Genomic DNA, 115,343 nt, shown 5'->3' with positions numbered 1-115,343 from the left:
TGCGGCCTCGGCCGTCACAGCCCGCGGCCGTCGTCCCCCCTGTGCTCGGCAACGGGCTCAGGGGATCGCAGCGCGAGGGCCGCGATGTCGTCGCCGAGCCGTCCACCGCTGTAGCGCAGCAGATCCTGGTGCAGCCGGTCGAGCAGTTCGCGGGGCCGCACCGATCCCTGCCGACGCAGCCAGTCCGTCAGCGGAAAGAACTCCCCTGCCCGATCGCGGGTCTCCGTCACACCGTCGGTGTAGAGCAGCAGCTGGTCGCCCGGCGAGAAGGCGGTCGTGTCGACGACGTAGTGGTCGCCGATGAGCGGTGCGAGATTGAGCGGCGGCGAGCATTGACTGGGCTCCAGGACCAGCACCTCACTGTCCCGGACCAGCAGCGGCGGCGGGTGACCGCAGTTGAGCAGCCGCAGCCGGCGACCCGTGGGCGGGATCTCCGCGATGATCGCGGTGGCGAAGCGCTCGGGGAGGTCCTGACCGGGAAACGCGGCACTGTAGCGGCTGATGCTGGTCTCCAGCCGGTGGATGATGCCGGTCACATCGGGCTCGTCGTAGGCCGCCTCCCTGAAGCAGCTGATCACCGCGGACGCCGCCCCCACCGCGGACAGGCCCTTTCCTCGCACGTCCCCGATGAGCAGCCGGATTCCGTACGGTGTGTCCGCCGCTTCGTAGAAGTCGCCTCCGATACGGGCCTGCTCTTGCGCGGCCAGGTACAGCGACTCGATCTCGACGCCCTCGATCCTGCGCGGTACGGGGCGCAGCAGCACCTTCTGGGCCGCATCGGCGACAAGCCGGATATGGAACAGGACTTCCTCACGCTGGCGCCTGACATGGCTCGCGTACGCGGCTGCGAGGGTGACCAGCACGATGGCGGCCGAGGTGTACTGGGTGCCCAGATCGGCGTAGAAGAAGCTGAGCGTGATCATGATCAGAAGGCAGCCCGCACCCAGGAGCAGGGTGGGGATCACCGGCCACATCGCGGCGGCCAACGCGGGCGCAACGGGCAGCAGCCGACTGAAGGCGATCTCCCTGGGTGTGGAGAACGCGAAGGCGGCAATGACGATGGTGAGAGCCAGCGGTGACAGCTGAGCGGCTTGCCAGCGGCCAGCGTAAGAGCGGCGACGGCCTCGCAGCCGTCCGGGCGCTATCACATAAGGCATCATATCGTCGCTGACCGGACCATATGATCCCGTGGTCGATCTCGTGGCCCTCGGGCAGCACTCATGACCGCGCCGGGCCCTTGTTCTCCGACCCGCCGGCGTGTCTGCGTCCGCCCCCCGCACCGGAGCGGTGCGGGGGGGGCGGACGGGCCTCCGAGACAGGGCGGTGTGGGGATTCGAGAGCGAGGCTTGGGTCATGACGATGGAGCGCGGGGCGGAGGAGCCGACCGTGGGCTCGGCCGCGGCCGGCCGGCTACGGCGCCGACGAGGCTGCGCTGTCACAGGAGCTGTTCGACTGTCTCGTGGGCGGAACCACGGATCCGGGTTCCGTTGCGGCGTGGGGTCGTGAGCACGCTTCCGGCGGCACACCGACCCGCGAACATGCGGCTCTGCTGCGTTCACGGGCGCAGGGGCGAGTGCGGGAGCGCTCCGACCGCGCGCGTGGCCGCCGGTACGGATCGGACAGGTATGAATCGGGCAGGCGGAGCGCGGCGGGCTCAGCTCCCCACCGGCAGGCCGGTCGACTCCTTGATCCGCTTCATGATGATCTGCGAGTTGACCTCGGTGACGGCGGAGAGCGCGGTCAGTTTCTCGATCCAGAGGCGCTCGTACGCACGCAGATCCGCCACGGCGATGCGCAGCAGGCAACCGGGGCTGCCGAACAGCCGATAGGCCTCGATGACGTCGGGAATGTCGTCGAGCGCCGCCTCGAACGCCTCGACCGCCTCGCGATCGCGCTTCACCTCGATGGAGACGAGCACCTCGAAGCTCCGCCCCACCGCCTCGGGATCGATGATCGCCCGATAGCCCCGGATCACCCCGTCCTGCTCCAGCTGACGGACCCGGCGCATGCAGGGCGACGGAGTCAAGCCGACCCGTTGCGCCAGTTCCTGGTTACTCAACCGACCGTCACTCTGAAGCTCGCGCAAGATCTCGCGATCAATCTCGTCCATGACGCAATTATCCACTACGCGCTTGCGGTATCGGCATACGAATTGGCAATCGGCAGGCGCCCGCTCTTCTCTACTATTGCGCCAGAACAGTGGCCGAACACCAGTCCGGTGGCTTGGCCATCAGTCCGGAGCAGGACCCCAGAGGGACAAGGAGCCCCAGAGTGCGCAGGATCGTCGTCATCAGCACCGGCGGGACGATAGCCAGCCGCCGGCAGGGGGCAGGGTTGGCCGCGGACGCCCAGGGGCATGAGGTCATGGCGACAGCCCCGCTGCCCGATGGCGTGTCCGTCGAGGTGGTCGAGCTCTTCCGGGTCAACAGCCCGCGTCTCACCACCGCCCATCAGCTCAGACTGCTCCACACCGTGCACGAGGTGCTGTCCGACCCCGGCGTGGACGGTGTCGTCGTCACCCACGGCACCGACACTCTGGAGGAGTCGGCGTTCCTGGTCGATCTGCACCACGACGACCCGCGGCCCGTGGTCTTCACCGGTGCCCAACTCCCCCTCGGGGCGGCGAAAGGGGACGGACCCGGCAACCTCCACGACTCGCTGGTGGCCGCCGCGACAATGCGCGACCTGGGCGTTCTCGTCGTCTTCGCCGGCAAGGTCCACGCCGCTCGCGGCACGGTGAAGACGCAGACACTGGCCGCCGACGCCTTCGCCGACCCCAGCGGCGCCCCGCTGGGAGCCATGGGCTTCGGCCAGGCATCCATCGAGCGCCGCCCCGAGCGCCCGGCCGCGTTGAGCCTGCCCGCCCTCCCCGGCGTCCCGCCCCGCGTCGACATGGTGATGCACCACGCCGGCGCCGACACACTCCTGCTGGACACGGCCGTGGACGCCGGCGCCCAGGGGATCGTCCTGGTCGCCACCGGTGCCGGAAACGCCAGCCCTGAGTTCGCCGAAGCCGTCGGCTCAGCCACATCCCGTGGTGTGCTCGTCGCTCTGACCACGCGGGTGGCGGCCGGTCCCGTCACCGAGATCTACACCCAGGGCGGCGCCGTCGACCTCGTGGCCGCCGGGGCGGTGCCGACCGGGACGCTGCGTGCCGGACAGGCCCGCGTCGCCGTACTCAGCGCGCTGCTCGCCGGCACGGACCGCACACGGCGGGACACGGTACTGCGTCATGCCCTGGCCGAACGGCGCACCGACGCTCTCCCCTCGACGTAGGCGCTCCAGCGCCGCGAAAGGCCCCGGCGACCCCGGAGCAGACAGCCCTGCAACCCCCGAGTCCACCCTCGGGTCCACCTTCGCCCTATCTGGAGCCCTCAGCCCATGGCCGCGCCCGCCAGCCCACCGTTCCGCACCGAGCACGACCTGCTGGGTGACCGCGACGTCCCCGCAGACGCCTACTACGGAGTGCACACCCTTCGGGCGGTGGAGAACTTCCCCATCACCGGCACACCGATCTCGTGCTACCCGGACCTGGTCACCGCACTCGCCTGCGTCAAGCAGGCCGCGGCCCTGGCGAACCGCGACCTCGGTCTGCTGACGACCGCACGCGCGGACGCGATCATCGCCGCCTGTACGGAGATCCGTTCGGGGAAACTCCACGACCAGTTCGTGGTCGATGTGATCCAGGGCGGCGCGGGCACATCGACCAACATGAACGCCAACGAGGTCATCGCCAACCGCGCGTTGGAACTCCTCGGCGAGCGGAAGGGGAACTACGCGGTCCTGCACCCTCTGGAACACGTCAACGCGGGGCAGAGCACCAACGACGTCTACCCCACCGCCGTGAAGATCGCCCTCGACTTCGCCGCCCAGCGCCTGCTGGACGCCATGCTCCGGCTGCGCACCGCGTTCGCCGCGAAGGCCGAGGAGTTCGCGGATGTGCTCAAGATGGGCCGTACGCAGCTCCAGGACGCGGTCCCCATGACGCTGGGCCAGGAGTTCGCCACCTACGCCGTCATGCTCGACGAGGACCGCCAGCGCCTCACCGAGGCGCGGGCTCTGATCCGTGAGATCAACCTCGGTGGCACCGCCATCGGAACCGGGCTCAACGCCCACCCCCGGTACGCGGAACTGGCCTGCCACCACGTGCGGGACCTCACCGGACTTCCGCTCGCCGTCGCCGCCGACCTGGTGGAGGCGACTCAGGACGCCGGAGCGTTCGTCCAGTTGTCGGGCGTGCTGAAGCGGGTCGCCGTCAAACTCTCCAAGACCTGCAACGACCTCCGGCTGCTCTCCTGCGGCCCGCGCGCGGGGCTCGCCGAGATCAACCTGCCGCCGGTGCAGGCGGGTTCCAGCATCATGCCGGGCAAGGTCAACCCGGTCATACCCGAGGTGGTCAACCAGATAGCCTTCGAGGTCGTCGGCAATGACATGGCGGTGACCATGGCCGCCGAGGCCGGACAGCTCCAGCTCAACGCCTTCGAGCCGCTGATCGCGCACAGCCTGCTGAAGAGCCTGACCCATCTGACGGCCGGTTGCGCGACCCTCGCCGAGCGTTGTGTCTCGGGCATCACCGCCAACCGCGAGCACCTCGCACGCCTCGTCGGCTGCTCGATCGGTCTGGCGACCGCACTGAACCCGCACATCGGGTACGAGCAGGCCACGGCTGTCGCGCAGGAGGCACTCGTCACGGGCCGGAGCGTCCAGGACCTCGTGCTCGACAGGAAGCTGCTCACGAAGGAGGAGCTCCAGCGCATCCTGCGCCCGGCCAACCTCGCCCGGCCGCACGCCCCTGGGCCGGAGACCGGTCTGGACTCCGGTCTGAACGCCGACCTGGAAGCCGGTCAACTTCGTTGACGTGATTGACTGTTGGGGCGGCTGAGGACAGCCGCGCCGGGCCGCGGGAGCCGCACACCGGCACCGCACCGCCCGGACCGGAGAGGACCCGACAACGGTGACGCCGCCCCTCAGCCCGCCGGACCACTGGACCGCGGACGAGCAGCACATGTGGCGGCAGTACCGCCGCGGTGAGTGGTGCGATGCCACCGAGGTCGGGGCAGCCGCTGTACGGTCACTGCTGCTCACCGCCCCTGCTCCGGAGACCGGTCAGACGGCGAGGCTCCATCTGCGGGGCGCCAGGATCACCGGTGGGCTCGATCTCGCGGATGTCGGCGTCGCCGTGCCCGTCCGCATGCATCGGTGCGGCTTCGAGAGCCCACTGATCCTGCGCGGCGCCCGGCTGGACGCCCTCGTACTGATCGGTTGTGACCTGCCCGGACTCGCGGCCAGTGGTGCGGCGACCGCCCGGGAGGCGAAGTTCGTCGACTGCCGGGTGACCGGCACCCTCGACCTGCGCTCCTTCACCGTCGGTGCCTGGCTGAGCCTCGACGGGTCCAGGCTGGAGGCCCTGCCGGGCCGCCCCGCTCTGGACGCCCAGTCGCTGAGTGTGGAGCAGGGGATGTCCGCGAGCGGGCTGCGTTGCGAAGGCGCCGTCGACCTGGGCAGCGCGAACATCCAGGAGTACCTGGGCTTCCGCGCCGCGCGGCTACTCGGCCCTGAAGCCCGCCTGCGAGCACCCGAACTCGTCGTCGGAGGCAGCCTCCACCTCGACCGGGGCTTCGTCAACGAGGGACCGATCAACCTCTACCGCGCGTCCGTCGGCGGTTCGGTGCACATCGAGGAGGCGACGCTGACGGGCAGGGGCACCGGCCGCGGCCAGACCGCGCTGGGGCTGGTGTGCGCGACCGTGGACGGCAATCTGCAAGGCGGCGAGGGTGTGCGGGTGGACGGCTGCATCGATCTGCGCGACACCCAGATCCGGGGCACGGTCAACCTGGACGGCGCACAGTTGACCCATCACGACGGCCCGGCGATCCGGGCGTTCCGCCTGCAGGTCGAAGGGGACCTCCACGCGCGTCGCGGGCTTGTCGCGGTGGGCGCACTGGAGTTCTCCGGAGCCAGGATCGGCGGTTCGCTGCTGCTGGAAGGCGCTGTGCTCACCGGCCACGACGGCATGGCGCTCCGGGCGCGCAACCTGGTGGTGGGGGCACGGATCGACTGCCAAAACATCACCGCGCGGGGCAGTGTGTGGCTCAGCAGCGCCGCCGTGGCCAGCCGCATCTCCTTCAACGGGGCGACGATCTCCGCTCCCCGGAACGGGGACGCGTTGATACTGCGGCGCGTCACCGCTCCGGAGCTCGCGCTGCGGTTGCGTGAGGCTCCGACCGGCTGCGTCCATATGAGCTTCGCCAAGTTCGGCGTCCTGTGGGACGACCGCACCACCTGGCCGCGCGCGCTCGTGCTGGACGGCCTGCAGTACGACGCGCTGCCCGGCCGGGTCTCCGCCGCCGATCGCCTCTCCTGGCTCGCAAGGGACCCCGCGGGCTTCGTCCCGCAGCCGTACGAGCAGCTCGCCGCCCACTACCAGCGCATCGGCCGGGACACCGACGCCCGGACCGTGCTGCTCGCCAAACACCGGCGGCTGCGCGCCACGCTGCCAGCACCGCAGCGGCTCTGGGGGCTGCTCCAGGACCTGGTGATCGGCTACGGCTACCTGCCCCGGCGAGCGGTGTGGCTGCTCCTGCTGCTGTTGGGCCTGGGGTCGGCGTTGTTCTCCGCGCACCATCCGAAACCGGTCGGCGACGGACCGTACCCCGCGTTCAACGCACCGCTGTACACGCTCGACCTGCTCATACCCCTCACCGACTTGGGCCAGGACCGCTTCTACGCGGCGGATGGCCCTTACCAGTGGCTCGCCTTCCTCCTCATCTGCTCGGGCTGGCTCCTGGCCACCGTCGCCGCCACATCCGCCAACCGTGTGCTGCGCCGCAACTGAGCCGCGAAACCGGTGCACGACCTGCCGGGGGCGACGGCCCGCGATGCAGTTGGTCGGACCCTTCCGCCACGGCTGGTGGACGCTGTGTCTCACCGTCGTCTCCCGGTTCCTCGGAATGCAGCACGGCACGGGGCGACTGGGAGTTCGCGGCCACGAGGATCGGCCTCACCGTCGCCGGGGCGGCTCTCGCGGTCCTCCTCTACGTCACCTTCGTCTACGCCGTCGCCGGATGGTGGCTGCACACCCGGGGAACCCGCGCCCGTGCGCGGACGGCCCCGGCCACACGTCCGTAGCCGCTCACTCGCCGACACGATGTCCCACGCAGTTTTCCCATGTGGAGCCGCCGAACTCTTTCCGTGCACCGTACGAATTTTCGTTCCGCCGCCCGCGGGGTAGGGCTCCGTTGTGACCTATGTGGAACCGGGTGGCGAGTATGCGCGCGACAGCAGGTATCTCACCACCCGGATCACCGCCGATGGACGCGACGGCTTCCCGGTGGAGCCGGGGAGGTACCGCCTGGTGGTCAGCCGCGCCTGTCCGTGGGCGAGCCGGGCGGTGATCGTGCGGCGGCTGCTCGGGCTCGAGCGAGTGCTGCCGATGGGCATCGCTGGGCCCACCCACGACAAGCGCAGTTGGACGTTCGACCTCGACCCGGGCGGACGCGATCCGGTGCTCGGCATCGAACGGCTCCAGGAGGCGTACTTCGCCCGCGACCCGGGGTACGACCGGGGCATCACGGTCCCCGCGATCGTCGACGTACCGACGGGCCAGGTGGTGACCAACGACTTCCCGCAGATCACCATCGACATGTCGGTGGAGTGGGAGCCCTACCACCGCGAGGGGGCACCGCTCCTGTATCCGCCCGCGCTGCGCGCGGAGATCGACGCGGTGAACGACGTGGTGTACAAGGACGTGAACAACGGCGTCTACCGAGCGGGATTCGCCGGCTCTCAGGAGTCGTACGCCAAGGCCTACCGGCGTCTGTTCGACCGGCTCGACCGGCTCTCCGAGCGACTCGAACGATCCCGCTACCTCGTGGGCGACACGATCACCGAGGCGGACGTGCGGCTGTTCACCACGCTGGTGCGCTTCGACACCGTCTACCACGGTCACTTCAAGTGCAACCGGCTGAAGCTGGCGGAGATGCCGCTGCTCTGGGCATACGCGCGGGACCTGTTCCAGACTCCAGGCTTCGGCGACACGGTGGACTTCGACCACATCAAGCGGCACTACTACCAGGTGCACCGGGACATCAACCCGACGGGGATCGTGCCGGTGGGCCCGAACCTGGAGAACTGGCTCGCGCCCCACGACCGTGCGTCGCTCGGCGGGCATCCGTTCGGCGAGGGCACGGCGCCCGAGCCGGTCGCCCCGGAAGAGGCGGTGCCCTCCGACCACACTCCGCCGGCCCACTGAGATTCCGGCTTCAGCCGGTGGATCGGGGCCAGGCGCCCCGGGCGGGCCACCCGTTCGGCCCTGTCGAGGTCGACCACCGTCAGTCCGATTTCGATGATCTCGCTGACCGCCCCGGGCAGCGGCCCACCGTCCCAGCAGGTGGCCTCGACATCCACGACACTCGGCAGCAGTCTTCCTGATCCTTGTGTGCTCACGGCGTTCATACTGCTGACGGTACGGAGGCAGCCCGTCTTCCGTCATCGCGCTTTCTCCGGAAAGGCCCCTGCCCTGAGCGCCCCGCTTGCAGAAACACTGTCCGCCGTACTGCTCGTGGCGGTCCTGGCCTGTGCCGTGATGCGCCCGTGGGGCTGGCCGGAGGCCGTGGTCGCCGTTCCGGCCGCGGTGCTGGTGGTCGCGACCGGTGCGATCTCCTTCGACCACGCGGCGGAGGAGGCCGCACGTCTCGGTCCGGTCATCGGCTTCCTGGCGGCTGTGCTGGTGCTGGCTCAGTTGTGTGATGACGAGGGCCTGTTCGGGGCATGCGGTGCCTGGATGGCCCGCGCTGCGGCGGGACGGCCGCGGCGGCTGCTGCTCCATGTGTTCACCGCGGCCTCGCTGATCACCGCGGTGCTCAGCCTGGACGCGACGGTGGTGCTACTGACCCCCGTGGTGTTCGCCACCGCCGCCCGCCTCGGCGCCCGGCCGAAACCTCACGTGTACGCCTGCACTCATCTCTCCAACACCGCCTCGCTGCTCCTGCCGGTGTCCAACCTGACCAACCTGCTCGCTTTCGCCGCCAGCGGCTTGAGCTTCACCCGCTTCGCCGCGCTCATGGCGCTGCCCTGGCTGGTGGCTGTCGGAGTCGAGTACATCGTCATCAGGCGGTTCTTCGCGACCGACCTGGACGCCGGGGCACAGCTGCCGGGGACCCCGCCGGTCGGCGAGGTGCCGGTGTTCGCCCTGGCCACGGTCGTGTGCACGCTGGCTGGGTTCGTAGTGACGTCCACGTTCGGGATCAGCCCGGCATGGGCGGCGGCGGCCGGCGCCGCGGTGCTCGCCTGCCGGGCGCTGAATCGGCGCGACACCACCCCCACCGCGATCGTGCGGGCATCGGCGGTGCCGTTCCTCGCGTTCGTCCTGGCTCTGGGGATCGTGGTACGTGCCGTCGTGGACAACGGTCTTGCCGATGTGCTGGACCACGTGGTGCCGGACGGTACCGGGCTGGCCGCACTGCTGGCCGTCGCGGCGCTCGCGGCCGTACTGGCCAACGTCATCAACAACCTGCCTGCCGTGCTGGTGCTGCTGCCGCTGACCGCCTCTGTCGGGCCAGGCGCCGTACTCGCCGTGCTGCTGGGTGTGAACATCGGGCCCAACCTCACCTACGCCGGTTCACTCGCCACGTTGTTGTGGCGGCGTATCGTGCGCGAACACGACACCGAGGTGGATCTGGGCGAGTTCACCCGCCTCGGGCTGCTCACCGTGCCCGCGGCGCTGCTGCTGTCGGTACTGGCGCTGTGGGCATCGCTCCAAGTGATCGGAGGCTGAACACCATGACCGTCATCGCCTGGATCATGGAGGGAACCTGGCCCGCGTGTGTCGACGCGGTCCGTGCCCACGCGCCGGAGGACGCCGACATCGTGCTGCTTCATGTCTCGGGTCCGGAGGTTCCGGGCGCAGCCCGTGGCGCGTACGCCGGGCTGCTGGGCCGTGCCCGTCCCGATCTCGATCCGGGTACGGAGATGGAGCACATCGCCGCGGTGTCCGCCGAGCTGTTGCTCGCCGCGGCGGCCGACCGGCTGGGACGTCCCTGCACCCGCGAGGAACGTCAGGGACGCGCAGAGCGGGAGGTCGTCGCGGCAGCCGAAGGCGCCGAGCTGCTGGTCATCGCCCGCGACGGCGACCGCTCGCACCTCGGCCCGCCCAGCCTCAGTCCCGCCGGCCGCTTCATCGTGGACCATGCGCCGTGCTCCGTGCTGCTGGTGTGGCCGGAGGCGGCACCCTGCGCATCCACCCTGCCACCGTCACCACACGGGCCGCATCACTGCGGTTGAGTCGCGTGATGCCGTATGACGTCGTACGGGGCACCGAGCTCCCGGGGCGTTCCCGGCGCCGAGGAACAGCGGCCCGCCCCCGGCACTCACTGCCGGGCTCCGCGGCTCTCGGCCGACGTCATACGTCAGGAGGAGAAGGGCGGTCCCACACCGGCCAGGGCGAACCAGTCCCCGTCGAGGAACTGCTCCTTCCAGGTGTCGACGTCGTTCTGTGAGAGCTGGTACTTTCTCGCGACTTCGGCGCTCGTAGCGTCCCCGTACAGGACCACCATCACGATCCGCACCCTGTCCCCGACCGTGAGTCTCTGCTTCGGCTTGTCCGGCAGGTCGCTCAGCCGCAGGCAACCGCGTCCGTCGCCACCCCGTCCGCCGATACCGCCGTCACCGCCACGCCCTCCCGTTCCCCCGAAGAGCGCGTCGCCACCGCGCCCGCCGTCACCGCCACGCCCTCCCACACCGGGCTTTCCGGGCTCACCCGGTCGGCCGAGCAGACCGTCCCCGCCGCTGTCCGTGCCATGAGCCGCATGGTTGCCGCGAGCGGCACGAGGTGGTGTGGGGGAGTTGTGCGACGGGGTCGCGGCGCACGCAGAGCCGAGGGCGAGGGCCGCCGCGGTCGTCATGAGGATGGCAGGACGCTGCCACAGGTTTCCGGACATGAGGGTCTCCATTTCGTGGGTCCGGGGGGTGCTGTTCTCACCCGCCGTGTGCATGGAGGCCCCGGCAGACCGGGGCCTCCATGAGGGGCGGGATGGTCCGGACGTGAGGGGCCGGACCATCGGACGGCCGGGATCAGAAGATGCCGACGCCGCCCGGACCGCCGGTGCCGCCGAAGACCCCGTTACCGCCTGGGCCGCCCTTGCCGCCGAAGATCCCGTCACCACCGGCACCACCCGTGCCACCGAAGATCCCGTCACCACCGGCACCGCCCTTGCCACCGAAGACTCCGGTGCCACCCTTGCCGCCCTTGCCGCCGAAGATCCCGTCACCACCGGCACCACCCGTGCCACCGAAGATCCCGTCACCACCGGCACCACCCGTGCCACCGAAGATCCCGTCACCACCGGCACCACCCGTGCCGGCCCTGACCTCAGGGTGATGGCCGGCGAGGCTGACCACGGGCGAGGCGGGCTTCGGGTCGGCCATGGCAGTGGCCGGAAAGAAGGCCGCCCCGCCGATCATCGTGGCCGATGCGAGCACCGCCACGAGGCGGAAGCGCGGACGCTTGGGCCGGGAAAGGGCGTGGGTGTTGATATTACGAGACATGATTCCTTCTCCCTGCAACTCAGGAAATTCAGCGATTGTTGACGGTGCCATTGTTGATCGGCACCGTATTTCCATTTCCGATGATGATGACGACGTTTCCCCTTCCGACGCCCTGGTTTCCTCCGCCGTCGCGCTTGCCGTGCTTTCCGTGACGCCAGTGGTCACCCTGAGCGGCCGCCTTCGCGGTCACCGCATGTGACGGATCCGTGACCGCGAAAGCGCTCGTGGGAAGCAGCACGCCTCCCGCGGCCAGAGCGGTCGAGGCACTCAGTACGACAAGACGCCGCGTGCGGGAAGTCCGAGCCATGATGTTTCTCCTTCACTGGATGAGAACGTCCACGTGATTCACGTGAACTCATGCCTCGATTAACCCCCGTCGAGCAATTCCCGTCACGCCGCTGAGACTCGGGGCTTGACAAATCGTCGAGAGTTCACATTTCGCCTATCGTGGCTTTCGGTGGCGATCTCCCTGCAGGATGGAGTTGAGGACGTGTCGTCCGAGCCGACCCCGGCACCGGGGAGACATTCGTGGGGGCCGCTGCTGGCCGCGGGCGCCGGATACTTCATGGTGATCTTGGATGTCACGATCATCAATGTGGCCGTACCGGTCATCGGCCACGACCTGTCGGCCTCGCTCCCCGCGATCCAGTGGATCACCGACGGATACACGATGGTGTTCGCGGGGCTGCTGATGACCGGTGGCACGCTGGGCGACCGTCTGGGCAACCGCCGAATCTTCTGTGTCGGCGTGGGGGTGTTCATCGCGTCGTCGGCCGCGTGCGCGCTCGCGCAGAACACCCCGGCCCTGGTCGCCGCCCGGCTTCTGGAAGGGCTCGGCGCCTCGCTGATCGTGCCCGGATCGCTGGCGTTGCTCCAGCAGGCCTACCCCGACAAGATCAGCCGTGCCCGGGCGTTCGGCCTCTGGGGGTCGCTGGCCGGAATCGCCGCTTCGGCGGGACCCTTGCTGGGCGGGCTCATCGTGTCCACCGTGGGCTGGCGCTGGGTGTTCCTCATCAATGTGCCCGTCGGCATCGTCTGTATCGCGCTGACGCTGCGCCTGGTCTCGCGCTCACCCCGGCACCCGGCACGGGCACTGGACTGGCCCGCCCAGTTGGCGGTCGTGACGGCGGTGGCGGCGCTGACCGCGACGCTCAACGAATTCGGACGGCGCGGCTGGTCCGATCCTTTCGTGCTCGCCGGGGCGGGGCTGACGGTGCTGGCCACCGCGGCTTTCGCGGTACGCGAACGGCTCGCCCGGTCACCCGCGCTGCCCCTGGGAATGCTGCGCTCGCGTGCGACGAGCGGTGGTGCCGCCATCGGCTTGCTGTTCAACTTCGCCTTCTACGGCATGGTCTTCACCGCGAGCCTGGACTTCCAGCACCAGCGCGGCTACAGCGCCATCGATGCGGGAGCAGCGCTGTTCCCGGCGGTGGCGATGACGATGTTCGCCTCCGCACTGTCGGGGCGGTTGAGTCGTCGCACCGGTCACCGCCCCCTGGTGATCTCCGGGATGCTCCTGGCCGCAATGGGGTTGGCGGGCTGGGTCGCCGCGGGGGACGACCCAGCGTATCCGCTGCTCGTGGCACCCATGATGGCCGCGGGATTCGGCACTTCCTTCGCCCTCACCGGCTCGACCGCCACGGTGATGGGCGCTGCGCCGACGGGATACTCGGGGACCGCGTCCGCCCTGTTCAACACGGCACGGCAGATCGGCAGCGCCACCGGCGTGGCACTGGGCGGCACGCTGCTCGCCACCGCGGCCGGCTACGGTGCGGGACTGCGCACCAGCATGGCCGTGGGAGCGCTGGCCTATCTGGCCGCCGCGGGGCTCGCGTGGCGGTGCGTGCCGCGGAAGACGGAGGAGAGATAGTCGGCCGAGGCCGAGGAGAGGCAGTCGGCCCCGAGCCCCGCCTGGTGCGCTGCGAGCCGCCCGGGCGGCTGCCGGGTTCACCAGGTGTGTGCCACGTCCACGACAAGCTTGCCGTGCGACTGCGTCACCCGAAAGGGGAGCCTGGCCCGGACACCGAGCCCGACCTGTGTCCGACCTTCGAAACTCGATCCGAACCTGGCGTCGCGGAAGGTCTTGTAGCCGGTGACGTCCACCCCTGGCAACGGCTTCCCGGCCCGGCCCGCGTACGTCTGTCGCAAGGTGTTCGGATCGCAGCTCGACGCGGACACGAAGATCTGGAGGATGGCACCTCCGGCCACGCGCATCGCGTCACCGGAACCGTCACGACGGAAGGCGTCCACGTATCCCACCCGGTAGCCGAGGCTCCGCGCGGCCCCACCGACCTCGAAGACCATGCGGTCGTAGCACTTCCCCCGACTCGTCGTGATGTTCTTCAGTGACTTCCCTTCCGTGTTCTCGGCGGACTTGGCACCACTCCCCCAGACGGTCGAGCACCCGGCAGCCGCAGCCGGCGCGCGGTGCGGTGCCGAACCGGCCGTACCGGCGCCGCTCATCACTCCCGCAGCCGCCACGACAAGACTCACGCCCGCTGCCCAGAACCTCCGCATGACCCACTCCCGACCTTGATTCGTACAGGTACACGCAATGAGGCGGACGGGAAGCGCGACCACCGCGAACCGCTCCGCACCCGGCATCCAGCGACCGGGGTCGCCGAATTTGCCCTGAATCTACCAGTAGGAGCGTGTCGGTGAAGTGATGCCAGGTTCTCGCACCCTCGATGCCACCCACCCCGCTCCGCGTTCGGGTGACTTTTGGCAAGAGCTCCGCGGCGCCTCGTTCGCGCACCCGACGGCGGCGGACGAGGCCGGTAGTTTGACGTCTCTGCCGCCACCCACCGTCGGATGGCCATCCGACCGCCGGCAGGTGGTCCCCGTTGCCCATCGCCGCTCTTTTCGAGGAACCCCGATGGATCTGCATATCGAAGACCGCGTGTACCTCATCACCGGCGCCTCATCGGGAATCGGCGCCGCTGCGGCCAGACTGCTGGCCGCCGAAGGGGCCAGGGTCGTCGGTGTCGCCCGCAAACCCTGGACGCTCGACGCCCCCGACGGGCGGGGCAGCACCGTCACCGCGGACCTGGCGGAGCCGGAGGCCGCGGAATACGTCGTCGAGCAGGTCGTCGAGCGCCACGGACGGCTCGACGGACTGGTCAACAACGTCGGAGCGCTGCGGTCCCACCAGGGATTCCTCGACATCTCCGACAAGGACTGGGGAGCGGCGTTCGAAACCAACTTCCACTCGGCGGTGCGCATGACCCGTGCAGCCCTGCCCGTACTCGTGAAGTCCGACGCCGCGTCCATCGTGCATGTCGCGAGCGAGGCCGCCCGCCTGCCCGAGCCGGCCATCGCCGACTACTCGGCGGCGAAGACCGCCCTGCTGTCGGTGTCCAAGACCCTTGCAGGTGAGTTCGGTCCGCAGGGTGTGCGTTCGAACGTCGTGCTGCCCGGTCCCACCAGAACCGCCCTGTTCGACGCGCCAGGCGGCTTCGCCGAGCAGCTCGGCGAGCGTTTCGGACTGCCCGCGGACGAGGCGGTCGACCACTTCATCCGCGAGGTGCGCCGGCTACCGTCGGGGCGGATCGGAAGCCCGGACGATGTCGCGCCGGTGGTGGCTTATCTGCTCTCCCCACTGGCCTGCCAAGTCACCGGATCCGAATGGGGAGTTGACGGCGGGGCTCTGCGGCAGGTGTGAGCGGCATCGGCGCTCTGGGGGGGCACTTGCCGGGCGTCGGGCGCCGTCCGCTCGCCTTCACGATGCGGTTCCGGCCACCTCGCATGCGGTACCGCGGTGGTACGGTGTCGCTCTCGCCCCCTAGGGCGAAGGCAACACAACTGAGCGGCGACTTGAGACAGTCACACGTGCATGTGCCACCGTCATGGCGGCGGTCGCACCCCGAAGCCACGCAGGCACGTCCCAAGACGCACTCTCACTTCTCTGGAGCGCACCAATGACAGCAGAAGTCACCGCAACCGGCAGCGTCGAAGCCACAACAGCACTGCTCCGCGCAGAGCTTCCCCAACTGGAGAAGCAGCAGGAGGTGTTGCAGGCCGAGCTTGCAGTGGTCTCCGAACGGCTGGAATCAGTGCGCGGCGCACTGACGGCGCTGAGCGTCCTGTCGGCCACCAACCTCCCCCGTCCTCGCACCACCGCCGACGAGCAGGTCACCCGCGCCGCGGTGCGGCGCTCGCCGGAGCCCGCGGCAGACACGGTGGTGGAGCAGGATACCCAGGCCGTGGAGTCCGCACCGGCGGATGCGCGAGAGGCCGTCGCCACCGAGCCGAGCGGGACCAAGTCGTCCCGAAAGGCACGCAAGGCCACCGGCGCCACGGCGAAGCGCACCACGGCCAAGGCGGCAGTGAAGCAGGCGGACGGGCGCCGCCCCTCCAGGAAATCGGCAACCACCAGGACAGCGAAGCGCGGTGGTGCGTCGGCCCCGAAGCCCGCACAGCACGCGGCCGTGGACGGCAGCGGACTCACCGACCAGGTGCTGACCGTCCTCACGGGCAGTTCCGGAACGGCGCTGCGTGCCCGTGATGTGGCCCAGGCCATCGGCCGCGACGACAGCGCCGGCAGCATCAACACCGTCCGCAGCACCCTGGACCGCCTCGTCGCCACCTCCCGCGTCCACCGCGCGGGCCGAGGGCTGTACGAGGCGCTCGACCGCTGACACGTGCCCCGATCACGTCAGGGGAACCGACCCGCCGCCGCTGTGGAGACCACTGCGACGGCGGGTCTTCCTGTGTACCGCCGGACTCTGACGGCAGGATGAGCGGTTGTGGAGCCGCCGCGAACGGGATGATTGATTGTCCCATCAAAAGGTGTCTGAAAAAGCTCAGTTGAGCCCTCTCGGCAACGAGAGCCGATCGCGACATTGTGAAGTGATCGTCGGCGTTCCGTCGATCGCGCTCGCCCGGTGGGGACGTTCGGGATGGTCGGCGCACCCACCGGACAAGCCGCGGGGGATCGTTCGACTCACGAGAGCAGCGGGAGCGCGGCCGACATCGCGCAGCACCGACCTTTGTACGGGTGCCCCGCACACGCTGTCGGCGTGTGCGGGGCACCCGTACAAAGGCCGGGCAAGAAGCTCAGGCGACGGCCGCGCGACCCACCACGAAGACCCGCGTCGTCTCGGCGACACGGTGGCCGAGGTGTTCAGCGGTGGCGATGTCGGCCTTGTGTACGGCCTCGGGCCCCGCGTCCGAGTTGGTCTGGGCACCCGCACCGAGAAAGATCCCGAGGCGGTTGAGGTCGCACTCGGAACCGGTGCTGGAGTTCCAGCCGGGCTTGTGGCCGAGCCCGATCCAGTGCATACCGTGCTGGGCGGCGAGGATCTGGAAGAACTGCAGGGTGTGCAGCTTGTCTCCGCTCTTGGAGGCAGAGTTGGTGAAGCCGGCTGCCAGCTTGCCCTGCCACGCGTCGGCGAACCAGCGCTTCGACGTGGCTTCGGCGAAGGCGTGGAAGGCGCCTGACGCGGTGCCCATGTAGGTGGGTGACCCGAAGACGATCGCATCGGAGCGGTCCAGCAGCTCCCATCCGGCTTCGGTGATCTCGTCGACCTTCACCAGATGGACTTCGGCGCCACCACGAGCCGCGCCCGCGGCCACGGCCTCCGCGATGACAGCGGTGTGCCCGTATCCGGAGTGGTAGGCGATCGAGACGACAGCGGTAGTCACGTGAGTGCTCCTCGTAACGCTGGATGACATGCGGGGCGGCGCCACCAGGCAGTGGCGCCCAACCAGAGGTAAGCACTTTCTTTTAGAAAGCGCAAACTTCTGGTTTGTGTCGCGTCCCGGAGACAGGACCGGCCGTGGTCGCGCAAGTGGGCACAGGATGCCGGCCTGGATCCTGTCCGGGCGTCGGTGCATGTGTTGCCGGGCCGGACTTCCGCCGCGCCGCTGGTGCTCCTCGCGCCGCAGGATCATGCTGGTCAGTAGCGCCCTGGCTCTGGCCTGCACAGGACTCCGCGCGAAGGCGCGCACACGAGCACACGACCGTGCGCACCACGAGCAAGCGACGGCGAGATGACCGCAATGGAGCAGCCCCCCACTTCTTCCCCTTCCGCAGCTCGGTCGTGCGTCCCCGAGGACCGCTCCGACCGTGGGCCGCTGGACGAACAGCTCGCGGTACAACTGCGCGAATGGGCGTTCACCCAACATCCCTGCGCCGTGGCCGTCTTCGACGCGGACCTGCGCCTGGTCCGGGCGAACGCCGGGATGGCGGGCGAGCTCGGTCTCACCGATACCCCGCCCCCCGGGCTGCTCCTGCCGGAGATCCTTCCCGGTCCTTTGGGCGAAACGGTCGAGGCCTCGCTGCGCACGGCGCTCGGAACCGGTGACCGCCATGAGACCCGGCTGCCGCTCGGATCCGGACAGCCCGCGACGGCGGTCCCTCTGCGCGACTCCGACCGGCGGGTACGCGGCGTATGCCTGGTGGCACATCGCATCGCCGACACGGCCCGACAGGCCCCCGCGACCCAGCGCGAGTCGCTCATCGCCGAAGCGGCGCGCATCGGCACCGCCCGCGAACGCACCACCACGATGACGCTCCAGCGCAGCCTGCTCCCCCACACGCTCCCCCACCAGGCCGCGCTCGACATCACCAGCCGCTATCTGCCCGCCGGGGGTGACACCGGGGTGGGCGGCGACTGGTTCGACGTCATCCCACTGTCCGGCGCACGGGTCGCACTCGTCGTCGGCGATGTCGCCGGCCACGGCATCCGGGCTTCTGCGACCATGGGCCGGCTGCGCACCGCGGTGCGCACCCTCGCAGATGTCGACCTGCCCCCCGACGAACTGCTGACCCACCTCGATGACCTCGTCATCCATCTGTCCACGGACGGCACACCCGACGACGCACCCGAGACCGAGTCGGGTGTCGGAACCACCTGCCTCTACGCCGTCTACGACCCCACCAGCCGGCACTGCGTCCTCGCTCGGGCGGGGCATCCCCCGCCCGCCATCGTCACACCGGACAGCACGGTGTACTTCCTCGACGTTCCGGCGGGTCCGCCACTCGGCCTGGGGGGTCTGCCCTTCGAGACCGTCGACATCGAGCTGCCCGAAGGCACTGTGCTCACCCTCTTCACGAACGGGCTCCTCCAGCCCCACCACCAGGACATCGACGAGACGCTCGACACGATGTTCACCACACTCGCCCGGCCAGCCTCCACACTGGACACCCTGGCCGACCGCCTCCTCACCACTCTTCTCACCCGGCCGCCGAGCGACGACATCGCTCTCCTCATGGCCCGTACCCGCACCCTCGGTGCCGGGCAGATCGCCGACTGGACGCTCCCCGACGATCCCGCGATCGTCGCCCAGGCCCGGCATCACGCCGCCGACCAACTCCTCACCTGGCAGATCCCGGACAGCACGTACGTCACCGAACTCATCGTCAGCGAACTGGTCACCAATGCCATCCGCTACGGCACTCCGCCCATCCGGCTCCGCCTCCTCCGCCACGACGACACCCTGACCACCGAGGTCTCCGACACCAGCAACACCAGCCCGCATCTGCGCCGCGCCCGCACCTACGACGAAGGGGGCCGCGGGCTGCTCCTCATCGCCCAGCTCGCGCACCGCTGGGGCACCAGGCACACACCGACCGGCAAGACCATCTGGGCCGAGCAGGTGCTCCTCACCGGCGCGTGAGGGAGCGCCGGAGTGTCGGGGCCCGCGTACACGACGCGGGCGATGCCACGATCAATCCTCACTGTCAGGCGTTCGCGGGATCCGCTCCGCCCACCGCGGCCCGGCGGAACACCGGCGCGGCCCAGTCCGGCGGGCCGGGCGGAGGATTCGGATACACCGGGGGCGGGGTGGACGCCGGGGACACCGCGACCAGGGTGTCCACCCGAGTCTGCGGGTGACTGCCGACACCGCCCCCGCCCGCCGAGCCGGCACGCATGGCCGCGACGAATTCGAGACAGGAGTCGAAACGGTCGTCCGGCACCTTCGCGAGCGCCTTGGCGAGCACACCGTCGAGTCCGGGCTCGCTGCCGGGGCGTCGCTCGCTCAGGAGAGGCGGTTGGTCGTACTGGTGTGCCCAGAGCAGCGCGATGTCCTCGTCACGCTGGAAGGGCGGCTTGCCGGTGAGGGCCTCGTACACCACGCAGGCAAGGCTGTAGAGGTCGCATCGAGCGTCCACCGGGCGACCGGAGATCTGCTCCGGTGCCACGTAGTCGAGGGTGCCGACGAATTCGCCGACGGTGGTGAATCCAGTGAGCGACAGCGACTTCTTCGTCAGCCCGAAGTCGGTGAGGTAGACATGCTCGGGGTGGTCGCTGTCGGTGCCCTTGGCGACCAGGATGTTGCCGGGCTTGACGTCCCGGTGGACCAGGTCGTGCTCATGTGCCGCGTCGAGGGCTGACGCCACCTGAGCGGTGATGCGGATGGCCGTGGCCGTGGGCAGCGGTCCGTCGCGGTCGAGCAGGGCGCGCAGGTCGAGACCGGAGACATAGCGCATCGCGATGTACAGGATGCCCTCGGTCTCGCCCGCCTCGAAGACCGGCACGATATGGGGATGGTCGATCGCGGCGGCCACGCGGGACTCATGGGTGAAGCGGCGCCGGAAGGTGTCGTTGCGGGCAAGCTCCGGGGCAAGCAGTTTGAGTGCCACAGTGCGGTCCAGGCGCAGGTCCCGCGCCTGGTACACGACGGCCATGCCGCCGCGTCCGATCTCACGCTCCACGCGGTAGCCCGCGATCTGCTCGCCGATCAGGCCGGACGGCCGCCCGGCGTACGGGTTCACCTCGCCCTGCGCCGGATCCATCAGCGGGTCCGGGGGCGCTCGTCGTCCCGTTCCGGCGCGGTATGCCGCTCCCACATGGGCGAAGTCTATCCAGCGGGCCGTGCCGGTGCCCGGTGTGCTGCCCGCGGACGGACTCGGCGCCCCGCCTCGCGTGGTCACGCGAGGCGGGGCGCCGGTACGGGTCCGCCGGACGCCGCCCGGCATGCCTCAGGCCTCGGCCGGGTCCACGACCGCCGTCCCCCGGGCCAGGGCGTCGCGTGCCGCGGTGAGCGCCGCCGCACGGTCCTCGGGCACGAGGCCGATACGGGTGCGCCGGTCGAGCAGGTCGGCTTCGTCGAGGGCGCCTTCATACCGGACCGCCCAGAACAGTTCAGCCCGGATGGTCGGGTTGCCGGGAAGGACCGGCCTGGCCAACTCGGAGTCGGCGAGGGCCAGAGCGTGGATGGCGGGGGCCTCCGTGCCGTAGCGGCGGACCAGGCGCCGGGGTGCGCTGAGCGTCGCCAGGGTGCCAGGGCGGGCGGCACCGACCAGGGGTGTGTCGGTGGTTCGGCACGGACCGGCGGTCAGACCTCGTGCGGCGACGGCGCGGTCCACGGCGTCCTGAGCCATTCGGCGGTACGTGGTGAGCTTGCCGCCGACGACGGTCACCACGCCTTCCGTCGAGGTGAGCACGGCATGTTTGCGGGAGATGTCGGCGGTGCGGCCGGAGCCTTCCGCTCCGGAGGTGTCGAGCAGGGGCCGCAGTCCTGCGAAGGCTCCGACGATGTCGTCACGGCTGAGGGGGATGTCGAGTGCGGAGCCCAGTGTGTCGAGCAGGAAGCCTATGTCCGTCTCGGGCACTTCGGGCACGTCGGGGATGTCCCCGTCCACCGGTTCGTCGGTCAGCCCGACGTACACCCGGCCGTCGCCCTGCGGCAGGACGAGGACGAAGCGGTTGCTCTCCCCGGGGATGGGGATGTGCAGTCCCGCCGCGAGGCCGCCGAGCGACTCGGAGCGGAGCACCAGGTGAGTGCCTCGGGAGGGGCGCAGCCGGATGTCGCCGACGAGGCCGCCGGCCCAGACTCCGGTCGCGTTGATGACGGCCCGGGCCCGGATCTCGATGCTCTCGCCGGTGAGTTCGTCGCGGACGGTGGCGCCGCCGCCGGTCAGCGAGAGCGCGCGGGTGCGGGTGAGGACGCGAGCGCCGTGTGCTGCGGCGGTCCGGGCGATCGCGGTGACGAGGCGGGCGTCGTCGGCGAGCTGCCCGTCCCAGGACAGCAGCCCGCCGCGGAGCCCTGCGGGTCGCAACGCGGGGGCCATGTGCCGGGTCTCGACAGCGGAGAGCGTGCGAGGGGCCGGAAGGGTGCGGCGTGAGGTGCGGGCGGCGAGCCGAAGCACGTCACCGGCGAGGAATCCGGCCTGGGCGAGAGCGGCCTGACCGCGCGAGACGAGCGGAGTGAGCGGCAGGACGAACGGCTGGGCCCGCACCAGGTGCGGCGCGGTGCGTTCCATCAGGATGCCGCGCTCGACAGCGCTCTCGTGGGCGACGTCGAGCTGGCCGGTGGCCAGATAGCGCAGTCCGCCGTGGATCAGTTTGGAACTCCACCGGGAGGTGCCGAAGGCGAAGTCATGGGCGTCGATGGCGACGACGTTCAGGCCACGTGTGGCGGCGTCGAGGGCGGCTCCTGCACCGGTGGCGCCGAGTCCGACGACGAGCACGTCCACCCGGCCGTCCTCGGCCAGCCGGGCGAGTTCGCGGGCGCGACGGGCCGCGGTGAGCGACGAGGCGGAGGCGGCGTGCGAGGCGGCAGCGGGGCGGCTCATGGGGTGAGGATCCTCTCCAGAAGGGTCCGCAGCTCTTCGAGGAAGGCCGCGTCGGTGAGGCGGGGATCGGCCTCGTCGGTCATCGTGCGCAGCGAGAGCGTGAAGGACTGGACGACGAGCAGCAGCGCACGGGCCTGCAGGTCGGTGTGCTCCTTGCGGACGGATCCATCCGCGTGGCCTTCCGCCAGGGCAGCCGTGATCAGCCCGAGCAGTGCTTCCTGGCTGGCGCCGCGGCGGTCGAGCACATACGGCAGGAGCAGTTCGGGATCGACGTCGAGGATCTTGTGGAACAGCGGATGGGCCCGGAAGGCGCCGACTCCGGCCACAAGGCCGTCCACGAGCCGCGTGCGGGTGGGGGTGCCCGCCACGACGGCGGGCATGGTCGCGACCGCGACGCTGATCCATTCCCTGGTCATCAGGTCGCCGACGAGGGAGCGCACATCGGGCCAGCGACGGTACAGCGTCATCCGGGACACACCGGCGCGGCGGGCCACGTCGGTGAGCGTGGTACGGCGCACGCCGACGGCCAGGACGCAGTCGCGTGCCGCGTCGAGGACGGCATCTTGGTCCGCATGGTTGTGACGAATGGGCGTCATCTGTCACAGTGTAATGCAGTGCAGGGGCGACCGAACCGGAGGGCACGCGCGAGCGCACCCCGATGGGGATCCCCCGGCCCCGAGGCCGAGGGGAGACCAAGCCCCGGGCCGTATGCGAGAACCGGCGCCGTCCGTCCGATGACGGGGCTCGCGGAGTCCGGTGCGCCGGGCGCCGGGCGCCGGGCGCCGGGCGCCGGGCGCCGGGCGCCGGGCGCCGGGGACTCAAACACGGCCTGACAGCCCTCGCGGCACTGCGCACCCGCGAAACCGACGGTGAGGAAAGACTCGAGTGATGGCGACCGACATGTTGTGGAGCGGCTGGGGAGACCCGGCCAAGGCGGCCCCGCTGCCTGAATCGGTGACCGGCCTGCTGCGCGACCTGCTCGGGGTCGTGCCCCGCGAGAGCGGTCCCGCCGAGCTCGGCGACATTCCGGTCGCCGAGACCCCGCTCGGCGACAAGGCCCTCCGGACGCTCGCCGAGCTCGTCGGCGGGGCGGAGCACGTGCGGACCGACGCCGAGAGCCGCCTCCGGCACACGCGCGGCAAGTCGACCCCGGACCTGCTGCGCATCCGCGCCGGGGAGACCGACGACGTCCCGGCAGCGGTCGTGCTGCCGGGCGGCCATGACGAGGTGCTCGCCGTGCTGCGCGCCTGCGCCGAGCTCGGCCTGGCCGCCGTGCCCTTCGGCGGCGGGACGTCGGTCGTGGGCGGTCTGGCCCCACAGGGTGAGCGGCTGTTCATCGCGCTGGACCCGCGCCGGCTGGACGGGCTGACCGCCCTGGACGAGATCTCCCGCACCGCCACCCTCCAGGTGGGCCTGCGTGCGCCGCAGGCCGAAGCGCTGCTGAACGAGCGGGGCTTCACCCTGGGCCATTTCCCCCAGTCGTACGAGTGGGCGTCCATCGGCGGGTTCGCGGCCGCCCGCTCCAGCGGCCAGGCGTCCGCCGGGTACGGCCGGTTCGACGAGATGGTGCTGGGCCTGACCGTGGCCACCCCGGAGGGCACCCTGGACACCGGCCGGGCTCCCCGGTCGGCAGCCGGCCCTGATCTGCGCCAGCTGGTCCTCGGTTCCGAGGGCGCACTGGGCGTGATCACTTCCGTCACCGTCAGGATCCGTCCACTGCCCCAGGTCCGTATCTACGAAGGCTGGCGCTTCCCGTCGTTCGAGGCCGGTGCGGCGGCGCTGCGCAAGCTCGCCCAGGACGGCCCTCGGCCGACCGTGCTGCGGCTGTCGGACGAGTCGGAGACCTTCATCGGCCTGGCGCAGCCGGACAAGATCGGCAGCGCCGATCCGTCGGCCGCCGGATGCATGGCGATCGCCGGATACGAGGGCACCGCCGAGGACACCGCGGAGCGACGCACGCAGGCCCGGAAGGTACTCCTGGCGTGCGGCGGCGAGTTCGCGGGCGAGGAGCCGGGCGAGCGCTGGGCGCACGGCCGTTACAACGCCCCCTACCTGCGGGACTCCCTGCTGAACGCCGGGGCGTTCGCGGAGACACTGGAGACGGCCACGTTCTGGTCGAATCTGCCGGTGCTCTACGACGCCGTCCGTCGGACCCTGACCGCCAAGCTCACCGAGGCGGGCACACCGCCGCTGGTCATGTGCCACATCTCGCATGTCTACGAGAACGGTGCGTCGCTGTACTTCACCGTGGTCTCGGCACAGGGTGAGGACCCGGTCGCCCACTGGGCCCCGGTCAAGCAAGCCGCCAACGACGCGATCATCGAGGCCGGTGGCACCATCAGCCACCACCACGGCGTCGGAACCGACCACCGCGACTGGTTCGCCCGCGAGATCGGTCCCATCGGGGTACGCGTCCTGCAGGCCGTCAAGGCAGAGCTCGACCCCTCGGGAGTGCTCAGCCCCGGCATCCTGATTCCGACCCGCTGACCGCACCGCCCTGCCGAGGCACGTCGGCACCCGTCACCACCCACCACCCAGAGCCACCGACCCCTCACCCGGCCGGCCTTCCGAAAGGCGCACACATGCGACAGTTCACCGCCGTCGTCAATCCCACCGCTGGAGGCTCCAGCGGAGCGGCCGGGCTGCTGGTCGTGGCCCGGTTGCTGCGGGAGGCTGGTGCCGAGTTCGACACCCAGTACAGCCGGAGCCTGGAGCACGCGCAGGAGCTCGCGCGCCAGGCCGGTGAACGGGGGCATGTGGTGCTCGCGGTGGGCGGTGACGGGATGGCCGGCTGTGTGGGCGGGGCGCTGAGCGGTACGGACACGGTGCTCGGCCTGGTACCGGCGGGGCGGGGCAATGACTTCGCCCGCGCGCTGGGGCTGCCCACCGACCCGAGCGAGCTGGTCGACGTGCTGCTGAACGGCCCGCCCCGGCCCGTCGACACCATCGAGGTCGAGTCCGCCGTGCACCCCAGGACATCCGTGCTGGGCAGTGTCTACGCCGGGGTCGACGCGGTCGCCAACCTCCACGCCAACTCCGCGAAGCTGCTGCGCGGGGCGGCCTCCTACTACGCGGGCGGGTTGCGGGCCATGGCGACCTGGCGGCCGGCCGCGTTCCGGGTCACCGTGGACGGTGTCGAGTACGAGCGCAGCGGCTACACCGTGGTCGCCGCCAACTCGGGCTACTACGGATCGGGGCGCAACATCGCCCCTGGCGCGCGGATCGACGACGGGCTGCTGGACGTCGTGATCATCAGGCACGCACCGAGGCACCTCTTCTTCACGATGATGAACGAGCTCAAGACCGGCGCCCACGTGGAGCGGCCCGAGGTCGAGATCGTGCGGGGCAGGGAAGTGCGCATCGAGGCCGACCGCGCCGTCCCCTACGGAACGGACGGAGAGGTCAACGCCACACTCCCGGTGACGGCCAGGGTCCAGCCGGGCGCGCTGAAGGTGCTGCACTGAAGCACACCGCGCAGAACGGTCTCGCATGGAACTCAACGTGCCGCACCGGCACTTGACCTGACCCCCATGACCCACGGGGCGACACCTCAGGGTGTCGCCCCGTGGGCTTTTCGCCACTCACAGCACACCCCATCGGGGCTTTATGTCCGAAATGAGACAGGGATGGTTCGCCCAATTCAGACTCTTGTGGCGGCAATCACAGAAACCGGCACTTGCCGTAGACCGTCCGTATTCGGATCCTAGGAATTCCCCGGGCGGTTCTCACTTTTATTCCATGAACCGCACCAGACGGGCTCAACCTGAACGAATCACGCGAAAGGCCTAGCCATATGCGGCTGTCTCTTCTTCCCCAGAAGGCCACATCCAAGGCTTTCCGCCGCCTCGCCGGTGGCACCGTCGGCGCCACCCTTCTGCTCGGCGCCGGCGCGGCCCTCTTCCCGGCCCAGGCATCGGCAACTCCCGCCAGCCCTCAGCGGATCGACGTCTGGATCAAGCACGCACTACTGGTCATGAAGGCCGAGGGAATTCCCGGGAGTCACGAGGGGATCCGCCGCAATCTGATCCGCGAGTCGGGCGGCGACCCTTTCGCCATCAACCTCTGGGACTCGAATGCCAAGGCGGGCATTCCCTCCAAAGGCCTCATGCAGGTAATTGATCCGACATTTCGGACATATCATGTCAATGGAACCTCTTGGGACATCTACGACCCGATCGCCAACATCACCGCCGCATGCAATTACGCCGCCAAGCGCTACGGGTCCATCGACAACGTCAACGGCGCGTACTGAGAAACCCCCACCCCTCCGGAAGTCGGTCCGGTGAAAGCGGGACAAACCAGGCGTACTCTGGTCACACCGCCGTAACGCACCGCGAGTGACTGACGGAGGCGGCGTATGACCGACCCCCACGGCTTCCTCAAGACCCCACGCCGCCCGATCCCGGCGCGGCCGGTCGAGCAGCGGCTCGACGACTGGCAGGAGGTCTACGCGGGGCAGGCGCTGCTCCCTCTGGTGTCCGAGCAGGCGGCACGCTGCATGGACTGCGGTATCCCGTTCTGCCACAGCGGCTGCCCGCTGGGAAACCTCATCCCCGAGTGGAACGCCTACGCCACTCGGGGCGACTGGCGGACCGCCGCCGAGCGCCTGCACGCCACGAACAACTTTCCCGAGTTCACCGGGCGGCTCTGTCCGGCACCCTGCGAGGACGCCTGTGTGCTGGCCATCAACACCGACCCGGTGACCATCAAGAACGTCGAGCAGACCATCGCCGACGAAGCGTGGGAACGCGGCTACACGCCGCCGCAGCCTCCTGAGCGTCTCAGCGGGAAGTCGGTGGGGGTCATCGGCTCCGGACCGGCGGGACTGGCCGCCGCCCAGCAGCTCACCCGAATCGGTCACACCGTCGCCGTGTACGAACGCGCCGACCGGGTCGGCGGACTGCTGCGCTACGGCATTCCCGAGTTCAAGATGGAGAAGCGGTATCTGGACCGCCGCGTCGAGCAGATGCGGGCGGAAGGCACCAAGTTCCGCACCTGCGTGGATGTCGGCGGTGATCTCGATGCCAGGGAGCTGCGCAGACGCCATGACGCGGTGGTCGTCGCGGTGGGCGCCATGGAACAGCGCGAGCTGCCCGTACCGGGGCGGGAACTCGGCGGCATTCACCAGGCCATGGACTATCTGACGTTCGCCAATCGCGTCCAGGAGGGCGACTACGCGACCACCCCGCTCAGCGCCGAGGGCAAACAGGTGGTGATCGTCGGCGGTGGCGACACCGCGTCGGACTGCCTGGGCACCGCCCTGCGCCAGGGAGCCGCCTCGGTGGTCCAGCTCGACATCAACGCGGAACCGGGCGAGGAGCGCCCTGACCACCAGCCCTGGCCGATCACCCATCCGAAGGTGTACCGGATCTCGCACGCCCACCAGGAGGCACGTGGCCGCGAGGGATCGGATCCCAGGCTGTTCGCCTCCGCCACGCTCAGCTTCGCCGAGGGCCGCCCCGGGCAGGTGCGGGCGCTGTGCCTGGCGGAAGTGGAACCCGTACGCAGGAGTCCGCTGCCGGGCACCGAGCGGGCGATCCCCGCGGACCTGGTCCTCATCGCACTCGGCTTCTCCGGACCCGAACGGCACGGCGGGCTGCGGGAGCAGCTCGGGCTCACCCTGGACGGACGGGGGAACTTCGCCCGGGACGAAGGCTTCGGGGCACTGGCGGGAACGGCCACCGATGCGGGCCGCGGCGTACTGGACGGGGTGTTCGTCGCCGGTGACGCCGGGCGTGGGCAGTCGCTGGTGGTATGGGCCATCGCCGAGGGCAGGGCCGCGGCAGCCGCGGCGGACCGCTATCTGACGGGCAGTACCGTACTTCCGGCACCGATCGCACCCGGCGACCAGCCACTGGTTGCCTGACCTCACAGGTCGGTACGACGGGCTGCCGGGGCGCGGCCGCGCGCCGCGCCCCGGCAGCGATGGTCCGGGTTCCGGAAGGGTCCCGGCTCCTAGAAGGTCAGGTTCCAGGCGTCGATCTTCCCGGTGTCCTGGGACGCCGCATCACGCACGCGCAGCTTCCAGGTGCCGGAGGCGGTCTCCGACGATGTGTCGACCGTGTAGGTCTTGGCGACGTTGTCGGTGCTGTCGTTGTTCGGGAAGTCCTCGAGCGTGTAGACGGTGCCGTCGGGGGCCACCAGCGAGAGCACGAGGTCCCCGCGGTAGGTGTGCTTGATGTCCACACCGACCTTGAGGGCCGACGGCGCGTTCCCGCTCACACCGGTGACGGCGATCGAGGACTCGACCGTGCTGTTGTCGGCGATGGCGACGTCCGTGGTGTTCTCGAAGTACTTGCCGGGCGGCGGGGTGGTGCCGACGGCCTTGAGCGCGTCGACCTGGCCCTCGCCGAAGAACCCGTTCTTGGTGGTCGTGCCCGTGCACCTGCTGTCGGACGGGCAGGCGGTGTCGGTGGCCTGTGAGGCCAGCTTGCCTCGCAGGTCCGCAGGGGTGGCGGTGGGGTTGGTGCTCGCGAGCAGCGCGGCTACTCCGGCCACGTGCGGGGACGCCATCGAAGTGCCGCTGAGGTTGCCGTACTTGCCGCCCGGCAGCGTCGAGTAGACGCCGGACGCACCGTCGCCGCCCGGAGCCGCGATGTCGATGATGTCGCGTCCGAAGTTGGAGTACGAGGCCTTGACGTTGCCCTTGCCCATGGCGGAGACGGTCACCACACCCGGAAGCTCGGTGGGGATGTCGATGCAGGCATTGGTGATGGTACGGGTCACCGGAGTGGAGTCGTTGGGGCTCTCGGTGTCCGTGGTCTTGTTGGCGAGGTCGTAGTTGGAGTTGCCGGCCGCCGCGACCTGGAGCGAGCCCTTGCCCTCGGCATACTCCTGGGCGCGCCTGACGCCCTCGATGATCGCCGCCTGATCCACGTTGTCCGGGCAGTTGAACTGCCACGGATCGGTGTAGTAGCTGTTGTTGGTGACCTTGAAACCGTGGTCGCCGGCCCACATGAAGCCGCAGATGGTGTTCTCGGCGAAGAACAGGTTGGAGCCCGGCTCGGCGATCCGTACGGAGGAGATCTTCACCCCCGGAGCCACGCCGATGACGCCCTTGCCGTTCTTGGCCGCCGCGATGGTGCCGGCCACATGCGTGCCGTGGTCGTCCACGTCGCGCCAGGCGCCGAACCGGGTGTCGGCCTTGCCGTAGGCGCAGGACGCGGAGTCGGCCGCGTTGAAGTTGGGGGCGATGTCCTGGTGCAGGTCGTCGACGCCGGTGTCGAGCACTCCGACCTTGACGGCCGAGGAGCCGGTGGTGACCGCCCATGCCTTGTCCGCCTGGATCTGGGTCATGTCCCAGCGGTTTGACTCGGTGAGGGTGGTGGTGGCCTGCCTGGGCGCGGTGGGCAGCGCGGGGTTGTAGGCGTCGGCGGGTACGTCGGAAGTGCGCGTGGCACCGACCTGCTGGACACCGCTGACACCGCGCATGGCGGCGGCGAAGGAGCTGGACGTCGAGTGCGCGACGATCACACCGATGGCGTCGTAGGAGGCGAACACCGTGCCGCCGTTGCCGGTGACCGCGCCGCGTACCGCGGAGGTGTCACCGGGGGTGGTGATGACCAGGTAGGCCCTTGTGCCCGCGGCCCAGGACGCGGTGGCCGCGGTGGGGGCACTGGGCGCCGCCTCGGCCGCGGCCGCGGGAGTCACGAACGCCGCTGCCGCACCGAGGGCGGCGATGGCCACGACCGAGCGTCTGAGCCGGCGGGATATGGGGGTAGGCAAAGCATCCTCCGAAAGCCCGGTGGTGCGGTGACACGTACCGGGCCGCGATGTGGGAAGTGGTGGACGAAAGATGCCAGACCATGACCCCATAAGGGAAGAGTTTGATCACACAAGTCACTTTCAGCCGAGAGTGCTTGACGGCCCCACTTCCGCGCGAAGGGTGCCCGCCCATACCTGACAAACAGTCAAATAGCTTTGATTGCAGTCATGTTCGTGCGCCGGACCAGCGCTGGTCCCGATCCGGCTCATCGGTTCGCTCCAGGCCGACCTCGCTGCCTGCCTCATCCGTCTTGGGTTCCACTGCGAAGTCGGGTGCGATCCGGGGGTGCAGAATCCCCGTGGCGTCGATGGTGAAGAGCAGGTTCACACCGTTCGCCCCGTGGACGGAGTCACATGTCCAGATGCCGACACCACGGTCGGTGTCACCACGCGAGTCCAGGCAGAACGCCGGATCCGCGGCGCTGCGCAGCAGCCCGCTGGCCTCAAGGCTCCACTGCTGGGTGGCCGCTCCCGAGCACGGCACTGCCACGACATCGGTGCGATTGGCCGGCACGCCGTCCTCGATGTCCAGGCACAACCCCGTCGCACCGTTGACGAGCTGGGTTCGACCCCCACCGGGAAGGATCCGCGACGGCTCGGGAGCGGGCTTCCTGGACGGTGCGGGCTCCGATGTGGAGGGCTTCTTCGGTGGAGCCGCCGACGCGGACGCAGTCGGTCGAGGGGAGGGCCGCTTCGAGGGTGTCGTGGACGGCGACGGGTCGGACGGGCGGACAGGCGCGGCGAGGGTGGGTCCGGTCCGCCGGATCGGCGATTCCACGGCACCTGTATGCACCGCCGCGGTGTCATTGGAGGCCGCGGCAAGGAGTGTGCCGAGCGTGATGGCGCCCGCGACCGCGGCAGCCGCGGCGACGGCCCGGGACGAGGCGCGTACCGCACCCGCGAACCGATCCGCTCCGCTCACCTGGTTCACACCGGCGAACGGAGCGGCGTCGCCCCGCACGGCTCCCCCGTCGTGGCCGGCCACGACGGCGTCGAACAGTCCGGGCGCCGGAACATGTGCGACGTAGGCGGCCCCGCCCCATCCGACGAGGCCTTCGGCACACACCATCCCGGGGTCGTCGGCCATCCTGGTCAGTGCGGCCACCAGCCCGGCGCAGCCGGAGCACTCCTCCAGATGGAGCGTCAGGTCCCTGCTGTACCGGCGGTCCCCGGGGCCGGTGGCGGCCTCGATGATGCGGCGGAACCCCAGGCAACCCGGTGCCCCGCCGTGCTCCAGATGTGCCTGGATCCACGCCCGGCGCATGGCGTCCAGGGCCCTCGGCCGCAGCTCGGGGACCACGTCCGCGGTGATACCGAGCAAACCCCCGACGACTGCGTCCGGCTCGTTGTCCACGACGGCGTACCAGAGGACTCCACGCAGCAGCTCCGGCAGTCGGGCGAAACCCACGCCCATGGCGGACGAGGCCTCCGCACCGGTCTCGATCCAGCCGAGGAAGCCGGGTCCGAGGCGGTGGCGGAGGCTTCGAGCGGCCCAGTCACGGCCGGTGCGCTGCACCAGCTTCAGCAGGTGGTGGCGCCATGTCCCGCTCGGCTCGATGCCTCGGAGCGTTTCCTGGATCGCGAGGTCGAAGGCTCGTACGGCGAGTTGGTTGGCGGCCGTCTGGTTGCTTGTGCACAGGCGGGTGTAGGCGAGCAGTGCGGGCAGATGGCGACGCCTGAGTTCCAGTGCCGCAGGCTGTGCGGCCGGGGCGCCGGCACGAACTCGTTCGGTGAGCTCGGCGTCGGTGAGGCCGGTGTGGGTCCGCGTCTCGTGCGCGGCATCCGGACCCGCACGGTGGAGCTCTGACACCCTGTGACCCCTCATCCACTACACATGACAGACGGCCCCCAGGCGCCGATCGGTCCGCCACCGGAGCACCTCCGGTTTGTTGCCTGCGGGAACAAGAGCCCATGGTGGGGGCAGCAGTACCCGCCTGGAAAGGTGTTTCCGAAGGTAAGTCGCGTCAATAATCCGCAGCAGCGCCGGACTTTCACCGCCGCGGGCACCGGGTTCGCGTCAACTGGGCATCAGGCAGGCGGGGTCGCCGTGCCGACCTATGACGAAAGGGCCTGTTCGGTCCAAATGGTCTTCCCGGACGCCCCGTAGCGGGTCCCCCAACGCTGGACGAGCTGGGCCACGATGAACAAGCCGCGCCCACCCTCGTCGTCAGGCGTGCTGTGGCGCAGATGGGGAGAGGTGTGCGCGGCGTCGGCGATCTCGCACACGAGCACGCGGTCCAGGATCAGGCGAAGGTGCAGCGGACCCTCCCCGTGCCGTATCGCGTTCGTGACCAGTTCGCTGACGATCAGCTCGGTGGGGAACACCAAGTCGTCGATCCCCCAGGCCCGTAGCCGCTCCGCGACCGACTCACGAGCCCGTCCGACCGCCGCGGGCTCGGCCGGCAGGTCCCAGGTCGCGACCTTGTCGCAGTCGAGCTCACGGGTGCGCACCAGCAGCAGGGCCGAGTCGTCGCTGGTCGTGCCGTCCGGCAGGAGCGCGGCCACCACCCGGTCGCAGATATCGCCGAGTGACCCGCTGCTGCCGGTGAGCACGTGCTTCAGGGTGGCCAGTCCTTCGTCGACGTCCCGGTCCCGGGACTCCACCAGTCCATCGGTGAACAGCGCCATCAGGCTACCCACGGGAAGTTCGACGTCGAAGCAGTCGAACGGCAGTCCTCCCAGGCCCAGTGGCGGGCCTGCGGGCAGGTCGAGGATGGTGACCCGCCCGTCGGGGTGTACGACGGCCGGCGGCGGATGGCCGGCACGGGCCATGGTGCAGTGCCGGGATGCCGGGTCGTAGACCACGTACAGGCAGGTGGCTCCGGTGGCCACGTCCTCACTGTCGGTGAACCCAAGGGTTCCCGCAGTCGCAGCGGGCCCGGCGGAGCCCGTGAACCGGGAGTGCGCCGTGGGACCGGTGGTGTCGATTCCGGGGCCCGGACGGTCCTCGGCGGCCTGGACCACAAGGTCGTCGAGCCGGGTGAGGAGTTCGTCGGGGGGCATGTCGAGCGGGGCGAGTGCCCGTACGGTGGTCCGCAACCGGCCCATGGTGGCCGCGGCATGGACCCCGTGCCCCACCACGTCGCCGACGACAAGTCCGACGCGGGTTCCGGACAGCGGGATGACATCGAACCAGTCACCGCCCACACCGGTGACGTCGTCCGTGGGCAGATAGCGGTAGGCGAGATCCACCGCCGAGTTCGGCGGCAGATGGCGCGGCAGCAGCCGGCGCTGGAGAGCGAGGGCCGCCGCGCGCTCGCGGGCGAAGCGCCGGGCGTTGTCGATGGACACCGCTGCCCTGCCGACCAGTTCGTCCGCCAGTGCGATCGCGCCCCTGTCGAAGACGCCCGGCCCGGTACCGCGGACGAAGCTGACGAGGCCCAGCGGGCTGCCGCCGATCCGCAACGGCACCACCAGGGTGTCCTCCTCCAGCACCAGACCTCCCGAGGCGAGGCTGCGGTGCTGCGGCGACCCGCTGGGGTACGTCACCGGGCGCGCGGGCCGCGACTCGGCCGGCACGGCGTGCCCGGTGCCCCTGATCCCGCCGGTTGCGCCGCTGTCGCCGGTCCGGGTCTCGACACAGCGCCCGGCAGTGCGGACCAGCACCGAGTCCGGGCCCAGCACCCCTGGCACTTCCCCTTCCAGGACCGCGGCGACGATGTCGATGTCGACCCGGTCGGCGAACGCCGGTACCGCCACCTCCGCCAGTTCCTCCGTCGTGGCGACGACGTCCAGCGTCGTACCGACGCGACGGCTGGCCTCCACGAGCAGATTCAGCTGCCTTTGGGCTTCGTAGCGTTCGGAGATGTCGAAGGCGTCCTCGCAGACGCCGAACACATAGCCGTCCGGGTCCTGTAGCCGGTAGTAGGAGCAGGACCACAGGTGCTCGACGCCGGGATCACTGGGTTGCTCACCGCGGAAGTGCAGATCGAGCAGCGCCTCACCGGTCTTCAGCACATGGCCGAGGACGTCGTCGAGCAACTCCGGGTAGCCCGGCGAGATGAACCTGCCGTCGGGGTACAGATCGGAGCCCCGCATGCCGCGGAACGCGGCGAACGGCATACCGATCTCGCCTTCGTACGCGGCATTGCACCACATCAGATGAAGGTCGGTGTCATGGATGGCGAGACCGACCGGAGACTGGGTGGCCAGGCCGTTCAGCAGGGCGAGGCGGGACTTCCACAGCCTGAGCCGCTCGTGTTCCGCCACCACCAGGACCTTGCCCGCCCCGACCGCACCGGTCAGCGGGCAGACCGCGGCTACGAGCGTCATCCGCCGACCGTCCCGGTGGACCGCGACGCACACATCCCCCTCGTCGAGCCGTGGGGCCCCGGGTGGTGGCACGGATCCGCCGGACACGTCGGCCACCGAACCCTCTGAGGCATAGGTCAGGAATGTCTCCAGCGGCCGGCCCACGACATCCTCGGGCCGATAGCCCAGCAGTTCCTGAGCCGCGGGACTCCAGCCGATGACCATCGACCGGTTGTCGAGCACCAACGTGGCCGCCCTGGTGATGTCCAGGGGGCCACGGAAATCGACGTTCTCGGCTGACATCCGCACACTCACGGCGCCCCATCGGCCCGGTTTCATCATGTCCAGAATCCGCCCACCGCCAGGCCCCCGCAACAGCGTGGACCGCTATGCGGAACTCACAGCCGCACCACCACGAGGGCGATGTCGTCACCGGCTCCGCCGCTGACGCCCAGCCGCGCCAGCACCGCGTCGGCCAGGCGCTCGGCACCGAGCCGGTGATATTGGGCGAGGGCGTCGGTGAGCCTCGCGATACCGGCATCGATGTCCTCACCGCGTCGCTCGATGAGTCCGTCGGTGTAGAGCACCAGCGCGGCGTCGGCGCCGTAGGAGCAGCTCGTCTGCGGCCGCGGCACATGGGCGGGGCGGGTGCCGAGCGGAGGGTCGGTGGCCTGGTCCAGCAGCTCGCAGGCGCCGTCGCCGTGCAGCAGGACGGGTGGCGGATGTCCGGCGCTGCTGTATGTGATCAGCCGGCTACGGGTGTCGATGACCACCTGGGCGGCCGTGGCCGCCAGCGCCCCCTCCACGGAACGGGCGTACAGACCCAGCACTTCCAGGGCCTGGGCCGGACCCGCGACGGCTCTGGTCGCCGCGCTCAGGGCACTGCGGAGCATGCCCATGACGGTCGCGGCCTCCAGACCGTGGCCCACGACGTCGCCCACCGCCACGGCGAACCGTTCCTCGGTGAGGTCGGCGACGTCGTACCAGTCACCGCAGACGTTGAGCGAACCGACTGCGGGCAGATACCGCACCGCGATGTCCTGGTGTTTGACGAGGTCGGGGGCGTGCAGCATGGCCTCTTGCAGGGTGAGCGCGACCTGGCGCTCCCGGGCGTGGGCGTCGCGGAGTTCCTCGTTGAGCCGCTGGAGCTCGCGTGCCCGCGCGTAGAGCTCGGCCTCCATCTCCTCTTCTCGCTCCCTCGGCGCGCCTCCGGTGTTTCGGGAGCGGATGAAGGCGGTGACGTCCTCGACCCGGTGGATGATCCAGGCGGTGGCACCCTGTGCGTCGAGGACCGGAGTGTTGATCGTGGACCACCACCGCTCCTCGAACCGGCCCGGCTGGTCCACGAGCGGGATGTCGTACCGCTGGAGAGCCATCGAGTCCTGCGAGCGGCTGTCCACCACGCGGTGCAGTGAGGAGCGGAGATTGGCCACGCCGTCGATGTCCGGGGTGGCGGGGTTGTCCGGGAAGGCGTCGAAGACGTACTGCCCTATCAGGTCCTCCCTGGTCCTGAAGGTGGCGAGCAGATAGGCGCGGTTGACGTCGACGATCATGAAGTCCGTGTCGAGCACCAGATACGGGCTGGGCGTGGCGGCGAACAGCGCTGAGTAGTCGATAGTCATGCCATCACGCGCCTGCCCTTCCGGACGTACGGACGACGACCCCGTCTCTCTGATCAATCTACGAGGCTTGGCGCCCTCGCGCTCGCGCTCGTTGCGACCGCTCGGCCGGACCGTCCCGGCCGGCACAGCGACCGACGACGGTGTGAACTCCATCACGGTCGAGGCGGTCAACACAGCCCCCACGATCTTCGTACTGCTCGGTAAGACCCTTGCGGTTCCGGTGGATACGCGCGGGGCTTGACCGGAGGCACTGGGCCGACGGCAGCCCGATGGTGACCGTGGGCGCGGTCAACCGCCAGAACGTACCGCTGGCCACCGTGCCCGTGTCGGTCCGCAACGCCGCCATCGCCGCCGAGAACGCGGGCTTCTACTCGGACTCCGGTGTCTCCTTCACCGGGCTGGCGCGCGCGGTCGGCAACATGGCCCGGGGGCAGGAGACCCAGGGCGGCTCCACCATCACCCAGCAGTATGTGAAGAACACCTATCTGTCCCAGGAGCAGACGCTGTCCCGCAAGGTGCAGGAAATTCTGCATCGCGCTGAAGCTCGACAGCCGGAAGCCGAAGGACGAGATCCTCCAGGGCTGTCTCAACACCAGTTGGTTCGGCCGCGGCGCATACGGGATCCAGGCTGCGGCGAAGGCGTACTACGGGGTGGGCGTCGACCGGTTGAACCCCAGTCAGGGCGCCTTCCTGGCAGCGCTGCTGAAAGGCGGGAACGCCTTCGACCCGGCGGCCGGCTCCGGCGACAGGGAACGTGCGGTGCAGCGTCCGCATACGATTCGCGCGCCACCCGGCCCTGTGGGTTGCGGCCCGGCAGGCTGCCCTGCTGGGTGCTCGCGGCGACCGCGCCCACACCGGCGGCGGCTCCCGCGCCCAACAGCACGCGGCGCGAGAGCCCTCCGCCCTCCGCTCCCCGCCCCACCGCCTCCGTACCGGTGTCCCGCCCCGACGTCGTGCCCATAAGGGCTGTCCCTTGTGCTCGGTTGGCATCCGGTGGGGAGGATGGCGGTGAGCCAGGGGTGGGTTCCAGGGCGGCGGTACCCGTAGCGAAAGGATGACGCGGCGGGGAACCGTAGCGCCGTCAGTCCTCGCGCAGACCCCAAGGAGAGCCGTAGGCGGTGAGCAGATCGAGGAACGGCTTCGGCGCGAAGGCCTCAGGCCCGAGCACGCCCTTCCCCGTCCACGACCCGTCGGCGACGAGTTCCAGGGCGACGACCGGGTTGACGGCGGTCTGCCAGACCACGGCCTGGGAGCCGTACTCCTTCATGGACCACTCGTTGTCGACGACGTGGTAGAGGTACACCTCACGGGGCTTGCCGTCCTTGGTCCCCTTGACCCAGGTGCCCGCGCAGGTCTTCCCGCGCATCCTGTCGCCGAGTCGGGCCGGATCGGGGAGCCCGGCGGCGACCACGTCACGGGGGGAGACCTGGACGGGCCCGTCGGACGACCTCACGGTCACGGGGTCGGTACGGTCCAGGCCCACCTGGTGCAGGACCTTGAGGGTGTTGATGAAGTCCTCGCCGAGCCCGTACTTGAAGGTGACGCGGTCGGCCTTGACCCAGCGGGGGATCAGCAGCACCTCCTCGTGCTCGACGTTGACGCACTCCACCGGGCCGATTCCCTCGGGGAACTCGAAAACCTCGGGCTCGCTGAACGGCGGTGTGGTGAACCAGCCACGGCCCTTCTCGTAGATCACCGGAGGGTTGAGGCACTCCTCGATGGTGGTCCAGATGCTGAACGAGGGCGCGAAGTCATAGCCCTCGACGGTGAGGTTCGCGCCGTCCCGGATGCCGACCTCCTCGATGGTGTCGAAGAGTTCGTCGGCCGCGTAGCGGGCGAAGACGTCGGAGAGGCCCGGTTCGACCCCCATGCCGACCAGCGCGATCCGCCCGGACTTCTCCCACTCGTCCGCCAGGGCGAACTGCTCGTCGCCGAGCTTGACCCCGCACTCCTCGTACGGGCGCTCGGGGTGCGGCCGGGACAGGGACATCGCCATGTCGAGGTAGTGGGCGCCGGCGGCGAGCGCCGCGCGGTACAAGGGCATGACGAATCGGGGGTCGGTGGCGTTGACCAGGACGTCGCAGCGTTCGCGTTCCAGCAGCGCGGTGACGGCGGCTTCGTCCGACGCGTCGACACGGGCTGCGGCGAAGCGCCCGTCCGGGCGAGCCCCCTCCCCCGCCATGGCGAGGGTTTCCACCGCCGACACTGCTCGTGACTCGTCGTAGTCGGCCACGATCATCCGCTCGAAGAAGTCTCGACGAGCCGCGATCCGGGTGAAGGCCGTCCCCACCCCACCGGCACCGATCAGCAATACACGCATAGCCAGGTCCTTTCGCTCAGCCCGAAGTCTGCACGAGGCGTCGCCCCGTGCCTGGATGAAACGCAGGGCCGTTGATACGGTCAATAGCGTTGGCGTAAGAGTCACCGAGAGTGAGGCTGGTCGGTCGATGCCGAAGAGGGTGGTACCCGAGCATCTGCGTCGTCGCCGACGCCCCACCAAGGGCGGCACGGTGCTCTCCGAGCAGCTCATCGTGGACACGGCGCTGCGGATGCTGCGTGAACACGGCGGCCAGGGACTCACGGCACGTCGGCTCGGCGCGGCGCTGGGTGCTGACCCCAGCACGCTCTACCGGTACTTCCGCGGCATGGACGAACTGACCCTTGCGGTCGGGGACGCGCTCATCGGGCGGGCCCTGCGGGGGTGGTCACCGACGTACGACTGGCAGAAGGACCTGCGGACGCTCGGTCTGCGGATCCACACCGCGTATCTGGCACATCCCCAGGCCGCTGTGCTGACGGCGAGCCGGGTGTCGGGCAGGGCGCACGAGATCGCCTCGGACGAAGCGGTCCTGGGCGTGCTGCACCGGGCGGGCTTCGCCACCGCCGACGCGGTGCGCGTCTACCACTGCTTCATCGACCAGACACTCGCCTTCGCGGCGCTGGACGCCGCCGCTCTCGCCCTGCCGGAGGCTGCCCGGCGCGCGGACGAGGCGGTGTGGCGAGCCACCTACGCAGGACTGCCCGCGAGCACGCACCCGCATATCGCTCCTGCGGCGCCCTACCTGGTCGCGGAGATGAACGTCAGCGCGTATCCGGCAGCTCTGGACATGCTCATCGAGAGCGCGGCGGCCCGGCTGGCGGGGCCCTGACGTACGCGACTCAACCGACGCCGGGTTCGGGGTTCTCGGCGGCGACCTCCTTGGCCACCGAGGTCGGCGAGGCCACGGAGGTCTCCGTGGCCGCCCGGGTCCCCGTGGCGGCGGCAGGGGCATCCGATGAGGCGGGGGCCGCCGGGGCATCCGAGGTTTCCGGGGGGAGGCTCTGCGTGGCGGCGGGCTTCTCGGACTCCTCCAAAGTGCAGGTGACCTTGTCCCGGGGCGTGTAGTGGGTCTCGTAGTCCTCCCGCTTGACCTCGCGGCCGTCCTGGACGAAGACACGTCCGACAGAGACGTCGAAGCCCTCGAGCGGCGTCTGGACCTCGCAGGTGGGACCGCTGTCCTCGCGACTGCCCGGGGGTGTGATGCGGGTGCGCGGGCCCTTGGTGGCGCGTATCTCGTCGTACTTCTTGGTGCCGAGGAACGTGATGGTGACCGACGTGTCGGTGGACGAGGCCTGGATGTAGAGGGCGTGGCCGGAGTCGTTGCTCCAGCGCAGGTCGAGTGTGCCCCACGCGACCGTGGCCTCGCGGCCCTCCGGGTAGCGCTCGATGTAGAACGAGTGGGCGCCGTACTCCAGCGGCTTGACCCCGGCGAAGAACATGGCGTTGTACATGGTCGTCGCAACGGCGGAGACCCCGCCGCCCGGCGACTTCACATACCGACCGTCGTTGATCATGATGCCGTCGACGAAGCCGTTCTCCGGGGTCCGCTCGCCGACGGTCCGGTTGAAGCTCCACTCCTTGCCGGGCATGACGAGTGAGCCGTCGATGAGCTCCACGGCACGGGCGATGTTGGTGCTTCGGTAGGGTGCCGCCGGGAAGTTCACGGTGAACGAGGAGACCTTCTCCGTGATCCCCAGCTCACGTGCCGATGCGGAGGTGAGCTGTGGCTGGATCGCGCGTGCCGCGATCTCGCCGGTACGAGCCTTGCCCGAGCGGGTGAGGAGGGGACGGACGGCGTCTCCGAAGGCCTTCTCGGTGACTGGTCGTCCCACTCGAGCCTCCTCTGCCACCACGACGCGGTCGCGGGCGTCGAGACGGAACTTCGGCTCCCGGGGCCCCTGGGAGGCCTCGCGCAGCGGCTGGGCGACGGCCGGGTCGGTCATCAGGCCGTGCACGTCGAGGGACATGGCGAGCCGGTTGCCCTTGGCGGATCCGCCGGGGTTGCCGGCCTTCATCGCCAGGTGTTTGCCCAGTGTGGCCGGGGCGATGGTGATGTGCCGGTCGCCGAGCGTGAGCGTCACGGGGGCCGACATCGCGGGCCGGGCGATTTCGCGCATGGCCCTGGCCGTCTCGTCGGCGCCGATGCGGGGCTGGGTCCGCTTGACCCGCAGGACGACCTCCTTGGTGGCCGTGGCGGGACGCAGGGAAGCCTCTCGAACGGCGGCCAGCGCCTTGTCCTGGTCCAGCGCCGTCCCGGTGACCGGTGCGCTCGCGTGCGCCGCGCCGTTCTCGAAGGTGATGGCTCCGTCCCGGGCCGGTCGCTCGATGCTCCGGCCGATGCGCTCGATCGCGGCGCGCGTCTTGTCCTCGTCGACACGTACGACGGGCTCGACATCGCGTGCGGGGGACGCGACGACTCTGCGGATCACCGTCACGGGGTCCGAAGCCGGATCGGCGGCACGCTCGACGATCGCGGCCGTGTCCAGGGAGAGCCCCAGAGTGCCGGGAGCAGCCTTCTCGGTGCGGTCACCGATCTTCAGGGCGATGGGCTCGGCGAAGTCCGGGCTGAGCTTGCGGTCGAGGGCCCGCTGGGCGTCCACTCGGCTCATGCCGCCGATGTCGATGCCGCGCACCCGGGTGCCGTCGGGTATGTCCCCGGCCGCGAGACCGGCGGCGTAGAGACCCAGCCCGGCCACGACAGCTCCTCCTACGACGGGCAGAGCGATACGCCTGGTGCCCGCCTTGCGGAGCGCCTGTCTCATATTTCTCCCTGCGGGCTCCGACTGATCGGGGACCCTCTCGGGGCCACAGAAGGCCCAAACCACACAAAACGAATATCCATAATTCACCAAAACGGGCGAAATGCACTCCGCTTGTGACTGATGTCACGAGCCTGAGGGCCCCGTCGCCCCCGCTCGTTCGCGGCCCGGGATGAACGACGGGTGCCCCTCGGACCGTATGAGGGGAGACGGCAGCCTCCGCTGTCGCCACCCCGCGCCGGGAGGAGCCCCCCGAGCATGTCCGTTCACCGCAGCCCCGTCGCACTGGCGGCTCTCATCGGTGGCGCTTCGAGCGTTCTCGTCGCGGTCTGCGCCACACAGGCCGGGGCACACGGCGCTCCGACGGATCCGGCGAGTCGGGCGGTCGCCTGCGGTCCCCGTGGTGATCACGCGCGGTCGGCCGCATGCGTCGCGGCGGTGCGGGCGGGCGGAGCCACGGCCTTCGCGAAGTGGGACAACCTGCGTGTCGCGGATGTCGCGGGGCGCGACCGCCTGATGATTCCCGACCGGCAGCTCTGCAGTGCGGGCATCGACCTCTACAAGGAACTCGACGCGGCACGAGACGACTGGCCGGCCACCTCACTCAAGGCGGGGGCACCGTTCACGCTCACGTACGCCTCGACGATTCCGCATCGGGGAACGTTCCGGGTGTATCTGACCAAGGACGGCTACGACCCGGGCGTCCCCCTGCGCTGGGACGACCTGGAGAACGAGCCGGTCGCCTCGGTCACCGATCCGGAGCTCCGCGGCGGCGTCTACCGCGTCCGGGGCGCGCTGCCGAAGGGCCGGGAGGGCCGCCACGTGCTCTACACCGTCTGGCAGAACTCCGACACGCCTGACACGTACTACTCCTGCTCCGATGTGGTGCTCTCCCCTGCCCGGCCGGCGGCTGCCCCGAGTGCGCCCACGCCTCCGTCGGCGAACCCGCCGACGGCAGCCCCCACCCGTACCAGCGCCGCCCCGGCCCCCGCCCGTACGAGCGCATCCGGTACGGGCTCGGCTCACTCGCGTACCGATTCCGGCGTCGCCGCTGTTCCCGCCGCCGGCACAAGCAGCCGCGGCGTTCCCGTCATGCTGGTGGCGGGCTTGGGGGCATTGGCCGTAGCCGCTGCTGTCACGGGGGCCGCCTACGCTCGGCGCAGACACCGGGTCTGATCGCCTCTCAGCCCGCTCTACCTGCTTGCCGTGGGGGAGAGCACCTGCTCCATGGTGTCCGCGTCCGCCGCGCTCTTGTCGGGCCGGTGCCGTACGACCCTGGCGAACCGCAGGGCCACACCCGCGGGATAGCGGGTGGAACGCTGGAGGCCGTCGTAGGCGATCTCCACGACGAGCTCCGGCCGGACGCCGACGGTGAAGCCGTCATCGGAGACCGCGAGTTCGCCCAGCCGGTCCGTCTGCCAGCGGAGCATCGCATCCGTGAGTCCCTTGAAGGTCTTTCCGAGCATGACGAAGCCGCCGTCGGCCCTGCGGGCGCCGAGGTGGAGGTTGGACAGCAGTCCGGTACGGCGACCATGACCCCACTCCACGGCCAGGACCACGAGATCGAGGGTGTGTACGGGCTTCACCTTCAGCCATGAGCGACCGCGGCGCCCCGCTACGTAGTGGGCGTCCAGCGCCTTCACCATGACGCCCTCATGACCGCGGTCGAGGGTCTCCGCCAGGAATGCCTCGGCCGCCCTCAGCTGTGCTACCGAACCGGGGTCCGCCACGACGCAGCGGCGCACACGCATGCGCTCCGGCACAAGGCGGGTCAGGGCCGCGTGGCGCTCATGTCCGGGCATGTCGAGCAGATCACCGGTGCCTGCCTTGCCGCCGCCCCGGACTGCGAGGATGTCGAAGAAGACGGGAGAGAGCGGCACGGCGGCGGTCGCAGCGGCCACATCGGCACGGGAACCGACGCGCGAGGCGATGTCCTGGAAGGGCAGAGGCCTGCCGTCGGGGCCGAGCGCGATCAGCTCGCCGTCCAGGATGAAGCGCTCCTCCGGCAGTGCGGACACCGCGGCGACGACATCGGGGAGCCGCGCTGTGATGTCGTCAAGGGACCGCGTGTAGACACGTACCTCGGCACCGGAGCGGTGCACCTGGACGCGCACCCCGTCCAGCTTCTCCTCGATCCCGCACGCCCCGACGGCTCGCACCGCATCCGCGACGGACGCGGCTGTGTGCGCGAGCATGGGCTGCACGGGGTTGCCCACGCGCAGTCGGAAGGACGGGAGGACATCGGGGCCTTCGGCGAGTAGCGCCTCGGCCACCCGGGCGAGCGAGCCCTCCAGCATGACCGCGCGCCGCAGCTCGGCCGCGGAGGCACCCGCGGCCTTGGCGACGCCTTCCAGCGCGACCGCGTCCAGCGCGCCCTGGCGCACCTCGCCCGTCAGAAGACGGAGCAGGAAATCCTGCTCGGACGCCGTCGCCGCGCCCATCAGGTCCTGGACCCTGCGCTTGCGCTCCGCCTGGGCACCGGCCCCGGAGACCTGGGCGAGCGCGGTGAACGCGGCATCGACCGCCGCGACCGTCAGCACCGGTTCGGCGGACGGCGGCACACGGTCCTTGAGCACCCTCCAGCCGACGCCCAGCCGTCCTTGCGGCAGTCTGCCCGCGAGGTAGGAGATGACCAGGGCGGCATCCTCGGGTCGCGCGCCGGAGAACAGCGAGGCGAGCGACGCGATCTTGGCGGTGCGGGACGGCTCAGCGGCGACCTGCCGCGACACCTCCGCGAGACGGGCCAGCAGCATGCCGCCATCGTGCCCGGTCCGCCGCCGATGTGCACGTGCTACGGCTCAGCGGACACCGGACGGTGCAGCCATTCCCCTTCCAGGGAGACCTCCCTGCTCTCGCGCACACCGCCGAAGTCCACCACCGAATTCCCGCAGGACGGCTGAACACCTCCCATCCGCCACCCAACTCCCCTAACCTGCCGTCGATTTGCTTCATCCACCGACACACAGCAGGCAGAGGACCATGAGAAAGCTCTCGCGTACGGCCGCGCCCGCGATCGCCGTGGCGCTGGCAGGGATCGTGCTCGCACCGACGGGCGCCCAGTCGGCCGCGGCGCATGGGACCACAGCCGGACCGGCGTACTCGTCCACGACCTCGGTCGGCCTCCACAACGCCTATGAGAAGACGAAGTACCCGTATCTCGCGGACGCCCTCGACTCGGGTGCAGGAATGCTCGAACTGGACGTGTGGACCAATGTGTTCGGCAAGTCATGGCGTGTCTCGCACAGCAACCCCTTCGGAAACGACAACAACTGCGTGAACGCGGCGACAGCCTCGCAACTGCGGGCGAAGTCACGGAACCAGGATCTCGGCGGTTGCCTCTCCGACATCCGCGCCTGGCACAACGCCAACCCCGGGCACCGGCCGATCGTGCTCAAGATGGAGTTCAAGGACGGCTTCCAGGGCAAGTACGGCCGAGGGCCGGCCGCGCTCGACGCCCTGCTGACGGCACGGCTGGGCGACGCGCTGTTCCGGCCGGCCGAGCTGTCGGGGCGCCACAGCGACCTCGACACCGCCGTGCGCGCCCAGGGCTGGCCTTCACGCTCGGACATGGCCGGCAAGTTCATCGTCGAGCTGATCCCGGGAACGCTGGAGCAGGAGAACCCGTTCGACACCCTGTGGACCGATCGTGAGTACGCCGAGCATCTGCGCGGACTGGCAGCCTCGGGGCGCCTGACCGAGGCTGCCGCGTTCCCCGCCGTGCTCGGAGCTCAGGCGGGCGACCCTCGCACGCGCTACGCGGACACCACGATCCGGCCCTGGTTCGTGGTGTTCGACGGCGGTGCCTCCGCGTTCGCCGCCGGGTCGATCGACACCGCCTGGTACGACCGGAACCACTACCTGCTCGTCATGACCGGCGCGGCCGGCGTGGCACCCGCCATCGACGGCACGAACCCCACCGAGGCGCAGGCACGCGACCGGGTGGCCCTGCTCGCCGGAAAGCACGCCACCGTGGTCTCCACCGACTGGTATCCGCTTCCGTCCGTGCTCAGCACGGTCGTACCGCGTGGAACCTCGGGCGGCAGCGGCTCCCGGACACCCTGATCCGGGATGTCACCCCCTTCCGGCCGGTGACTTCCCGCGCGGACTCAGCCGCGTGAGGAGTCGCCGGACCGCCCGTCGCGCCCGCGGGTTTCGCACACCGCCGAGGTCCGCGACCGCCGGGACGGGCGCCGGGGTACGAGACGGGCCCGGTCTCGGTGGCGGCGCCCGCCCGCCGTCATGACCAGGTTCCGGGTGCCAAGCCCGCGCCTCGTCCACAGCGAGGAACGGGCCCATCCGGTGCCATGCGACCTCGTCCGGGTCGTCCGCCAGCAGCGGCTCGCCCCTTGCCGCGGGGACGGTGAACGGCGCCGGGGGCTTGTCCGGTGGGTCGGGGCGCAGCCGCTCCACATACGCCCGCTCGATCCTGCCGGGCTCGCGTGCCCTGGTCCCTGATCCGACCTGGTCCGAAAGGCCCTGGCGATACCGCAGGCGCAGTCGCACCGTTCGCGGTAGTTGCGGTGTTGCTCTCGGCCATGACGGACTCCCCCGCGCTCTCATACATGTCGATCACTCTGAGTCACGACGGTAGCGCGAAGTGCAGATTCCCGCTGAGCCTGTGGACGAATTCCGAACCGACAGCCCGAAGGGCGCCTCAGAACCCGGAGAGCGTCATCCGGCCGGGCTGGCGAGCGCCCACCGCGAGATGCTCCCCCACCCGGCTCACCATCAGGGTCATCTCATAGGCGACCTGACCGACGTCAGCCTCGGCTTCGCTCAGCACACAGAGGCAACTGCCCTCACCCGCGGCGGTGACGAACAGCATCGCGTCGTCGAACTCGACCATCGTCTGACGGGCGCTTCCCGCACGGAAATGCCTGCCCGAGCCCCGTGCGAGGCTGTGCAGCCCCGACGAGACCGCGGCGAGATGCTCCGCGTCCTCCCGTGCGAGGCTGGTGCTCGCCCCGGTCACCAGGCCGTCGTTCGAGAGCACCAGCGCGTGCCGTATGTGGTCGACGCGCTTGATCAGGTCGTCCAGCAGCCAGTCGAGTCCCTTGTCCAACGCCATGCCCGATCCTCCCCAGGTATCCCCGTATCCCCGTCTGCGCAAGCCTCGCCTACCGTCTGCGTAAGGGCAAGGACTCGACCGGGGCCCAACGCCCCGGGGGCTCCGGATCGCCGCCCCGTAAGTGCCCCGTCATGCTCACGAACTCACGGCATTGAGCAGTCGGGCCGTATGCATGCGCCCCGCGTACTCGACAAGACGCACGAGCACCTCCTTGCCCGAGTCGCGGTCGCGCGCGTCGCACAGCACCACCGGGGTACCGCGGTCGAGGTCGAGGGCGCTTGATACCTCGTGCGCCCCGTATGTGCGCGCGCCAGGGAAGCAGTTGACGGCGACGACGAAGGGGATGGCACGGTGCTCGAAGTAGTCCACGGCGGGAAAGCTGTCCGCAAGACGCCGTGTGTCGGCGAGCACCACGGCACCGAGTGCCCCCTGGGCGAGCTCGTCCCATAGGAACCAGAAGCGGTCCTGGCCTGGCGTGCCGAAGAGATAGAGCGACAGCCCCGAGCGGATGGTGATGCGGCCGAAGTCCATGGCCACGGTCGTCGTGGCCTTCCGGTCGACTCCCCCGGTGTCGTCCACGGTCTGACCCGCCGCGCTGAGCTGTTCCTCGGTACGCAGCGGACGGATTTCACTGAGCGCCCCCACGAGGGTCGTCTTGCCGACCCCGAATCCGCCGGCGACCAGTATCTTCAGCGCGAGAGCGGCGGAATCCGCTCCTGCGCCGCCAGAGAGCTCGGTGGCCATGCATCACTTCTCTCGTCGGATGCCAAGCGCCGGAAAGGACCGCAGGTCAGGACCCGCCTTCGGACGAGGAAACCCGCAGGGATCCGACATCAGCACATCTGTTCTGTGTGGCGTGAGAAGTATGGCAACCGACGTGGCAGACCCGGGGGTCGTGATCGCTTTTTGCCCGATGTGATCGTTCCTGACTCATTGACTGATCTGATGGATTCGCAATTCGCATGGCCGCGACAACTCGTCCGAGAGACCCTGGCTCAGAGGGTCCAACGGGCGGACATTCCGTCTGCCACGCCCATCGCACACCCCCTTCTCGTGGGAGGCGGTTTGCCGTGCAGCGCCGGCCCCGGTCCCAACCCCAGCCACAACCCGACCAACCGACGCCCCGGAACCAAGTGGCCCGGGTCGTCGCGGGGACGCCGCGGCCGTACCCGACCTGACCCGCCCGGGTTCCGGTGACACGGGTGACGGCGGTGAGCGGGGGTTCCCCCCTGACCCCGATGACCGCGCAGCACGCCACGCGGCAGGGCGCCGTCGCGGTCAACAACGCGACCGCCTCCCCGGGTTACGGGACAGCCCGGCCGTACAAGCACCATGACCTGGGTTTCGCGGTGGATCTGGGCGGAGTGCGGGCGGCTGCCAATCCGATGGGCATCCCCGCTGTCCGGACCCGGGGCGGGCGCTGTCACCCACGGCTACCACCTCGCCGCCATGCCGGGCAACCGGGTGCGGGTCGCGATCGGCTGGCGGCCGGACACGGTTCTCGCACGCCAAGGTGTGCAACTCGGCCTGCTTCGCTCCTGGTCGGTCCCACTGGACTCGGCGTCGCCCGAGCTCGCCCGGTTCTCCGGTGTCCCGGAAAGTGAGTGACACGCGGCCGTCACATCCCCGAGTACCGGGAGTACGGTCAGCGACCGGCGCCCGCCCCGGCCACAGCCCTGGCGAACTCCGCTGAGACGGCCGAGCAGAAGGCCTTGAGATCGCTCCGCCTACGACTGGTGACCAGTGTGTTCGGACCCTCCCTGCACACCTTCACCGGTTCGTCGACCCAGATGCCGCCCGCATTGCGGATATCGGTGCGCAGGCTGGGCCACGAGGTGAGAGCCCTGCCACGGAGGACGTCGGCCTCCACAAGCATCCACGGCGCATGGCAGATCGCCGCCACCGGCTTGCCCTCCTCGAAGAACGCCCGGACGAACGCCACGGCTCGCTCGTCCATACGCAGGGCATCAGGATTGGCGACGCCTCCGGGCAGTATCAACCCGTCGTAGTCCAGCGCGGAACCACCTGGGACCACCAGGTCCACCGGGAACGAGTCGGCCTTGTCGAGGTGGTGGAACGCCTGGATACGGCCGGGCTCGGTGGAAAGCAGCAGCGGTGTTCCGCCGATACCCGCCACGGCCTGCCAGGGAGCGGTGAGCTCGATCTGCTCGACGCCTTCCGGCGCCATGAGGAAGGCGATGTTCATGGTCTCGGCTACTCCTGCACACCCCGCTTGCGGTGCCGGCCCGCCGGGTGGTCGGAACGCATCTGCGGGACGCGACCTGACAAGGCTGGCACCTACCCGTGTAGCGCAGCCTTATGCCGAACGAGGAGAAAGTGACGGGAGCAGAGGGGGCCCGCATCCTGGCTCGCGGGCTACACGGACCAGTGGGCGGGGCGACTCAGCCCCCGTGGGAGCCGGGTCGTCGCGTCGCCCTTTGCCTGCTGCAGCTGGGGCTGGGTGACGAAGATGCTGCCGGTCAGGTCGGCGCCGCTCAGATCCGCGTCGCGGAGGTCGGCGCCGAGGAGGTCCGCGAGGCGCAGGTCGACGGTGCTGAGGTCGGCGGCTATCAGGCAGGCACCACGCAGATCGGCTCCCCGCAGGTCGGCTCCGGCCAGTCGCGCACCGAAGAGGTCGGCTCCCCGCCGGTTCTTCCTGCGCCCGGGTTTCGCATCGGCCCGGGCCAAGGCGCTCGCGCGCAGCAGCTGATCACCGGCTTGGGCTCGTAGGGCCGCGACATCAGCCTCGAGCAGAGCGGCGGGCTCCTGACGGGTCAGCGAGTCGATGTCGTCCCGGAGACGGCGGATCTCGGCGTGCAGACTGCGTGCGGCCGGCAGTTCCAGTGCCTCGGCCAGATGACGGAGCAGTTCGTGCAGCTGCCGCTGCACAGGGAAGACCGCGAACATCCGCTGTGCCGTTTCGGGCCGCCGGCGCCAGCTGACGCCACCGAAGGTGACCTGGGAGACCTTCTGACCGGCGCCGAAGCAGTCGTAGACGGTACAGCCCGGGAAGCCGCGCTCCCGCAACCGGTCGTGGATGCCGCACCGGAAGTCGTCGCCGAGGTGGCTGCAGGGCTTTCCGGCGGGCTTGTCGACAGCGAAGTCGGCCGATGCGGCAAACGGCAGGGCTGCGCAGCACAGACCGAAGCAGCTCCCGCAGTCGGCCCGCAGCTCCGGGTTTCCGGCCGCGCCGCCGGCCGCGTCGGGCGCCCCGCCCACGGCGGTCCTGGTGGCGTCGGTGCCGCATGGCTCCGTCCGGCGTCGCGTGTCCGCCCCGCGCGCGTCTGCCGCACGGACATCTGCCCCAGGCGTGCCTGTCCTGCGGGCATCTGTCCCGCGCTGCTCCGACACGACGTCGCACCTCGTTCGTTCAGGTTTCCACCAACCCGAGCCTCCCGGCTCGAACAGGCATTCTCGCAGTCCGCCGATATCGTCCACCACCGCGTTTGCGGCCTGCCGGCCCGGGCGTTGAGACGCTCGGACACGCTGATCGACCGGGAGCCGAGTACCGCCGGTCAGGGTCCGGCCTGCCGGGCCCTGACCGCACGTTCGCCGAGCCTGCCGACCGCCGTGACGATCCGGTCCCAGAATTTCTCACGATCGAGGCCGAGCGCCACCCGGGCGTTCACCGGCCGGTCCAGATACCGGTCCAGGTCCACGACGGTCGCCCCGCGCGTGTGCGCCCCCCGTAGTTCGACGGCCACACTCGCCTCGGCGCAGTGGACGATCGCGGGATCGATGACCCTGGCCACCGCCACCGGATCGTGGAGAGGCGGAGCCTCGAAGCCCCACAGCTTGCGGTGACTGGCGGCGAAGAACGTCATCAGGTCCACGCAGATGCCGCCGAGCTCGGTGCCGAGTCGTTCGAAGCGGGCGAGGACATCGGGTGTGGCCAGCGCCTGGTGGGTGACGTTGAGCCCGCACATGGTCACGGGCAGACCGCTGCGGAAGACGATGTCGGCGGCCTCGGGGTCCACGTACATGTTGAACTCCGCCGCGGGAGTGCGGTTCCCCCGATCGGTGGAACCTCCCATGAGGACGATTTCCCGGATGTGAGGCGCCACCTCGGGATAGCGGGTCAGCAGCAGGGCGATATTGGTCAAAGGGCCGGTCGGGACAAGGGTGACCGGCTCCGGGTGGCCGGTGAGGATCCGGTACGTCAGATCGACGGCGTGCTCGGGGACAGCGCTCACGGTGGGCTCGCCGAAGCTCGGGCCGTCCATCCCGGAGTGCCCGTGCACGTCATCGGCCACATCGCGGGGTCCCACGAGCGGGTGGGCGCAGCCGGCGGCGATCGGGACGTCGGTGATGGCGGAGACAGTGCAGATACGACGGGCGTTCAGGGTGGTCTTCTCGACCACCTGGTTGCCGGCCACCGTCGTGATCGCCAGCAACTCGACCGCGGGGTCGCCGGCGGCGAGCAGGATGGCGATCGCGTCGTCGTGTCCGGGATCGCAGTCGATGATGATCGGGACGGGCACGGGTGCTCCTCGGCTGTCTCGTCCGGTCGTGGAGGTGCCACACCAGTGTGCCGTGCGGGACCCGGGGACCGCGACGCCGACGTCGTCCCCGCCCGCCCCCGGCCTGACCCGGTCGTCGCATCCTCACAGCGCTCTGAGGCCGTCGATCACCTCCCGGAGGATCCTCTCGTCCGGGAGCTGGGCCGGGGGCACGGGCCTGCTGACGGCTACCAGACCGGCTTCGAGCAGGTCGCCCAGAAGGACGCGTACGACACCCACGGGCAGGTCGGCGCCCGCGGCGAGTTCCGCCACCGACTGGGTGTCGTGCGAGCAGAGCACGATGAGCGTCCGGTGCTCGGGGCCGATGAGGGACTGCTCCGCCCGGGCCAGCGCGTCCGGAGCCAGGTCGACCAGCGCGATGAGGTCGAAGCGTTCGGCACCGGCCCCGGGCTTCGTCCGCCCTCCGGTCATGGCATAGGGACGCACGAGGGGCCCGGCCTCGGCGTCATACCAGCGGCTGCCCGGCTTCCGACCGCCGTCGCCGGCATCGTCCATGGTCGGTGGTGCCTCTCTCCGGTCAGCCGGCGGTGGGCGGGGTGGCGGATAGCCGCGGCGGTGTGCGCAGATGCTCGCCCACCCGCTTGACGAGGCGGGCCATCTCGTAGGCGATGAGACCGATGTCTGCGGAGGCGGTGCTGAGGACGGCGAGGCAGGAGCCTTCTCCCGCCGCCGCCACGAAGAGGAAGCCACGCTCCAGTTCGACCATGGTCTGACGGACGGAGCCGGCCCGGAAGTGGCGTCCGGTTCCCTTGGCCAGGCTGTGGAATCCGGACGCCACGGCCGCGAGGTGCTCGGCGTCCTCGCGGATGAGGCCGTCGGACGCTCCCACCGCCAGACCGTCGCCGGACAGGACGACCGCGTGCCGGACACCGTGCACCCGCGTCGCCAGGTCGTCGAGCAGCCAGTCGAGTTCCCCGGAGGCGTGCTCCGGGGCGATCCTCCCGTGGTCGATCATGTGTCGTCTCCTTCGTTTGCTTCGTCGAGTGCGCGGTCGACGCGTTCACGGACATGAGTGTTGCCGCCGCCGCGGGTCCAGCCTGCGCGGAAGGCGGCCATGCGTTCCCTGGCCTGCTCAGGGGTGGGATCGGGTGGGTCGGAAGCAGCACTGCCGTCCGACCCGGCCGCTTCCGCGACGGGAGCCTCCGGATCGCGGGCCGCTCGCAACTGGGGCACCAGATGAGCCTGCCGGACACGCCGGGGAAGCACGCCTGAAGCCGCCGTGTCGTCCGCCGCCCCGGGGACGGGCGCGCGCCGCGGTGCCGTAGGAGGCGTGGTACGGGGCGGGGTCTGTGGGCCGGCCGCCTCATGCACCGCGCGAGTGCGGCTCGGCGCACGCAGCGCGATGACGCCGGGGGGCGATGCGGCCGACGGCTGGGCTCCCACGACGGCATCGACTCCCGGTGCTACCGCGGTTGCGGCCTCGGTTGCGGCTTCGGGGACGCTGCCGGTGCCCGTACCGGAATCGGCTTCGTCGTACGGAGACACGTCCTGGAGGAGCGCGTTCGGGAGCAGCACGACGGCGGCGGTCCCTCCGAAGGGCGATGTCCGCAGTCTCACCTTGACGTCGTGACGGGCGGAGAGCTTGCTGACGACGAAGAGTCCGAGCCGGTCGCTGTCGAACAGATCCAGCGCCTCGGTCTCCTCGATCCGTCGGTTGGCCTCGGTGAGCGCCTCCTTGCCCATGCCGAGGCCGCGGTCTTCGATTTCGAGCGCATAGCCGTTGCCGACGGGTTCGCCGTTGACCCGGACCCTGGTGTGCGGCGGTGAGAACTGTGTCGCGTTCTCGATCAGTTCGGCGAGGAGATGGGTGAGGTCCGCCACGGCGGTGCCGATGACCGCGGCCTCCGGGAGCGGTCGCACCTCGACGCGTGCGTAGTCCTCCACCTCCGAGACGGCGGCGCGGACGACGTTGGTCAGCGGTACGGGCGTGCGCCAGGCACGCCCGGGCGCGGCACCGGAGAGGATGATCAAGCTCTCAGCGTGGCGGCGCATACGGGTGGTGAGGTGGTCGAGCCGGAACAGGTCGCCGAGCTCGTCGGGATCCTCGGCGCGCCGTTCCATGCTGTCGAGCAGATTGAGTTGACGGTGCACCAGGACCTGGCTTCGGCGGGCGAGGTTGACGAAGACCCCCGAGATCCCCCGGCTGAGCTCGGCCCGCTCGACGGCGGCGTCGAGCGCGGCGCGGTGCACGGTCCGCAGCGCCTCGCCGACTTCGGCGACCTCGTCCCGCGGTGGCGGGCCTTCGGGAGCCTCCGCCCGGACGTCGAGCTTCTCGCCGGAGCGGAGCACGCGCATGGCCCGGGGCAGCCGGTACCGGGCTATCTCCAGGGCGGTGTTGCGGAGACTGACGAGCTCGAGCACCAGAGCACGCCCGATGCGCACGGAGATGACGAGCGCTGCCGCGACCGCCACAAGGCCGAAGAGCACGGCCATTCCGGCCGGGGTGCGCAGTCTGCCTGCGAAGGGATCGTCCGTGGTGGGCGTACCGGTCCTGACGTGCTCCTCGATGTCGCGCATGGCCGTGTGCACGGCGCCGTGGGCCGAGTCCCAGGCCTCGGCGGACACCGCCTGGGCGGCTCGCCGGTCCGATCGGGCGTCGACGACGCCGCCCTCGGCCGATTCGAGTGCCCGGTAGGCCTTCTGGACGGTGAGTGCGTTCCATGCGGCCCGGTCAGGCGCAGGCAGGTCGCCGACGGCTGCCTCGATGAGCGCGCGGCGGGCCCCGACCGCTCCGATGAACTGCCTTCTGCGCTCGGCGCCGAAGGTCCCCTGGGTCTGCGCCGCGGAGAACAGCGCGTCTTCGCGGGCGAGCATCTCGGCGGCGCGGCCGAACTCGACGAGTACGCGGGTGTAGGCGCCCGGTGCCGCGGTCCGGCCGCCCGCAAGGGCGCCGTGAACCCCGAAGGCGGCGCTGATCGCTGCCGTGTACTGCTCGAATGCCCGGTCCCAATCGGGCTTGCGGCCGAGCACATTGGTGCGCAGGACGGGCAGCCCGGCGCTCGCGGTGACGAGGGCGTCCAGGCGGTCCGCGACAGCCGGCGGGAGGTCCCCCGCATCGGCGATGGTGTGGGTGTCGCCGAGCGCGAGCGCGGCGAAGGCGGCGTCGGTGGCATCGGTCTGCCGCCGGAAGTCGGCGGCATGTTCCGGGGTGGGGGCTGCGATCCGGCGCAGCGCCGCACGGCGTTCGTCCTGCAGTGCGGACAGGGCTTCACCGACCGGGCGGCGGACGTGCTCTTCGATGTCCTGGAGCTGGCGCAGCCGAGCGGCGTCCTGGGCTGTGGTGACGATGGCGAAGCCCCAGAGGGCGAGCAGCGAGACGACAGGGACCATCAGCAGGGAGATGACTTTGGCGCGTACGGTCCTGGGGCGCGGACTCCAGCGCTCTCGGGGGCGCCGGGCGCCCGGCGCCCCTGAGGCCCATCCCCGGTCCAGCGCCGTTTCGAACTGCTCGTCCGCTGGGGGCCCCGCATGGGCGCGCCGCCCGCGGATGAGCGGTGCGCCGGACCCGCCTTGGGCGGCGCCGGGCGGTGGTGGCGTACCTGCGCCGGGGGTGCTGCGGGGTGTGCCCATGGCCTCTTCGTTCCGGAGGGGACGGTGGGTGCGGCGTGTGTGCCGATAAGCGCCTGGTGCCTGCGTCAGCGCGGTGTGGCGGCCGGTCCGGGGGTCCGCCCGGCCGAGGCGTGGGCGGCGCGTTCACGTGCCGTGGGAGACAGGGCCACGAACGCGGCCGTGAGGAAGAGGTACGACCCGAGGCCGACGGCGAGCGGGAAGACGAACTGCATGGCCGTGGCTCCAGGCAGCTCCTCGCGCGAGGGCTCGACCTGCACGGTGGTTGCGAGCATGCCCGTGTAGTGCATGCTGCTGACGGCCGCGCCCATGACGAGTGAGGCGGCTGCGACCGCGATGGGTGCCGTGATGCTGAGAGCGGCCCAGAGTGCGGCGGTCGCGGCGACCACCGCGATGGCGATGGAGAGCGTGACCAGCAAGGGGTCGTATCGCAATGTCGCGTGCAGTCGAAGGGCAGCCATTCCGAGGTAGTGCATGCCGGCGATGCCGAGTCCGGTGGTGAGCCCGCCCAGCAGCAGGGCGCGGACGCGGTGGCGGCCGTGGGCGACGGCGAACACACCGGCGCCCACCACGCCCATGGCGACCAGCAGGCTGAGGATGGTCAGGGTTACGTCGAACCGGATGTCGGTGCCGACCACACCGAAGCCGAGCATGGCGACGAAGTGCATGGTCCAGATGCCGCTGCCGATGGCGGACGCGGCGGTGATGAGCCAATTGCGCCGGGAACCGCCTCTCGTCTCCAGGGCCCGGAGGGTGCAGCGCAGTCCGAGTGCGGCGCCGATGCATGCCATGAGGTACGACAGCACCGGCGTCAGCCAGCCGAAAGTGGCGTGGTCCAGGTGTCCCATGGCTCAGGGACGCTAGTCCCGGCAGGGGCGCAGGGCGGGTGCGCGTTTCGAAAGCTGTTGGAATATGACAGAGAGACGCTACTGAACGATCGCACCGAGCCCGAACAGGTGCCCAGATCGTTTCGGCTGCGCACAGCGGCCATGCGGCAGCCCAGTGAGGCGCCACCGCCGCCGATGTGCGGTCCGCGTGGCGGCGCGCCTCAGCCAGGATCGGTCTCCGGCGCCGCGTGGCGGGAACCGCCTTCGCGGCACAGACACCGGCCGGTGGCGCGACCTCCCGGGCTGCCGCGCCACCGACTTCACGACTCTTCGGGCACACGTTCCCAGGCCAGTGCGGAATCATGTCCTCATGGCCGACGACCGAGCACACATCCAGGAGTTCTTCGGTGCGCGAGCAGCGCACTGGGACACGCGCTTCCCGCACGACGGGCCGGCGTTCGCGGACGGCGTCGCCGCACTCGGGCTGCTCCCGGGGAACGCCGTCCTGGACGCGGGCTGCGGCACGGGGCGGGCCCTGCACCTGCTGCGGGAGGCCGTCGGGCCCGACGGCACGGTGATCGGAGTCGATCTCACACCGCAGATGCTGGCCGCGGCGAACGATGCCGGCCGGGGCGGGCCGGGCACCCTGCTGCTCGCCGACGTGGCACGGCTGCCGCTGCGCGCGGAGTCTCTCGACGCGGTGTTCGCCGCCGGCTTGATCGGCCATCTGTCCCGGCCGGAGGCTGATCTCCGCGAGTTGGCGCGTGTGGTCCGCCCAGGAGGGCGGCTCGCGCTGTTCCACCCCTTGGGGCGTGCCGCGCTCGCCGCGCGTCAGGGCAGGGAGCTGTCCGACGACGACCTGCGGGCCGAGCCCCGGCTCACCCGACTGCTGACCGCTTCGGGCTGGCGGCTGCTCTCGTACGTCGACGAGGAGGAGCGTTTCCTGGCCCTGGCGGTGCGCCGGGACTGAACCGCAGAGCCGAAGTGGCTCCGCAAACGCCCCCGATCGTGTGGATCGAGGGCCGGAACCGGGCAGACTCCTCGCACAGGTGTCCGCGAAACGGGTGAGTGAGTGGTCGGCTGGACGAGCGCCGGCCGCGTCGGTCGGAAGGGGGCCAAGAGTGATCGGCGGAGCGATGGAGAGGATCCGCGGCCTGTTCGCCGGCGGACGGAACGAGGGGCGGAAGGCAGCCCCGGCTCCTGCCGCACGAGCACGGCAGCACAACCTGTTCGAAGCGGCGGCGGCCTATGTGTCCGCGTGTGCCGAAGACGATCAGCAGGGCATGGACGAGGCGTCAGGCTGGGTGTCGCCCGAGGCACTGTCCTTCGGTGTGAACGAGCTGGCCTGCCGGGCCGTCATCGCGATCGCCCGCGAGCGCGACGAGTCGCCTCGGGCCGTGGCCCGCGGCCTCCTCGGGCTGCCGGTGTCCTGACCTCCTCGGCGTCCGGTCGTTCTCTCCGCCTCCTGATCGTCGCCCACACCCGGCTCCGGCTCGCCCGCCCGCTCGCCGAGGACCTCCGTCGGCCATGGGAGAAGCCCGCCGTCTCCCACCGGCTCACGCCGGCCCGGGTCCGCCGGGGGTTCCAGGAACATCCGCGCTCACCTCGCCTGCCCCGCCCGTGTTCCCAAACCACGAGGGGCAGGACCCGGACGGCCTTTCGGGGCCAAGAACAAACACCGGGCACCCCGCTACGACGTCGGCAAGACCGTCAAACGCCCCGAGACCCTCAAAGCCATCGGCAAGCCCGGAAGATCTTGGTAGATAAAGAACAAGCTCAGGTACTCGACGGAGGGGCCACCCCCTGGTTAGGGTGCGCCGACGAACGAACGGACAGGGGAGGGCGCGGTGGGCGGGACGGAAGAGGTCGCCGACGACGACACGCTCTATGTGCTGACGGCCTTGCTGCTCACGCCCGCGCAGTTCCCGAGTGTGCTCGGTGACGACTTTCCTGAGGCGTGCGTGTCCCTTGGACTCGAACCGTACGGCGACGGATACGGGCTGGTCATCGGCCAGGACGCCGATGGCGCCCGCTGGACGGTCGTCGTGGACGACGTCTCGCTGGTGGCGGTGGCGATCGCGTCCTGGGACTGCGGCATGGACTACGACCTGTCGCCCAGCGATCGCAGCGTGGTCGCGGTCCTGCCCGGCTGGCCGCTGGAGGTCGCGACCGCCGCGCCCGGCGTCCCCGCTCCCCATGACCCGGCTGAGGACGACGCGGGCCGGCCGCCCCTGGTGCCTCCTCCGACGGACACCTGGGGCTCCGCGCAGCGCCGACTGGGCGCCGACGAGCTCGCCCTCCAGTGGTCGACGTGGCGCCAGCGGGTGGCCGACCGGATGGCCCTCGAACCGTCCGAGGAGCCGGCAAAGGACGGCGCGCAGAAGGGCCCGCGGCACGAGGGCGTTCGCCGGGTGCTCAAGGAACTGCACGGCTATGTGGACGAGGTCCCGCCACTCGGACGCGTCAGGTCCACGTTCGCACCGGATGGGGCACGCATGATCCGCGCAGACGGACCGGGCTGGTCCCTGGTGGCCCGCACCGACGACATGGCTTTCGTGCTCCTCGACGACGAACCGGGCGAGGTACTGCCCGTGGGCCGGGGTCCCGAGCTGCCCGGACTGCTGGCGGCCTTGGACAAGATGGCCGTACGACCGGCCTGAGCCACGACCGTGCGGACGGGACGTCACGGCTGCGGAACGTCCCGGCGAGGGCGGTCACGGCCCGGGGGAGCCGAGCCGTATGACCCGGCCGGTGCAGCTGCGGGCGGGCGTCACCGGCCGATCTGCCGGCGGTTGATCCTCTTGAGCCGGCGACGCTGCGAGGGGTCGAGCGCGAAGTAGGCCACCGCGGGCACTCCGACGATCACCAGCAGCGACATCCAGAACCCGATCAGCGGGATCAGGAGCAGGCCCACGGCCACTCCCCCGATGGCGATCTTCGCACCTGTGGACATCTCATGCCTCCTCTGCGGCCCCGAGGCCGCACCTGTGGTGAGAACGCTCCCGCGCCCTGTTCGGTTCCCCGGCGTGCCGGTCTTCTCCAGCGACCATCGGATCACTCGCCGGCACGCAGCGCCTCCCCCACCGTCTGCATATGGCCGAGCGCCTGACGGTACGAGTCGATCAGCCCGGTCTCCGTGTAGGGCATCCCGAGTCCGCGGCAGTGCGCCCTGACCAACGGCCGGACGAGCCTCAGATGCGGACGCGGCATGCTCGGGAAGAGATGGTGCTCGATCTGGTAGTTGAGCCCGCCCAGGAACCAGTCGGTGAGCATGCCGCCGCGTATGTTCCGGGAGGTCAGTACCTGGCGCTGCAAGTGGCCCCAGTCCCTGTCGTGGGTCCCGTCCGGCATCTCCATGCCCTTGTGGTTCGGCGCGAAGGCCATACCCAGATGAAGGCCCAGCAGCATCTGGTGCAGAAGCGCGAAGGCGAGTGCCTGCAGGGGGGCGAGTGCCGCCAGCAGCAGGGCGGTGTATCCGGCCGCATGAAGCACGAGGAGGCCGCCTTCGACCGTCCGTGCGCCCAGGGACACCCGGCGGTGCACCGGCCGCCGTCCGAAGACATGCCGGAAGCCGTAGACCTTGAGAGCCAGTCCTTCGAGAGTCGTCAGCGGGAAGAACAACACGGCCTGGTGGCGGGTGAGCCAGCCTCGTATCCCCATGCGTCCCACCGCGTGCTCCTCGCTGAAGACGAGGACATCGGGCGCTACGTCGGGGTCCTTGTCCAGGTGGTTGGGATTGGCGTGGTGCCGGTTGTGCTTGTCGTTCCACCAGTCCTGGCTCATCCCGAGCAGCAGGTTGCCGTGGACGAGCTGGATGAGGCGGCTTGTGCGGCGGTGCGGGGAGATCTGCGCGTGCCCGGCGTCATGGGCGATGAAGGCGGTGCGCGCCGAGAACAGCGCCAACGGCACGGCCAGTGGCAGCGTCCACCAGGAGGGGCCCATCAGGACCATGCCCGTCGCGATCGCTGCCAGCGCCAGTCCGTTCACCGCCATCGTGCGCGCGTACCAGCCGGTGCGGCGATCGAGCAGGCCCTCCTGCTTCGCCGTGCGCAGGAGTGGTGCGAAGTCACTGCCCGCTGCCCGGGTGGCGGGCCCACTCGGCGGCGATTGCGGCGCGCCGACTCGGGCGATGACGGTGGTCTGGGGCATCTCGTCTCCGGTCTATCGGCGGGAACTACTCCGACCTGGAGAAACGTACGGATCCAAGCGCCTTCGCAACCATGGGGCGACCATCCGGACGGGCCGGGGGTAGTCCCTGTGGCACATGGTGGGGCCAGCACCACCGCGTCCGATCAGGCCACAGGAGAGACCATGCGGCTGCTGCCGACATCCGACACCCATGTGCCGAAGCGTGCCCGGATGCTTCCGGACCTCCTGCTGGCGGAGTTCGGGCACAGCCGCATCCCGCGGGACACCACTGCGGCGGGCGGACTGCGACTGCTGAACCCCGGCTCGCCGACGGACCGCCGACGGCAGCCGCACTGCACATACATGACGGTCGAGCTCGCCGGTGGGGCGTTGGCGGACGTCACGCTGCACCGGCTGCCGCCGCGGGAGTGACCGTGAGCTGCACCGGCCGCCTGACGCGCCGATCGGGCAGGTTCCGATCGGCGCGCCACCGGGGTCACGGGCTGCGGACTACGGACTACGGACTACGGACTACGGACAGAGATGACGGGTCAGGAACCGCAGCGCGCTGTCCGTTTCGAAGTCCGGCACTTCCATGTGCTTGCCGGGGTTGGCGTGCAGCGTCTTCTCGGTCGAGGCGAAGGCTTCGTACAGCGCCAGGCATCGGTCCCGAGGCACACGCTCGTCATCCCACTGGACCAGGAACTCCACCGGCACCGTGACCCGCGCGGCCGCGTCCGCAGATGCCAGGGCTCCGCCGAGACCCAGCACGGCCGCACGGACCCGGGGTTCGTCGGCGACGAACGGAACACCGAGTCCACAGCCGAGCGACACACCCCAGTAGCCCACCGGACCGGGACCGACGTGCTCGCACTCCTGGAGCGCGTCCAGCACGGCCCGCCACTCCGGAACGGTCTGGCGGGCGACGAGCGCCTGGAAACCGGCGACCAGTGGTGCCAGTTCCTCCCCTGCCGCCGCCCGGGCCTGGTTCTCGGTGGCGATGCGGTGGTACTCCTCGTGCTTCGGCCGGTCGCCGTGGCCGGGTACGTCCACCGCCGCCACCGCGAACCCGCCTTCGGCCACGAAGCGGTGAGCGCGGTAGAGGATGGCGGGTTCCTTCTTGTGATGGCCTCCGCCGTGTCCCATGAGAATCAGGGGGCGCGTGCCGGTGGCGCCTTGCGGCGTCCAGAGCACACCGGGTATCTCACCCAGGGTGAAGAGTTGTTCGCAGACGCCTTCGGACGACGTCTCAGAGAGGAAGCGCACAGCGGCTCAAGCCCTTTCGGGTTGCCTTACGCGGGCACTCCCCGGGCCATGCGGGGAAGGGAGTCCCGACCTGTCGACATGTTGATCGGTCTCACCTCCTCGATTCGCGGTGGGGCACGGCGGGATCGAGCCTACCATCGGCACTCGTGCGCGGCGGCGTCGACGGCAGTCTGCCGGATCTCGTCGGCGCTCGCGCCGCGGCGAGCGCCCCGGTGTTCTCGCGGATGGTGCCGCGCAGGACGAGGCTCTCCTGCGGCAGCAGGGTCACGCTGCCCCGCAGGAACTCCAGCGGCAATCGGGGCAGCGGAACGCCGTCGAGGCACACGGCGCCCTCGGTGGGATCGGAGAACCGGGTCATCGATCGGGACAGCGTGGACTTGCCCGCCCCGAGGCGCCGCGAGGCGAGCCGTCACCCTGCCGTGGCATTCACCGGCGAAGCAGTTCCCCGGCCATGAGCAGGAGGAAGCAGCCTACGAGACTGAGCACGACGGTCCTGCGGCGCAGCCGCTGGTAGCGCGACTCGTACTCCCCGCGTAGTTCGACGCATCGGTCGGCGACGCGGCGGGTGATCACCTTGGACATGTCCACACGCGCCCGGGTGTAATGCTCTTCGAGCTCGCGGCGCTCGGCGGTGGTGAGCCAGGGAAGCGTCTCGCAGAAGGCGACGGCTTCCCTGCGCGCTGCTGCCAGCTCGGCTTGCCAGTAGAGGTAGCCGTCGAGTCGGCGCAGTCCGTCTCTCACTCCCTCGTACGGGGAGGGGCCGCTCACCGCCGGTCCGTCCCTGGCCCGCTCAGGTGCCGCTCCGACGCACCGTCGGCCTGGATCTCCGCGAACTCCGGGTGGTGCATGTCGAACGCGGGGGATTCCGAGCGGATCCTCGGCAGGGTGACGAAGTTGTGCCGGGGCGGCGGGCAGGACGTCGCCCATTCAAGCGAACGGCCGTAGCCCCACGGGTCGTCGACCTCGATCTTCTTGCCGTACTTCTCCGTCTTCCAGACGTTGTAGAAGAACGGCAGAATGGACAGGCCCAGCAGGAACGAGCTGATCGTGGAGACGGTGTTCAGCAGGGTGAAACCGTCGGCGGCCAGGTAGTCGGCGTAGCGGCGTGGCATGCCCTCGGCGCCCAGCCAGTGCTGGACCAGGAACGTGCCCTGGAAGCCGATGAACAGGGTCCAGAAGGTGATCTTGCCGAGGCGCTCGTCGAGCATCTTGCCGGTGAACTTCGGCCACCAGAAGTGGAATCCGGCGAACATCGCGAACACCACGGTGCCGAAGACGACGTAGTGGAAGTGCGCGACGACGAAGTACGAGTCGGAGACGTGGAAGTCCATCGGGGGCGAGGCCAGGATGATCCCGGTCAGGCCACCGAACAGGAAGGTCACCAGGAATCCGGTGGCCCAGAGCATGGGTGTCTCGAAGGACAGCGAGCCCTTCCACATGGTGCCGATCCAGTTGAAGAACTTCACACCGGTCGGTACCGCGATCAGGAAGGTCATGAAGGAGAAGAACGGCAGCAGCACGGCACCGGTGACGAACATGTGGTGGGCCCACACGGTCACGGACAGACCGGCGATCGCGATCGTCGCGGCCACCAGGCCGATGTAGCCGAACATCGGCTTGCGGCTGAAGACCGGCACGACCTCCGAGATGATGCCGAAGAACGGCAGGGCGATGATGTACACCTCAGGGTGTCCGAAGAACCAGAAGAGGTGCTGCCAGAGCAGGGCGCCGCCGTTGGCCGCGTCGAAGATGTGGGCACCGAACTTGCGGTCGGCCTCCAGGGCGAGCAGCGCGGCGGCCAGCACCGGGAAGGCGAGCAGGACCAGCACACCGGTCAGCAGCACGGTCCAGCAGAAGATCGGCATACGGAACATCGTCATGCCGGGTGCGCGCATGCAGATGATGGTGGTGATGAAGTTGACCGAGCCGAGGATCGTACCGAAGCCGGAGAAGGCCAGGCCCATGATCACCATGTCGGCGCCCACGTTGGGCGTGTGCTGGGCATCCGACAGCGGCGAGTACATGAACCAGCCGAAGTCCGGTGCGCCGTTCGGGGTGAGGAGCGAGGCGAGCGCGATCAGCGAGCCAAGGACGTACAGCCAGTAGGCGAACATGTTCAGCCGCGGGAACGCCACGTCCGGCGCCCCGATCTGAAGCGGCATGATCCAGTTCGCGAAGCCGGCGAACAGCGGCGTCGCGAACATCAGCAGCATGATCAGGCCGTGCATCGTGAACGCCTGGTTGAACTGCTCGCTCGACATGATCTGCATCCCGGGGCGCGCCAGTTCCGCCCGCATGAACATCGCGAAGAGGCCGCCGACGCAGAAGAAGCCGAAGGAGGTGGTGATGTACAGGGTTCCGATGGTCTTGTGGTCGGTGGTGGTCAGCCACTTCACCACCGCATTCCCCGGCTGCCTGGACCTGAGTGGGACCTCGTTCTCGTACGCGTCGTCAACCAGGTCGCTGGACGGGGTCTTGGGTTGCATGGCGACGCGGGCTCCTGGCTGACTCGGCCTCGGCGCAGGCCTCGGCTCAAGTCGACCGGGTCAGCGCACACTTACGGTGCCTTTCTCTCCCAACAAGGACGAGAAGTCTTCCATCCGGCGCACCCATGTCACCCGATGGGAGACAGGGTCTGAGCCACTTGGCGGACGAATACACGCCCCGCCCACGGGGGCAGCGTTTCGGGAGCCGGCGCGCTACCCTCCGCCGCATGACTGGCATGAGCATGATGAGACTGCGTGGGCACGTCTTCGTGTGCCTCCTCCTGCTGGCCCTCCTGGGTACGGCGACCGCCGCCACCGCCGCGCCGCCGTCCGCCCCGGACTCCACGCGCGCTTCGGGCTCGGCCTCATCCGCCGCCGCGCTATGGGGCGACCGCAGGCTCGACGAGGTCGCCTTCCTCGCCACCCACAACTCCTTCACCAACTACGAGGACTCCCGCTGGAGTTCCGTGAACCAGTCCGAGTCGGTGCGCGCCCAGCTGGACAACGGGGTACGCGCACTGAGCCTGGACACGCACTGGTACGAACGCAGCACCTGGCTGTGCGTCATCAGCTTCGGAAGCGACTGCTACCCGAGCGATGTGTACCTCTGCCACGGCGAGTGCAAGACCTTCGCCGGCATCACCTACGCCTTACCCAGGCAGTCCTTCCACGGCACGATGCAGACGGTGGTGGACTTCCTCGCAGCCCACCCCGAGGAGTTCGTGACCGTCTTCCTGGAGGACTACGTCAGCCCGGAGCAGCTGGGTCGTTCCCTGGACCGGGTCGCGGGGCTCTCCGAGATGCTGTTCAGGCCTGATGAATGGGGCGTGCGGCAGCACGGATGGCCGAAGGTGTCCGAGCTCGTCACGACCGGCAAGCGACTGCTCGTCTTCTCGGACAGGTCCGACCGCGAGCATCTCGGTGTCATGCACGACAAGTCCTGGACGGTGTCCAACTACTGGAGCCTCGGGGACCTCGGCAACGACGTGGCGTGCGTCAGCCGCTGGCCGGACATCCCCCTGGACCGCCAGGAGCCCGGATTCCGGCGCCTGTTCATGATGAGCCACCACCGCAATGTGCCCACGGCCCTCACGGCCGCACTGGACAACGGCAGCAAGCTGAGGAACCGCGTCGCCGAGCAGTGCCGGCCGGCGGCAGGAGGCCGCAGCCCGAACTTCGTGTCCGTCGACTTCCACCGACTGTCGGACGGCAGCGGACACACTCCGGCGTCGATCGTCGCGGAGCTCAACGACCGGCCTTGAGCCGGGTCGGGGCACCGGTCCACCACGACGGGCTGTCCACCGGAACACGTTCCGGTGGACAGCCCGTCGGCTCACAGCGGCCGTCGCCGTCAGACCAGGTCGAACCGGTCGAGGTTCATCACCTTGACCCACGCGGCGACGAAGTCGTTCACGAACTTCTCCTGCGCGTCATCGCTCGCGTAGACCTCGGCGAGCGCACGCAGCTCGGAGTTGGATCCGAAGACCAGGTCGGCCCGGGTGCCGGTCCACTTGGCCTTGCCCGTTGCGACCTCGCTGCCCTCGAAGGTGCCCGCGTCCTCGGACGTCGCCTTCCACGTCGTGCCCAGGTCGAGCAGGTTGACGAAGAAGTCGTTCGTCAGCACACCAGGGGTCGAGGTGAGCACACCATGCTGCGACTGCCGCTGGTTGGCGCCCAGCACCCGCAGACCGCCGACGAGAACCGTCATCTCGGGTGCGCTGAGGGTCAGCAGGTTGGCCTTGTCCAGCAGCAGATACTCGGCCGGCAGCCTGTTGCCCTTGCCCTGGTAGTTACGGAAGCCGTCGGCAGTGGGCTCCAGCGCCGCGAACGACTCGGTGTCGGTCTGGTCCTGCGAGGCATCGGCACGGCCCGGAGTGAACGGGACCTCGATGTCGATGCCGGCATCCTTGGCGGCCTTCTCGACGCCCGCACTGCCCGCGAGCACGATCAGGTCGGCGAGGGAGACCTGCTTGCCGCCCGTCTGGGCCGAGTTGAAGGTCTGCTGGACGCTCTCCAGGGTGCGCAGCACCGTCGCCAGCTGGTCGGGGTCGTTGACTTCCCAGCCGCTCTGCGGCTGGAGGCGGATCCGCGCGCCGTTGGCGCCGCCGCGCTTGTCGCTGCCGCGGAAGGAGGACGCCGATGCCCAGGCCGTGGACACGAGCTGGGACACCGACAGACCCGACTCGAGGATCCGGGCCTTGAGTGCGGCGACGTCCGCGGCGTCGACGAGCTCATGGGTCACCTCGGGCAGCGGGTCCTGCCACAGCAGCACCTCGGACGGCACCTCGGGACCGAGGTAGCGCGCGATCGGGCCCATGTCGCGGTGGGTCAGCTTGTACCAGGCCCTCGCGAATGCGTCGGCGAACTCGGCGGGGTTCTCGTGGAAGCGCCGCGAGATCTGCTCGTAGACCGGGTCGAAGCGGAGCGAGAGGTCCGTCGTGAGCATCGTCGGGGCGTGCGTCTTCGACGAGTCGTGGGCATCGGGTACGGTGCCCACGCCCGCGCCGTCCTTCGGGCGCCACTGGTTGGCTCCGGCAGGGCTCTGGAACAGCTCCCACTCATAGCCGAAGAGGATGTCGAAGAAACTGTTGTCCCACGTCACCGGGGTGTAGGTCCAGATGCCCTCGAGACCGCTGGTGATCGCGTCGCCGCCCTTGCCGGTGCCGTGGCTGCTCCTCCAGCCGAGGCCCATCTCCTCCATCGGCGCGGCCTCAGGGTCGGCGCCGACGGCGTCCGCCGGGCCGGCTCCATGGGTCTTGCCGAAGGTGTGGCCACCCGCGATGAGGGCAACCGTTTCCTCGTCGTTCATCGCCATCCGGCGGAACGTCTCACGGATGTCGCGGGCGGCGGCGATCGGGTCGGGGTTCCCGTTCGGGCCCTCCGGGTTCACGTAGATGAGACCCATCTGGACCGCGCCGAGCGGGTTTTCGAGCTCACGGTCGCCGGTGTAGCGCTCGTCGCCGAGCCAGGTGGTCTCGGGACCCCAGTAGACGTCCTCGTCGGGCTCCCAGACATCCGCACGCCCTCCGGCGAAGCCGAAGGTCTCGAAGCCCATGGTCTCCAGGGCGACGTTTCCGGCGAGGATCATGAGGTCCGCCCAGGACAGGGTCCGGCCGTACTTCTTCTTGACCGGCCACAGCAGGCGGCGGGCCTTGTCGAGATTTCCGTTGTCCGGCCAGCTGTTCAGTGGCGCGAACCGCTGCTGACCGGCCCCGGCACCGCCGCGGCCGTCGCTGATCCGGTAGGTGCCGGCGCTATGCCAGGCCATCCGGATGATGAACGGGCCGTAGTGACCGAAGTCTGCGGGCCACCAGTCCTGCGAAGTGGTCAGCACCTCGGCGATGTCCCGCTTCACCGCCGGGAGGTCGAGGCTCTTGAACGCCTCGGCGTAGTCGAAGCCCTCGCCCATCGGGTCGGCCACGGCGGGGTTCTTGGCAAGGATCTTCAGATTGAGCCGCTCGGGCCACCACTGGCGGTTGCCGCCGCCCTGCGTCGGGTGCGGCGCCCTGCCATGGGCGACCGGACAGCCTCCACCAGCCTCATTCTTTGCATCTGCAATGATCGCATCATGATTCTCGGACATGGGAATCCTTCCGGACGGGGCAAATCACGCGCTCAGGGACTATGGGCGAGGGGGACTCGGATCTCGGAATCGGAACCGTCGGATGACATCGGACCCGTCCGGTATGCGAATCACGCCACGGGAGCACAGAGAGAGCCACATGCACGCTATGGACGGGACGCTTGACCGGCGCGATCGCGGGCAAAGGTCCCGTCATGTCTTGGATCTCCTGCCGTACTGGAGTCTACTGCTCTCTTGGCTACTACCGGAAGTGATCCTACAATGGACACAGTCCAAGTCAAGATGTATGCCTAATCCATATACAGTCGGATTCAAGACCCGCACAGGTATGCTTGACGTGCCCCATCGAGCCTGAACAGGTGAGCGGACATGAGTGACCTGCTGGTGCGACTGCGAGCACGCGGCTGGCGCGTGACCTCCCAGCGGCGTGTCGTCGCGGAGGTGCTCGACGGCGACCATGTGCACCTGACGGCCGACGAGGTGCATGCCCGCGCGGCGCGGCGGCTGCCCGAGATCTCCCGGGCGACCGTCTACAACACCCTGGGTGAGCTGGTGTCGCTCGGTGAGGTCACGGAAGTCTCGACCGAGGGCCGAGCCAAGCGCTATGACCCCAACGGGCACCGGCCGCACCAGCATCTGGTGTGCTCCGGCTGCGGCACGATCCGGGATGTCCATCCGCTCGGCGACCCCTTGGCCGCCCTCCCGGCGCAGGAGCGGTTCGGCTTCACACTGTCGGAGGTCGAGGTCACCTACCGAGGGCTCTGCCCCTCCTGCGCCTGACCGACGGATGAAGCGCTCTACGGAGTTCGGATCGCTCCGTTCGATTAGGTGTGACGGGTTTCCGCCCGGAACGCCGCGGCGCGTCCCGCCGCCCTGCGACCCGCCTGTAGAAGGGAGTTCGCTGCTCCAGTGCCTATAGGGGGAACAAGCCATGAAGCGCACCCGCATGCGTGTCCACCGCCGGCATCCGCTGTCCCGTACCGTCGCGGCGGTCGCCGTCGCCACGCTCTGCCTGCTGACCGCCGGGTGCGGGAGCAGCGACGGCGGAGACTCCGGAGGCTCCGGGAGCAGTTCGACACGCTCCACTTCGTCGGGTTCGGACGGCTCGGCCGGATCGGGCAGCAGCACGGCGACGGATGGCGCAGGCGGCGAGGAGAGCACCGAAGACGACACCCTGACCACGAACCAGGGCGCGGACAGCGGCTCGAACGGTGAGGACTCCGGCGGCAGCGCGGGCCGGGCCGAGGAGCCGGTGGGCAACTGCGCGTCGTATACGCTGCCCGCCTCGGACCAGTCCCCCAAGTCCTTCTCCAGCGGCACCACAATCATCGGCTTGCGTCGCGGCTACGACGTCTCGGCGCAGGTCGTCGAGGCCACTTCGGACGACGGCCGCTACAGCGGCGAGTACAGCCTGATGAGCGGTGACGCGTCCTTCTACGACGGGCAGATCACCGTGTCCATCGAATACGAGCTGGTCACCGGGTTCGACGGGCAGGTGACCAGTGAAGCGGTGCAGAAGGCCCATGTGTGCGGGTGGACGGAAGAGTGAACCTGCCGCGCGGGCGAGCGCCCGGCCGGTCCCGGGCGCCGGGCGGCACCTCTGAGTGCGCATGGTGATCCGCGGTCAGCTCGCACGGTCGAGCGGCGCACCTTCGGCGGCGTTGGCTTCGGCGGCCGTGGCGGGGCCGCGCAGGAACCGCGTGACGCAGACGGCGACGGCGGCCCCGGCCACCGGTCCGACCAGATAGATCCACCACGTGGACAGGTCCCCCGTGGCCACGTCGGGTCCCAGGCTGCGGGCCGGATTCATGGAGGCTCCGTCGAAGGGGCCTCCCATGGTGCCCCAGGCCAGGATGTAGGCGCCCACAGCCAGGGGCACGAAGGGTCCGTTGAGCTTGGGCCCGTCGGCTAGGCACAGCACCATCAGCACCAGTCCGAAGGTGATGATCGCCTCGAAGGCGGCGGCCTGCCAGGACAGGCCGGGTTGGGGTCTGGTCGCAGCGAGGTGGCCCGCGGGGCCGAAGAATCCCCGGGCCAGCAGCGATCCGCAGATCGCCGCGACGAACTGGACGAGCCAGTAGGCGCAGGTCATCCGAAGGTTCATATCGCGCCGCAGCAGGAACGCCAGCGTCATGGCCGGGTTGAAGTGGGCGGAGATGTCGCCGAGGAAGTACACGGCGACGAGCAGCCAGAGCGCGGAGACCAGGGACAGGACCAGGACGACCTGCCAGGGTTGCAGGACACCGCCGCCGTAGCGGGCCAGGACGGCCGCACCTCCGGAGAGGACGAAGGTCAGTCCCACCACCCCGATGAACTCGGCGAGCAGGCGCCGCAGCCGGTGGTCGGGGTTGGTCCAGTCGGCATAGCCGCGTGGCCCGACGGATGCGATCAGGGCGGCCTTGCCGACCGGGCCGGCCGGCTTCGGCTGCGACGCGGAGCTCATGTCACGGCTTCCCGGACGGCACGTCCGCAGTGCCTCCGCGGGTCATGGCGAGCGGATCGACGACCCGGTCGAAGAGTTCCTCGGACACTCCATTGGCCAGCGCCGCCTGCTTGAGGGTGGTGTCGTGGTCGATGGCGTAGTGGGAGATCACCGAGGCCTGGTCGTAGCCGATGACCGGGGACAGCGCGGTGACCATCATCACCGACCGGTCGATGTTCTCGGTCAGTCTGGACCGGTTCACCTCGGCACCCTCGATCATGAACTCCCTGAAGTGGTCGCACATGTCAGCCAGGATCAGCGCTGAGTGCAGGTAGTTGTCGATCAGCACAGGGCGGAAGGCGTTCAGCTCGAAATTCCCTTCGGCGCCGCCCATGGTCACGGCCACGTCGGATGCGATGACCTGGATGGACACCATCAGCATGGCCTCGGCCTGGGTCGGGTTGACCTTACCGGGCATGATCGAGGAGCCGGGTTCGTTGGCGGGCAGGACCAGCTCGTGGATTCCGGTCCGCGGCCCCGAGCCCAGCCAGCGCAGATCGTTGGCGATCTTGAAAAGGGTGACTGCCACCGCCTTGAACGCGGCATGCGCACGGACCATGCGGTCCAGGGTGCCCTGGGCCGTGAACTTGTTGGGTGCGGTCTTGAACGGGGCACCGGTCATCGACGCGATCTGCGCGGCCACCTGGTCGCCGAATCCGGACGGGGCGTTCAACCCGGTGCCGACGGCGGTCCCGCCCATGGCGAGCAGCAGCAGCCCCCTGGTGGCGTGCTCGACCTCGGCGATCGCGTCATCCAGCGCTCCCGCGTAGCCGGACCACTCCTGCCCCACCGTCAGCGGGCAGGCGTCCTCCAGGTGGGTGCGGCCGATCTTGACTACATCGGCCCACTTCCTTGACTTGGCCTCGATCGCGTCCCTGAGCCGCTTCAACGAAGGGATCGTCCGCTCGGTGGCCATCGTGTGCGCGGCGATGTGCATCGCAGTGGGGAAGGTGTCGTTGCTCGACTGGCCCATGTTCACGTGGTCATTGGGGTGCACGGGCTCCTGTGAGCCGAGCTTGCCGCCGACCAGCTGGATGCAGCGGTTGGAGACGACCTCGTTCACGTTCATGTTCGACTGGGTGCCCGACCCGGTCTGGTACACGTACAGCGGGAAGTGCTCGTCCAGTGCTCCGGAGATCACCTCGTCGCAGACCTGCTGGATCAGCCGGCCCTTCCAGGCCGGCAGCCGGCCGGCCTGGGTGTTCACGACGGCTGCCGCCTTCTTCACGTATCCGTAGGCGTGGTAGACCTCTTTGGGCATGCGGTCCCGGCCGATGTTGAAGTGCTTCAGGCTGCGCTGGGTCTGCGCACCCCAGTACCGGTCGGCCGGCACCATCACCTCGCCGAGGCTGTCGAACTCCTGACGCTCCCCGGCGGCGTCGAGCCCGATGGGCAGCTCCAGGATCTTCGGCGCCGTGCCAACGGCCGTACCATCGTTCGAATTCGGATGCGCGTGGGTCATGGGGCCATTCCTTCCCCAGCGGGCCGGGGCCCCATAACCGACCTAATGGGTGCAGTCGCTCAGGGGCGCAGCCCGTCGAAGGCGACGGGAAGGTGCCGCGGTCCGCGCAGCACGGCGCTGCTGCGGTAGGGCGGCGGGTCCTGGAGCAGGCGGGGGTTGTCGAGCCTGCGGACCAGCTCGACGAGGGCGATCTGCCCCTCCAGGCGTGCGAGGGGGGCTCCGAAGCAGCTGTGGATGCCGCTTCCAAAACCCAGGTGCTCGATGTCGGAGCGGTCGGGGTCGAAGTGGTCCGGGTCGCGGAAGCGCTGCGGGTCGCGGTTGCCCGACGCCAGCATCAAGGCGACCACGGAGCCTTCGGGGATCGTGACGCCACCGATCTCGATGTCCGTCAGCGCGCCGCGTCGGGGGATGATCTGCACCGGCGGCTCGAACCTCAGCAGCTCCTCGACCAGCCGGGGGGCCATCTCCGGCTCGCGGCGCAGCCGCTCGAACAGATCCGGACGGCGCAGCAGCGTCAGCATGCCGTTGCTGATCAGGTTGACCGTGGTCTCATGGCCGGCGATCAGCAGCAGCACCGAGGTGACCACCAGCTCCAGACGGCTGAGTGGCCCGCCCTCCGCCTCATGGTCCCGGGCCAGCCGGGTCAGCATGCCATTGGTGTCGCTCCGGCCGCTGTCGATCAGCTCATTGATGTAGAAGGCCAGTTCCTTCCTGGTCTCGATGCCCTCCTGCATCCTGATGGACGGGTCCTCGCCGGGCCTCGGATCGATCGAGGCGACCAGTGCGTCAGCCCATTCCCGGAAGCGGGGTTCGTCCTCATGAGGAACCCCGAGGAGTCGGCAGATGGCCGTCACGGGGAAGGGATAGGCGAAGGAGTCGACCAGGTCGAGCTCGCCCCCGTCGGGGAAGGCGTCGATCAACCCATTCACGGTGGTCTCGAGGCTGGGCCGCAGCTCCTCGATGAGACGGGGCGAGTGCGGCGGCCCGAACTGGCGCATGGCGAGACTGCGGACCCGATCGTGCTCGGGCGGGTCCATACCGATGAACGCGGGTGGGAACTGGCCTCCCGCAGCCGCCTCCTCTTCCGCGTGAGTGGAGGTCAGGCGGGGATCGTGCAGCAGCGCGAGCAGCTCCGGGTAGGTGCTGACGGTGTAGCTTCCGTCCTCCTGCCTGCACACCGGCGTCTTGCGGAGCTCGGTGTAGAGCGGATACGGATCGGCTCGGCTGCCGTAGTCGAGGATCTTCCGCATCAGGGTCTCGTTGCCCACCACGCTGCTCCTTCCACACGCCGGCTTCGGGAAGTCACCGGTCCCGCCCGCATTCTGAGCACGCCCACGGCCCGGAACGGGCTGACCCGGGCCTTGACCCGCGTGTGAGTCGCCTGACCGGCTCACACACCGGCGGTCGGCACGTTCGTGCGAAGTCTGATCCGGGGGGTGCCCCTCGGCTCCTGACAGTCGTATCGGATGATGTGCACATGAAAATCCAGCGGGCCGGATACGGCCTGTTCGCCGCGCTCGTCGCCTTGGCACTGCTGATCTGCGGCACCATCATCTCCGCGGTCACTTTCGTCAACAGGGAACACGACGGCCTGTCCGCGTCCCGAAGCGGCGGTGGCACCACGGCTCGGGCCATCGGGACGGGCGGGTGGGTCGGTACTTGGTCGGCCGCGCCGGGGAAGGCGGTTGCGGCTCCCTCCGGTGCGTACTCCGTGCGCAATGTCGTGCGCACCAGCGTCGGTGGCGGTCAGGCTCGCATCACTCTCTCCAACCTCTTCGGCACCGCTCCGCTGCGCATCGGGCGCGCGAGTGTCGCCGTCGCGGCGGGCGGCGCCCTGGCGGTGCCCGGCACGCTGCGGGAGACGCGGTTCGACGGGGAGCGGTCGGTCGAGATACCAGCGGGTGGCCAGGTCGTCAGTGACGCCGCCCGGCTTCCCGTTCCCGAGGGCGGACATCTGCTGGTCACTCTGTATGTCACCGCGCCGGGGCCCGGAATGGTCACCCTTCACTGGCGGGCCCACCAGACCTCGTACCTCGCCTTCGGGGACCGGACACGTGACGCCGACGGCGCCGCGTACACCCGTCGCATCTCGTCCTGGCAGTATCTGACGGCCGTCGATGTCCTCGGTCAGTCCCTTCGGGGCACGGTGGTCGCCATCGGCGACTCGCTCACCGACGGCGCCGGTTCGACGCCGGACACCGACCGCCGCTGGCCTGACCGGCTGGCCGCCCGACTGCGTGCCGGACGCTGGGGGTACGGCGTCGTCAACCAGGGCATCAGCGGCAACCGCATCCTCAGCGACGGCACAGGGCCGAGCGGTCTTGCCCGCTTCGAACGCGATGTGCTCGACCGGCCCGGTGTGCGGATCGTGGTGATCGACCTGGGTATCAACGACATCATCAGGCCGCCCCGACCCGCCGATGCCCGGGAGCTGACGGCGGCGCTGCGGATGCTCGCCGAGCGGGCACGGGCACGCGGGCTGCGGGTCGTGGGCGCCACACTGATGCCGTTCGAGGGCCACCGCCGCTACAGCTCCGCCCTGGAAGCCGTGCGGCAGCAGGTGAACGATGCGATCCGCGGGGGCACGGTCTTCGACGCCGTGCTCGACTTCGACCGGGCACTGCGCGACCCGTACGCCCCGGAACGGCTCGACCCGGCCTACGACTCGGGCGACCATCTCCACCCCAACGACGCAGGGTACGCGCGCATGGCGCAGAGCGTGGACCTCTCCGTGCTGACAGGCGACGGCTCCTCCGCACGGCTCTGAGACGCAGCGGCCTGAAAACACCGAGGGCGGTGTGAGGCTCCGGGTCAGACCACGGGAGCCGGGTAGGTCGGGTACTCCACGCCGGAGACGTGCTGCACGACTCGGATGACCTGGCACGAGTAGCCGAACTCGTTGTCGTACCAGAGGTAGAGGATCGCGCTGTCGCCGTCGACCTTGGTGGCGCCCGCGTCGACGATCGAGGCGTGGCGCGAGCCGATGAAGTCGTTGGAGACCGCGTCGGGGGCGCTGGTGAAGTCGATCTGGCGCTTCAGCGGCGAGGTCAGCGAGACCTTGCGGAGGTAGTCGAGCACCTCCTCGCGGGTGGCCTCGCGGCCGAGCCGCAGGCTGAGGATCGCGATCGAGACGTCCGGCACCGGCACGCGGATGGAGCTGCCGGTGATCGGGGCCTTGAGCTCGGGGAGCGCCTTGGCGACCGCGGAAGCGGCGCCGGTCTCGGTGATGACCATGTTGAGCGGCGCCGAACGGCCACGGCGATCGGCCTTGTGGTAATTGTCCAGCAGGTTCTGGTCGTTGGTGAACGAGTGAACGGTCTCCACATGACCGCGCAGCACCCCGTACTCGTCCGCCATCGCCTTGAGCGGCGGGACGATCGCGTTGGTGGTGCAGGAGGCACAGGACAGGATCTGCTCGTCCGGCTTGATCGTGTCGTGGTTGACGCCATGCACGATGTTGGGGACGTCGCCCTTGCCCGGAGCGGTCAGGACGACCTTGTCGATACCGGGGCGCAGGTGCTTGGACAGGCCCTCGCGGTCCCGCCACTTGCCCGTGTTGTCGATGAGGATGGCGTCCTTGATGCCGTAGGTCGTGTAGTCGACCTCCGACGGGTCACCGGCGTAGATGACCTTGATCTCGTTGCCGTTGGCGACAATCGTGCTGTTCGCCTCGTCGACGGTGATCGTGCCCTGGAACTGGCCGTGGATGGAGTCCCGGCGCAGCAGCGAGGCTCGCTTGACGATGTCCTGGTCACCGCCCCGACGGACGACGATGGCGCGCAGCCGCAGTCCGTTGCCGGAGCCGGCCTTCTCGATCAGCAGGCGGGCGACGAGCCGGCCGATGCGGCCGAAGCCGTACAGCACGACATCGCGTCCCTCGCGGCGCTCGATCTTGTTGGCGCCGGTGGCACCGGCGACGGCCTCCGCGGTGAACTGCGCGGCCGACAGGCCGCGGTCGTCGGCCTTGTGGGTGGCGGCGAGCATGCCGATGTCGATCTGGGAAGGGCCGAGATCGAGCGTGGTGAGCGCCTGGAGGAACGGCAGCGTGTCGGTGACCGAGAGCTCCTCGCCCGCGATCTGCCGTGCGAACCGGTGCGTCTTCAGGATGCTGACCACCGACTTGTTCACCAGGGAGCGGCTGTGGAGGAGGACGGTGACGTCCCGCTCCCGATGCAGCTTCCCGATGATCGGGATCATCGACTCCGCGATCTCCTCGCGGTTCTTCCAGTTTGTGAACGAGTCCTCATTGACAGTCACAGGATTATCTTTCGAGCTAGGCGGTGCTCATATGCTAACCCGCCCACCTTTGGATCTTGTAGGTGCCCCTTGTCACATCGCCTGGACCCCGTGGACACCTCGGGCCACTCGGGCGGCGCCTTGGCATGCAGAAGGCCCCTGGTCCGCCGGACGGTGCCGGCGGACCAGGGGCCCGCTTGTGCCGGGATCCCGGGTGTCGGGGTCAGCGCCTACGGGGCCATCTCATACGCACCCGACAGCGCCTCGACCCGCGCCCAGACACGCGCCGAACGAGCCTCGTCCACCACCGGGCGGCGCACCGCGCCGAGCGCCCAGCGCTGCTGCTGCTCGGTGGCGGAGTGCTTGCCGTGCAACTCGACCGCGTGCGCCGAGAAGTCGCGGACGAGTACCGCGAAGAGCTCGTCGAGCACATCCTCGTCCAGCTCCGTGAGCCGGGCCTGCTCCAGGATCAGCTGACCGTGCACCACCAGGGCGAACAGCTGGCCCACCGCGAGCAGCAGATCGAGGTCGCGACTCTGCTGCTCGTCGGGCGCCGCGGTGGTGACGAACTCGCACAGGGCGTCGGCCTGCTCGCGGAAACGCTCGACATTGGGGATGTGGGCGTAGCCGTCGTAGGCCGGGCGCCAGTCGTGGAAGCGCACGGAACCCAATCCGCGAGCCGGTCCCTGCCGGAAGAGGAAGTCGTCGTCGGCGGCATCGACGCGGGTCGGAACCTCGGGGTACTCCACCGGCGCCAGCAGGTGGTTGCGCATGAACTTGAGGATCAGCGCGAGGTTGACGTGGACGGTCCCTTCCAGCTTGGGGAGTCCTCGGATCTCCGCGGACGCCTGCGCGAAGTAGGTGTCCTTCTCGAAGCCCTTGGCCGCGATCACGTCCCACATGAGGTCGATGACCTTCTCGCCCTCGGTGGTGACCTTCATCTTGGTCATCGGGTTGAACAGCAGGTAGCGGCGGTCGTCGGGGCCCGCGGAGCGGAAGTAGTCGACGGCGCGGTCGCTGAACAGCTTCATGCCGACCAGCCGGACGTATGCGTCGGCGAGTTCGCGGCGCACATGGGGGAACGCGGTCACGGGGCGGCCATAGAGGATGCGGTTGTGCGCGTGGGACACGGCCTCGTACATCGCGTGCTCGCAGATGCCGATCGAGGCGGTGCACAGGTTGAACTTGCCGACGTTGACGGTGTTCAGCGCCGCGTCGAAGGCAGCGCGACCGGTGTGCAGGACGTCCTCAGGCGCCACCGGGTAGTTCTCCAGGCGGAACTCGCTCACGTACTTCGACGAGTCGACGACGTTCTTCACCAGGCGGTAGGCCGAGTGGCGGCTGTCGGCGGCGAAGAAGACGTAGCCTTCGGGCCCTTCGACGTCGGTGCGGCGGCCGAAGACCGACACGAGTCCGGCCGCGTTGCCGTTGCCGATGTAGTACTTGGAGCCGGTGGCTCGGAAGCCGCCGTCACCGTCGGGCTCGAGCAGCATGTCGGTGGAGTAGATGTCGGCGCCGTGCGCCTTCTCCGAAAGACCGAAGGCGAACACCTCGCCCTGGTCGAGGAGTTCGGCCGCACGGGCGCGGGCCGCCTCGTTGCCGCTCTGCCAGACCGGGCCGAGACCGAGGATGGTCACCTGCCAGGCGTACCAGTAGTCGAGCCCGTAGAAGCCGAAGATCTCGTTGAGCGCGGCGATCCGGGCCGTGTCCCAGCGCTGGTTCTCGTTGCCCGCGGCGGCGGCCGGGGTGAGGAAGGTCGCGAAGAGGCCTTCCTTGGCGGAGAAGTCGAGGAAGTCCGCGAGCCAGGCGCGGGTTCGGTAGTCCTCTATCAGCTTGCGCTTGCCCCGCCCCTCGAACCAGTCGACCGTGGCGCGCAGCAGACGGCGGGTCTCGGGGTCGAAGTGCGCCGGGTCGTAAGTGCGCGGGTTGAACAGCAGCGGGTCGGCCATGGATGGTCGCCTTCCGTGTGTCGAGGTCGGACGATGACGGTGCGTGTGGTGCGTACTGCGGCTGAGGTGGTGCGGCGGCGCCTCAGGGGGACTCGTGGGTGGCGCCGAGTCTGTGCAGGGTGGCGAGCACGTCGTCGAGCCAGTCGATGGTCATCCGCTCGTAGGCGATACCACCGCGCAGTACGACGTGCTGGAGATCCCTGCCCGTGTCCAGCGGGGTGGGAGCCTCGGGTCCGGTGAAGTCGCGGGCTTCGCCCGCGAGATAGCGTGCGAGGCGGTCGCGATGCGCCTGACGGTGCCGCTCGACCTCGCGGATCAGCGCGGCGGGGTCGTCGAAGGCCGCGCCGCGGATCTTGACGGCGAGCTCGTGCCGTACGCTCTCGGGCTCGATCGGCCGGTGCAGCCACCGGGAGAGCTCAGCACGGCCGAGCTCCGCGACCGCGTACTCCTTCTTGTCCGGCCGCCCCTGCTGCGGTACGTCGCGGACCACGAGCAGTCCGTCGCCTTCCATGCGCTTGAGGACGCGATAGATCTGCTGGTGGGTGGCGGTCCAGAAGTAGCCGATGGACCGCTCGAACCTGCGGGCGAGCTCATAGCCGGAACCGGGGCTCTCCAGCAGGGAGACGAGGATCGCGTGGTCGAGGGCCATGGCGCCGATCTTATGCAACTCGTTGCATAAGGCAAGAGGGGCATCCGGGATGAGACGGGGCTCACCCGGCGCACACCGGCGCACCCTCGAGCGCGCTTACCCCCCGAGCCCGGGCGCCCCCCATACGGGGAACCAGCGGTCCAGGTCGGGCTCGATCCGCAGATCATCCGCGAGCAGCGCCCTGACCTGGAGTTCGAGCGCGTCGTCGCGTCTCTCGCGGGCTCCGGGGAGTGGGGCGAAGGGGTAGAAGGCACCTCTCTTGTAGAGATACACCAGCGCCAGTACGCGGCCGTGGTCGCTGTCGACGGGGGCGTCGTGGAAGCCGACGACCGTGCAGAGCAGCTGAGGACCGAAGCCCGCCTCTTCGAGAAGCGTGTTGACCGCATGCAGGTCGTTGACGAGCGAGACCATGTCGTCGGCAGGGCGGCGGGTCACCAGCCAGGTGTACCCGTACGCGTCCCGTTCGTAGGCGACGGGCGGCCCGTTGCGCCCCGCGTCGGCATCGAGCAGCTTCCGTACATCGTCCTGGATCCTGGCGAAGGCACCGCCTTCGACACCGGCGAAGCAGACCGATCCGCCCCCGGTGGGCAGGAACCCGGCACCCGCCTGGAGCGTGATCGCGGCCGCCGGCAGCCCGAACAGCCGGTCGAGGTCGGGACCCACCGGCTTGCTGCGGCCGAGTATGGCGTCGAGGAAGCCCATGGCGACGGTCGGCGGCGTCAGCGGCCGAGCTCCCTGGAGATCCGGCCCAGCTGGTCCAGGCGCTGCTCCAGGGTCGGATGCGAGGAGAGCAGCCGGCCCAGGCTCGCGCCGGTCGGGAACGCGGGCGCGAACCAGAAGGCGTTGAACGGCTCCGCCTTCCGCAGGTCCCGGGTCGGTATCCGGGCCATCTCACCGGACACCTTGACCAGCGCGGAGGCCAGCGCCGACGGGCGTCCTGTCAGCAGCGCGGCGGCGCGGTCGGCGGACAGTTCGCGATAGCGGGAGAGCAGCCGGGTCAGAAGGAAGCTGACCACGTAGACGGCCGCGCTGACCAGAGGGATCACCAGTGCCGCGACAGCGGTGCTGGCGTCGCGGCTGTTGCGCCCGAGACCGCTGTAGAGCCAGACACGGATCATCACACCGGAGAGGACCCCCAGGAAGGAGGCGATGGTCATCACGACCACATCGCGGTGGGCGACATGTGACAGCTCGTGCGCGAGGACGCCTTCCAGTTCCTCCGGCTCCAGCCGCCGCAGCAGCCCGGTGCTGGCGCAGATGAGGGCGGTCTTCTCGCTCCGGCCGGTGGCGAACGCGTTCGGGACGTCGCTGTCGGCGATCGCCACCCGGGGCTTGGGCATGTCGGCGAGCGCGCAGACGCGGTCGACCACCCCGTGCAACTCCGGCGCCTGCTCGGGTGTGACCTCGCGGGCGCCCATGGCCTGCGCCGCGATCCGATCGCTGAACCAGAACTGCGCGACGAAGAGGCCGCCCGCGATCAGCAGGACGATCGCCCAGGAATCGCGCAGCAGGGCGAGCAGTACGCCCACGAAGACGACGTACAGCAACCCGATCAGGAACATCGTGGTCACCATGCGGGTGGTGAGTCCCCGATCCAGCACGTAGCGCGACCGCGGCCGGGTGGCTGACATTCGATCACCCCTCCAGGCGGAGCTTCCGTCGCGATGACCTCTCTTATCAGGATGCCCACATTCCCGATACAGCAGACATAAAGGGCACCGCGAAGCGTGCTGTCACGCCAGCCGGCTCACCGCCCACAGCGGCAGCTGCCGGAAGAAGCCGACGGCTTCCGGACGCCAGTGGCACGGCCAGCGGTCGGTCTCGGCAGCGGCGGCCTCGGCGTGGCGGCGCATGTCGGCCCGAAGGCGATCGTCCACACCGTGGCGCCGGGCGATGGCTCGGACGCACTCGATGGTCTCGTCCGGGCACCGGGGATCACCCAGCGCCGATTCCACGAGGTCCGACTCGTCCTGGGTCGCAGCGGCCAGTACGGCGCTGACGGCGTAGCTGCGGCGTCCGGACCTGATGTCGGACCCGGTCGACTTGGCCTGCGTCTCCTCGGTGCCGAAGAGATCGAGGTAGTCGTCTCGCAACTGTCCGCCGATACCGGCGAGGCGCGCATAGCGGCTGAGGGTCCGGTCGTACGGCGCCGGGTCCTCGCCGACGACCAGCAGGCCCATCCGCAGCGGCGCCAGGATCGAGTAGCGGGCGCTCTTGAAGTCGGTCACCGTGTGCAGCAGGTCCTCGCCGGGTACGGCGTGCAGATCGCGCTCCAGGTCCACGACCTGTCCGGTGACGGTCTCGGTGGCGGCGCGCAGGTGAGCGTCCATGAGGGACTGGCGCAGCTCGACGGGAAGGTCGGCGTCCAGCAGCACGCGCACGGACAGGAAGGCGGCCAGGTCACCGGCGAGCACGGCGAGTCCCAGAGCGGTCCTGGGCCGGTCCGGATGCTCGTCGCGGTAGGCGTAGTAGGTGGAAGGACCGCCGCGGCGGACGGGTGAGTCGTCGATGATGTCGTCGTGGATGAGGCCGTGTGTCTGCAGCAGTTCGACGCTCAGTGCCGCGGGCTCCAGGCCGGGCACATCGCCGCCGGTGACCAGCCGGGCGGCCTCGTACAGGAGGGCGACCCGCAGCCGGTTGCCGCCGCGTAGGGAGAGGTCCCTGAGCAGTTCCAGGCAACGGGGCGTGAACCGGCTCATCGGCGGGGTGTCGATGTGCCGGGCGAGAGAGTCGAAGTACGCCTCGAAGTGCGCGTCGAAGCGGCGGCGGTGCCCGTCGACGCGCCGTATCGCCGCCCCGGCGTCGGTATCCGTCCCGGTGCCCGTCCCCGCCGTGCGGTTCGCGGTCACGTGAGCGGCCGCTCGTAGACGAGGAAACCTTCGTGCCGGGCCACCCGGTCGTAGAGGGCACGCGCGGAGGCGTTGCCGCCGCTCGTCTGCCAGTAGAGCTTCTCGGCCCCTGCCTCCCTGGCCGCGGTGGCGGTCGCCTCGATGAGCGCCCTGCCCACCCCGCACCCCCGGGACTCAGGTGCCGTGAACAGGTCCTCCAGGTAGCAGTACGTGCCCGCGGCCCAGGTGGAGCGGTGCAGGACGTGGTGGCAGATGCCGATCAGGGCGCCGTCGGACCACGCCCCCAGCGCGCCCATCGGTTCCGCCGGGTCGCTGAAGCGAGACCAGGTCAGATCCGTGACCTCGGGCGTGAGCACATGGTCGTAGAAGTCCAGGTACGCCTGCCACAACGGCTCCCAGGCGGCCCGGTCGGCCAGGCTCAGGGGGCGGATGTCCAGGCCGGTGTTCGGGGGCACGGTTCCTCGCAGATCGGTGATGGAGGCGGGGCGGCGGCAGGTCCGCGCCGGAGGGGGCGGGCAGCCGCGGTCAGCAGTCAGCAGTCAGCAGTCAGCAGTCAGCAGTCAGCAGTCAGTCACAGCTTGCCAGGTGTTGGCAGTCGCTCACGGGCGGGAGCTCCTGATGCAGAAAGTGTGATCACATCGCCGGGCGTACGTGCGGAAACTCCTGTGCGTCGGCTCGCGCACCTCTGCGATCATCCTCGAATGGCGAACAGTCTCGAATCGCTGGTCATCCGGCACACTCACCGGCTTCCCTCCCCCAAGGGTTCCACCGGGGCAGGAGCCGCCGCACGGCAGTTCGACGCGGCGCCGGCTTCCGTGGGCTTCAAGCTCTCGGCGGAGCTGCTGGAGCGGCTGTCGGGGCTGTCCGAGGCCGCGGTCGTGCACACCGCCGAGCGGACGCCGCGCACCGTGAGCGAGAGGGTGGGCGATCACGTCCGGCACAACGCGTACTTCATCGGCTTCCCGGCGAACGTGCCCGACACCGAGGAGTTCTGGATGCGGTGCATGGCCAAGGCACTCGGCGACGAGAAGCCGCGCGGGAGCGTGCTGACGCGGCTGGGGAAAGGGGTGCTCGACCTGCTCAGCCTGCCCTCGTACGGCCGGTACCAGCACACCTACGAGGACATGCTCGCGGCGGTCGAAAGTGGTGCGCGCCGTCGTCCAGCGCGAGCAGTTGACGGTGGGGTACCTGGTGGACCTGATGTCCGGAGACACCACGAGCGTGGACCTGTGGGACGGCGAGCAGCTCCCGGACGAGCCTGTGACCTACATCGGCCTCGAACGTCCTGACGGACTGCATCCGGACTCCCGGACCATCACCCTCGAAAATCTGCGCGACTTGGTCCCGAGCTGAGTGCTAGCGTTGCCGACGGCGAGGCCATGAAGGGGCTTCCTTCTCAATTCTTCCACTGAACGAGTCCTTTCGCTTTCCTCGCCGCCGACCTCGATCGGGAGGCGCTCGCCCGGCGCCTCCCGGTCTTCTTGTGTGCCGGTATCGTCCTGAGAGCGACAGCTCGCGCGCAGGCAGGCGCACCCAGCGCCCGCCGGTCAGCCTCGCCGCTGCACCCGAGGCAGCGACTGTTCGGTCCAGATCGCCTTGCCCCAGTCGCTGTAGCGCGTCCCCCAGCGCAGTACGAGCTGGGCGACGATGAACAGCCCGCGCCCTCCCTCGTCGTCGTCCGCGCTGTGCCGCAGATGGGGTGCGGTGTGGCCGCCGTCCGCGACCTCGCAGACCAGGGTGCGGTCCAGGATGAGCCGCAGATGGAGCGGCCCCACGGCGTGTCTGACCGCGTTGGTGACCAGTTCGCTGGCGATGAGCTCGGTGGGGAACACCAGCTCCTCCAGTTCCCAGTCACGCAGTCGTTCCGCGATCAGTTCCCGGGCCTGCCCTGCGGCGAGCGGCTCCGCCGGAAGGTTCCAGGTGGCGATCCTTGCGCTGTCGAGTTCGCGGGTGCGGACCAGCAGGAGAGCGGTGTCGTCCGTGGTCATGCTGCCCGGAAGGAGCTCGCAGATGGCGCGGTCGCAGAGCTCCTCCAGGGAGTCGGCACCCTCGCTGAGGACTCTGCCCAGGGTCTCCAGACCCTTGTCGATGTCACGGTCCCGCGCCTCGACCAGCCCGTCCGTGAAGAGAGCGATCAGGCTTCCGACCGGCAGTTCGAGCTCATGGGATTCGAAGGGCAACCCGCCGAGGCCGAGCGGGGGCCCGGCCGGCAGATCAGGGAAGCCGACCTGCCCGTCCGGGTGCACGATCGCGGGTGGCAGGTGCCCGGCACGGGCCATGGTGCAGCGCCGTGAGACGGGGTCGTACACGGCGTAGAGGCAGGTGGCACCGGTGGCCACGTCGTCATCACCGGTGAAGGCGCCCGCGTCGGCGCCGACGTCGACCGCCGACTGCCCCACGAGGTCGTCCAGCCGCTTCAGCAGTTCTTCGGGCGGCAGGTCGGTGGGGGCGAGGGCACGGACCGTCGTACGCAGGCGTCCCATGGTGGCCGCGGCGTGCAGCCCATGACCGACGACGTCCCCGACGACCAGCCCGACTCTGGTACCGGACAGGGGGATGACGTCGAACCAGTCGCCGCCCACCCCGCTCAGGTCGTCGGTGGGCAGATAGCGATGCGCCACGTCCACCGCGGAGTTCGCCGGGAGGTGCCGCGGCAGCAGCTGCCGCTGGAGGGCCAGCGCCGCCGAGCGTTCCCGGGTGTAGCGGCGGGCGTTGTCGATCGACACGGCTGCCCGGGTGACCAGCTCGTCCGCGAGCGCGACGGCACCGCTGTCGAAGAGGTCGGATCCGTCGCGGCGTACGAAGGTGACCAGCCCGATCGCCCTGCCGCCGACCCGCAGCGGCACGACGAGTGTGTCGTCCACGAGGACGAGTCCGCCCGAGGAGAGACTGCGGTACTGGGGCGAGCCCGGCGGATGGTCCACCGGCGAGGGCGGGCGGCTGCGGGCGACCGCGGTGCCGGTGGTGCCGCCGGACGTGGCCGAGCGTGCGGCCGTGCGCATCAGTTCGGTGCCCGCCGGGCCCGTGGCGTCGGGCATCTCGCCGTCCAGCACCGCGGGAGCGAGATCGACCTCGACCAGGTCGGCGAAGCCGGACACCGCCACCGCCGTCAGCTCATCGGCCGTGACGATCACATCCAGGGTCGTACCGACCCTTCGGCCGGCTTCCACCAGCAGGTTCAGCTGCTGCTGCGCCCGGTAGCGGTCCGTGATGTCGAACGCGTCCTCGCAGAGCCCGAACACCTGACCGTCAGTGCCCTGGATCCGGTAGTAGGAGCAGGACCAGATGTGCTCACGGCCCGGCTCGCTGGGCTGCTCGCCCCGGAAGTGCAGGTCCAGGATGGGTTCACCCGTCTCCAGCACCTGCCGCATCACCGCCTCGAGGGTCTCCGGATAGCCCGGCGTCACAAAGCCACCGAGAGGATAGAGGTCGCCGGCCAACTCGCCCCGTACCTCTTCGAGCGGCTGCCCGAGTTCGACCTCGGAGACGGCGTTGCACCACAGGAGGCGGAGGTCGGTGTCATACGTGGCGAGGCCGACGGGTGACTGCGTGGCAAGGCCCTGGAGCATCGCGAGCTGGGTTTCCCAATCCCGGAGCGGTGCGTACTCCGCCGCCACGAGAATCCGCTGCGCCGGCCCGGCGCCGGACAGTGGGCAGAACGTGGCGACGAGGCGCACCCGGTGGCCGTCGCGGTGCACGCCGACGCATGCGTCGCGTCGGTGTCGGCCCGCTGAGGCGTCCCCGAGAGCAGCCGGTTCCAGGAAGGTGGTGACGGGGCGGCCGATGATCTCCTCGGTCGGGTAGCCGAGGAGTTCCCTGGCCGCGGAACTCCAGCCGATCACCGTGTCATGGGCATCGAGTACGCACGTGGCGGCCTTCGTGACGTCCAGCGGACCACGGAAGTCGATGTCCCCAGTCGCCTTCCTCACGTAGCTCATGGTGCCCTCACCGGCCTGCATCATCAGGTCCAGAGTCCGCCTGATACCGACCCTGCGCAACCAAGCAGGAGGGAGGCGACCGTGCACCCCGGCCGACCGGACGTCGTCCGGGGAACATGGTCTCCGATCACGAGGCACTTCCGATCATGCTGTGAAAAGCTCGAGCCAGATGGGAACGGGAGGGAGCGACATGGGGCAGGCAGGGCGGGACAGCAGTGAGTGGGTCCGTGTATTCCACCCGGTGCCGGCGGCGGAGCGGCACTTGGTGTGCTTCCCGCACGCAGGCGGTTCGGCGAGCTACTACTACGCCCTTTCGGCGGCCCTGAGGGCGGCTGGGCCGGATGTCCAGGTCTCGGTGGTGCAGTACCCCGGCCGGGCCGACAGGCTCGCCGATGCGCCGCTGACATCCATGGACGCCTTGGCGGACGGGATCCACGAGGCGTTGCAGCCGCTGCTGGGGAGGCGCTCGTACTTCTTCGGCCACAGCATGGGGGCTGTCACCGCCTTCGAGGTGGCGTTGCGCGCGGAGCGGGCCATGGGCCGTGGCCCGGAGCGACTGATCGCCTCCGCGTGCGTGGCGCCGTCCCGGCGCGTCGACATGGGGCTGCGCCACCAGGACGACGCAGGTGTGCTCGCCGGGATCATGGGGCTCGGTGGCACCCAGGACGTACTGAACGACCATCCGGAGCTGGCCGAGCTCATCCTGCCCGCCATCCGTGCCGATCTGGAGATGATCGAGCCGTATCGGGCCGGTACGGATGTGAAGCTGGACTGCCCCGTTTCGGTCTTCGCTCCCGACAGCGACCCCCGGGTGCCGCTCGCCGACTCCGCGGCCTGGACGGAGCACACCACCGCCGCGGCCGACGTGCATGTCTTCCAGGGCGGTCACTTCTACTTCAACGACGTGCCGGACGAGTTCAGCGAACGCCTCAGGGGCGCGTTGTCGTGAACCGCGCGGCGAATGTGCCCTGAGCGCGCGGCGCCCGGTGGCGACAGACGTCACCGGGCGCCGCGCGGACGACTCCGCCCCATCCGACGGTGCCGCCCGTCGGCTCAACGGGCGCTCGCCGTGCCGCCGTCGATCATGGCGGCCAGGACCGCTCGCCGGTCCTCTCCCGGCTCCGCCCGCAGCGGGCGGGCCAGGCGGCGGCTGTCGTAGTGCCAGCGGTGGTCGAGGTCCTGGTGGACCTCGACGGTCTCGGTGACGACACTCGCGCTGCCCAGCAGTCCGGTCAGATCGGTGGCCAGTTCATGCCAGGAGACATGTCCGCTGACGGCGTTGGCGACGCCGTGCACGGGCGCGTCCAGGCAGGCTGTCACCGCCCTGGCGAGGGCCGCGGCATGCACCCAGGCGACGCCGTACCAGTCGTGTCCGCCGGTGCCGGGCTTCGGCAGCGCGATCGGACGTCCTTCCGCGGCCGCCTGGTAGAGCAGGCCGGTCGCTCCCCAACGCAACTGGTCGCGCAACCGGTCGTGCGCGCCCCAGACGATCGGCGAGCGTACGGCGCTGGCCCCGCCGCGGCCTTCGGTCCCTGCCGCACGCAGCAGCAGTGCCTCGCAGTCGAGCTTGCCGCGCCCATAGGGGCTGAGCGGCTCTCCCGGTGCGGACTCCTCCGCGACCCGGTCGCCGGCCGGGTGCCCATAGGCATCGACGCTGCTGACGAAGACGAAGGGACCGCGCCGCCACCCGTCGACCATGGCCTCCATGGCGGCCAGGTCGACTTCGGGACGGGTGAAGGTGCAGGCCGCGTGGATGACCGCGTCGGCCGCGGCGACCGCCGCGCGCAGTGCCGAAGGGTCGGCGAGATCCCCCTCGATGACCTCCACGCCGTCCCCGGCGACGAGGTGTGCGGACTCGGGTCGGGCCAAGGCGAGCACCGGCCTTCCCTGAGCGGCCAGTTCACGGAGTACGTACGCGCCGACCCCGCCGGTGCCCCCGGTGACCAGGACCGTGCCGGGGCGGCTCGGCCGCGGCTGCCCGAACACCGCGCCGGGTACCGCCTGGGCCTTCGCCGCCGCGGTCCGTTCGCCCTCGCGGGAGTCCAACAGTGCGGTGAGCGCCCGAGGCGTACGGGCCTGGAGGATGTCCAGTCCGGTCAGCGGCAGTTTCAGCGCCGACCGGAGGCGTTCGGCGAGTTTCACCGCAACGAGGGAGTGCCCGCCGAGGGCGAAGAAGTCGTCGTCCGGCTCGGGAGTCCGCCCCAGTAGCGCGGTGAAGCCCTCGACGACGGCTTCGGCGCGCGGCCCCCGCGGTGCGGCGGGGCCGGACGCGGCAGCGGGCATGCCCGGCAGCCTGCTCTGGTCGACCGCCCCTTCGGACGTGCGGGGCATGGCGTCCAGCAGGGTGACCGAGGCGGGCAGGGACTCGGGCGGGAGGGTCGTGCGCAACCGGGCGCGCAGGTCGTGGGGGGTGGGGCCCACGCTGTCGCACAGCACGGCGTACGCCAGCAGCGCGCCGCCGGGCGCTTCGGCCACATGGGCGTCGGCGACCCGTGGATGCGCGCGAAGCAGAACCTCGGCCGGGTGGGTGTCACGGGCCGGCTCGCCGGCGCCGCGGTCGGCCCCGTTGCCGACTGCCGCGTCGGCCGGTTTGCCGGGAGGCGCAACGGTCGCAGTACCGGTCGTACGAGCCGGTGTACCGCCGGGAAGCTGCGACAACCGCAGCGACGGCTCCGTGGTCACGGCCGCCAGCAGGGCCGCGTAGCGCGCGCAGAGGTCCGCCGCGGTCGTGTCGTCCAGCGCGGTTCCGGCGTACTGCACAAGGGCGGCCGGCTGACCGTAGGTGACCAGGCCGAAGGAGAGGTCGAACTTGGCCTCACCGGTCTCGACGTCCACATACTCCCCCACCGTGTCGGGCAGCCGGAGAATGGCCGGTTCCCCGATGACATCGGAGGTCACCCGGACCAGCGCGGTGCCGTCGGCGTCACGCGCCGCGGCGCCGAGCCGCTCCAGGACGAGATCGAAGGGGACGTCACGGTACTGCTGGGCCTCCAGCAACGCTTCCCGCACCCGTGCGAGGAGTTCGGTGAACTCCGGGTCGCCGGAGGTGTCCACCCGTACCGGAAGGGTGTTGACGCACAGGCCCACCAGATCACGCATGGCCGCGCCGCGGCGGTGGGTGCCGGCGATCCCGATGACCAGGTCGTCGTCTCCGGTGAGCCCACGCAGGGCGGCGAAGGCGGCCGTGAGCGCCACCGTGAACAAGGTGGCGCGGTGTTCACCGCCGAGACCGCGCAGCGCCTCGGGCAACCGGCCGTCGATCGGGGCTGTGTGTGTGCCGGAGCGCCGGGGGCCTGCCCCTGAGGTCCGAGGCCGCGGCAGGCGCGGGGCCTTGGCCCCGCTGAGCCGCTCGGTCCAGTGGGCCAGGCCTTGCTCCGTCCGGGCCGCGGCGGCGTGCTCCCCGCGTGCGAAGTCGGCGTACTGCGGCGGCTGCGGCCCCACGGCCGGTTCGCCGCCCCCGACGGCCGCCGCGTAGAGGTCGGCGAGCTCTCGTGCCACCGTGTCCAGTGAGCCGCCGTCGATGGCGATGTGATGAAAGGTCAGCAGCACGGTGTGGTCCTGCTCACCGTGCCGCAGCACCAGGGCGCGCAGCACCGTTCCGGTGGACAGGTCGAAGACGCGGCGCGCCTCGTCGGCGAGAAGGGCCGGGGCGTCCGTCTCGGCGCAGTCCCTGACCGGTACGGCGATCGCCGTGGGCGCGTCCAGCACTTCCTGGTGCGGCTCGCCGTCCCGCTGCCCGTAGCGGGTACGCAGGATCTCGTGGCGGCGTACGAGCGAAGTGAGTGCGCCGGCGAGTGCACCCGCGTCGAGCGGGCCGCGCAGCCGGGTGGCGAACGGCACGCTGTAGGAGGCTCCGGCGTGGCCGAGCCGGTCCATCAGCCACATGCGGCGCTGGGCGTGCGACAGCGGGACCGGGCCCTGCTGGGCCGTTGCCGCCGCTTCCCCGCCCGTACCGGCCGCACCTGTGGCGGGGGTGGTGGTGCCGCGGCCCGAGGCCCGGGCACGCGCCCGGCGCAGCAGTTCCTCCTGGCGGGCGATCTGCCCCGCGGCATCGGGTGTGTCAGTGCTCATCGGTGTGCTCCGCTGCGTCGTCCGGGTGAAGATCGCTGTGTGCGGCAAGCAGCGCGCGCTCGACCAGGGCGGCCTGCCCGGCCACGGTCGGGGCGCCGAAGAAGTCGGCGAGTGCCAGCTCCACGCCCAGTTCCTCACGGAGGTCGTCGGTGACGACGAGGGCGAGCAGCGAGTGGCCGCCGAGTGCGATGAAGTCGGCGTCGGGCCGGGTCACATCGGTGCCGATGGCCCGGCTCCAGATCTCTGCGACGGCATGCTCCAGCGGGCTCATCGGTGCGGCCGGTGCCTCGGCCCCTGCCGCGCCCGCGCATGCGGTCAGCGCACGCCGGTCCACCTTTCCACTGGTGGTGAGCGGCAACCGGTCCACGACGGTCACGCCGTCCGGTACGAGATGGGCGGGCAGCACCGCGGCGAGCCGGTCCCGCAGCACGTCCGCCCGCGGCACCGGACCGGGTGCGGCCACCACGAAGGCGACCAGGCGTGCGTCGCCGTCACCGGGCCGGTGGACGGTGACCGCCGCGTCGTCGACGTCGGACTGCTCACGCAGGGCGTGTTCGACCTCCCCCGGTTCGATGCGGAAGCCGCGCACCTTGACCTGGTCGTCGGTGCGTCCGTGGAAGTCGAGTACACCGTCAGGCCGCGCGGAGACGAGGTCGCCGGTGCGGTAGAGCCGTCCGTGCACGGTGTGCTCGACGAAGCGCTCCTCGGTGAGCTCGGGCTGTCCCGCGTAGCCGTGGGCGAGCCGGCTGCCACCGATCCACAGTTCGCCGCGCTGTCCGTCGGCGACCGGGGCACCCTCCGCGTCCAGGACGTGGACGGTGGCGCCCGCGATGGGGCGGCCGATGGGTATCTGCCCGTCGCAGTCGGCCGTGGTGACCCGGTGCGCGGTGGCGAAGGTGGTCGTCTCCGTCGGCCCGTAGCCGTTGACCAGCTCCAGCCAGGGGAAGGCGCGCAGCACTTCGCGGGCGTGCTGCGCGGCGAGGGCCTCGCCTCCGACGACGACGCCGCGCAGCACCGAGAACACCCGTGAGCGGCGCGCGGCGAGCTGGTGGAACAGCGCGGTCGTCAGGAACGCGACGGTGACGCCGTGCCGTTCCATGTGCTGGGCCAGGTCCTCGAACGAGGGCCGCTCCACGGTGCACACGACCACGGCGGCACCGGCCGCGAGCGCGCCCCACACCTCGAAGGTGGACGCGTCGAAGGTCATGGGCGAGTGGAACAGCACACGGTCGCGGGGGGTGATGGTGACATAGGAGGTGCTGGTCACCAGTTCCACGACGGCCTGCTGCGGGACGGTCACCCCCTTGGGGCGGCCGGTGGAGCCCGAGGTGAACATGATGAACGCCGCCGGGTCCGGATCGGCCTCGGCTGCGGTCATGGCGCCGACGGTGAGCTGCGGCTCTCCGGGCAGCGGCAGGATGGGGCCGGTGGGCGCGGCCGACTCCAGGAGCTTGTGGTCGCCGATGGTGAGGGTCACCCGGGCGTCGGCGGCCATGGCTTCGGTACGCGGCCGGGGGTGTGCCGGGTCGAGCGGTACGCACACGGCGCCGGCCCACCACAGGGCGAGCTGCGCCACGATGGTCTGCGCCGACCGAGGCATCAGCAGCGCCACCCGGTCACCGCGGCGCACCCCGCGCTCGCGGAGGTGGGCGGCGAGGACGCGGGCCTGGGTGTCCAACTGGGCGTACGTGAGTGTGGTGTCGCCGTCGGCGACGGCCAGCGCGTCCGGGGTGGCCCCGGCGTGCCGGGCCACCAGGGCGGGAAGTCCGCCGCGTACCTGTTCCCCTGACGGGTCGACGTCGGCGGTGGCCACGGCCGTGGCCGCGTCGGTACGGGAAGTGGGCACGGGGCCGTCCTTCGGGGAGGTGTGGGTGTACGGGTCGATGACGGACATTCAGGCCCCCGGCTGCCGCACGCCGGTACGGAGCCGGCCGATCAGGGCGGCCACGGCCGCCAGGTCGGGCTGGCGCAGCAGCTGCGGCGCCCGCAGGCGTACTCCGGACTCCCGCTCGATGGCCGTCAGCAGCCGTGCGGCCTGGACCGACGTGCCCCCCAGGTCGGTGAAGTTGTCGGCGAGCTCGACCGACGGACGGCTCAGCAGGTCCCGCACCGCGTGAAGCACCAGCGACTCGTCGGGGGTGGCGTCGGCGGGCGGCCCCGCCTCGGACCGCGCGGTCGGGGCGGCGTCGGTCGTGGCGCCGGTCGTGGCGCCGGTCGTGGCGCCGGTGCCCGAGACTTCGGCCGCTGCCAGCCGGGTCAGCTCGGCGCGGTCCACCTTGCCGTTGGCGTCCAGGGGGTGGTTCGCCACGATCCGGACGTCGGACGGCACTGCCTGTTCGGGAAGCCAGGCCCGTACCGCCGCCAGCAGTGCGCCTGAGCCGGGAGCCGCGCCCACTGTCGGCCGCACATACGCGACGAGGCGGGTCCGGCCGTCCGGCGTGCGGGGAGCAACGACCACCGCGCTGCGCACCGAGGGATCCTGCTCGAACGCGGCTTCCACCTCGGCCGGTTCGATACGGACACCGCTGATCTTCACCTGGTCGTCCAGGCGGCCGAGGAACTCGATGCTGCCGTCCGCGGTCATCCGCACCCGGTCACCGGTGCGGTAGAGCCGACCGGCTCCGGGCAGGTCGAGAGCGGGGTGCGGGACGGTGAAGCGGCGGGCGGTCAGCTCGGGGTCCAGATAGCCGAGTGCCAGGCAACTGCCGCCGATCAGGAGTTCGCCGTCCGTACCACGCGGGACGGCGTTGCCTTCGCCGTCGGTGACGACCACGGTCGCGCCCGGCACAGGGGTGCCGATCGGCGGCGGAGTCTGCTCGCCCGCGCGGGCGTCCGAACGCGTCATGGCGTGAGTGGTCGTGACGACGGTGGCCTCGGCCGGACCATAGGCGTTGTGGACGGTGGCGGTGACATCGCCGCCGGGGCGGCGGCGCATCCGGTCGCCGCCCACGATCAGATGGCGCAGTGCGAGGTCCTGGGGCCAGGGGCGGTCCAGCACGGGCTCGATCATCGGGGTGGCACCGACACTGACCGTCACCCGGGCATCCCGCCACCAGTCGGTCAGTACGGCGGAGTCCCAGCGGACATCGTCCGGAGCGGGGACGAGCGCGGCGCCGGAGGTGAGCCCGGCCCACAGCTCCATCAGATGGGGGTCGAAGGCGACTCCGATGAGCAGCGACTGCCGGTCGCCGGGGCCCAGCCCCATCTCTCGGCGGTACCAGTCGAGCAGGGTGCCGAGCGCGGATTCGGCGACGGCGACGGCCTTGGGCCGACCGGTGGAGCCTGAGGTCAGTACGGCGTAGAACGCCTCATCGGGTGCCTTCCGGGCCCCGGCGCCCGGAGCGGCGAAGGCGGCGATGACCGCGGTGCCGGAGCCACCCGTGTTGGCGCCTTCGGCGGGCAGCGGCAGGACGACATGGTCGGCGGTGTCGGCCGACTGGTGGCGCGCCGGGAGCACCTGCGGGTCGCCGATGAGGCAGACGACGTTCAGATCCTCGGTGACGGCGTCGGTGCGGCGCTGTCCCGGGCGGGGTCCGAGCGGCAGATAGACGGCGCCGATCCGGGCCAAGGCGATCGCGGTGACGACGAGGGCGGCCGAGCGGTCGAGGCAGACACCGACCAGGTCCCCGGGGCGCACCCGGTCGCCGAGTGCGGCGGCGGCCTTGGTGGCGGCGGCGTCGATGTCCCCGTAGGTCCAGGTGTGGGCGCCGTCGATCACGGCGGGATCCTCCGGGCTGCGGCGGACCCACTCCTCGAAGAGTGCCAGCACTCCGGCGCCACCGGGGGCGGCCCCATGGGCGATGCTGAGCGCCGCGCCGTCGCCAGCGGTCGCGGCGGGGGTGGAGATGGAGGTTGAGGTGGCGCAGTCTGCGGTGGTCCGGTGCGTCGGGGTGTTCGGGAGGTCAAGGCTCTCGGTCATCACGACTCCGTCGAGGTGGTGGCGGTGGCCGCGAGGGCGACGGCCTGGTCGGCGAACACCGGGTTCTGGAAGAGCAGCCGCAGCGGCGGGCGCTGTCCGAGCCGCGGCTCCAGCCATGCGGCGAGCTGCGCCGCGAGCAGCGAGTGGCCGCCGGTCCTGAAGAAGTGCGAGTTCCGGTCGAAGGTGCTGTGCCCGAGCACTTCGCGCCAGCCCTCGGCGAGCAGGGCCGTCATCGGATCGGCGGGCAGGTCCGATGCGTCTTCGACCGGGTCGGCGGACGCGGCGGACGCCGACGGCTGCGCGGGTTCCGCGGGCCGGAGCGCGGCGGCCATGCGGCCCAGCGCCGCCCGGTCCGGTTTTCCGCCGGCCAGTGTCGGCATGGTGCCGAGCCTGGCCCAGCGGGCCGGTACGAGGGCGGCGGGCAGTCGCTGGCTCAGCTCGGTGTGCAGGGCCTGCTCGTCCCATTCCCCGTGCCCGCCCGTGTCGGGGACGCTCTCCAGGAAACCGACGAGCCGGGGGCCGCCGGGGGTCTCCCGGTCGAGCACGACCGCGCAGGAGCGGCCGCCGAGCGCCGCTGAGGCGGCCGCCTCCACCTCCTCCAGTTCGATGCGGTGGCCGCGCAGCTTGACCTGGTTGTCCCGGCGGCCCAGGAAGTGCAGCAGTCCGTCGAGCCCGCGGTAGCCGAGGTCGCCGGTGAGGTAGACCCGCTCACCGCCCAGCGCGTCGGTGGTCACGAAACGGGCTTCCGTGGCCTCGGGGTTGCCCACATACCCTTCGGCGAGGCCCGGACCCGCGATGGCCAGCTCTCCGACAGCGCCGGGTGGCAGCGGACGGCGGTGGGCATCAAGGACGTACACCCGCTCGCCGGGCAGTTCGACACCGAGGGGGACTTCGGCGCCCTGGGCGAGCCGGTCGCGGTCGATCTCGTGGGCGGTCGAGCTGATGGCGGCCTCGGTGACGCCGTACACGTTGAGCACGGTGGCCTCGGTGTCGTTCAGGAAGTCGCGCAGCACATCGGCGGGCAGCCGTTCCCCGCCGAGCACCAGGAGCCGCGGCTCCCACTCACCAGCGCGCAGCGCGGGCCGCATGTCCTCGCGGGTGGCGAGGAAGTAACTGGTCGGCAGGTTGGCGACGGTGACCCGGGCGGCGCCCAGGAGTTCGGTCAGCTCCGCGCCGGTGGGCACCTCGTGCCCGGGCACGACGAGGCAGGCTCCGGCGTGCAGCGACGGCAGCACCTCTTCAAGGGCCACGTCGAAGGACGGCTGGGCGAACAGCAGCACCCGGTCTCCGGCGGCCAGGCCGAAGCGCTCGGCGGCGGCGACCATGTGATGCTCCAGCGCGGCTCGCCCGACGGCGACCGGCTTGGGAATCCCCGTGGAGCCCGAGGTGTGGATGATGTACGAGGCTCCCGGAACGACATCGGCGCGGTGCGCACGGGGCAGTTCGGGAGCGTCGGGCGTGGCCGTGGGCAGCCCGTCGGGCACAGTGACCTGACTTCCGGCCGAGGTCAGGACGAGGGCCGGGGCGAGCCGCTTCAGCAGCAGTTCGATACGTTCCGTCGGATCGGATGGCGACAGCGGGCAGTACACCGCTCCCGTTCGCAGACAGGCCAGCAGGGTGGTGACCGAGTCCAGGCCTCGGGGCAGTACGGCGGCCACCGGCTGACCGGGCGTCACTCCCGCTTCGCGCAGTCGACTCGCGAGGCTCTCGACCCGGGCGTTCAGATCCCCGTAGGTGAGGCGGCGGGCGCCGATCAGCAGCGCGGGTAGGCTCGGGTCGTGAGCGGCTGTCGGATCGAGCGGCTCGGGCGATCCGGCTGTCATCTGCCGCTGCAGAGGTGCGGAGCCGGCGTCCTGCGGGTGCGCAGGCGCGAGGTCGGCCAGGGCCGCGGACGGCTCGTCGAGATAGGACCGCAGCAGGTCGAGGAACCGTCCGGAGAGCAGCCTGGCCACGTCCTCGCCGAGCAGGTCGGCGTCGTAGTCCCATACCAGCGTCATTCCCGGGGCGCCCTGACGGGGGGTGACGCCGCGCCGGTCGTCCGGCAGCAGCACCACGTCCAGGTCGAACCGGGTGGTGCCGGTGTTGAAGCCCTCGAAGAGAGTGATCTCCAGGCCCGGGACGTCGATCTCGGGCAGCGGGGCGTCATGGGCGCTGAACATGACGCTGAAGAGCGGGTTGTCGGCGCCCGACGTGTGCATTCCGAGGGCGCGGGTGAGCTCCTGGACCGGCACCTCCTGGTGCGGGAGTGCCCGGAAGAGAGTGTCGGTCACCTCGTCCATGGTGTCTTCGGCGGGGCTCTCGGGGTCGAGCCTGAGCGGCAGCGGGATGGTGTTGACGAACATCCCCACGGCGTCCTCGAAGCCCTGCGGGCGGTTGCCGACCGCGGTGCCGATCACCATCTGCGAACGTCCGCTGTGGCGGCGCAGCAGTTCGGCGAAGAGCCCGAGCAGGGTGGCGAACGGGGTAAGTCCCCTCGACCGCGCGTGTTCCCTGAGCCGCCCGGCCAGGTCGGCGCCGATGGACTGGCGCAGCTGCCCGCCGTGGTGCCTGCGCCGGGCGCCGGGGCGGGTCACCCCGGGCAGCGGCATGTCGTGGGCGAGATCGCGCAGTTCTCCGGTCCAGAAGTCGAGGCTCTCGGCGGGGAAGGGTGCGCGGGCCTTGGCCTGGACGTGGTCGGCGTACGAGGACGCGGGCGGCAGGGTGACCGGCTCGCCCAGCACATGGCCCCGGTAGGTACGGAACACGTCGTCCAGCAGGATCGCGAGCGAGTGGCCGTCGTGGATGAGGTGGTGCTCGACATGGATGAGTCGGTGGTGCTCCGGCGCGAGCCGGACCAGGGTCCAGCGCAGCAGCGGTGCCTCGAAGGTGTCGAGCGGTGTCTCGGCTTCGGTGCGCAGCAGCCGCTCGAACGCCGCCTCGGGCTCCTTCTCGCCGCTCAGGTCGACGGTGCGCAGACGCGGTGCGCAGCTCTCGGCCACCCGCTGTCCGGGCATCGCGCCCTCGACGGGCACGAGTTCGAGGCGCAGTCCCGGGTGCCGGTCGAGAGTGGCGGCCAGCCCCTTGCGCAGGGCTTCGGCGTCGAGGCTGCCGTACAGGTCCAGTGCGCCGGTGAAGTTGTACGCGCGGCTGCCGGTGTGCACCTGTTCGTGCAGCCAGACGATCTCCTGCGAGGAGGAGAGGGGAAGCATGGGCGATCCCTGAGGTTGTCGGGTCGGTTCTGTTCGCCGGGGCACGGTTGTGCCCGGCGTGGTCCAGCGGGCGGTCCGCGGGTCGCGCGGCATGGCCCGGCTGTCGGGTGGTGGTCTTCTGGTGGTCTTCGGCCCGGACCGGACGGTGGTCGGTGGGTCGACGGACAGTCGGCCGCGGAAGGCCGGTGCGACGGCCTTGTGGCGGTCAACCTGCGGAACTCAGCGGCTCGACCCGGTCGGCGGCGCTCAGCCGGCGGTGCCCGCGGGCGTCGGAGCGACCGCCTCGGCCAGTGCCGCGAAGGCGCGGTCGGCACGGTCGTCGTCCAGGACGGCGCGGTCCCACACCATGCGCAGGTGCAGCACGGGCCCGTGGGTGACGGAGACCGCGAACGGGCCGCGCACGGGTCTGCCGTCCACATGTGTCTCCCGGCCGGTCACACCGCCGAGGCTGAGCAGCGGGCGCCGCTGGGTGTCGTCCACCGTCAGCAGTCCGTCGAGCCGGCCGGTCCAGCCGGAGCCCGCCGCCCTGGCGGCGTGCACCACGGCGTCGAAGGGCGCGTCGGCCCGGTCCAGGTCCTCCCACCAGCCGAATGCCGTCGAGTCGTCCGCGCGGCGCTCGCCGGTCGTGGCCGGGAAGACCACGGTGTTGAGGAAGCAGCCCATGACCGGAGCCGCGCCGGGTGGGCGCCCGCCCCAGGGGTAGCCGAGCGGCACCTCGCGGCCCGGTCCGTACAACACTGCGGCGGCGGCCCGGCAGGCGTCGAGCAGATCGGGGAACGGCACACCGGCCGCCGGGGCCGGGACACGCCGTTCGGCAGCGCCGCTCGGCAGCGCACCTGCTGCCGGGGGCCACGGGCGCGCAGGCGGGGCTTGTTCGCGTACGCCGCGCAGCCGCTCGCCCCAGTAGGCCATCGCATCCGCTGAGGAGGCACGGTCCTCGGCCTCCAGTTGGAGCAGGACGGCGTCCCGGTACGCCGCCACCTCGGCGGCGATGTCAGCGGGGCTCGTCTCGTCGGAGTGCGGTGCCCCTGCGTACGCGGATTCCAGTTCCCCGACGATGCGCGCCAGCGACTGGCCGTCGCAGGCGGCGTGGTCGAGGACGATGGCGAGGACTTCCTCGCCGCCGGGTGCCTCGTCCTGCGCAAGGAACAAGCGCATCGGGGGACCTTGCGGGGTCCAGTCGGCGAGTGCCCGGCGCAGCGCCGAAGCGGTGTCCTCGCCGGGGGCGACGGTCACCATGGCCACGGGGACGTCCGGTGGTTCCGGGAGCAGTACGGGCGTACCGCGCAGCACGGCGGGCCGGGCGCGCAGGGCGGGGTGGAGTGCGGCCAGGCGGCGGGCCGCCACGGCGAGGCGCACCGTGTCGACGGTGCCGCGTGGGAAGGCGAAGAACATCGGCACCAGGTCGGGTCGGCCTGCGCTGTCCAGGGAGCGCACCAGTACGAAGCGGCGCTGGGCTCCGGTGACGGGGAGCGGGGCGTCCGCCCCCTCCCCGGCTGCGAGTCGCCGGAAGCGGGCCAGATACTGGCTTGTGATGCTGGACACGTGATCCCTTCTGGGGTGATTCTGCTCGTGGTCTGCCGGTGGATCCGGTCGTCGGCCTTCGGGCGGGTGGGCTTCCGATCGCGATGGTGCGGGAGTTCAGCCCGTGGGAGCCGGATCGTGCTCCTTCGCGTCGGCGCCGTGCGCCGCGTCGTCGTCGGTGTGCGCGGCCGTTGGCAGGTCGCGCGTCCGACGCAGTGGTGACAGCAGCAGCGGGAGCGGGGCGACGAGCATTCCCGCGGCGCAGCAGGCGAGTGCCGCGCGCGGGCCGAAGGCGTCGGCCAGGATGCCGCCGAGGAGTCCACCGAGCGGAAGGGTGCCCCACATGAGGAAACGCAGAGTGGCGTTCATCCGGCCGAGCAGCCGGGGCGGGCAGAGCGTCTGGCGGAAGCTGACCTGTGCGACGTTGTAGACGACGGCCCCGAAGAAGACGACACCTGAACCCGTGGCGAACAGGACGGCTCCGGCCGCTCCGGTGCCGGAAAGCGGCCACAGCAGTGAGAACGGCGAGGTGACGAGCAGAGAGAGCCGGATCGTCCGTGCCTGACCGACCCGCGCGGCGATGGCACCGGCGCAGAGCGCTCCGGCGAGTCCGCCGACGGCCGACGCGGACAGCACCAGTCCGATCGCCCCGGGTTCAAGGCCCAGTACCCGTACCAGGTAGACGGTCTGCGTGGCCATCAGTACCGCGGCGAAGAGGTTGCCGAGGCCGGTGGTGAGTGCGATGACGCGGAGCAGGGGTTGGCGTACGACGAAGCGCACTCCTTCGGCGATGTCCTCGCGCAGGGATGCGTCCGGCACCGGTTGCGGCGGGTCCTCGTGCCGCTTGATGCCCAGCAGGAACAGGGCGGACAGCGCATAGCCGACGGCGTCGGCGACGATGGCGAGGTGGGCTCCGACCAGTTGCACGAGCCCGCCCCCGAGTCCGGGCCCCGTCACCTGTGCCGATGAGCGGATCGTCTCCAGGGCTCCGTTGCCGGCGACGAGCTGCTCCTTGGGCAGCAGGTGGGGCAGGTAGCTCTGGTGGGCCACATCGAAGAAGACCGTCGCCACGCCGGTGATCAGCGCCACCGCGTACAGCTGGACCATCGTCAGCGCACCGGCGACCGCGGCGAGAGGGATGCTGGTCATGGCAGCGGCGCGCACGACGTCGGCGCGGATCATCAAAGGCCGCTTGCGCATCCGGTCGGTCCAGGCTCCCGCGGGCAGTCCGATGAGCAGGAACGCGGCGGTCTCGGCGGCTGTCAGCAGACCCACTTCGAAGGCGGTCGCCTGGAGTTCGAGCACAGCCACCAGTGGCAGAGCCACCAGGGTGACCTGGGCACCGAGCTGTCCGGTGGCGGCACCGGCGAGCAGAAGACGGAAATCGGGCATGCGCAACGGACCGCCAGGGGCGGCTCGGGGTGTTACGGGCATATGAACGACCCTCAGGGAACGCCCGATCTACCGTCAAAAGCCACTGTTCAATTTCGGTCGATTCCGTTGTCGTTTTGACATCTACTCAGCAAATTTTTCGCCAGGTGGGGGCTACGTCCGGATGAATGACGCCCACATGCGCCATCTACGGACAAGGGCGATGCGTCCGATCACACATGGACACAGCTCAATCACGCATTGAACACGGTCGATCGAAGGATGACTGAAAACAGTCATTCGACGGTCGTCGGTTGTCGGAATGGCACATTCCGGCCGCTATGGGCAACCCAGCGGGTGGACCACCGGCCGCACCCGTCCTCCGAAAGAGTGGCCGAGTCAGGATGTTTGCCCAGGTCGACGGGCCAAGAGGGGGAACGACGGCACGCACGCCCCCACGAGCGGGGCGACCCTTGGGCGCACTCGCAGAGTTGGCCGGAGGTCTGTGGCTCAGTGACGAAACATCAGGTTCGTATCACCCGCATCGCCCGTATCACTCGCATCCGTGTGGTGCTCAGCGCCGTACTCGCCGGGGGCGCGCTGGTCGCCCCCGGACCCGCCGCAGCCGCCCCGGCGACTCCCGCGCCCACCGCGAAGACGTCCGCAGGGGTGCGGCTCGCGCCGGGAGTCGTGTACCGGCGGTTCGACATCGCCACACGAAGCGGCCCCGCACGGGCCCATCTGCTGACGGTGGACCTGCGAGACCCGCGGGTCTCCGTGGGCCTGCTGTACCCGGGTGACGTGGGCGCCCGGGCACGGTTGTCGTCACTCGCCGACGCCCGTAAGGCGGTCGGCGGAGTCAACGGGGACTTCTTCAACATCGTCGAGAGCCAGCACCCCGGGGGCGAGGCGACGGGCGCCCCGGTGGGGCCGGCGATCACCGGCGGGCGTCACTTGAAGGCCGCCGTCCCCGACGGCCAGCGCTTCGGCCCGGTGCTGCCACCGGGTACATCGACGCGTGAGGTGCTGGGCATCGGCGAAGACGGCAGGGCCCGGTTGGGTCGACTCACACTCGACGGCTCGGTGTCCACGGAGTCCGGCACCGTTCCGCTGCGCGGGTTCAACCAGTACGCGCTGCCGGTCGGCTCCGTCGGGGTGTTCACCTCCGACTGGGGGGCCGCCTCGCGAACACGGGCCACCTGCGGCACCGACTCCGAACGGGCTGCCCCGTGCAGCGACTCGGTCCACGAGGTGACGGTGCGCGAAGGACGCGTGATCGCGGTGGCCGACGCGCCGGGACGGGGTCGCATCAGACCGGGCACCGAAGTGCTGGTCGGCCGGGACGCGGGCGCCGCCGAGCTCCGCGGGTTGTCCGTGGGCGACCGGGTGACCGTACGGCACCGTCTTGTCGACCCCCGCTCCCACGTCGCGTACCGCTTCGCGATCGGCGGCTATCCGGTCCTACGCGACGGTGAGCCGCTGCCGGGTCTGGACGACGGCGCCGGAGCGCTCCGCACGGCCGCCGGGATCGCGGACGACGGATACCGGCTGCTGCTGCTCGCCCTGGACGGCGGGCCCGAGTTCCGCACCGGGCTCACCGTGGCCGGGCTGGCGGCGGCGATGCGGGATGCCGGTGCCGTGGACGCGTTCAATCTGGACGGTGGCGGCTCATCGACCCTGGTCACTCGCCGCCCCGGCGCAAAGACCGTGACGGTGCGGAACCATCCCGGCGATGGCGGCGAACGTCCGGTGGCGAACGGCATCGGAGTGTTTTCCGGCGCGTCGCGTTCATGACGGGACCGATTCGCGGTGTCTTCGCGCGGGACGGCCCCAGCCTCACTAGCGTGGTACCGGTCACGGTCCGCCGATCCGGGGCCGGTCCTGCGGACCGGGGGACTTCACAGCGCAGACAGCAAAGAGAGTCAGCCATGGCCGCAGCACCCGAAGGCAAGCCGATCTGGGCCGACGCGATGTTCTCCGATGTGGAGGGAGCGAAGGCCTTCTACGCCGAAGTCCTGGGCTGGACGTTCGGTGAGTCGTCGTCGGAGTACGGCAACTACACGCAGGCGTACGCGAACGGCAAGGCGGTCGCCGCCGTCGTACCTCCCATGCCGGGGCAGGAAGGACAGTCGCAGTGGTGCCTGTATCTGGCGTCACCGGACGCCGCCGCGACTGCGGAGAAGATCCGCCGCAACGGCGGCACGGTCCTCATGGAGCCGATGCGGATCGGGGACTTCGGCACCATGTGCCTCGCCCAGGACCCCGGCGGGGTGACCTTCGGAGTCTGGCAGTCGGGTACCCACACCGGATTCGAGGCGACCGCCGAGCAGCCCGGCTCCTTCTGCTGGGCCGAGATCCTCACGCGCGAACCGGAGAAGGCCGATGCGTTCTTCCCCACGGTCTTCGGCTACGGGGTGAAGACCATGCAGGACGACCGGATCGACTACCGGATCTACGGGCTCGGCGGGGACACGCCCGAGCTCGGGCGGATGAAGATGACCGATGAGGAGTTCCCGCCGGAGGTGCCGGCGTACATCCAGGTGTACTTCACCGTCCCGGACTGCGATGCCGCGGTGGCGAAGGCCCAGAAGCTCGGCGGCAGGCTGGTGTTCGGCCCGACGAGCATGCCGTTCGGCCGGTTCGCCGCCCTCGTCGACCCGCAGGGCGCCGCGGTCGCGGTGATCGACGTCACGACCACGGAGGGGGAGATGCCCACGCTGGTCTGACCGCGTACGGATACCCGGGACCGGCGGTTCGCCTGTCCCGGGTATCCGTCATGGGCTTCGTGTTCGGTGTGCCGACTGATCTTACGCCGTCGGCCCGTTGGGGTCAGGGCCCCAGCTTGCTCACCACGTCGGCTGTGGCGGTCACCCCGTTGTGGATCGTCGGCGCCATGCTCGTGCCCGCCAGGAAGAAACCGAGCAGGGCGCAGACCAGTGCGTGCGAGATCTTCAGACCGCCGTTCCGCAGATAGATCACCGCGAGAACGAGCAGCAGCAGCACGACCGAGACGGACACGACCATCCCCGAACCTCCTTCGCCGCCGCACGGGAGTTGCGGCATTCGGGCGCCAGTGTGTCGGAGTCGAGGCGCCGGACGGACCGGTGGCACGCCCGCCGATCGGGTGGTCGTTGACCAGAGGTTCGACCCACCCGCACCGCACCGTCCCGCGAAAGCGGTCCGGGCGCCCGGCTGTTATCGGGGGGCGGGCAGGTCGGCGAGTGCCGCGAGCAGCTCCTTGTGGCGGCCGGGTGTGCCGAGCGCGAGCTCGTCGGACTTGGCGCGCTTCAGGTACAGATGCGCGGGATGCTCCCAGGTCATGCCGATGCCCGCGTGCAACTGCACGCACTCCTCGGCGGCGTGGACGGCGGCCCGGGAGCAGAAGGCCTGTGCGACGGACACGGCGAGCGCCACGTCATCGCTCCCGGTGGCGAGCGCGTCGGCGGCGTTTCGCGCCGCGGCTCTGGCGTTCACCACCTCCAGCCACAGCCGGGCCATACGGTGCTTCAGCGCCTGGAAGGAGCCGACGGGGCGGTTGAACTGGTGGCGCTCGCGTGTGTACCGCACGGTTTCCTCAAGGCACCACTCGGCGATGCCCAGTTGCTCGGATGCCAGCAGACCGGCGCCGGTGAGCAGGCCCCGTTGCACGGCGGCCCGTGCGGTGCCTGTACCGGCGAGCCGGGTGCCGGACGTACCGCCGGCGATGGCGACGGTGGCGAGCGGGCGAGTGAGGTCGAGGGCGAGCTGCGGGGTGAGCTGGGCGTCCGCACGCCGTACCGCGTACAGGCCGTCGGGCCTGTACACCAGCAGCACATCGGCCAACCGCGCGTCCGCGACAGCGGTCACGGCCGGGCCGGTGGGCGGTTCCGCGCCGGGTGAGGCGGACAGCGGCAGAGCGAGTACGGTGACGGTCCGCCCGGCGGCTGTCTCCGCGAGCAGTTCCGCCGTCGCCGCGCCCTCCGGCCCGGCCTGCCCGGCGAGGGCGAGCAGCGTCTCGGTGGCGATGACCGAGCTGGTGAGGTACGGCGCCGGGGCCATGGCCCGGCCCAGTTCCTCCAGCACCACCGCCGCCTCGCGGTGGCTCGCCCCCTGTCCGCCGAGCTTCTCCGGTACCAGGAGCCCCGCGGCTCCCATACCGGCCGCGAGGGCCTGCCAGAGCGCCGGGTCGTAGGGATCCCCGGCCTCCATGCCGGCGAGGGTGGCCTGGAGGTCGGCGCGGTCGCCGAGCAGGTCCCGTACGGCGGCCCGCAGATCGGCCTCGGCCTCGGAGTAGAGCAGATCCGGCTCGGTGGTGCCGACTTCCTTCGCTGGGCTCGTGCTCATCGGGCGAGATCCTTCCAGGCGACGTCCTTGTCGGTGCGCGGTTCTGCGGGCAGTCCGAGTACGCGTTCGGCCACGATGTTCAGCAGCACTTCGCTGGTGCCGCCCTCAATCGAGTTGCCCTTGGTGCGCAGATAGCGGTAGCCGATGTCGCGGCCGGTGAAGTCCACTTGTTCAGGGCGGCGCATGGTCCAGTCGTCGTACAGCAGCCCCTCCTCGCCGCGGAGTTCCAGTTCGAGGCTGCTGATCTCCTGGTTGAGGCGGGCGAACACGAGCTTGGTACCCGAGCCTTCGGGCCCCGGCTGGCCCGCGGCGAGCTGCTGGCGCAGCCGCTCGGCGGTGAGGCGGGCGACCTCGGCGTCCACCCACAGGTCGAGCAGGCGCCGGTGCAGCTCATGGGTGCGCAGTTCGGGGCGCTCACGCCAGGTCGCGGCGGCGAGTCCGATCATCCCGCCCTCACGCGGCAGCCGCATCCCGCCGATGGTGACGCGTTCGTTCATGAGGGTCGTCTGCGCGACCTTCCAGCCCTCCCCCACGGCTCCGATGCGGTAGGCGTCGGGGATGCGCACGCCGGTGAGGAACACCTCGTTGAACTCCGCCTCGCCGGTGATCTGGCGCAGCGGCCTGACCTCGACGCCCGGGTCCGTCATGTCACAGACGAAGTAGGTGATGCCGCGGTGCTTGGGAGCGTCGGGATCGGTGCGGGCGATCAGGATGGCCCAGCGGGCGATATGCGCGCTGGACGTCCACACCTTCTGCCCGGTCACCACCCAGTCGTCACCGTCGCGTACGGCACGGGTGCCCAGTGCCGCCAGGTCGGATCCGGCACCGGGCTCGCTGAAGAGCTGGCACCACACCTCTTCACCGGTCCACAGCGGACGCAGGAAGCGGCGCTTCTGCTCTTCGGTACCGTAGGCCAGGATGGTGGGGGCGGCCATCCCCAGGCCGATCATGATCCGGCGGGGGTCGTTGTCGGGTGCCCCGGCGGCGGCAAGTTCCGCGTCCACGACGGCCTGGAGGGTACGTGGCGCGCCGAGCCCCCCGAGTCCCGGCGGGTAGTGCACCCAGGCGAGACCAGCGTCGAAGCGCGCCTTGAGGAAGTCAGCGCGATCGGTGCCGGCAGGCGGCCGAGCGGCGAGGAACTCGCGTGTGCGAGACCGCAGTTCGTGGGCGTCGGTCATGATGCGGCTCCTTCGGGGACGATGACGAGCCGACCGGTGGTGGTCCCGTCGGCGACCCGCTGCACCGCTGCCGCGGCGGCGGAGAAGGGGACGCGTTCGCTGACGAAAGGCTTGATCAGCCCTTTCCCGGCGTACTCGGTGAGGATCTGGTGGCAGTGGATGACGGCGTCCGGGTCCAGGTGGTTGTAGAGGCCCCAGTGCAGACCGACGATGGAGTAGTTCTTGATCAGCGCGTGGTTCAGGGCGGGGCTGGGGACGGAGCCGCTCGCGAAGCCGACGACCAGGATGCGCCCCTCGAAGGCCACGCACTTGGCGGACTTGGCGTAGGCGTCACCACCGACGGGGTCGTAGACGACATCGGCGCCACGACCGCCCGTGGCGTCCTTGACCGCGGCCACCAGGTCGTCGCTGTGTCGGTCGATGACGGTGTCGCAGCCCAGTTCACGCGCGACGGCCACCTTGTCCGCACCGCCGACGACACCGATGACCGTGGCACCGGCGGCCTTGCCGAGCTGTACGGCGGCACTGCCGACACCGCCCGCCGCGGCGTGCACCAGCAGGGTCTCACCCTTCTTGAGGTGGGCTCGGCGGTGCAGGCCGAACCAGCCGGTCTGGTACCCGATGTGCAGGGCGGCGGCTTCGGCGTCGTCCAGGGCGTCGGGCGCGGGGAGCACTCCTGCGGCCTGGGCGACGGCGTACTCGGCGAAGCTCCCGTAGGGCAGCGCGGCGGTCGCTATGACCCTTCGGCCGTCCTCGGTCTCGCCGCAGAACTCGACGCCTGCGGTGAACGGCAGCGGCGGGGTGACCTGGTACCGGCCCCGGCAGAGCAGCGCGTCCGGGAAGTTGATGTTCGCGGCTCGTACCTTCAGCAGGATCTGCCCGTCCTCCGGCTCCGGCCTGGCGGTCTCCTCCAGCCGCATCACCTCGCTCGGTTCGCCGTTCCGGTGCACGCGCCATGACTGCATTCGGGGCCTCCGCTGGTGGTCGGGCGTACGGAGCGGTCGGACAACCGCTCCGGCGCATACTAAGCGGTCGCTTGCCTTCTGTGAACCACCCGTCCCAGGCCGGTGCGCACGGACACGGCAGAGCGGACCTCAGCGGCCGAAGAGCTCGAATCCCACGGCCGCCCTGCCACCGAACCGGTCCGCCAGCGCCTGGACGGCGCCGTTCTGGAAGGAGCGGCAGTAGCCCTCGGGATCTTCGTCCGTGAGCGCCTCGATATAGCTGCGGTGCTCCAGCAGCGACCGGACCGCACGTTCGAGCCCCGCGTCCGCCGCCACGGCGTGGGTGGGCGTGGCGGAGCCGGCGATCGCGACCCAGCGCACGCCGCTCCAGGGCTCCAGGCCCTGTTCGGTGAGGAGTTCGGGGAAGATCCAGCGGTTGCCCGCGTCACCCGCCGCGTCCAGAGTGGCCCGTCCCACGGCACGGTGGTCCGGAGTGTTCCAGGCGCCGCCGGTCGCCGGGCCCCAGGTGTCCCGGTGGTTGAGTGTGATCACGAGCTCGGGGCGGTGGCGCCGGACCGCCGCCGCGATGTCGCGCCTCAGAGCCGTGCCGTACTCGATCACCCCGTCGCGGTGTTCGAGGAAGTCCACCGCCGACACCCCCACGACCGCGGCACTCGCCCGCTGCTCGCGCTCGCGCAGCGGTGCGCACTCGGCGGGCGCCATGGTGTCGATCCCCGCCTCGCCACGGCTGGCCAGCAGGTAAGCCACCTCCTTGCCGTCATCGGTCCAGCAGGCGACGGCCGCGGCGCAGCCGTATTCGAGGTCGTCGGGATGGGCGACGACCGCCAGGGCCCGGGTCCAGTCGTCCGGCATCGCTTCGAGCTGGGGTTGGCTCATATCGCGAGAGTAGCGGCCTGGCCGCCGGTCTACGCCTCGTCCCGGACGAGCGCAAGCAGCCGGTCGAGGACCCGGCCGCCCGAGGTGCGGACGCCGTCGTGCTCGTACTCGTCGGTGACCCAGGTGCGCAGCCCGCGGATGGTCCGCGCGGTGGCCAGCGAACCGGCCGTGTCGACATACATGTCGTCGTGGAAGACGGCGGCGGCGACCGGCACCTCGTTCGCGGCGAGCCGCTCGGCGTCGTACAGCGCGGGCCAGTCTCCGCGCGTGGCGAGCAGTTCGGCGGCCTCGCGCAGCGGGCGCAGGGCCGGGTCGACCTCGAAGTGCCAGGGATGCACGGACTCGCCCGTGAAGAGCAGCGGGTCGTCCCCGGTCAGGGTCTTGGCTGCGTCGAACTGCGGGAACTCGGCGCGGACCCGCTCGGCCGCCCACGCCGTCGGCACCTCGCCCTGTGCGTAGATCGCCTCGTGGAGCACCGCGTACAGCGGATGGGCTGCGAAGGACAGCGCCGCTGACACGTCCTCCTGGAAGGCGTCCGAGAGCTCCTCGCCCCGCGCGCCGTCGATGAACGCGTTCTCCAGCAGGAAGTGCAGCCGGTGGCTGCCGTCGGATGTGCCGAGCTGGATGCCGAGGGACTGGAACGCCTCGGGGGTCAGCACATATCCGCCGGGCAGCACGGGCCGGTGCTCGGCGAGATGCGCGGCGACCCGGCGCGCGCGTTCGATGTCCTGCGGATACCGGGCGTAGTGGGCTTCGACCTTGCGCTGGATACGCGGATAGGCGGCGCGGTAGACGTCGTCGGGGCGGGCGTCCAGCGAGGGCAGTCCCCCGGTGATCAGGACGGTCCGCAGTCCTTCGGGCGCGGTCGACAGGTAGTGGGTGGCGCAGAAGCCGCCGAAGCTCTGCCCGAGCACCGTCCATCTGGCACCGCCGGTGAGCTGGCGCCGGACCGCCTCGCAGTCGCGGACGATGCTGTCGGCGCGGAAGTGGGCGAGATGGTCCGCCTGGGCATCGGGACCACCGCGGGACGGCAGCGTCTGGCGGTTGGCGGGAGTGGACAGGCCCGTGCCGCGCTGGTCGAGCAGCAGCACCCGGAACTCCTGCACGGCACGACCGAGCCATGCCTGCTTGCCGTGGAAGCGCCGCGCCCCGAATCCGGGCCCGCCCTCCAGATACAGCAGCCAGGGCAGATCGGCACCGGATCTGGCGCTCGACACGACCTCGCGCCCGTAGAGCCGGATCTGCTCGCCGGACGGGGCGTCGTGGTCGAGCGGGACGGTGAAGTGGCGGTCCGTGAGGACGAGGCCGGGCTGCCGGTAGCTGGTCAATGCTGCTCCCGCTGTCTGTCCGCTGATCGACGGTCACGTCCATCATGTGCGTGACAGCCGCGGCGCGCCCGGCGTGGGCGGGTGGCCGGGTCAGGTCCGGCCCGTTCACGCAGACGGATGTCGTGCCGGGTCGTGCGGGTTCGTGCCGGCCCGTTCCAGGAGGCCGCTTCGGAGGCCTGGGGTCCGGGACGGCCGGCACGGCGGCTGCCCCGGACCCCGGCACCGAGGTGGCCGTCAGCCCAGCAGTTTCTGCTTGGCCTTCTGGAACTCCTCGTCGGAGAGGTCGCCCTTGGCCTTCAGCTCGGAGAGCCTGGCCAGCTCGTCCGTGGTACCGCCGCCTTCGCCTTTCGCCGCTTGCCGGACGTATGCGGCGAAGGCCTCCTGCTGCTCCTGCGCGTGCTGGATCTCACGCCTGCCCATGCTGTCGCCGCGCACGATCACGTAGATCAGCACGCCCAGGAACGGGATGATCAGTACGAAAAGCAGCCAGAGGGCCTTGATCCAGCCGTTCATGTCGTGCGAGCGGAATATGTCCAGGATGACCCGGAAGAGGATCACCAACCACAGGACCCAGAGGAAGATCCACATCACGGTCCAGAAAGCGCCCAGCACCGGGTAGTCGTACGCGAGGTAGACAGTGCCGTCCATCGCCGTCCTCCTGCCGTTCTCGTCGGACGCCGGGCGTCCGCTCGTGGCCGGACGCCGGGCGTCCGCTCGTGGCCAGTCTGTGCCGGTCCGGCCGCACGGCCCTCACCCGGCAGGGGTGAATCGGCTCCGAAGCGGTCCTGGGCAGGGCGCCCGGGCCGGGCCGGTCCTGACGGCCGGTGGGTGAGCGGGGCGTGTGCCGACCGTGTCGATGCCGTGCGCGTACACCGGAGTCGACCACGATGAGCGGGCCGTGATGCCTCGGGGAGTGGTGGGTGACGTATGGCGGACGCGACGGTGTGCCGGTCCCTGGGAGCGTGCCAGGGGAGCCCGGCCGGGATGGGCTTCCGGTGAGCGGCGGGGGTGCCTGGACCGGGGTCGCCCTGGCCGCGGTCACCGCGGGCTACGCCCTGGCCTCCAAGCGCCTCGCCCGCGCTTCCGTGACCGCGCCGATCGTGTTCACCGCCTGCGGGGTGTTCATCGGTCCGGTCGGTCTCGGAATCCTCGATCCGAAGCGTGACGCGGGCGCGATCCTCCTCCTGGTCGAGATCGCGCTGACGCTCGTGCTGTTCACGGACTCCTACGAATTGCGCGGCCGTGACCTGCATCTCGGGCGACTGCTGTCCGCCCGGCTGGTGACCGTCGGGCTGCTCCTGACCATCGGGGCGGGATGGCTGCTCGCCGTACTGCTGCTGCCAGGGCTGAAAGGCTGGGAGCCCGCGCTGATCGCGGTGATCCTCGCACCCACCGACATCCCGGTGTGCAAGGCCGCGGTCGCCGACCGCCGGGTGCCGCCGGTGGTGCGGCACGGGCTGACGGTCGAGACCGGACTGAACGACGGCGTGGTGCTGCCGCTCTTCCTGCTGGTACTGGCCGCCATCTCAGGTACGGCTTCTTCGGAGCACGGACTCGTGGGGGTCTTCTGGCGGTCGCTGGTGCTCAGCAGCGCGCTCGGGCTCGCCGTCGGCGCCGCGATCGGCCTGCTGCTGCACCGGGCCTGGGTGGCCGACTGGGTGAACCGGGAGTGGAGCCAGGCCGTCGTACTGGCGGTCGCCCTCGCCTCCTACACACTCGCCGCGGCGACAGGTGGAAGCGGCTTCGTCGCGGCCTGGGTCGCCGGATTCGCCTTCGCGGCGCTGCTGCGCCGCGCCGGCGCCAGGGAGGGCACCGGCTCCGGCGCGCACAGCACCGATCCGGTGGGCCGCTTCACCGAGGGACTGGCATCACTGCTGGCCGCCATGAGTTTCCTGGTGTTCGGCGCGGTCATGCTGGGCCCCGCCCTCCAGCACCTCACCTGGCGGGTCGCTCTGTACGCGGCGCTGTGCATCGTCCTGGTGCGACCGGTGGCGGCGGCCATCGCACTGGTGGGCAGCGGACTGCGGCTGCCGACGGTGGCGTACGCGGCGTGGTTCGGGCCCCGTGGACTGCCCTCGCTGGTCTTCGGCCTGATCTGCGCGAAGGAGCATGTGCCCGCCGCACGCACCCTGCTGGAGGTGGTGGCGCTGACGGTGGCCCTCAGCGTGCTGCTCCACGGGGTGTCGGCGGTATGGCTCAGCGACCGCTACGGACGCTGGTTCGAGGCGGCGCGGGGACGCGGACTCCGGTTGCGGGAGACGGGACCGGAAGCCCACCCGGACTGAGGGGGCCGGCGGTTCCGGCTCAGGGCTGTCCCGTAGTCCGCGGTGGATCAGAGCGCGGCGTCAGGTGTACGGGGTCTCCCCCGGCCCTTGGGGCCGAGGTGTATGGCGTCTCCCCCGGCCCTTGGGGCCGAGGTGTATGGCGTCTCCCCCGGCCCTTGGGGCCGAGGTGTATGGCGTCTCCCCCGGCCCTTGAGGCCGAGGGGTATGGGGTCTCCCCCGGCCCTTGAGGCCGAGGGGTATGGGGTCTCCCCCGGCCCTTGAGGCCGAGGGGTATGGGGTCTCCCCCGGCCCTTGAGGCCGAGGGGACGCAACGCAAGGCGGAGGGTCGCCCTCGTACTGGGTGTATTCGGGCGATTCGGCAACGCAGCGTGGGGCATCTCCCGGCGAAGCCGGGGGGAGTGCCGTAGCTGTCGTCGCGCGCCCGCCGGGGATTACGGGACAGCCCTTACTGCGGCAGCCGGCGCATCTCCACCACGTGCAGACCGAGGTCCTGGAAACGGGCGAGCAGCCCGTACAGGTGTGCCTCGTCCGTGACCGGTCCGTACAGGACCGTCTCATCGGCCACCGTCGTCTCCTCCAGCTCGGGGAAGGCACCGGCGACGGCCGTGGACAGATGACCGGAGACGCGGAACTCGTATCGCATAGGGACACTTCCCCGTGGGCCATGGCCTCTTCGTACGGACGCTTCACGAACCTCTCGGGAACTCTCGGGAACTCGCGGCACCTCACGGACGGCGCCTCACGGAACCTCTGCCGGCATGTTGCCTCGCAACGGGAGGACATCGCATCACCCGCGCGAGGTGAACCCCACCCCCGTGTCACAGCAGGTCGGCCTCCCGCGCGCGCCGTACGGCGTCGCTCCTGCGGGAGACGGACAGCTTGCGGTAGATGCTCTTCAGATGGGTCTTGACCGTGTTGACCGACAGATACAGCTCCGCCGCGATCTCCTGAGTCGACATCATCTGCGCCACATGCCGCAGCACCTCGCGCTCCCGTGCGCTGAGCTGTTCGACCAGCAGTGGGCGGTCGCCCGCGTCGTCGGGTCGCTCGTTCAGCCAGGGGTGGTCCACCAGGAGTTCCGGGGTCCGCGCGAGCAGATGCCTCAGCCAGGGACCGCTCTCGGTGAACGGGGCACGAAGCAGCTGGGGGCGGGCGGCGTCGAGTGCCTGCCCCAGGAAGACCAAGGCGTGCGCGGTCGCGTCGTCGCGCAGCGCGGCATGTGCTTGGAGCAGGCGGGCGCGTACCCGGTCGGAGGGCCCGGGGGACGCTCCGTTGCCGAGCGGGGCGAGCAGTCGCCGGGCGTGCGCGGTGTCGCCGGTGGCCAGATGGGCGGCGGCAGATGCCAGGGCGCGGTCGCCGTCGGCGGCGCCGTCCAGTGCCGCGAGAGCCGACGAGGGGTCACCGCGGGCGAGGTGCACGGTGCAACGGGCCATGGTCACCCTGCGCGCGGCCTCGGGGCAGAGGGGCGGGAGCTCGGTACGGGATGCGCCGTCGCGACCGGCGCCGTCGCGGGCCGTGGACAGACTCGGTACGTCCAGGGCATCGAGTGCCTGCGCGGTACGGCCCTGTGCGAGTGCGAGGCGGGCGCGCAACACGGCGGCTTCGGCGGCACCCAGCGGGTCATGCGCGGGGCTGCGGAAGTGCGCCGCCGCGTCGATATGGTGCTGGGCCGCGAGGAGGTCGCCGCGCTCCGACGCGACGGCGGCGAGCGCGAGATGGCAGAGGCCGGTGCGGTGGCCGTCGGGGACCCCGCTTTCATCGGCCGTACGGAGCCCCTCACGGGCATGCGCCTCGGCCTCGCGCAGCATGCCGTCGACACCCTCGGTCAGGGCGAGTGCGCCCAGGCAGTGGTAGCGCACCGTGCGGGTGCGCTCGTCGTCCGCACCCTTCAGGGCCGCGGTGAAGGCCTCGCGCGCCCCGGTACGGTCGCCCGCGGCGAGCAGCGCCTGCGCGCGGCCGTACCGGCACAGGGCCTCGACTTCGGGGTGCTGCGACAGCCGGATCTCGGGCACCAATGCCATCAGGGCGCGCACCTCACCGTCACCGTCGGCATCCGGGGCCGCGCATCCGCTCCCGCCCGCACTACCGCCACCGCCGCTGAGCAGCCGCAGCAGAGCCTGCGTCAGCCGCCGTTCGGGTGAAGTCTCCCGCTCCTCGGGCCCGGCACCGGTCGTGAGAGCGTCCTCGGCGCGGACGAGCTGCCTCAGGCTCTCTTCGACGTCATGGCGAAGGAGCGCGGTGGCGGACGCGACCAGCGCCGGTGCGGCTCCGGGCACCTCGGCCGGCATGGCCTCGAACAGGCGCTCAAGGCAGTGGCTGTCCGGTCCGCTGAGGAGCCGCCCGATCTCCAGCCCGTCCACCACGAGGGCTGCGGCGTACCCCCACTCCCCCGCCGCGGCGGCGTGTTCGAGCGCGTCGTGCAACCGGTCGGCGGCGGCGAACCACTGCGCCGCACGCAGGTGCAGTTCCGGAGCCAGCTCGGGGGCACGGCTGAGCAGATGCGCGCGGAGCACCTCGGCGAACAGCGGATGGCCGCGGTACCAGGAGGTGTCACCGATGGGTTCCATGAAGGCGTTCGCGCGGGCGAGACCGTCGAGTACGGACGCCCCGTCCGCACGTCCCGTGAGCGCGTCGGCGAGAGCCGGATGGATGTGGGCGAGGATGCTGGTCCGCGTCAGCAGGTCTTGCACGGGGACGGGCTGGGCTTCCAGGACCTCGGCCATCAGGTAGTCGGCGACTGCGTTGTGCGAGGCGGCGAAGGACTGGGCGAAGTGCTCGACGTCGTCCGTTCGCTGCATCGCCAGCGCGCACAGCCGAAGTCCGGCGGCCCAGCCTTCGGTGCGCTCGGTGAGCACGCCCACGCTCTCCGGCGAGGGCGTCAGCCCGTGCTGCCGCAGCAACTGCGCCGTCTCACGCGCGGTGAACGCCAGCTCGGAGCGGCGGATCTCGCAGATCCTGCCCTCGGCGCGGTAGCGGTGCAGCGGCAGTGCCGGATCCACGCGGCCGACCAGGACCAGCCTGAGTGCGGATCCGGCGTGGGCCAGGACGAATTCGAGGTCCGCGGCCAGCTGCCGGTCGCCGACACGTTCGACGCCGTCGAGCACAAGCACGACGGGCCTGGGCAGCTCGGTCAGCGCGGAGGCGAGCCGGACGATCAGTGAACGGTCCACTGTGTCGGCGCTGGAGGGGGTGCCGATGTCGGGCAGCGGCACCTTGTGGTAGCGGAACGCCCCGAGTACGTACGCCCAGAACACGCCCGGAGCGTTCTCCTCGCTCTCGACCGTCAGCCAGACGACGGGACCAGGAGGGCCCTGGGCCCCCTGCCAGGAGGCGGCGAGCGTCGTCTTTCCCGCCCCGGCCGGTCCGCTGATCACGGTCAGCGGGCCCCTGGCCCCTTCAGTGAGCCGGTCGGTGAGGCGTTTCCTGGCCACGAAGCCCGGCGGTACGGCGGGTACCGCGAACTTCGAGGCCAGCAATGGATCGCCGCCCGGATCCGGCTGGGAGTCCTCGGCCATGGCATCCACCGTCGTACGGTCCCGTCTTCCGGTGTCCTGACGCGACCATGATCCCAGTGCCCCCACATGATCGCCATTGATCACCGCCTCTCCGGCCGACGGGGCGGAGCGCCAGGGGAGGCGGTGCCGGTCGGGCCGTAGTCCAATGTCCTTGAGGCGCTCGGGGTGTCCTTGAGGTGCTCGGGGTGGCCTGGAGTGGTTCCGGGGGCGCGGGGCTCGGACGGATCACCGGAGGTGCGATGAGCCGGAGTGGGAGCGACTGGGTCCGCCTGCAGCGCCGGACCGCGCGATTCGCGGTCATCGCCGCGTTCACGGCGGTGGTGCTCTTCGTCCTGGTGGCCGGGCTGCGGGGAATCGCGCTGGTGGCCCTCGTGGTGGTGGGCACGGCGATGACGGCGGCTGCCCTGTGGTGGGTGCTGACCCGGCGCGGGCTGGTACGTGTGTGCGCCATGGCGCTGGCCGTTGCGGCACCGGTGGCGGTCGTCTGGCTGGGGGTCACATCAGGGCTGCTCTGGCTGCTGGTGATCTGCCTGGCGCTCGGGGCCCTGGCGGCGACGGCCGGATGGGAGGCTCTCGCCATGGACACCGCGCACAAGGCGCAGCCCGTCGCCGCGACGCCTCGCCCGGGGCGGCCGTTCCTGATCATGAACCCGCGCTCGGGGGGTGGCAAGGTGGGGCGGTTCGGGCTGAAGGAGAAGGCCGAGGCCGCCGGTGCCCGTATCGCCCTGCTGGACCCGGGCCGGCAGGTCGACGTGGCGGAGCTCGCCCGCCAGGCCGTGGCCGATGGGGCGGATCTGCTCGGAGTGGCGGGGGGTGACGGCACCCAGGCTCTGGTGGCGGGCATCGCAGCCGAGCACGGGATTCCCTTCCTGGTGGTCCCCGCGGGGACTCGCAACCACTTCGCACTCGACCTCGGGCTCGACCGTGACGATCCCGAGGCCGCGCTGAGCGCCTTGACGGACGGGGTGGAGCTCCGGGTGGACCTGGGCCTCATCGGCGACCGGGTGTTCGTGAACAACGCGTCGTTCGGCGCGTATGCCGCCGTGGTGCAGAGCGACGCCTACCGCAACGAGAAGGTGCGCACCACGCTCGAGATGTTCCCGGACGTGCTCACGCACCGCGCAGGCCCGCGGCTGACGGTCCGGGCCTCGGGGACCGCGGTCGAAGCACCTCAGGCAGCGCTGGTGAGCAACAACCCTTACCGGGTGGGCGATCTGGCGGCGCTGGGGAGGCGGGACCGGCTGGACGGCGGATCGCTCGGGCTGATGTGCGTCAAGGTGGACAGCGCAGCCGATGCCGCGGTTCTGCTGCGCGGTGGGAGGGCCCCCGGCCTGACGGTACTCACCGCTCCGGAAGTCGTCGTGGAAGCCGACACACCGCGGATCGACGTGGGTGTCGACGGTGAGGCGCTCAGCCTGCCGTCACCAGTGCGCTGCACGATCCGGCCGGGCGCCCTGCGGGTGCGCGTTCCGCGCACCCGGCCGGGTGTGCCGCGGGCTCGGCCGCGTCTGAACTGGCAGCGCATCGGACTGCTGGCACTGGCACGGTGAACGCGTCAGTGCCCCGCGCCCCCTGGGATCGGGGCGCGGGGCACATGCGGCTTCAACCGGCTTGAACGTCAATCAGTCGCGAGCGCCGGCCCGGCGCTTGCGGGTGGCCACCAGGATGCCGCCACCGGCGAGTACCGCGAGGGTCGCGGCACCGGCGATCACGGGGGTGGCGCTGGAGCCGCCGGTCTCCGCGAGGCCACCCGGGGTCGTCTCGCCGGGCTTCGGAACGGGCGCCGCGGAGCTGGGCGGCTCGTTCGTCGGGGTGCCCGATGGCTCGGGCGCGTCGGACGGCTCGGGCGTCTTCGATGCCTCCGGGGTGTCCGAGGGCTCCGGCGTTCCGGACTCGCAGACCGGTGCGGTCTTGGTCTCATCATGCGAGAACCGTTCGCCGTCGCCCGCCTTGACGACGAGGCGCACCTGGACCGCGGCCTTGTGGTCGGGCAGCTCGAGCGTCTCCTGGAAGGACGAGCCGAATTCCTTGGCCGGCAGCAGGTCCTTGCCGTCCACCGTGACGGTCACCGTGTTGGTGACATCGCCCCCGTACGCCTTCAGATCGACGGTGACCTCGGAGCAGGTCACCGTCCACACGGGAGTGTGAGCCGTGGCGGGGGTCGCGAACAGACCCATGCCCACGAGCCCGGCGGCCGTGCCCGCTATGAGAGCGCCCGAGCGCCTCCGAGCACGGGTTGGTACCTTCATCAATTCTCCACGCACTTTCTGTACTTCGTGGCCAGATGCGGCGCACAGTACTCGCACAGGAGAAGCATCCGCACCCCACTCCGGGTCACTTGACCCGAGCGTGGTACGGAGCGTCCGGTTCCGGCCGGATGGGAGTGAATCTGTCTCCCACCCGGCCGCGGCTGTTCAGACGACGGCCCACGGCTGCCCGTGGCCATGGCCCGGCTTCGACGGGCGCGCCGGGTGGGAGGGCTTGCCCGGCCGCGACGGCTTGCCCGGCCGGGAGGGGTGGTGTCCGCCGCCGTGCCCCGACGTGGACACCACCGGCGGGTGGGATGGCCCTCCCTCGGGGCGAACACCGCGCAGCGCTTCAGCGGGACTCGGCCTTCCGCGGCTGCTTCTCCCCGCCGAATGTCAGCCCGGTTCCCGTCAGATCGGCTCGTATTCCCTTGCGCTCGACGGCGATGCCGCGAAGGCGTATGTCGCCGGTGGCGACCTTCGGCAGCTCGAAGGAGAGCGAAAGGCTCTCGGACAGCTGCGGGGGCTTCAGCTTCAGCAGGCCGCCGATCAGCTCGGGATCGATGCCGACCTTCTCCAGCAGCCAGGGGTGGTCGACGACCACATCGACCAGGTTGACCTTCATCAGCTGCTTCAGGAACCGGGGCGAGCCGGTGAGCTCGCTCAACTTCGCTTCGCTGCGCAGGGCCCGGTCGATCCGCTCCCGCGGGATTCCGAGACGCCGGACCACATCGGGCAGTGCCAGCAGGGACTTGGCTCGGG

General features: G+C 70.4%; 92 protein-coding genes and 5 pseudogenes (1 of these 97 running past the window's edge). 35 read left to right on the top strand and 62 right to left on the bottom strand.

Annotation, left to right across the window (positions count from 1 at the left end; translation table 11 throughout):
* Positions 1 to 14 precede the first annotated feature (14 nt).
* Positions 15 to 1,148 carry a PP2C family protein-serine/threonine phosphatase gene (locus V1460_RS16340; protein ID WP_407077467.1) on the bottom strand — a complete coding sequence of 378 codons (1,134 nt, stop codon included), beginning with the start codon at positions 1,146 to 1,148 and terminating at the stop codon, positions 15 to 17.
* Positions 1,149 to 1,654: 506 nt separating this feature from the next.
* Positions 1,655 to 2,110, bottom strand: a complete 456-nt coding sequence (locus tag V1460_RS16335) for an Lrp/AsnC family transcriptional regulator (RefSeq protein ID WP_338674442.1) — start codon at positions 2,108 to 2,110, stop codon at positions 1,655 to 1,657.
* 161 nt (positions 2,111 to 2,271) lie between these two features.
* Here V1460_RS16335 and V1460_RS16330 point away from each other — a divergent pair, with 161 nt between their 5' ends.
* From V1460_RS16330 to V1460_RS16300, 6 genes are all read left to right on the top strand, one after another.
* Entirely contained in the window at positions 2,272 to 3,276 is a 1,005-nt protein-coding gene (locus V1460_RS16330; protein ID WP_338674441.1) for an asparaginase, read from the top strand.
* Positions 3,277 to 3,381: 105 nt separating this feature from the next.
* Complete coding sequence (gene aspA / locus V1460_RS16325; RefSeq protein WP_338674440.1) at positions 3,382 to 4,857, top strand: aspartate ammonia-lyase; 1,476 nt, start codon at positions 3,382 to 3,384, stop codon at positions 4,855 to 4,857.
* Between the two features lie 97 nt (positions 4,858 to 4,954).
* Complete coding sequence (locus tag V1460_RS16320; RefSeq protein WP_338674439.1) at positions 4,955 to 6,835, top strand: hypothetical protein; 1,881 nt, start codon at positions 4,955 to 4,957, stop codon at positions 6,833 to 6,835.
* Positions 6,836 to 7,249: 414 nt separating this feature from the next.
* Positions 7,250 to 8,251, top strand: a complete 1,002-nt coding sequence (locus tag V1460_RS16315) for a glutathione S-transferase C-terminal domain-containing protein (RefSeq protein WP_338678072.1) — start codon at positions 7,250 to 7,252, stop codon at positions 8,249 to 8,251.
* Between the two features lie 267 nt (positions 8,252 to 8,518).
* Positions 8,519 to 9,775: an SLC13 family permease gene (locus V1460_RS16305; protein WP_338678071.1), complete on the top strand. Its 1,257-nt coding sequence runs from the start codon at positions 8,519 to 8,521 to the stop codon at positions 9,773 to 9,775.
* Between the two features lie 5 nt (positions 9,776 to 9,780).
* On the top strand, positions 9,781 to 10,281 hold the full coding sequence (locus V1460_RS16300) for a universal stress protein (RefSeq protein WP_338674438.1): 501 nt from the start codon (positions 9,781 to 9,783) through the stop codon (positions 10,279 to 10,281).
* Between the two features lie 125 nt (positions 10,282 to 10,406).
* Here the strand turns inward: V1460_RS16300 and V1460_RS16295 are convergent, their stop codons facing one another.
* The 3 genes from V1460_RS16295 to V1460_RS16285 form a co-directional block, all read right to left on the bottom strand.
* Positions 10,407 to 10,937: a DUF1153 domain-containing protein gene (locus V1460_RS16295; protein ID WP_338674437.1), complete on the bottom strand. Its 531-nt coding sequence runs from the start codon at positions 10,935 to 10,937 to the stop codon at positions 10,407 to 10,409.
* 133 nt (positions 10,938 to 11,070) lie between these two features.
* Positions 11,071 to 11,544 (bottom strand): hypothetical protein, encoded by a 474-nt coding sequence (locus V1460_RS16290; RefSeq protein WP_338674436.1) that lies wholly within the window; start codon positions 11,542 to 11,544, stop codon positions 11,071 to 11,073.
* Positions 11,545 to 11,572: 28 nt separating this feature from the next.
* Entirely contained in the window at positions 11,573 to 11,782 is a 210-nt protein-coding gene (locus tag V1460_RS16285) for a hypothetical protein (protein ID WP_338674435.1), read from the bottom strand.
* Between the two features lie 327 nt (positions 11,783 to 12,109).
* On the opposite strand from V1460_RS16285, the gene V1460_RS16280 reads away from it, so the two are divergent.
* A complete protein-coding gene (locus V1460_RS16280) occupies positions 12,110 to 13,414 on the top strand; it encodes an MFS transporter (RefSeq protein ID WP_338678070.1) in 1,305 nt (434 codons plus the stop codon).
* A 77-nt stretch (positions 13,415 to 13,491) separates the two neighbouring features.
* Here the strand turns inward: V1460_RS16280 and V1460_RS16275 are convergent, their stop codons facing one another.
* Positions 13,492 to 14,061: a hypothetical protein gene (locus V1460_RS16275; protein ID WP_338674434.1), complete on the bottom strand. Its 570-nt coding sequence runs from the start codon at positions 14,059 to 14,061 to the stop codon at positions 13,492 to 13,494.
* Positions 14,062 to 14,419: 358 nt separating this feature from the next.
* Between V1460_RS16275 and V1460_RS16270 the strand changes: the two genes are divergently transcribed.
* Both V1460_RS16270 and V1460_RS16265 read left to right on the top strand, forming a co-directional pair.
* Complete coding sequence (locus V1460_RS16270; RefSeq protein ID WP_338674433.1) at positions 14,420 to 15,205, top strand: SDR family oxidoreductase; 786 nt, start codon at positions 14,420 to 14,422, stop codon at positions 15,203 to 15,205.
* A 256-nt stretch (positions 15,206 to 15,461) separates the two neighbouring features.
* The gene (locus tag V1460_RS16265; protein WP_338674432.1) at positions 15,462 to 16,181 is read left to right on the top strand and encodes a hypothetical protein; all 720 of its coding nucleotides are present in this window, start codon (positions 15,462 to 15,464) and stop codon (positions 16,179 to 16,181) included.
* A gap of 418 nt (positions 16,182 to 16,599) precedes the next feature.
* Here V1460_RS16265 and V1460_RS16260 read toward each other — a convergent pair whose 3' ends face one another.
* Positions 16,600 to 17,187: a flavodoxin family protein gene (locus V1460_RS16260; RefSeq protein WP_338674431.1), complete on the bottom strand. Its 588-nt coding sequence runs from the start codon at positions 17,185 to 17,187 to the stop codon at positions 16,600 to 16,602.
* A gap of 348 nt (positions 17,188 to 17,535) precedes the next feature.
* Here V1460_RS16260 and V1460_RS16255 point away from each other — a divergent pair, with 348 nt between their 5' ends.
* The gene (locus tag V1460_RS16255; protein WP_407077466.1) at positions 17,536 to 19,164 is read left to right on the top strand and encodes a SpoIIE family protein phosphatase; all 1,629 of its coding nucleotides are present in this window, start codon (positions 17,536 to 17,538) and stop codon (positions 19,162 to 19,164) included.
* A gap of 64 nt (positions 19,165 to 19,228) precedes the next feature.
* Here V1460_RS16255 and V1460_RS16250 read toward each other — a convergent pair whose 3' ends face one another.
* The 3 genes from V1460_RS16250 to V1460_RS16240 form a co-directional block, all read right to left on the bottom strand.
* Complete coding sequence (locus tag V1460_RS16250; protein WP_338678068.1) at positions 19,229 to 20,284, bottom strand: serine/threonine-protein kinase; 1,056 nt, start codon at positions 20,282 to 20,284, stop codon at positions 19,229 to 19,231.
* A 186-nt stretch (positions 20,285 to 20,470) separates the two neighbouring features.
* On the bottom strand, positions 20,471 to 22,066 hold the full coding sequence (locus V1460_RS16245; RefSeq protein WP_338674430.1) for a glycerol-3-phosphate dehydrogenase/oxidase: 1,596 nt from the start codon (positions 22,064 to 22,066) through the stop codon (positions 20,471 to 20,473).
* The gene (locus V1460_RS16240) at positions 22,063 to 22,662 is read right to left on the bottom strand and encodes a TetR/AcrR family transcriptional regulator (protein WP_338674429.1); all 600 of its coding nucleotides are present in this window, start codon (positions 22,660 to 22,662) and stop codon (positions 22,063 to 22,065) included. The genes V1460_RS16245 and V1460_RS16240 overlap by 4 nt, the downstream gene beginning before the upstream one ends.
* Before the next feature lie 292 nt (positions 22,663 to 22,954).
* Here V1460_RS16240 and V1460_RS16235 point away from each other — a divergent pair, with 292 nt between their 5' ends.
* The 4 genes from V1460_RS16235 (at position 22,955) to V1460_RS16220 (ending at position 27,932) form a co-directional block, all read left to right on the top strand.
* Positions 22,955 to 24,553, top strand: a complete 1,599-nt coding sequence (locus V1460_RS16235) for an FAD-binding oxidoreductase (RefSeq protein ID WP_338674428.1) — start codon at positions 22,955 to 22,957, stop codon at positions 24,551 to 24,553.
* A 95-nt stretch (positions 24,554 to 24,648) separates the two neighbouring features.
* Entirely contained in the window at positions 24,649 to 25,530 is an 882-nt protein-coding gene (locus V1460_RS16230; protein WP_338674427.1) for a YegS/Rv2252/BmrU family lipid kinase, read from the top strand.
* Positions 25,531 to 25,859: 329 nt separating this feature from the next.
* Positions 25,860 to 26,318, top strand: a complete 459-nt coding sequence (locus V1460_RS16225; protein ID WP_338674426.1) for a transglycosylase SLT domain-containing protein — start codon at positions 25,860 to 25,862, stop codon at positions 26,316 to 26,318.
* A 105-nt stretch (positions 26,319 to 26,423) separates the two neighbouring features.
* Positions 26,424 to 27,932: a glutamate synthase subunit beta gene (locus V1460_RS16220; protein ID WP_338674425.1), complete on the top strand. Its 1,509-nt coding sequence runs from the start codon at positions 26,424 to 26,426 to the stop codon at positions 27,930 to 27,932.
* An 89-nt stretch (positions 27,933 to 28,021) separates the two neighbouring features.
* Here the strand turns inward: V1460_RS16220 and V1460_RS16215 are convergent, their stop codons facing one another.
* From V1460_RS16215 to V1460_RS16200, 4 genes are all read right to left on the bottom strand, one after another.
* Positions 28,022 to 29,752 carry a S8 family peptidase gene (locus tag V1460_RS16215; RefSeq protein ID WP_407077617.1) on the bottom strand — a complete coding sequence of 577 codons (1,731 nt, stop codon included), beginning with the start codon at positions 29,750 to 29,752 and terminating at the stop codon, positions 28,022 to 28,024.
* Between the two features lie 244 nt (positions 29,753 to 29,996).
* Positions 29,997 to 31,640, bottom strand: coding sequence for a ricin-type beta-trefoil lectin domain protein (locus V1460_RS16210; protein WP_338674423.1), 1,644 nt, complete (start codon positions 31,638 to 31,640; stop codon positions 29,997 to 29,999).
* A gap of 245 nt (positions 31,641 to 31,885) precedes the next feature.
* A complete protein-coding gene (locus V1460_RS16205) occupies positions 31,886 to 34,384 on the bottom strand; it encodes a SpoIIE family protein phosphatase (protein ID WP_338674422.1) in 2,499 nt (832 codons plus the stop codon).
* A gap of 95 nt (positions 34,385 to 34,479) precedes the next feature.
* Positions 34,480 to 35,703, bottom strand: a complete 1,224-nt coding sequence (locus V1460_RS16200) for a SpoIIE family protein phosphatase (protein ID WP_338674421.1) — start codon at positions 35,701 to 35,703, stop codon at positions 34,480 to 34,482.
* 67 nt (positions 35,704 to 35,770) lie between these two features.
* Here V1460_RS16200 and V1460_RS16195 point away from each other — a divergent pair, with 67 nt between their 5' ends.
* Both V1460_RS16195 and V1460_RS16190 read left to right on the top strand, forming a co-directional pair.
* Positions 35,771 to 35,944, top strand: coding sequence for a hypothetical protein (locus V1460_RS16195; protein WP_338678394.1), 174 nt, complete (start codon positions 35,771 to 35,773; stop codon positions 35,942 to 35,944).
* Positions 35,945 to 35,951: 7 nt separating this feature from the next.
* Positions 35,952 to 36,471 (top strand): annotated as a pseudogene (locus V1460_RS16190) (transglycosylase domain-containing protein); the annotation flags it as partial.
* Positions 36,472 to 36,784: 313 nt separating this feature from the next.
* On the opposite strand, the gene V1460_RS16185 reads toward V1460_RS16190, so the two are convergent.
* Positions 36,785 to 38,023 carry a saccharopine dehydrogenase C-terminal domain-containing protein gene (locus V1460_RS16185; protein WP_338674420.1) on the bottom strand — a complete coding sequence of 413 codons (1,239 nt, stop codon included), beginning with the start codon at positions 38,021 to 38,023 and terminating at the stop codon, positions 36,785 to 36,787.
* Between the two features lie 127 nt (positions 38,024 to 38,150).
* On the opposite strand from V1460_RS16185, the gene V1460_RS16180 reads away from it, so the two are divergent.
* The gene (locus V1460_RS16180; RefSeq protein WP_338674419.1) at positions 38,151 to 38,852 is read left to right on the top strand and encodes a TetR/AcrR family transcriptional regulator; all 702 of its coding nucleotides are present in this window, start codon (positions 38,151 to 38,153) and stop codon (positions 38,850 to 38,852) included.
* A gap of 10 nt (positions 38,853 to 38,862) precedes the next feature.
* On the opposite strand, the gene V1460_RS16175 is transcribed toward V1460_RS16180, so the two are convergent.
* Positions 38,863 to 40,785, bottom strand: a complete 1,923-nt coding sequence (locus V1460_RS16175; protein WP_338674418.1) for a VanW family protein — start codon at positions 40,783 to 40,785, stop codon at positions 38,863 to 38,865.
* A 255-nt stretch (positions 40,786 to 41,040) separates the two neighbouring features.
* Here V1460_RS16175 and V1460_RS16170 point away from each other — a divergent pair, with 255 nt between their 5' ends.
* Positions 41,041 to 41,958, top strand: coding sequence for a lytic polysaccharide monooxygenase (locus V1460_RS16170; RefSeq protein WP_338674417.1), 918 nt, complete (start codon positions 41,041 to 41,043; stop codon positions 41,956 to 41,958).
* Positions 41,959 to 41,975: 17 nt separating this feature from the next.
* On the opposite strand, the gene V1460_RS16165 is transcribed toward V1460_RS16170, so the two are convergent.
* Positions 41,976 to 43,535 (bottom strand): ATP-dependent DNA ligase, encoded by a 1,560-nt coding sequence (locus V1460_RS16165; RefSeq protein ID WP_338674416.1) that lies wholly within the window; start codon positions 43,533 to 43,535, stop codon positions 41,976 to 41,978.
* A gap of 226 nt (positions 43,536 to 43,761) precedes the next feature.
* Here V1460_RS16165 and V1460_RS16160 point away from each other — a divergent pair, with 226 nt between their 5' ends.
* Entirely contained in the window at positions 43,762 to 44,844 is a 1,083-nt protein-coding gene (locus tag V1460_RS16160; RefSeq protein ID WP_338674415.1) for a phosphatidylinositol-specific phospholipase C domain-containing protein, read from the top strand.
* 9 nt (positions 44,845 to 44,853) lie between these two features.
* Here V1460_RS16160 and V1460_RS36330 read toward each other — a convergent pair whose 3' ends face one another.
* From V1460_RS36330 to V1460_RS16150, 3 genes are all read right to left on the bottom strand, one after another.
* A complete protein-coding gene (locus V1460_RS36330) occupies positions 44,854 to 45,342 on the bottom strand; it encodes a DUF6397 family protein (RefSeq protein ID WP_407077465.1) in 489 nt (162 codons plus the stop codon).
* A gap of 94 nt (positions 45,343 to 45,436) precedes the next feature.
* The gene (locus tag V1460_RS16155; RefSeq protein ID WP_338674414.1) at positions 45,437 to 45,850 is read right to left on the bottom strand and encodes a roadblock/LC7 domain-containing protein; all 414 of its coding nucleotides are present in this window, start codon (positions 45,848 to 45,850) and stop codon (positions 45,437 to 45,439) included.
* Between the two features lie 135 nt (positions 45,851 to 45,985).
* Positions 45,986 to 46,594 carry an ATP/GTP-binding protein gene (locus V1460_RS16150; protein ID WP_338674413.1) on the bottom strand — a complete coding sequence of 203 codons (609 nt, stop codon included), beginning with the start codon at positions 46,592 to 46,594 and terminating at the stop codon, positions 45,986 to 45,988.
* Positions 46,595 to 47,000: 406 nt separating this feature from the next.
* On the opposite strand from V1460_RS16150, the pseudogene V1460_RS16145 reads away from it, so the two are divergent.
* Positions 47,001 to 47,458 (top strand): annotated as a pseudogene (locus V1460_RS16145) (NAD(P)/FAD-dependent oxidoreductase); the annotation flags it as partial.
* A 37-nt stretch (positions 47,459 to 47,495) separates the two neighbouring features.
* On the opposite strand, the gene V1460_RS16140 reads toward V1460_RS16145, so the two are convergent.
* The 7 genes from V1460_RS16140 to V1460_RS16110 form a co-directional block, all read right to left on the bottom strand.
* On the bottom strand, positions 47,496 to 48,056 hold the full coding sequence (locus V1460_RS16140; protein WP_338674412.1) for a type 1 glutamine amidotransferase domain-containing protein: 561 nt from the start codon (positions 48,054 to 48,056) through the stop codon (positions 47,496 to 47,498).
* Positions 48,057 to 48,226: 170 nt separating this feature from the next.
* Positions 48,227 to 49,069: a pentapeptide repeat-containing protein gene (locus tag V1460_RS16135; protein WP_338674411.1), complete on the bottom strand. Its 843-nt coding sequence runs from the start codon at positions 49,067 to 49,069 to the stop codon at positions 48,227 to 48,229.
* 296 nt (positions 49,070 to 49,365) lie between these two features.
* Positions 49,366 to 50,331 (bottom strand): nucleoside hydrolase, encoded by a 966-nt coding sequence (locus V1460_RS16130; RefSeq protein WP_338674410.1) that lies wholly within the window; start codon positions 50,329 to 50,331, stop codon positions 49,366 to 49,368.
* 123 nt (positions 50,332 to 50,454) lie between these two features.
* Positions 50,455 to 50,865, bottom strand: a complete 411-nt coding sequence (locus V1460_RS16125) for a DUF742 domain-containing protein (protein WP_338674409.1) — start codon at positions 50,863 to 50,865, stop codon at positions 50,455 to 50,457.
* Between the two features lie 22 nt (positions 50,866 to 50,887).
* On the bottom strand, positions 50,888 to 51,325 hold the full coding sequence (locus V1460_RS16120) for a roadblock/LC7 domain-containing protein (protein ID WP_338674408.1): 438 nt from the start codon (positions 51,323 to 51,325) through the stop codon (positions 50,888 to 50,890).
* Positions 51,322 to 53,940, bottom strand: a complete 2,619-nt coding sequence (locus tag V1460_RS16115) for a nitrate- and nitrite sensing domain-containing protein (RefSeq protein WP_338674407.1) — start codon at positions 53,938 to 53,940, stop codon at positions 51,322 to 51,324. The genes V1460_RS16120 and V1460_RS16115 overlap by 4 nt, the downstream gene beginning before the upstream one ends.
* 65 nt (positions 53,941 to 54,005) lie before the next feature.
* Positions 54,006 to 54,785 carry an MHYT domain-containing protein gene (locus V1460_RS16110; RefSeq protein ID WP_338674406.1) on the bottom strand — a complete coding sequence of 260 codons (780 nt, stop codon included), beginning with the start codon at positions 54,783 to 54,785 and terminating at the stop codon, positions 54,006 to 54,008.
* Positions 54,786 to 55,134: 349 nt separating this feature from the next.
* Here V1460_RS16110 and V1460_RS16105 point away from each other — a divergent pair, with 349 nt between their 5' ends.
* The 4 genes and pseudogenes from V1460_RS16105 (at position 55,135) to V1460_RS16090 (ending at position 57,424) form a co-directional block, all read left to right on the top strand.
* Positions 55,135 to 55,734 carry a methyltransferase domain-containing protein gene (locus V1460_RS16105; protein ID WP_338674405.1) on the top strand — a complete coding sequence of 200 codons (600 nt, stop codon included), beginning with the start codon at positions 55,135 to 55,137 and terminating at the stop codon, positions 55,732 to 55,734.
* A 166-nt stretch (positions 55,735 to 55,900) separates the two neighbouring features.
* Positions 55,901 to 56,197, top strand: a complete 297-nt coding sequence (locus V1460_RS16100) for a hypothetical protein (RefSeq protein ID WP_407077616.1) — start codon at positions 55,901 to 55,903, stop codon at positions 56,195 to 56,197.
* 23 nt (positions 56,198 to 56,220) lie between these two features.
* Positions 56,221 to 56,527: pseudogene (locus V1460_RS16095) on the top strand (transposase); the annotation flags it as partial.
* An 84-nt stretch (positions 56,528 to 56,611) separates the two neighbouring features.
* Positions 56,612 to 57,424, top strand: a complete 813-nt coding sequence (locus V1460_RS16090; RefSeq protein ID WP_338674403.1) for a hypothetical protein — start codon at positions 56,612 to 56,614, stop codon at positions 57,422 to 57,424.
* Between the two features lie 110 nt (positions 57,425 to 57,534).
* On the opposite strand, the gene V1460_RS16085 is transcribed toward V1460_RS16090, so the two are convergent.
* Both V1460_RS16085 and V1460_RS16080 read right to left on the bottom strand, forming a co-directional pair.
* Positions 57,535 to 57,717 carry a hypothetical protein gene (locus tag V1460_RS16085; protein ID WP_338674402.1) on the bottom strand — a complete coding sequence of 61 codons (183 nt, stop codon included), beginning with the start codon at positions 57,715 to 57,717 and terminating at the stop codon, positions 57,535 to 57,537.
* 101 nt (positions 57,718 to 57,818) lie between these two features.
* Positions 57,819 to 58,913, bottom strand: a complete 1,095-nt coding sequence (locus V1460_RS16080) for an acyl-CoA desaturase (RefSeq protein ID WP_338674401.1) — start codon at positions 58,911 to 58,913, stop codon at positions 57,819 to 57,821.
* 204 nt (positions 58,914 to 59,117) lie between these two features.
* Between V1460_RS16080 and V1460_RS16075 the strand changes: the two are divergent.
* A pseudogene (locus tag V1460_RS16075) lies at positions 59,118 to 59,324 on the top strand (YfcE family phosphodiesterase); the annotation flags it as partial.
* A 99-nt stretch (positions 59,325 to 59,423) separates the two neighbouring features.
* Here V1460_RS16075 and V1460_RS16070 read toward each other — a convergent pair.
* The 4 genes from V1460_RS16070 to ctaD form a co-directional block, all read right to left on the bottom strand.
* A complete protein-coding gene (locus tag V1460_RS16070; protein WP_338674400.1) occupies positions 59,424 to 60,158 on the bottom strand; it encodes an alpha/beta fold hydrolase in 735 nt (244 codons plus the stop codon).
* 91 nt (positions 60,159 to 60,249) lie between these two features.
* A complete protein-coding gene (locus tag V1460_RS16065) occupies positions 60,250 to 60,516 on the bottom strand; it encodes a hypothetical protein (protein ID WP_338674399.1) in 267 nt (88 codons plus the stop codon).
* A gap of 68 nt (positions 60,517 to 60,584) precedes the next feature.
* The gene (locus V1460_RS16060) at positions 60,585 to 60,926 is read right to left on the bottom strand and encodes a hypothetical protein (RefSeq protein WP_338674398.1); all 342 of its coding nucleotides are present in this window, start codon (positions 60,924 to 60,926) and stop codon (positions 60,585 to 60,587) included.
* Positions 60,923 to 62,644, bottom strand: coding sequence for a cytochrome c oxidase subunit I (gene ctaD, locus V1460_RS16055; protein WP_338674397.1), 1,722 nt, complete (start codon positions 62,642 to 62,644; stop codon positions 60,923 to 60,925). The genes V1460_RS16060 and ctaD overlap by 4 nt, the downstream gene beginning before the upstream one ends.
* Positions 62,645 to 62,871: 227 nt before the next feature.
* On the opposite strand from ctaD, the gene V1460_RS16050 reads away from it, so the two are divergent.
* Positions 62,872 to 63,906: a PI-PLC domain-containing protein gene (locus V1460_RS16050; RefSeq protein WP_338674396.1), complete on the top strand. Its 1,035-nt coding sequence runs from the start codon at positions 62,872 to 62,874 to the stop codon at positions 63,904 to 63,906.
* 89 nt (positions 63,907 to 63,995) lie between these two features.
* On the opposite strand, the gene katG is transcribed toward V1460_RS16050, so the two are convergent.
* Positions 63,996 to 66,227: a catalase/peroxidase HPI gene (gene katG / locus V1460_RS16045; RefSeq protein WP_338674395.1), complete on the bottom strand. Its 2,232-nt coding sequence runs from the start codon at positions 66,225 to 66,227 to the stop codon at positions 63,996 to 63,998.
* Positions 66,228 to 66,596: 369 nt separating this feature from the next.
* Between katG and V1460_RS16040 the strand changes: the two genes are divergently transcribed.
* Together V1460_RS16040 and V1460_RS16035 are read left to right on the top strand one after the other, a co-directional pair.
* Positions 66,597 to 67,007 carry a Fur family transcriptional regulator gene (locus V1460_RS16040; protein WP_338674394.1) on the top strand — a complete coding sequence of 137 codons (411 nt, stop codon included), beginning with the start codon at positions 66,597 to 66,599 and terminating at the stop codon, positions 67,005 to 67,007.
* Positions 67,008 to 67,158: 151 nt separating this feature from the next.
* Positions 67,159 to 67,776, top strand: coding sequence for a hypothetical protein (locus V1460_RS16035; protein WP_338674393.1), 618 nt, complete (start codon positions 67,159 to 67,161; stop codon positions 67,774 to 67,776).
* A gap of 75 nt (positions 67,777 to 67,851) precedes the next feature.
* On the opposite strand, the gene V1460_RS16030 is transcribed toward V1460_RS16035, so the two are convergent.
* From V1460_RS16030 to V1460_RS16020, 3 genes are read right to left on the bottom strand one after another with little or no spacing between them, the layout of a single operon-like run.
* On the bottom strand, positions 67,852 to 68,670 hold the full coding sequence (locus V1460_RS16030; protein ID WP_338674392.1) for an aquaporin: 819 nt from the start codon (positions 68,668 to 68,670) through the stop codon (positions 67,852 to 67,854).
* Position 68,671: 1 nt separating this feature from the next.
* Positions 68,672 to 70,171, bottom strand: a complete 1,500-nt coding sequence (locus V1460_RS16025) for a class II fumarate hydratase (protein WP_338674391.1) — start codon at positions 70,169 to 70,171, stop codon at positions 68,672 to 68,674.
* Positions 70,172 to 70,230: 59 nt separating this feature from the next.
* Entirely contained in the window at positions 70,231 to 71,439 is a 1,209-nt protein-coding gene (locus V1460_RS16020) for a cytochrome P450 (protein WP_338674390.1), read from the bottom strand.
* Between the two features lie 209 nt (positions 71,440 to 71,648).
* Here V1460_RS16020 and V1460_RS16015 point away from each other — a divergent pair, with 209 nt between their 5' ends.
* On the top strand, positions 71,649 to 72,938 hold the full coding sequence (locus tag V1460_RS16015; RefSeq protein WP_338674389.1) for an SGNH/GDSL hydrolase family protein: 1,290 nt from the start codon (positions 71,649 to 71,651) through the stop codon (positions 72,936 to 72,938).
* Positions 72,939 to 72,982: 44 nt separating this feature from the next.
* On the opposite strand, the gene V1460_RS16010 is transcribed toward V1460_RS16015, so the two are convergent.
* The 7 genes from V1460_RS16010 to V1460_RS15980 all read right to left on the bottom strand — a co-directional run bounded on the left by V1460_RS16010 (position 72,983) and on the right by V1460_RS15980 (position 80,309).
* Positions 72,983 to 74,428, bottom strand: a complete 1,446-nt coding sequence (locus V1460_RS16010) for a glyceraldehyde-3-phosphate dehydrogenase (RefSeq protein ID WP_338674388.1) — start codon at positions 74,426 to 74,428, stop codon at positions 72,983 to 72,985.
* Between the two features lie 209 nt (positions 74,429 to 74,637).
* Positions 74,638 to 76,356 (bottom strand): acyl-CoA dehydrogenase family protein, encoded by a 1,719-nt coding sequence (locus V1460_RS16005; protein ID WP_338674387.1) that lies wholly within the window; start codon positions 76,354 to 76,356, stop codon positions 74,638 to 74,640.
* An 82-nt stretch (positions 76,357 to 76,438) separates the two neighbouring features.
* The gene (locus V1460_RS16000) at positions 76,439 to 77,005 is read right to left on the bottom strand and encodes a PadR family transcriptional regulator (RefSeq protein ID WP_338674386.1); all 567 of its coding nucleotides are present in this window, start codon (positions 77,003 to 77,005) and stop codon (positions 76,439 to 76,441) included.
* 96 nt (positions 77,006 to 77,101) lie between these two features.
* Positions 77,102 to 77,707 carry a PspA-associated protein PspAB gene (gene pspAB / locus V1460_RS15995; protein ID WP_338674385.1) on the bottom strand — a complete coding sequence of 202 codons (606 nt, stop codon included), beginning with the start codon at positions 77,705 to 77,707 and terminating at the stop codon, positions 77,102 to 77,104.
* Between the two features lie 17 nt (positions 77,708 to 77,724).
* Positions 77,725 to 78,636: a zinc metalloprotease HtpX gene (gene htpX / locus V1460_RS15990; protein WP_338674384.1), complete on the bottom strand. Its 912-nt coding sequence runs from the start codon at positions 78,634 to 78,636 to the stop codon at positions 77,725 to 77,727.
* 102 nt (positions 78,637 to 78,738) lie between these two features.
* Positions 78,739 to 79,794 carry a polyprenyl synthetase family protein gene (locus V1460_RS15985; RefSeq protein WP_338678067.1) on the bottom strand — a complete coding sequence of 352 codons (1,056 nt, stop codon included), beginning with the start codon at positions 79,792 to 79,794 and terminating at the stop codon, positions 78,739 to 78,741.
* Positions 79,795 to 79,850: 56 nt separating this feature from the next.
* Positions 79,851 to 80,309 carry a GNAT family N-acetyltransferase gene (locus tag V1460_RS15980; protein WP_338674383.1) on the bottom strand — a complete coding sequence of 153 codons (459 nt, stop codon included), beginning with the start codon at positions 80,307 to 80,309 and terminating at the stop codon, positions 79,851 to 79,853.
* Between the two features lie 246 nt (positions 80,310 to 80,555).
* Here V1460_RS15980 and V1460_RS15975 point away from each other — a divergent pair.
* A pseudogene (locus V1460_RS15975) lies at positions 80,556 to 80,990 on the top strand (hypothetical protein); the annotation flags it as partial.
* 411 nt (positions 80,991 to 81,401) lie between these two features.
* Here the strand turns inward: V1460_RS15975 and V1460_RS15970 are convergent.
* Positions 81,402 to 83,792 carry a SpoIIE family protein phosphatase gene (locus V1460_RS15970; protein WP_338674382.1) on the bottom strand — a complete coding sequence of 797 codons (2,391 nt, stop codon included), beginning with the start codon at positions 83,790 to 83,792 and terminating at the stop codon, positions 81,402 to 81,404.
* A gap of 190 nt (positions 83,793 to 83,982) precedes the next feature.
* On the opposite strand from V1460_RS15970, the gene V1460_RS15965 reads away from it, so the two are divergent.
* Positions 83,983 to 84,741 carry an alpha/beta fold hydrolase gene (locus V1460_RS15965; protein WP_338674381.1) on the top strand — a complete coding sequence of 253 codons (759 nt, stop codon included), beginning with the start codon at positions 83,983 to 83,985 and terminating at the stop codon, positions 84,739 to 84,741.
* Between the two features lie 104 nt (positions 84,742 to 84,845).
* Here V1460_RS15965 and V1460_RS15960 read toward each other — a convergent pair whose 3' ends face one another.
* The 6 genes from V1460_RS15960 to V1460_RS15935 all read right to left on the bottom strand — a co-directional run bounded on the left by V1460_RS15960 (position 84,846) and on the right by V1460_RS15935 (position 97,886).
* The gene (locus V1460_RS15960; protein WP_338674380.1) at positions 84,846 to 87,863 is read right to left on the bottom strand and encodes a condensation domain-containing protein; all 3,018 of its coding nucleotides are present in this window, start codon (positions 87,861 to 87,863) and stop codon (positions 84,846 to 84,848) included.
* A complete protein-coding gene (locus V1460_RS15955; RefSeq protein WP_338674379.1) occupies positions 87,853 to 89,757 on the bottom strand; it encodes a non-ribosomal peptide synthetase in 1,905 nt (634 codons plus the stop codon). The genes V1460_RS15960 and V1460_RS15955 overlap by 11 nt, the downstream gene beginning before the upstream one ends.
* The gene (locus V1460_RS15950; protein ID WP_338674378.1) at positions 89,758 to 91,782 is read right to left on the bottom strand and encodes a non-ribosomal peptide synthetase; all 2,025 of its coding nucleotides are present in this window, start codon (positions 91,780 to 91,782) and stop codon (positions 89,758 to 89,760) included.
* The gene (locus tag V1460_RS15945) at positions 91,782 to 94,970 is read right to left on the bottom strand and encodes an amino acid adenylation domain-containing protein (protein WP_338674377.1); all 3,189 of its coding nucleotides are present in this window, start codon (positions 94,968 to 94,970) and stop codon (positions 91,782 to 91,784) included. The genes V1460_RS15950 and V1460_RS15945 overlap by 1 nt, the downstream gene beginning before the upstream one ends.
* Before the next feature lie 246 nt (positions 94,971 to 95,216).
* Entirely contained in the window at positions 95,217 to 96,515 is a 1,299-nt protein-coding gene (locus tag V1460_RS15940) for a non-ribosomal peptide synthetase (RefSeq protein WP_338674376.1), read from the bottom strand.
* Between the two features lie 96 nt (positions 96,516 to 96,611).
* Positions 96,612 to 97,886, bottom strand: coding sequence for an MFS transporter (locus tag V1460_RS15935; RefSeq protein WP_338674375.1), 1,275 nt, complete (start codon positions 97,884 to 97,886; stop codon positions 96,612 to 96,614).
* Between the two features lie 540 nt (positions 97,887 to 98,426).
* Between V1460_RS15935 and V1460_RS15930 the strand changes: the two genes are divergently transcribed.
* Together V1460_RS15930 and V1460_RS15925 are read left to right on the top strand one after the other, a co-directional pair.
* On the top strand, positions 98,427 to 99,659 hold the full coding sequence (locus V1460_RS15930) for a phosphodiester glycosidase family protein (protein ID WP_338678066.1): 1,233 nt from the start codon (positions 98,427 to 98,429) through the stop codon (positions 99,657 to 99,659).
* 134 nt (positions 99,660 to 99,793) lie between these two features.
* Positions 99,794 to 100,591, top strand: coding sequence for a VOC family protein (locus tag V1460_RS15925; RefSeq protein WP_338674374.1), 798 nt, complete (start codon positions 99,794 to 99,796; stop codon positions 100,589 to 100,591).
* 103 nt (positions 100,592 to 100,694) lie between these two features.
* On the opposite strand, the gene V1460_RS15920 is transcribed toward V1460_RS15925, so the two are convergent.
* From V1460_RS15920 to V1460_RS15890, 7 genes are all read right to left on the bottom strand, one after another.
* Positions 100,695 to 100,889, bottom strand: a complete 195-nt coding sequence (locus V1460_RS15920) for a hypothetical protein (RefSeq protein ID WP_338674373.1) — start codon at positions 100,887 to 100,889, stop codon at positions 100,695 to 100,697.
* 171 nt (positions 100,890 to 101,060) lie between these two features.
* The gene (locus tag V1460_RS15915) at positions 101,061 to 102,188 is read right to left on the bottom strand and encodes an acyl-CoA dehydrogenase family protein (protein ID WP_338674372.1); all 1,128 of its coding nucleotides are present in this window, start codon (positions 102,186 to 102,188) and stop codon (positions 101,061 to 101,063) included.
* Positions 102,185 to 103,366: an acyl-CoA dehydrogenase family protein gene (locus V1460_RS15910; RefSeq protein ID WP_338674371.1), complete on the bottom strand. Its 1,182-nt coding sequence runs from the start codon at positions 103,364 to 103,366 to the stop codon at positions 102,185 to 102,187. Before V1460_RS15910 ends, V1460_RS15915 begins: the two co-directional genes overlap by 4 nt.
* Positions 103,363 to 104,331, bottom strand: a complete 969-nt coding sequence (locus tag V1460_RS15905; RefSeq protein WP_338674370.1) for an NADPH:quinone oxidoreductase family protein — start codon at positions 104,329 to 104,331, stop codon at positions 103,363 to 103,365. Before V1460_RS15905 ends, V1460_RS15910 begins: the two co-directional genes overlap by 4 nt.
* A 129-nt stretch (positions 104,332 to 104,460) precedes the next feature.
* Entirely contained in the window at positions 104,461 to 105,207 is a 747-nt protein-coding gene (locus V1460_RS15900) for a PIG-L family deacetylase (RefSeq protein WP_338674369.1), read from the bottom strand.
* A gap of 29 nt (positions 105,208 to 105,236) precedes the next feature.
* Positions 105,237 to 106,535: an alpha/beta fold hydrolase gene (locus V1460_RS15895; RefSeq protein WP_338674368.1), complete on the bottom strand. Its 1,299-nt coding sequence runs from the start codon at positions 106,533 to 106,535 to the stop codon at positions 105,237 to 105,239.
* Between the two features lie 234 nt (positions 106,536 to 106,769).
* The gene (locus tag V1460_RS15890; RefSeq protein WP_338674367.1) at positions 106,770 to 107,183 is read right to left on the bottom strand and encodes an SHOCT domain-containing protein; all 414 of its coding nucleotides are present in this window, start codon (positions 107,181 to 107,183) and stop codon (positions 106,770 to 106,772) included.
* Between the two features lie 347 nt (positions 107,184 to 107,530).
* Here V1460_RS15890 and V1460_RS15885 point away from each other — a divergent pair, with 347 nt between their 5' ends.
* On the top strand, positions 107,531 to 108,820 hold the full coding sequence (locus V1460_RS15885; protein WP_338674366.1) for a cation:proton antiporter: 1,290 nt from the start codon (positions 107,531 to 107,533) through the stop codon (positions 108,818 to 108,820).
* A gap of 445 nt (positions 108,821 to 109,265) precedes the next feature.
* Here the strand turns inward: V1460_RS15885 and V1460_RS15880 are convergent, their stop codons facing one another.
* Positions 109,266 to 109,463, bottom strand: coding sequence for a hypothetical protein (locus V1460_RS15880; RefSeq protein WP_338674365.1), 198 nt, complete (start codon positions 109,461 to 109,463; stop codon positions 109,266 to 109,268).
* A 175-nt stretch (positions 109,464 to 109,638) separates the two neighbouring features.
* Complete coding sequence (locus tag V1460_RS15875; RefSeq protein ID WP_338674364.1) at positions 109,639 to 112,335, bottom strand: LuxR C-terminal-related transcriptional regulator; 2,697 nt, start codon at positions 112,333 to 112,335, stop codon at positions 109,639 to 109,641.
* Positions 112,336 to 112,574: 239 nt separating this feature from the next.
* Between V1460_RS15875 and V1460_RS15870 the strand changes: the two genes are divergently transcribed.
* Positions 112,575 to 113,885 (top strand): diacylglycerol kinase family protein, encoded by a 1,311-nt coding sequence (locus V1460_RS15870; protein WP_338674363.1) that lies wholly within the window; start codon positions 112,575 to 112,577, stop codon positions 113,883 to 113,885.
* Positions 113,886 to 113,957: 72 nt separating this feature from the next.
* On the opposite strand, the gene V1460_RS15865 is transcribed toward V1460_RS15870, so the two are convergent.
* Together V1460_RS15865 and V1460_RS15860 are read right to left on the bottom strand one after the other, a co-directional pair.
* Positions 113,958 to 114,584, bottom strand: a complete 627-nt coding sequence (locus V1460_RS15865) for an LAETG motif-containing sortase-dependent surface protein (RefSeq protein WP_338674362.1) — start codon at positions 114,582 to 114,584, stop codon at positions 113,958 to 113,960.
* A 349-nt stretch (positions 114,585 to 114,933) separates the two neighbouring features.
* Positions 114,934 to 115,343: the 3' portion of a DUF2993 domain-containing protein gene (locus tag V1460_RS15860; RefSeq protein ID WP_338674361.1), read on the bottom strand. It continues 847 nt past the right edge of the window; the window shows 410 of its 1,257 coding nt (coding positions 848-1,257); the start codon falls outside the window, past its right edge — the gene reads right to left on this strand; the stop codon is at positions 114,934 to 114,936.

Source organism: Streptomyces sp. SCSIO 30461 (assembly GCF_037023745.1).
Taxonomy (GTDB): Bacteria; Actinomycetota; Actinomycetes; order Streptomycetales; family Streptomycetaceae; genus Streptomyces.
Note: the sequence above shows the minus strand (reverse complement) of the source record. Positions and strands in the feature narration are given on the sequence as shown.

Coding starts and splice junctions, on each gene's coding strand:
- V1460_RS16335 (WP_338674442.1), bottom strand. CDS start 2,110: ATGGACGAGATTGATCGCGAGATCTTGCGCGAGCTTCAGAGTGACGGT.
- aspA (WP_338674440.1), top strand. CDS start 3,382: ATGGCCGCGCCCGCCAGCCCACCGTTCCGCACCGAGCACGACCTGCTG.
- V1460_RS16300 (WP_338674438.1), top strand. CDS start 9,781: ATGACCGTCATCGCCTGGATCATGGAGGGAACCTGGCCCGCGTGTGTC.
- V1460_RS16295 (WP_338674437.1), bottom strand. CDS start 10,937: ATGTCCGGAAACCTGTGGCAGCGTCCTGCCATCCTCATGACGACCGCG.
- V1460_RS16290 (WP_338674436.1), bottom strand. CDS start 11,544: ATGTCTCGTAATATCAACACCCACGCCCTTTCCCGGCCCAAGCGTCCG.
- V1460_RS16280 (WP_338678070.1), top strand. CDS start 12,110: ATGGTGATCTTGGATGTCACGATCATCAATGTGGCCGTACCGGTCATC.
- V1460_RS16275 (WP_338674434.1), bottom strand. CDS start 14,061: ATGCGGAGGTTCTGGGCAGCGGGCGTGAGTCTTGTCGTGGCGGCTGCG.
- V1460_RS16270 (WP_338674433.1), top strand. CDS start 14,420: ATGGATCTGCATATCGAAGACCGCGTGTACCTCATCACCGGCGCCTCA.
- V1460_RS16265 (WP_338674432.1), top strand. CDS start 15,462: ATGACAGCAGAAGTCACCGCAACCGGCAGCGTCGAAGCCACAACAGCA.
- V1460_RS16255 (WP_407077466.1), top strand. CDS start 17,536: ATGACCGCAATGGAGCAGCCCCCCACTTCTTCCCCTTCCGCAGCTCGG.
- V1460_RS16250 (WP_338678068.1), bottom strand. CDS start 20,284: ATGGATCCGGCGCAGGGCGAGGTGAACCCGTACGCCGGGCGGCCGTCC.
- V1460_RS16245 (WP_338674430.1), bottom strand. CDS start 22,066: ATGAGCCGCCCCGCTGCCGCCTCGCACGCCGCCTCCGCCTCGTCGCTC.
- V1460_RS16240 (WP_338674429.1), bottom strand. CDS start 22,662: ATGACGCCCATTCGTCACAACCATGCGGACCAAGATGCCGTCCTCGAC.
- V1460_RS16235 (WP_338674428.1), top strand. CDS start 22,955: ATGGCGACCGACATGTTGTGGAGCGGCTGGGGAGACCCGGCCAAGGCG.
- V1460_RS16230 (WP_338674427.1), top strand. CDS start 24,649: ATGCGACAGTTCACCGCCGTCGTCAATCCCACCGCTGGAGGCTCCAGC.
- V1460_RS16225 (WP_338674426.1), top strand. CDS start 25,860: ATGCGGCTGTCTCTTCTTCCCCAGAAGGCCACATCCAAGGCTTTCCGC.
- V1460_RS16220 (WP_338674425.1), top strand. CDS start 26,424: ATGACCGACCCCCACGGCTTCCTCAAGACCCCACGCCGCCCGATCCCG.
- V1460_RS16205 (WP_338674422.1), bottom strand. CDS start 34,384: ATGTCAGCCGAGAACGTCGATTTCCGTGGCCCCCTGGACATCACCAGG.
- V1460_RS16200 (WP_338674421.1), bottom strand. CDS start 35,703: ATGACTATCGACTACTCAGCGCTGTTCGCCGCCACGCCCAGCCCGTAT.
- V1460_RS16185 (WP_338674420.1), bottom strand. CDS start 38,023: ATGCGTGTATTGCTGATCGGTGCCGGTGGGGTGGGGACGGCCTTCACC.
- V1460_RS16180 (WP_338674419.1), top strand. CDS start 38,151: ATGCCGAAGAGGGTGGTACCCGAGCATCTGCGTCGTCGCCGACGCCCC.
- V1460_RS16175 (WP_338674418.1), bottom strand. CDS start 40,785: ATGAGACAGGCGCTCCGCAAGGCGGGCACCAGGCGTATCGCTCTGCCC.
- V1460_RS16170 (WP_338674417.1), top strand. CDS start 41,041: ATGTCCGTTCACCGCAGCCCCGTCGCACTGGCGGCTCTCATCGGTGGC.
- V1460_RS16165 (WP_338674416.1), bottom strand. CDS start 43,535: ATGCTGCTGGCCCGTCTCGCGGAGGTGTCGCGGCAGGTCGCCGCTGAG.
- V1460_RS16160 (WP_338674415.1), top strand. CDS start 43,762: ATGAGAAAGCTCTCGCGTACGGCCGCGCCCGCGATCGCCGTGGCGCTG.
- V1460_RS36330 (WP_407077465.1), bottom strand. CDS start 45,342: ATGAGAGCGCGGGGGAGTCCGTCATGGCCGAGAGCAACACCGCAACTA.
- V1460_RS16155 (WP_338674414.1), bottom strand. CDS start 45,850: ATGGCGTTGGACAAGGGACTCGACTGGCTGCTGGACGACCTGATCAAG.
- V1460_RS16150 (WP_338674413.1), bottom strand. CDS start 46,594: ATGGCCACCGAGCTCTCTGGCGGCGCAGGAGCGGATTCCGCCGCTCTC.
- V1460_RS16140 (WP_338674412.1), bottom strand. CDS start 48,056: ATGAACATCGCCTTCCTCATGGCGCCGGAAGGCGTCGAGCAGATCGAG.
- V1460_RS16125 (WP_338674409.1), bottom strand. CDS start 50,865: ATGGACGATGCCGGCGACGGCGGTCGGAAGCCGGGCAGCCGCTGGTAT.
- V1460_RS16120 (WP_338674408.1), bottom strand. CDS start 51,325: ATGATCGACCACGGGAGGATCGCCCCGGAGCACGCCTCCGGGGAACTC.
- V1460_RS16115 (WP_338674407.1), bottom strand. CDS start 53,940: ATGGGCACACCCCGCAGCACCCCCGGCGCAGGTACGCCACCACCGCCC.
- V1460_RS16110 (WP_338674406.1), bottom strand. CDS start 54,785: ATGGGACACCTGGACCACGCCACTTTCGGCTGGCTGACGCCGGTGCTG.
- V1460_RS16105 (WP_338674405.1), top strand. CDS start 55,135: ATGGCCGACGACCGAGCACACATCCAGGAGTTCTTCGGTGCGCGAGCA.
- V1460_RS16100 (WP_407077616.1), top strand. CDS start 55,901: ATGGAGAGGATCCGCGGCCTGTTCGCCGGCGGACGGAACGAGGGGCGG.
- V1460_RS16085 (WP_338674402.1), bottom strand. CDS start 57,717: ATGTCCACAGGTGCGAAGATCGCCATCGGGGGAGTGGCCGTGGGCCTG.
- V1460_RS16080 (WP_338674401.1), bottom strand. CDS start 58,913: ATGCCCCAGACCACCGTCATCGCCCGAGTCGGCGCGCCGCAATCGCCG.
- V1460_RS16065 (WP_338674399.1), bottom strand. CDS start 60,516: ATGACCCGGTTCTCCGATCCCACCGAGGGCGCCGTGTGCCTCGACGGC.
- ctaD (WP_338674397.1), bottom strand. CDS start 62,644: ATGCAACCCAAGACCCCGTCCAGCGACCTGGTTGACGACGCGTACGAG.
- V1460_RS16050 (WP_338674396.1), top strand. CDS start 62,872: ATGACTGGCATGAGCATGATGAGACTGCGTGGGCACGTCTTCGTGTGC.
- katG (WP_338674395.1), bottom strand. CDS start 66,227: ATGTCCGAGAATCATGATGCGATCATTGCAGATGCAAAGAATGAGGCT.
- V1460_RS16040 (WP_338674394.1), top strand. CDS start 66,597: ATGAGTGACCTGCTGGTGCGACTGCGAGCACGCGGCTGGCGCGTGACC.
- V1460_RS16035 (WP_338674393.1), top strand. CDS start 67,159: ATGAAGCGCACCCGCATGCGTGTCCACCGCCGGCATCCGCTGTCCCGT.
- V1460_RS16030 (WP_338674392.1), bottom strand. CDS start 68,670: ATGAGCTCCGCGTCGCAGCCGAAGCCGGCCGGCCCGGTCGGCAAGGCC.
- V1460_RS16025 (WP_338674391.1), bottom strand. CDS start 70,171: ATGACCCACGCGCATCCGAATTCGAACGATGGTACGGCCGTTGGCACG.
- V1460_RS16015 (WP_338674389.1), top strand. CDS start 71,649: ATGAAAATCCAGCGGGCCGGATACGGCCTGTTCGCCGCGCTCGTCGCC.
- V1460_RS16005 (WP_338674387.1), bottom strand. CDS start 76,356: ATGGCCGACCCGCTGCTGTTCAACCCGCGCACTTACGACCCGGCGCAC.
- V1460_RS16000 (WP_338674386.1), bottom strand. CDS start 77,005: ATGGCCCTCGACCACGCGATCCTCGTCTCCCTGCTGGAGAGCCCCGGT.
- pspAB (WP_338674385.1), bottom strand. CDS start 77,707: ATGGGCTTCCTCGACGCCATACTCGGCCGCAGCAAGCCGGTGGGTCCC.
- htpX (WP_338674384.1), bottom strand. CDS start 78,636: ATGTCAGCCACCCGGCCGCGGTCGCGCTACGTGCTGGATCGGGGACTC.
- V1460_RS15970 (WP_338674382.1), bottom strand. CDS start 83,792: ATGAGCTACGTGAGGAAGGCGACTGGGGACATCGACTTCCGTGGTCCG.
- V1460_RS15965 (WP_338674381.1), top strand. CDS start 83,983: ATGGGGCAGGCAGGGCGGGACAGCAGTGAGTGGGTCCGTGTATTCCAC.
- V1460_RS15960 (WP_338674380.1), bottom strand. CDS start 87,863: ATGAGCACTGACACACCCGATGCCGCGGGGCAGATCGCCCGCCAGGAG.
- V1460_RS15955 (WP_338674379.1), bottom strand. CDS start 89,757: ATGTCCGTCATCGACCCGTACACCCACACCTCCCCGAAGGACGGCCCC.
- V1460_RS15950 (WP_338674378.1), bottom strand. CDS start 91,782: ATGACCGAGAGCCTTGACCTCCCGAACACCCCGACGCACCGGACCACC.
- V1460_RS15945 (WP_338674377.1), bottom strand. CDS start 94,970: ATGCTTCCCCTCTCCTCCTCGCAGGAGATCGTCTGGCTGCACGAACAG.
- V1460_RS15935 (WP_338674375.1), bottom strand. CDS start 97,886: ATGCCCGATTTCCGTCTTCTGCTCGCCGGTGCCGCCACCGGACAGCTC.
- V1460_RS15925 (WP_338674374.1), top strand. CDS start 99,794: ATGGCCGCAGCACCCGAAGGCAAGCCGATCTGGGCCGACGCGATGTTC.
- V1460_RS15920 (WP_338674373.1), bottom strand. CDS start 100,889: ATGGTCGTGTCCGTCTCGGTCGTGCTGCTGCTGCTCGTTCTCGCGGTG.
- V1460_RS15915 (WP_338674372.1), bottom strand. CDS start 102,188: ATGAGCACGAGCCCAGCGAAGGAAGTCGGCACCACCGAGCCGGATCTG.
- V1460_RS15910 (WP_338674371.1), bottom strand. CDS start 103,366: ATGACCGACGCCCACGAACTGCGGTCTCGCACACGCGAGTTCCTCGCC.
- V1460_RS15905 (WP_338674370.1), bottom strand. CDS start 104,331: ATGCAGTCATGGCGCGTGCACCGGAACGGCGAACCGAGCGAGGTGATG.
- V1460_RS15900 (WP_338674369.1), bottom strand. CDS start 105,207: ATGAGCCAACCCCAGCTCGAAGCGATGCCGGACGACTGGACCCGGGCC.
- V1460_RS15890 (WP_338674367.1), bottom strand. CDS start 107,183: ATGGACGGCACTGTCTACCTCGCGTACGACTACCCGGTGCTGGGCGCT.
- V1460_RS15880 (WP_338674365.1), bottom strand. CDS start 109,463: ATGCGATACGAGTTCCGCGTCTCCGGTCATCTGTCCACGGCCGTCGCC.
- V1460_RS15875 (WP_338674364.1), bottom strand. CDS start 112,335: ATGGCCGAGGACTCCCAGCCGGATCCGGGCGGCGATCCATTGCTGGCC.
- V1460_RS15870 (WP_338674363.1), top strand. CDS start 112,575: ATGAGCCGGAGTGGGAGCGACTGGGTCCGCCTGCAGCGCCGGACCGCG.
- V1460_RS15865 (WP_338674362.1), bottom strand. CDS start 114,584: ATGAAGGTACCAACCCGTGCTCGGAGGCGCTCGGGCGCTCTCATAGCG.